General features: G+C 61.6%; 82 protein-coding genes, 2 tRNA genes, 1 other RNA gene and 1 pseudogene. 41 read left to right on the top strand and 45 right to left on the bottom strand.

Annotated elements, in window-relative coordinates:
• From PCK14_RS14755 to PCK14_RS14740, 4 genes and pseudogenes are all read right to left on the bottom strand, one after another.
• A pseudogene (locus PCK14_RS14755) lies at positions 1-283 on the bottom strand (IS110 family transposase); the annotation flags it as partial.
• A gap of 256 nt (positions 284-539) precedes the next feature.
• On the bottom strand, positions 540-2,222 hold the full coding sequence (gene ettA / locus PCK14_RS14750; RefSeq protein WP_269939265.1) for an energy-dependent translational throttle protein EttA: 1,683 nt from the start codon (positions 2,220-2,222) through the stop codon (positions 540-542).
• Between the two features lie 97 nt (positions 2,223-2,319).
• Positions 2,320-2,835, bottom strand: a complete 516-nt coding sequence (locus tag PCK14_RS14745) for a DUF6993 domain-containing protein (protein WP_269939264.1) — start codon at positions 2,833-2,835, stop codon at positions 2,320-2,322.
• 42 nt (positions 2,836-2,877) lie between these two features.
• A complete protein-coding gene (locus PCK14_RS14740) occupies positions 2,878-3,501 on the bottom strand; it encodes a single-stranded DNA-binding protein (RefSeq protein ID WP_269939263.1) in 624 nt (207 codons plus the stop codon).
• A gap of 182 nt (positions 3,502-3,683) precedes the next feature.
• Here PCK14_RS14740 and PCK14_RS14735 point away from each other — a divergent pair.
• From PCK14_RS14735 to PCK14_RS14715, 5 genes are all read left to right on the top strand, one after another.
• Positions 3,684-3,759 (top strand) — tRNA-Arg (locus tag PCK14_RS14735).
• A 561-nt stretch (positions 3,760-4,320) separates the two neighbouring features.
• The gene (locus PCK14_RS14730) at positions 4,321-5,811 is read left to right on the top strand and encodes an ATP-binding protein (RefSeq protein ID WP_333474363.1); all 1,491 of its coding nucleotides are present in this window, start codon (positions 4,321-4,323) and stop codon (positions 5,809-5,811) included.
• Entirely contained in the window at positions 5,804-8,575 is a 2,772-nt protein-coding gene (locus tag PCK14_RS14725; RefSeq protein ID WP_269939262.1) for a Z1 domain-containing protein, read from the top strand. Before PCK14_RS14730 ends, PCK14_RS14725 begins: the two co-directional genes overlap by 8 nt.
• On the top strand, positions 8,568-9,572 hold the full coding sequence (locus PCK14_RS14720; RefSeq protein WP_269939261.1) for a PD-(D/E)XK motif protein: 1,005 nt from the start codon (positions 8,568-8,570) through the stop codon (positions 9,570-9,572). The genes PCK14_RS14725 and PCK14_RS14720 overlap by 8 nt, the downstream gene beginning before the upstream one ends.
• Positions 9,559-11,628: an AIPR family protein gene (locus PCK14_RS14715; protein WP_269939260.1), complete on the top strand. Its 2,070-nt coding sequence runs from the start codon at positions 9,559-9,561 to the stop codon at positions 11,626-11,628. Before PCK14_RS14720 ends, PCK14_RS14715 begins: the two co-directional genes overlap by 14 nt.
• Here the strand turns inward: PCK14_RS14715 and PCK14_RS14710 are convergent.
• Positions 11,625-13,175 (bottom strand): DNA cytosine methyltransferase, encoded by a 1,551-nt coding sequence (locus tag PCK14_RS14710; protein ID WP_269939259.1) that lies wholly within the window; start codon positions 13,173-13,175, stop codon positions 11,625-11,627. The two genes, PCK14_RS14715 and PCK14_RS14710, sit on opposite strands and share 4 nt — an antisense overlap.
• 542 nt (positions 13,176-13,717) lie before the next feature.
• Between PCK14_RS14710 and PCK14_RS14705 the strand changes: the two genes are divergently transcribed.
• Both PCK14_RS14705 and PCK14_RS14700 read left to right on the top strand, forming a co-directional pair.
• Entirely contained in the window at positions 13,718-14,743 is a 1,026-nt protein-coding gene (locus PCK14_RS14705; RefSeq protein WP_269939258.1) for a DUF4192 domain-containing protein, read from the top strand.
• A gap of 47 nt (positions 14,744-14,790) precedes the next feature.
• Positions 14,791-15,027, top strand: a complete 237-nt coding sequence (locus PCK14_RS14700; protein ID WP_269939257.1) for a glutaredoxin domain-containing protein — start codon at positions 14,791-14,793, stop codon at positions 15,025-15,027.
• Positions 15,028-15,161: 134 nt separating this feature from the next.
• On the opposite strand, the gene PCK14_RS14695 is transcribed toward PCK14_RS14700, so the two are convergent.
• Entirely contained in the window at positions 15,162-16,352 is a 1,191-nt protein-coding gene (locus tag PCK14_RS14695; RefSeq protein ID WP_269939256.1) for a phosphorylase family protein, read from the bottom strand.
• Positions 16,353-16,653: 301 nt separating this feature from the next.
• Here PCK14_RS14695 and PCK14_RS14690 point away from each other — a divergent pair, with 301 nt between their 5' ends.
• From PCK14_RS14690 to PCK14_RS14670, 5 genes are all read left to right on the top strand, one after another.
• Entirely contained in the window at positions 16,654-17,196 is a 543-nt protein-coding gene (locus tag PCK14_RS14690) for a hypothetical protein (protein WP_269939255.1), read from the top strand.
• Positions 17,193-20,771, top strand: a complete 3,579-nt coding sequence (gene mobF / locus PCK14_RS14685) for a MobF family relaxase (protein WP_269939254.1) — start codon at positions 17,193-17,195, stop codon at positions 20,769-20,771. Before PCK14_RS14690 ends, mobF begins: the two co-directional genes overlap by 4 nt.
• A 27-nt stretch (positions 20,772-20,798) precedes the next feature.
• Positions 20,799-21,362, top strand: a complete 564-nt coding sequence (locus tag PCK14_RS14680) for a hypothetical protein (protein ID WP_269939253.1) — start codon at positions 20,799-20,801, stop codon at positions 21,360-21,362.
• 127 nt (positions 21,363-21,489) lie between these two features.
• Positions 21,490-22,170 (top strand): hypothetical protein, encoded by a 681-nt coding sequence (locus tag PCK14_RS14675; protein ID WP_269939252.1) that lies wholly within the window; start codon positions 21,490-21,492, stop codon positions 22,168-22,170.
• 17 nt (positions 22,171-22,187) lie between these two features.
• Entirely contained in the window at positions 22,188-22,934 is a 747-nt protein-coding gene (locus PCK14_RS14670) for a hypothetical protein (RefSeq protein WP_269939251.1), read from the top strand.
• 12 nt (positions 22,935-22,946) lie between these two features.
• On the opposite strand, the gene PCK14_RS14665 is transcribed toward PCK14_RS14670, so the two are convergent.
• The 9 genes from PCK14_RS14665 to PCK14_RS14625 form a co-directional block, all read right to left on the bottom strand.
• Positions 22,947-23,447 carry a single-stranded DNA-binding protein gene (locus PCK14_RS14665; RefSeq protein WP_269939250.1) on the bottom strand — a complete coding sequence of 167 codons (501 nt, stop codon included), beginning with the start codon at positions 23,445-23,447 and terminating at the stop codon, positions 22,947-22,949.
• Between the two features lie 59 nt (positions 23,448-23,506).
• Positions 23,507-24,658: an ArdC-like ssDNA-binding domain-containing protein gene (locus tag PCK14_RS14660; protein WP_269939249.1), complete on the bottom strand. Its 1,152-nt coding sequence runs from the start codon at positions 24,656-24,658 to the stop codon at positions 23,507-23,509.
• 51 nt (positions 24,659-24,709) lie between these two features.
• Positions 24,710-25,246, bottom strand: coding sequence for a hypothetical protein (locus PCK14_RS14655; protein ID WP_269939248.1), 537 nt, complete (start codon positions 25,244-25,246; stop codon positions 24,710-24,712).
• Positions 25,230-27,041: a type IV secretory system conjugative DNA transfer family protein gene (locus PCK14_RS14650; protein WP_269939247.1), complete on the bottom strand. Its 1,812-nt coding sequence runs from the start codon at positions 27,039-27,041 to the stop codon at positions 25,230-25,232. Before PCK14_RS14650 ends, PCK14_RS14655 begins: the two co-directional genes overlap by 17 nt.
• Positions 27,038-28,498 (bottom strand): ATP-binding protein, encoded by a 1,461-nt coding sequence (locus tag PCK14_RS14645; protein ID WP_269939246.1) that lies wholly within the window; start codon positions 28,496-28,498, stop codon positions 27,038-27,040. Before PCK14_RS14645 ends, PCK14_RS14650 begins: the two co-directional genes overlap by 4 nt.
• The gene (locus PCK14_RS14640) at positions 28,495-29,967 is read right to left on the bottom strand and encodes an SCO6880 family protein (RefSeq protein WP_269939245.1); all 1,473 of its coding nucleotides are present in this window, start codon (positions 29,965-29,967) and stop codon (positions 28,495-28,497) included. Before PCK14_RS14640 ends, PCK14_RS14645 begins: the two co-directional genes overlap by 4 nt.
• The gene (locus tag PCK14_RS14635) at positions 29,964-31,298 is read right to left on the bottom strand and encodes a type IV secretion system protein (RefSeq protein WP_269939244.1); all 1,335 of its coding nucleotides are present in this window, start codon (positions 31,296-31,298) and stop codon (positions 29,964-29,966) included. Before PCK14_RS14635 ends, PCK14_RS14640 begins: the two co-directional genes overlap by 4 nt.
• Before the next feature lie 120 nt (positions 31,299-31,418).
• Positions 31,419-31,706, bottom strand: coding sequence for a hypothetical protein (locus PCK14_RS14630; RefSeq protein ID WP_269939243.1), 288 nt, complete (start codon positions 31,704-31,706; stop codon positions 31,419-31,421).
• Positions 31,707-31,809: 103 nt separating this feature from the next.
• Positions 31,810-32,613: a C40 family peptidase gene (locus PCK14_RS14625; RefSeq protein WP_269939242.1), complete on the bottom strand. Its 804-nt coding sequence runs from the start codon at positions 32,611-32,613 to the stop codon at positions 31,810-31,812.
• A gap of 444 nt (positions 32,614-33,057) precedes the next feature.
• Between PCK14_RS14625 and PCK14_RS14620 the strand changes: the two genes are divergently transcribed.
• Positions 33,058-33,237 (top strand): hypothetical protein, encoded by a 180-nt coding sequence (locus tag PCK14_RS14620; protein ID WP_269939241.1) that lies wholly within the window; start codon positions 33,058-33,060, stop codon positions 33,235-33,237.
• Positions 33,238-33,897: 660 nt separating this feature from the next.
• On the opposite strand, the gene PCK14_RS14615 is transcribed toward PCK14_RS14620, so the two are convergent.
• Positions 33,898-34,806, bottom strand: a complete 909-nt coding sequence (locus PCK14_RS14615; RefSeq protein ID WP_269939240.1) for a sigma factor — start codon at positions 34,804-34,806, stop codon at positions 33,898-33,900.
• A 202-nt stretch (positions 34,807-35,008) separates the two neighbouring features.
• Here PCK14_RS14615 and PCK14_RS14610 point away from each other — a divergent pair, with 202 nt between their 5' ends.
• From PCK14_RS14610 to PCK14_RS14600, 3 genes are all read left to right on the top strand, one after another.
• Positions 35,009-35,383 (top strand): ArsR/SmtB family transcription factor, encoded by a 375-nt coding sequence (locus tag PCK14_RS14610; protein ID WP_269939239.1) that lies wholly within the window; start codon positions 35,009-35,011, stop codon positions 35,381-35,383.
• 805 nt (positions 35,384-36,188) lie between these two features.
• Positions 36,189-36,410: a helix-turn-helix domain-containing protein gene (locus tag PCK14_RS14605; protein ID WP_269939238.1), complete on the top strand. Its 222-nt coding sequence runs from the start codon at positions 36,189-36,191 to the stop codon at positions 36,408-36,410.
• 106 nt (positions 36,411-36,516) lie between these two features.
• On the top strand, positions 36,517-37,599 hold the full coding sequence (locus PCK14_RS14600; RefSeq protein WP_269939237.1) for a tyrosine-type recombinase/integrase: 1,083 nt from the start codon (positions 36,517-36,519) through the stop codon (positions 37,597-37,599).
• 189 nt (positions 37,600-37,788) lie between these two features.
• Here the strand turns inward: PCK14_RS14600 and PCK14_RS14595 are convergent, their stop codons facing one another.
• Together PCK14_RS14595 and PCK14_RS14590 are read right to left on the bottom strand one after the other, a co-directional pair.
• A complete protein-coding gene (locus PCK14_RS14595; RefSeq protein WP_269939236.1) occupies positions 37,789-38,934 on the bottom strand; it encodes a hypothetical protein in 1,146 nt (381 codons plus the stop codon).
• Between the two features lie 4 nt (positions 38,935-38,938).
• A complete protein-coding gene (locus PCK14_RS14590; RefSeq protein WP_269939235.1) occupies positions 38,939-40,102 on the bottom strand; it encodes a hypothetical protein in 1,164 nt (387 codons plus the stop codon).
• Positions 40,103-40,616: 514 nt separating this feature from the next.
• Here PCK14_RS14590 and PCK14_RS14585 point away from each other — a divergent pair.
• On the top strand, positions 40,617-40,859 hold the full coding sequence (locus tag PCK14_RS14585) for a hypothetical protein (RefSeq protein ID WP_269939234.1): 243 nt from the start codon (positions 40,617-40,619) through the stop codon (positions 40,857-40,859).
• A 418-nt stretch (positions 40,860-41,277) separates the two neighbouring features.
• Here PCK14_RS14585 and PCK14_RS14580 read toward each other — a convergent pair whose 3' ends face one another.
• Together PCK14_RS14580 and PCK14_RS14575 are read right to left on the bottom strand one after the other, a co-directional pair.
• The gene (locus tag PCK14_RS14580; protein WP_269939233.1) at positions 41,278-42,228 is read right to left on the bottom strand and encodes a hypothetical protein; all 951 of its coding nucleotides are present in this window, start codon (positions 42,226-42,228) and stop codon (positions 41,278-41,280) included.
• 380 nt (positions 42,229-42,608) lie between these two features.
• Positions 42,609-44,405, bottom strand: a complete 1,797-nt coding sequence (locus tag PCK14_RS14575; protein WP_269939232.1) for a DUF4365 domain-containing protein — start codon at positions 44,403-44,405, stop codon at positions 42,609-42,611.
• Positions 44,406-44,659: 254 nt separating this feature from the next.
• Here PCK14_RS14575 and PCK14_RS14570 point away from each other — a divergent pair, with 254 nt between their 5' ends.
• Entirely contained in the window at positions 44,660-45,757 is a 1,098-nt protein-coding gene (locus tag PCK14_RS14570) for a hypothetical protein (RefSeq protein WP_269939231.1), read from the top strand.
• 447 nt (positions 45,758-46,204) lie between these two features.
• Positions 46,205-46,564 (top strand): hypothetical protein, encoded by a 360-nt coding sequence (locus PCK14_RS14565; protein WP_269939230.1) that lies wholly within the window; start codon positions 46,205-46,207, stop codon positions 46,562-46,564.
• Between the two features lie 239 nt (positions 46,565-46,803).
• On the opposite strand, the gene PCK14_RS14560 is transcribed toward PCK14_RS14565, so the two are convergent.
• Entirely contained in the window at positions 46,804-46,932 is a 129-nt protein-coding gene (locus tag PCK14_RS14560; RefSeq protein ID WP_269939229.1) for a hypothetical protein, read from the bottom strand.
• Between the two features lie 431 nt (positions 46,933-47,363).
• Here PCK14_RS14560 and PCK14_RS14555 point away from each other — a divergent pair, with 431 nt between their 5' ends.
• The gene (locus PCK14_RS14555; RefSeq protein WP_269939228.1) at positions 47,364-48,746 is read left to right on the top strand and encodes a hypothetical protein; all 1,383 of its coding nucleotides are present in this window, start codon (positions 47,364-47,366) and stop codon (positions 48,744-48,746) included.
• Positions 48,747-48,782: 36 nt separating this feature from the next.
• On the opposite strand, the gene PCK14_RS14550 is transcribed toward PCK14_RS14555, so the two are convergent.
• On the bottom strand, positions 48,783-49,730 hold the full coding sequence (locus PCK14_RS14550; RefSeq protein ID WP_269939227.1) for a hypothetical protein: 948 nt from the start codon (positions 49,728-49,730) through the stop codon (positions 48,783-48,785).
• A 360-nt stretch (positions 49,731-50,090) separates the two neighbouring features.
• Between PCK14_RS14550 and PCK14_RS14545 the strand changes: the two genes are divergently transcribed.
• The gene (locus tag PCK14_RS14545) at positions 50,091-51,599 is read left to right on the top strand and encodes a serine hydrolase (protein WP_269939226.1); all 1,509 of its coding nucleotides are present in this window, start codon (positions 50,091-50,093) and stop codon (positions 51,597-51,599) included.
• A gap of 105 nt (positions 51,600-51,704) precedes the next feature.
• Here the strand turns inward: PCK14_RS14545 and PCK14_RS14540 are convergent, their stop codons facing one another.
• Together PCK14_RS14540 and PCK14_RS14535 are read right to left on the bottom strand one after the other, a co-directional pair.
• Entirely contained in the window at positions 51,705-52,205 is a 501-nt protein-coding gene (locus PCK14_RS14540; RefSeq protein ID WP_269939225.1) for a GNAT family N-acetyltransferase, read from the bottom strand.
• Positions 52,206-52,257: 52 nt separating this feature from the next.
• A complete protein-coding gene (locus PCK14_RS14535) occupies positions 52,258-52,842 on the bottom strand; it encodes a dihydrofolate reductase family protein (RefSeq protein WP_269939224.1) in 585 nt (194 codons plus the stop codon).
• A 92-nt stretch (positions 52,843-52,934) separates the two neighbouring features.
• Between PCK14_RS14535 and PCK14_RS14530 the strand changes: the two genes are divergently transcribed.
• The gene (locus tag PCK14_RS14530; protein ID WP_269939223.1) at positions 52,935-53,252 is read left to right on the top strand and encodes a hypothetical protein; all 318 of its coding nucleotides are present in this window, start codon (positions 52,935-52,937) and stop codon (positions 53,250-53,252) included.
• Between the two features lie 63 nt (positions 53,253-53,315).
• On the opposite strand, the gene srmL is transcribed toward PCK14_RS14530, so the two are convergent.
• The 3 genes from srmL to PCK14_RS14515 form a co-directional block, all read right to left on the bottom strand.
• Positions 53,316-54,434 (bottom strand): PheS-related mystery ligase SrmL, encoded by a 1,119-nt coding sequence (gene srmL / locus PCK14_RS14525; protein ID WP_269939222.1) that lies wholly within the window; start codon positions 54,432-54,434, stop codon positions 53,316-53,318.
• Positions 54,435-54,663: 229 nt separating this feature from the next.
• Positions 54,664-55,698 carry an LLM class flavin-dependent oxidoreductase gene (locus PCK14_RS14520; RefSeq protein WP_269939221.1) on the bottom strand — a complete coding sequence of 345 codons (1,035 nt, stop codon included), beginning with the start codon at positions 55,696-55,698 and terminating at the stop codon, positions 54,664-54,666.
• Complete coding sequence (locus PCK14_RS14515) at positions 55,695-56,342, bottom strand: alpha/beta hydrolase (RefSeq protein WP_269939220.1); 648 nt, start codon at positions 56,340-56,342, stop codon at positions 55,695-55,697. The genes PCK14_RS14520 and PCK14_RS14515 overlap by 4 nt, the downstream gene beginning before the upstream one ends.
• 174 nt (positions 56,343-56,516) lie before the next feature.
• Here PCK14_RS14515 and PCK14_RS14510 point away from each other — a divergent pair, with 174 nt between their 5' ends.
• Complete coding sequence (locus PCK14_RS14510; RefSeq protein ID WP_269939219.1) at positions 56,517-57,110, top strand: dihydrofolate reductase family protein; 594 nt, start codon at positions 56,517-56,519, stop codon at positions 57,108-57,110.
• A gap of 32 nt (positions 57,111-57,142) precedes the next feature.
• On the opposite strand, the gene PCK14_RS14505 is transcribed toward PCK14_RS14510, so the two are convergent.
• The 3 genes from PCK14_RS14505 to PCK14_RS14495 form a co-directional block, all read right to left on the bottom strand.
• Positions 57,143-57,997, bottom strand: a complete 855-nt coding sequence (locus PCK14_RS14505) for an NAD(P)H-binding protein (protein ID WP_269939218.1) — start codon at positions 57,995-57,997, stop codon at positions 57,143-57,145.
• Between the two features lie 126 nt (positions 57,998-58,123).
• The gene (locus PCK14_RS14500) at positions 58,124-58,729 is read right to left on the bottom strand and encodes a hypothetical protein (RefSeq protein WP_269939217.1); all 606 of its coding nucleotides are present in this window, start codon (positions 58,727-58,729) and stop codon (positions 58,124-58,126) included.
• Positions 58,730-59,013: 284 nt separating this feature from the next.
• On the bottom strand, positions 59,014-60,030 hold the full coding sequence (locus PCK14_RS14495) for an NAD-dependent epimerase/dehydratase family protein (protein ID WP_269939216.1): 1,017 nt from the start codon (positions 60,028-60,030) through the stop codon (positions 59,014-59,016).
• A 153-nt stretch (positions 60,031-60,183) separates the two neighbouring features.
• On the opposite strand from PCK14_RS14495, the gene PCK14_RS14490 reads away from it, so the two are divergent.
• From PCK14_RS14490 to PCK14_RS14480, 3 genes are all read left to right on the top strand, one after another.
• Positions 60,184-61,377, top strand: coding sequence for a cation:proton antiporter (locus tag PCK14_RS14490; RefSeq protein ID WP_269939215.1), 1,194 nt, complete (start codon positions 60,184-60,186; stop codon positions 61,375-61,377).
• A gap of 57 nt (positions 61,378-61,434) precedes the next feature.
• Positions 61,435-62,736, top strand: coding sequence for an ion channel protein (locus PCK14_RS14485; protein WP_269939214.1), 1,302 nt, complete (start codon positions 61,435-61,437; stop codon positions 62,734-62,736).
• A 103-nt stretch (positions 62,737-62,839) separates the two neighbouring features.
• Positions 62,840-63,625, top strand: a complete 786-nt coding sequence (locus tag PCK14_RS14480) for an isocitrate lyase/PEP mutase family protein (RefSeq protein WP_269939213.1) — start codon at positions 62,840-62,842, stop codon at positions 63,623-63,625.
• 40 nt (positions 63,626-63,665) lie between these two features.
• On the opposite strand, the gene PCK14_RS14475 is transcribed toward PCK14_RS14480, so the two are convergent.
• Together PCK14_RS14475 and PCK14_RS14470 are read right to left on the bottom strand one after the other, a co-directional pair.
• Entirely contained in the window at positions 63,666-64,127 is a 462-nt protein-coding gene (locus PCK14_RS14475) for a DUF3817 domain-containing protein (protein ID WP_269939212.1), read from the bottom strand.
• Positions 64,128-64,189: 62 nt separating this feature from the next.
• On the bottom strand, positions 64,190-65,113 hold the full coding sequence (locus PCK14_RS14470; RefSeq protein WP_269939211.1) for an oxygenase MpaB family protein: 924 nt from the start codon (positions 65,111-65,113) through the stop codon (positions 64,190-64,192).
• Positions 65,114-65,207: 94 nt separating this feature from the next.
• Between PCK14_RS14470 and PCK14_RS14465 the strand changes: the two genes are divergently transcribed.
• Positions 65,208-65,369, top strand: coding sequence for a hypothetical protein (locus tag PCK14_RS14465; protein ID WP_269939210.1), 162 nt, complete (start codon positions 65,208-65,210; stop codon positions 65,367-65,369).
• A 32-nt stretch (positions 65,370-65,401) separates the two neighbouring features.
• Positions 65,402-65,866, top strand: coding sequence for an SRPBCC family protein (locus PCK14_RS14460; protein ID WP_269939209.1), 465 nt, complete (start codon positions 65,402-65,404; stop codon positions 65,864-65,866).
• Here the strand turns inward: PCK14_RS14460 and PCK14_RS14455 are convergent.
• Entirely contained in the window at positions 65,843-66,928 is a 1,086-nt protein-coding gene (locus PCK14_RS14455) for a flavin-containing monooxygenase (RefSeq protein WP_269939208.1), read from the bottom strand. The genes PCK14_RS14460 and PCK14_RS14455 overlap by 24 nt on opposite strands.
• 78 nt (positions 66,929-67,006) lie before the next feature.
• On the opposite strand from PCK14_RS14455, the gene PCK14_RS14450 reads away from it, so the two are divergent.
• Positions 67,007-67,636, top strand: coding sequence for a TetR/AcrR family transcriptional regulator (locus tag PCK14_RS14450; RefSeq protein ID WP_269939207.1), 630 nt, complete (start codon positions 67,007-67,009; stop codon positions 67,634-67,636).
• A gap of 36 nt (positions 67,637-67,672) precedes the next feature.
• On the opposite strand, the gene PCK14_RS14445 is transcribed toward PCK14_RS14450, so the two are convergent.
• The 6 genes from PCK14_RS14445 to PCK14_RS14420 all read right to left on the bottom strand — a co-directional run bounded on the left by PCK14_RS14445 (position 67,673) and on the right by PCK14_RS14420 (position 72,619).
• Positions 67,673-68,155, bottom strand: a complete 483-nt coding sequence (locus tag PCK14_RS14445) for an SRPBCC family protein (RefSeq protein ID WP_269939206.1) — start codon at positions 68,153-68,155, stop codon at positions 67,673-67,675.
• A gap of 18 nt (positions 68,156-68,173) precedes the next feature.
• Positions 68,174-68,566: an ArsR/SmtB family transcription factor gene (locus PCK14_RS14440; protein ID WP_269939205.1), complete on the bottom strand. Its 393-nt coding sequence runs from the start codon at positions 68,564-68,566 to the stop codon at positions 68,174-68,176.
• Between the two features lie 89 nt (positions 68,567-68,655).
• Positions 68,656-69,156 carry a universal stress protein gene (locus PCK14_RS14435; RefSeq protein ID WP_269939204.1) on the bottom strand — a complete coding sequence of 167 codons (501 nt, stop codon included), beginning with the start codon at positions 69,154-69,156 and terminating at the stop codon, positions 68,656-68,658.
• Positions 69,157-69,431: 275 nt separating this feature from the next.
• Positions 69,432-70,172 carry a hypothetical protein gene (locus tag PCK14_RS14430; RefSeq protein WP_269939203.1) on the bottom strand — a complete coding sequence of 247 codons (741 nt, stop codon included), beginning with the start codon at positions 70,170-70,172 and terminating at the stop codon, positions 69,432-69,434.
• Positions 70,173-70,366: 194 nt separating this feature from the next.
• Positions 70,367-71,734: a glutamate decarboxylase gene (locus PCK14_RS14425; protein WP_269939202.1), complete on the bottom strand. Its 1,368-nt coding sequence runs from the start codon at positions 71,732-71,734 to the stop codon at positions 70,367-70,369.
• A 51-nt stretch (positions 71,735-71,785) separates the two neighbouring features.
• Positions 71,786-72,619 carry a putative protein N(5)-glutamine methyltransferase gene (locus PCK14_RS14420; protein ID WP_269939201.1) on the bottom strand — a complete coding sequence of 278 codons (834 nt, stop codon included), beginning with the start codon at positions 72,617-72,619 and terminating at the stop codon, positions 71,786-71,788.
• A gap of 40 nt (positions 72,620-72,659) precedes the next feature.
• Between PCK14_RS14420 and PCK14_RS14415 the strand changes: the two genes are divergently transcribed.
• Entirely contained in the window at positions 72,660-73,379 is a 720-nt protein-coding gene (locus tag PCK14_RS14415; RefSeq protein WP_269939200.1) for a DNA alkylation repair protein, read from the top strand.
• Positions 73,380-73,391: 12 nt separating this feature from the next.
• Here the strand turns inward: PCK14_RS14415 and mptB are convergent, their stop codons facing one another.
• A complete protein-coding gene (gene mptB, locus PCK14_RS14410) occupies positions 73,392-74,987 on the bottom strand; it encodes a polyprenol phosphomannose-dependent alpha 1,6 mannosyltransferase MptB (protein WP_269939199.1) in 1,596 nt (531 codons plus the stop codon).
• Between the two features lie 192 nt (positions 74,988-75,179).
• Between mptB and PCK14_RS14405 the strand changes: the two genes are divergently transcribed.
• From PCK14_RS14405 to PCK14_RS14375, 7 genes are all read left to right on the top strand, one after another.
• Positions 75,180-76,577 (top strand): hypothetical protein, encoded by a 1,398-nt coding sequence (locus PCK14_RS14405; protein ID WP_269939198.1) that lies wholly within the window; start codon positions 75,180-75,182, stop codon positions 76,575-76,577.
• A gap of 42 nt (positions 76,578-76,619) precedes the next feature.
• On the top strand, positions 76,620-77,216 hold the full coding sequence (gene orn / locus PCK14_RS14400; RefSeq protein WP_269939197.1) for an oligoribonuclease: 597 nt from the start codon (positions 76,620-76,622) through the stop codon (positions 77,214-77,216).
• Positions 77,217-77,391: 175 nt separating this feature from the next.
• Positions 77,392-77,467 (top strand) — tRNA-His (locus tag PCK14_RS14395).
• A 112-nt stretch (positions 77,468-77,579) separates the two neighbouring features.
• Positions 77,580-78,152, top strand: a complete 573-nt coding sequence (gene def / locus PCK14_RS14390) for a peptide deformylase (RefSeq protein ID WP_269939196.1) — start codon at positions 77,580-77,582, stop codon at positions 78,150-78,152.
• A 139-nt stretch (positions 78,153-78,291) separates the two neighbouring features.
• The gene (locus PCK14_RS14385) at positions 78,292-79,743 is read left to right on the top strand and encodes a sugar porter family MFS transporter (protein ID WP_269939195.1); all 1,452 of its coding nucleotides are present in this window, start codon (positions 78,292-78,294) and stop codon (positions 79,741-79,743) included.
• 126 nt (positions 79,744-79,869) lie between these two features.
• A complete protein-coding gene (locus PCK14_RS14380; RefSeq protein ID WP_269939194.1) occupies positions 79,870-80,727 on the top strand; it encodes an acyltransferase domain-containing protein in 858 nt (285 codons plus the stop codon).
• Positions 80,728-80,831: 104 nt separating this feature from the next.
• Positions 80,832-82,442: a peptide chain release factor 3 gene (locus tag PCK14_RS14375; protein ID WP_269939193.1), complete on the top strand. Its 1,611-nt coding sequence runs from the start codon at positions 80,832-80,834 to the stop codon at positions 82,440-82,442.
• A gap of 45 nt (positions 82,443-82,487) precedes the next feature.
• Here PCK14_RS14375 and PCK14_RS14370 read toward each other — a convergent pair whose 3' ends face one another.
• From PCK14_RS14370 to PCK14_RS14360, 3 genes are all read right to left on the bottom strand, one after another.
• The gene (locus PCK14_RS14370) at positions 82,488-83,228 is read right to left on the bottom strand and encodes a GmrSD restriction endonuclease domain-containing protein (protein ID WP_269939192.1); all 741 of its coding nucleotides are present in this window, start codon (positions 83,226-83,228) and stop codon (positions 82,488-82,490) included.
• 225 nt (positions 83,229-83,453) lie between these two features.
• An RNA gene (rnpB, locus tag PCK14_RS14365) (RNase P RNA component class A) lies at positions 83,454-83,834 on the bottom strand.
• Between the two features lie 84 nt (positions 83,835-83,918).
• The gene (locus PCK14_RS14360) at positions 83,919-85,409 is read right to left on the bottom strand and encodes a glyceraldehyde-3-phosphate dehydrogenase (protein ID WP_442864735.1); all 1,491 of its coding nucleotides are present in this window, start codon (positions 85,407-85,409) and stop codon (positions 83,919-83,921) included.
• A 195-nt stretch (positions 85,410-85,604) separates the two neighbouring features.
• Here PCK14_RS14360 and PCK14_RS14355 point away from each other — a divergent pair, with 195 nt between their 5' ends.
• Positions 85,605-86,369, top strand: coding sequence for a YaaA family protein (locus PCK14_RS14355; protein WP_269939191.1), 765 nt, complete (start codon positions 85,605-85,607; stop codon positions 86,367-86,369).
• Between the two features lie 79 nt (positions 86,370-86,448).
• Here the strand turns inward: PCK14_RS14355 and PCK14_RS14350 are convergent, their stop codons facing one another.
• Both PCK14_RS14350 and PCK14_RS14345 read right to left on the bottom strand, forming a co-directional pair.
• Positions 86,449-87,186: a zinc ribbon domain-containing protein gene (locus tag PCK14_RS14350; protein WP_269939190.1), complete on the bottom strand. Its 738-nt coding sequence runs from the start codon at positions 87,184-87,186 to the stop codon at positions 86,449-86,451.
• Positions 87,187-87,234: 48 nt separating this feature from the next.
• Positions 87,235-88,335: a Nif3-like dinuclear metal center hexameric protein gene (locus PCK14_RS14345; RefSeq protein WP_269939189.1), complete on the bottom strand. Its 1,101-nt coding sequence runs from the start codon at positions 88,333-88,335 to the stop codon at positions 87,235-87,237.
• 97 nt (positions 88,336-88,432) lie between these two features.
• Here PCK14_RS14345 and msrA point away from each other — a divergent pair, with 97 nt between their 5' ends.
• The 3 genes from msrA (at position 88,433) to epsC (ending at position 90,716) form a co-directional block, all read left to right on the top strand.
• Positions 88,433-88,957, top strand: a complete 525-nt coding sequence (gene msrA / locus PCK14_RS14340) for a peptide-methionine (S)-S-oxide reductase MsrA (RefSeq protein ID WP_269939188.1) — start codon at positions 88,433-88,435, stop codon at positions 88,955-88,957.
• 99 nt (positions 88,958-89,056) lie between these two features.
• Positions 89,057-89,992 (top strand): cysteine synthase A, encoded by a 936-nt coding sequence (gene cysK / locus PCK14_RS14335; protein ID WP_269939187.1) that lies wholly within the window; start codon positions 89,057-89,059, stop codon positions 89,990-89,992.
• A 136-nt stretch (positions 89,993-90,128) separates the two neighbouring features.
• Complete coding sequence (epsC, locus tag PCK14_RS14330; protein WP_269939186.1) at positions 90,129-90,716, top strand: serine O-acetyltransferase EpsC; 588 nt, start codon at positions 90,129-90,131, stop codon at positions 90,714-90,716.
• Positions 90,717-90,944: the final 228 nt, after the last annotated feature.

Here is a 90,944-nt window from a genome sequence, read left to right as displayed (position 1 = left end):
GGTCGGTTTTGACCTTATCGCCCGGTGCCCGCAACAGTTTCGAGGATGCCGCGACCACGCAATCGATCCCGGCCTCGCGCAGGTGCCGGGCGAGCACGTACCCGGTCGGGCCCGACTCGTAGACCGCCTTCACGGGTGGCTCGAAGCGGCGGATCCAGTCCAGGACGACCACCGGGTCTGAATCCATGGCCATCCTCACCAGCTCCCCGGTGTCGGGATTCAACGCGCATCCCACCACAGAAACCGCGTGAACATCGAGCCCAATAAACGTATGCTGAAACATAGCCGGGACCTCCCAAAACTCACATGTGGCACTACCAATGCAACACTCCCAAGGCCGCAAAGCCAAGGAGGTTGTTCACTGGCAACCCACGGAAGCTGTGAAACAGAAGGCCCCGGCCCTCACCTCATATCGTCTAACTCCTGAAATGCAGAATGGCCGGTTCCCGAAAGGGGAACCGGCCATTCTGTGGGCCCACGCGCCCGAGGGCCCCGATGTGCAGACGCGCCAGCGGCTGCACATCGGGAGGGCGTGGGGATTAGTCGCGGGTCAGGCGGCGGTGGGTGACGCGGTGCGGACGGGCCGCATCGGCGCCCAGGCGCTCAACCTTGTTTTCCTCGTAGGAATCGAAGTTGCCCTCGAACCAGTGCCAGTTGGCCGGGTTCTCATCGGTGCCTTCGTAGGCCAGGATGTGGGTGGCCACTCGGTCCAGGAACCAACGGTCGTGAGATACCACCACGGCGCAACCGGGGAATTCCAGCAGCGCGTTTTCCAGGCTGCTGAGGGTTTCCACGTCAAGGTCGTTGGTGGGCTCATCCAAAAGCAACAGGTTTCCACCCTGCTTGAGGGTCAGCGCCAGGTTCAGGCGGTTGCGCTCACCACCGGAGAGCACACCTGCCTTCTTCTGCTGGTCCGGACCCTTGAAACCGAAGGCTGCGACGTAGGCGCGTGAAGGCATTTCCACGTTGCCCACCTGGATGAAGTCCAGGCCGTCGGAAACTACCTGCCACAGGGTCTTGTCCGGGTCGATGCCGCCGCGGCTCTGGTCGGCGTAGGAGATCTTGACGGATTCGCCCACCTTGAGCTTGCCGCCGTCGAGCGGTTCCAGGCCAACGATGGTCTTGAACAGGGTCGACTTGCCGACACCGTTGGGGCCGATGACGCCGACGATGCCGTTGCGGGGCAGGGTGAAGGAGAGTCCGTCGATCAGTACGCGGTCGCCGAAGCCCTTCTTCAGGTTTTCGGCTTCCAGGACGATGCCGCCCAGGCGCGGGCCCGGCGGAATCTGGATTTCCTCGAAGTCGAGCTTGCGCGTGCGGTCGGCCTCGGCAGCCATTTCCTCGTAGCGTGCAAGACGGGCCTTGGACTTGGTCTGGCGGCCCTTGGCGTTGGAGCGTACCCACTCGAGTTCTTCGGTGAGGCGCTTTGCCTGCTTGGCGTCCTTCTTGCCCTGGACTTCCAGGCGGGCGCGCTTCTTCTCCAGATAGGTGGAGTAGTTGCCTTCGTACGGGTACAGGTGGCCGCGGTCAACTTCGGCGATCCACTCGGCCACGTGGTCAAGGAAGTACCTATCGTGGGTCACGGCGAGGACGGCGCCGGCGTAGCTCTTGAGGTGCTGTTCCAGCCAGTTCACGGACTCGGCGTCCAAGTGGTTGGTGGGCTCATCCAGGAGCAGCAGGTCAGGCTTCTGCAGCAGGAGCTTGCACAGGGCAACGCGGCGGCGCTCACCACCGGAGAGTACCGTGACGTCGGAGTCGGCCGGCGGGCACTGGAGCGCGTCCATGGCCTGCTCGAGCTGGGAGTCGATGTCCCAAGCGTCGGCGGCGTCGATGGCTTCCTGCAGCTTGCCCATCTCTTCGAGGAGGGTGTCGAAGTCAGCGTCGGGGCTGGCCATTTCCTCGGAGATCTCGTTGTAGCGCTGGATCTTGCCGTAGATTTCGCCAACGCCTTCCTGGACGTTGCCCAGGACGGTCTTTTCCTCGTTCAGCGGCGGCTCCTGGAGCAGGATGCCCACGGTGTAGCCGGGGCTCAGGCGAGCCTCGCCGTTGGAGGGGGTGTCCAAGCCAGCCATGATCTTCAGGATGGTGGACTTGCCAGCACCGTTGGGCCCCACGACGCCAATCTTGGCGCCGGGGTAGAAAGACATGCTTACGTTGTCAAGAATGAGTTTTTCGCCAACAGCCTTGCGGGCATTGGACATCGTATAAATAAATTCCGCCATACCCCCAAGGTTAGTGGGTGCAGGCTCATAACTCACATTCGCAGCAGGCAGTGTTTCTGCGGGTCCCGTTCGGGACTGCGGTGTGGGAAGGTTTGCCCTAGTGGACGTCGCCCACGAAACAGCGGCCCGAGGCCAGCACGGGGAGAACTGTCACGGCGACGTTGCCGTCGCGGACCTGGCCGATGACACATTCCTCGGCCACCAGGGTTGCAGCTTCAACCGCATCAACGGCAAGACCCGTCGGGGTGATGTCGATGGAGAGTTCAGTTTTCTCCTTGACGGCCCCTGCCTCGAGCATGGCGGCCATCATCTGCTCCCGGTTGGGGGCCTTGGTGGTGGCGGCCAGCTTAGACAGTGATGCCTTCAGCTTCGTGGAGAATTCCTGTGCAGCCGACGGGGGTTTGGTGGCTTCAGCAGGTGCCTCCGGAGCATCCTTGGCGGGTGCGGCGGCTGAGGTGGCCGGGGCGTCCTGCGCAGTGGACCCGCCGCCAGGCAGCATCGAACATCCACCCAACGCGATAGCCGCCACCAGAAGGATTGCCGCTCCGGCATTGCGGAAAGTCCTGCGGCCGGATTCGCCCTGCTGAAGGGGTTCTGTCTTGTCCAAAGTCACCCCGCCATTGTGCCATGGCCTGCTTCACATTTCCCCAACGCCTCAGAAGGGCACTGACTCGTCGACGATCTCACCGGTTTCCTCGTTGTACCCTTCGCCGTTCTGGAGACCGTCGGCGCTGTTCTCCAGGGCGGCAGCCTGTCCCCCGGTGTCGCCATTGTCACCTTCGTTTGGGTCGCCGGCTTCCTCGGCGTTTTCGTCGTTGTCGGGTGGGACTTCACCTTCCTCGTCATCTCCATTCCCATACTGGTGCGTTGGGGATGCGCCAGCTCCTTGCCACGTGCCGCCCTGGGTGTCTGACCGGGCATTGGAAGTGCGGTGGAAGCTGGCCTTGCCGAACTTCAGGTCAGGACCGATGGCCTCGGCTTCAATCTCCACCTTCGTACCCGGAGCCCCGTCCTTGCGCACATAGGAGCTTACGGAGAGCTTCCCGACCAGCACGATGCGGTCTCCCTTGTGGATGCTGACCACAGTGTTTGAGGCCAGTGCGCGCCAAACGGTCACGTGGTACCAGTTGGTTGCACCGTCCACCCACTGGTTCGTGGGCTTGTCGAATCGCCGGGTGTTGCTTCCCATGCGAAACTTGCCCAGGACAACGCCCGAGTCCAGGGTGACTGTTTCGATCTCGGAGCTAACAAATCCCGTCAAGCTGATCTGATCCGCCATTTCGATTCCTTCCGTGTGCCGCGGCTGCAGCAGTGATTGGTTGCCTCCAGCCAACGCCTTGGAAGCCATGCCGAACAGTGGGCAAGCTCCATCTGTGGACGGCCGCGTCTGTGGCTCCGCCTGTGGGGGAAGAGATCGGCGGATAAACCTGATAATTTAGATGCGGTCCCTTGTGGACCAACGCCTCGGTAGCTCAGCGGATAGAGCAGGAGCCTTCTAATCTCTTGGTCGTGGGTTCAATTCCCGCCCGGGGCACCAAAAAGTGGCTCTGACCTGCGGTTTCATCCTGCGGGTCGGAGTCACTTAAGGCCAAAAACGACCCAAGTCACGATTTACTCACGTTTTTGAATGAAAAATTCGTCACGTTTTTGGTTTGCTTTGGGGCGGAAATGGGTTCAATTTCTGCTCACGTTTTTGGCAACTTGAGCACTCCGCCATTCGGAGGGGTGTCCGGCTCGTTGCAGCTAAATCGGCCCTCATACTTCAATCCGGAGCCACCTTCAGCCTCCGTTCGCTCACATAGCCCCACCGCCGAAGTCCTAGCGCGCGGAGTTCTATCAACTAAGGGCCGCTCCCAACAGGAAAACACTCCAGGCCCACAGTGCAAGGCAGTTCAGCTCGGACTCTAGGCAGGCAAACAGGGCCATCTGGAGCTAGTCGACAATTAGCATCGTCCTGTTATGGAGGCCAAAAACTATGAGGCCTCCATCTCACACAAATCCTCGCCAAGAGTCGACATCCCGTACTGGCGCAGCATGGCGTGTTCAAGTGGAGGTGCCACATGGTTGCGGTTAGGATCCAATAAGCGCTAAAACGCTGATGGTATGGACTACAACTGGGGATCTAGTGACAACCGAGCAAATACTTCCACCTGATCCGCATCTCATGGAGTCAATGCGCGCAGTCGGGTACACGCTACAGACAGCTGTGGCCGACCTCATCGACAACTCGATTTCTGCATCAGCCACGATGGTCGACATATTTTTCGGAAGTTCACCTTATCCATATGTTGCCTTGGTCGACAACGGCGAAGGAATGTCATCCGGAGAAGCCATCGATGCAATGCGGCTCGCAGGTACTAGCCCCTTGACCAAACGAAATCCCAATGACCTTGGACGATTTGGTCTAGGTCTGAAAACCGCATCGCTTTCGCAGTGCCGAGACTTGGTCGTCGTTTCGAAACACGAAGGTGCTCTGTGCGGATTCGAGTGGAACATCGACCACATGATCGCACAACAGACGTGGAGCCTGCTCGTCCTCGCCGGAGATGAGCTAAAGTCCTTGCCCCGGTTCAACGAATTGGCCGATCGCACCTCAGGAACCTTGGTCATCTGGCGAAATCTCGATCGACTAACCGCAACTGTTGGAGACCTAAGTTCATCGTTCGACGCGGCAATGACTGAAGTTAGAAGTCATCTGGCACTTGTCTTTCATAGATTCCTTGCCGGAGAGCATGGCCAACGTTTTGAGATACGAATTAACCGCGTAGCTATACAAGGTTCTGATCCTTATCTAGAGTCCAACAAAGCAACCCAGCTCGGCCCATCCGAGTCGTTCTCCGTCGCCGGAGAACAAATAGAAGTCCAGCCATACACGCTTCCACACCTAAATCGCATGACCCCACTTGAGAAGAAGCGAGCTCAAGTCGCGGGCCGCGTTCGCGACAGCCAGGGCTTTTACATTTACCGTGAACTTCGGTTAGTCATCTGGGGAACTTGGTTTCGGATTGCCCCCAAAGACGACCTAGGAAAACTCGCGCGAGTCAGAGTCGACATCCCAAATACACTCGATCATTTGTGGTCCCTCGACATAAAGAAAGCCTCCGCCGCACCACCCCCTCAGATTCGCGACAACCTTCGCCGAATAGCAGGACGAATCGTGGCACCGAGCAGAAGTGTTCATCTCTATCGTGGCCGAATTGTCCAAGAACAGTCCCGGACTAACCCAATATGGAACGTTATCGACGACCGCGGCAATTTTCGTTACGAAATCAATCGGGAAAATCCGGCTGTGGCGGCACTGACCGACCGGATGATGCCAGAAGATATGACGCAAATGTCGACTTTGTTAACGCTTCTGGAATCCACATTCCCGGTTGAGGACGCATACAACAGACTCGGTCAAGACGAGAGCCATTCACCTCAACAGCCAAGTGGTCCGGGCCTCGAAAGCTTGGCATCAGCGCTTTGGAAAGCCTATAAAGCCAGTGGCGGCAACCCAGAGCAGTTTGTCTCCGCCATGGCATCGATCGAACCGTTCATCCTCACGTCTTCCCCGAAAGAATTACTTCGAAAGGTCGTCAATGACTAGCCAAGCCGCTTCCGACCCCAGCTCCATTCGTTCTCAAACGGAAAACCTCGAAAACGTCGTGAGTCTTCTCCTCAGCGACAACAATCACAGCGAATCTGAACTTCACAACGAACTGGCGAAGTACCGACCGCTCGTGGCACCCCACATTTCCGACGATGATGTGGCCACGGCGCACCGCCGTCTTGTAAGTAAATTAAGCATAGATGTCGAACTCGGCGTTGGGATTACGGATAAAGATTTTAAGCCTTGGCTCGCATCAAAAAAGCATCACGTGGAATGGTCTCGGTGGCTCACGTACAAACAATGGCTACGAAGCAATAATCGTTCTCCACGAGTTCTCGAAAAAATGGAAATCTTCACTGACGAGATATTAGACTATGTCGGTGACCCGACACTGCCCGGGCCTTGGGACCGAAAGGGCCTAATCATTGGTGACGTACAGTCAGGGAAAACACAAACCTACTTGGGCCTGCTCAACAAAGCAGCCGACGCCGGCTATCGCCTCATCATCCTCTTGGCCGGAAATACTGAGTCGTTGAGGCAGCAAACCCAAATTCGTGTTGATGAAGGATTTCTTGGAAAGGATTCAAGTCGGAACGTCTCTAGGTCAGGAACGGGTACGTCGGCCGACCGATTTGTTGGAGTCGGCCGACTGAATAAGCAGTTGACTTATGCCACCGGAATGACGACAGTCGTCCAAGACTTTCTCCAAGCGAGCAAGGACGCCACCAGCATTAGTGTGTCCGAGGAGTCACCTAATCCATTCATCTTTGTCGTCAAGAAAAACGTCCATGTTCTGAACGCGCTCATTGACTGGACGAACGACCAACCAAAGTCTCATGGCCGGATCGAACTGCCACTCTTGCTCATTGACGACGAATCGGACTACGGCTCTGTTAATACTGGCAAGGAAGACGACCCGACAAAGACGAACTTCCTCATTCGCAAGCTCCTTGGAAAGTTTTCACGGAACTCCTATGTCGCCATCACGGCGACTCCGTTCGCAAATATCCTCATCGACCACGAGGCCGAGACTGTCAAAGACGGCGAAGTTCACCCCGACCTATTTCCGAAGGATTTCGTCTACGGGTTGGAGGCACCCACGAACTACGTGGGAGCCAATCAAGTCTTTGGAACCGAGGACAACATCAATGAAGACAAAGTCATAGACCTCCACGATGTGGAACCATTGCTCCCGCTCAAGCACAGGCAGTACCACGTAGTCCATGACATCCCCGAGAGCCTAAAGACAGCCATAAAGGTCTATGTTGTCGCGAACGCCGTTCGTGATATACGAGGGCAAGAAGACCAGCGGCGCGCCATGCTGATCAACGTTTCACGTTTCAAGCGAGTTCAAACGCACTTGCATGACTTTGTGAAGAATGAAATTGACAGCATCAAGAATGCACTCGAAGCCCATGCCATCCTCTACAACGAGGGCGTCGAAAACCAGATCATCGATGGACTGAAGTCAACCTTCGAAACGTTCTATTCCACGGCTGGGCCCACGTGGTCGGAAGTTCTCGCCGCTCTCCCGAACTCAGCCAACGAAATTACCGTCAGGACGTTCAACTCGGACACCGAAAAACTCCTGAAGGAACAGCAACAAAGCGCCGAAATGCCAAAGCGCGTCATCGCCATCGGTGGTGACGTCCTCAGCCGCGGTCTAACCCTCGAAGGCCTCATGGTCAGCTACTACTACCGAAACGTCCGAGCAGCCGACACTATGATGCAAATGGCTCGTTGGTTCGGTTACCGGGACGAATACGAAGACCTCTGCCGCATCTGGATCGATCCTGGTGTAGCAGCCGACTACCGTTTCATAGCCGACGCCGTTGCTGAACTGCGCTCAGATCTAAGACTCATGCAGCGCCAGTCATTGACCCCCCTCGATTTCGGGCTGTCTATACGCATGCATCCTGGCGCACTTCTGATCACGGCGAAGAATAAGTCCAAGTCGGCCGCAGTAGAACCTAAAGTCATCAGCCTTATCGGGCGGCGCATTGAGACCTCACGGCTCGACCCGAGGAAAATGACCATTAGGGAAAACAGGGGTGCTGCCATCGCCCTTGCAGAGACACTCGTCGGAACATTCGGTCAGCCCGGTCAAACCCGACGTGGCTACCCGCGTTTCACAAACGTCCCGCAAAACTTGGTCGCTGCCTTCCTTGACGAGTACACCGCACACCGTATGGACGAACTCTTCTATGGCAACGCCATCAGCAAGTTTGTGAAGAACAACAAGACAGCCAAGTTCACGAAGTGGGATGTAGTTTTCATCAACGGCACAAAAAAGGCCGATTCCGAAGAATCGTTTGGCGGTGTGAAGATCCATCCACCGACCCGAACAATGACCGTCGGCGCCGCTGATGAACTACTCGTTTCAGGAAAAAGCAGCAGGCTGGCAGGTAGCGACGACCTAAGAAGACTACTCGACTCTGCCATCGATGACGCCCTTACCGAAGGCTTTAAGCAGGAGTACCCGGGCAAGCAAGTCCCAGAATCAGCCATCTACGAGCACCTTCCGAGGCCAATCTTGCTTGTCTACGTTCTGGTACCCAACTTCAAGGAATTGCCAGAAAAGGATCGGAAAAAAGTCGCAAACATTGAACAAGAGCAAATCGTTGGCATAAAGCTCGCTTTTCCGGGGAACCGCCTCGACGTCAACAATCGGGACGGTGACGTTCGCTACCTCATCAACACTGTCGCTCAAAAACAATGGTTCGTAGAGTACTCCGGAACTGATGAGGATGACGATGTCTAATCCCGTTGAAGACCTATGGCTGAGAGCCATTGAGCAACGGCTGCCTAAAACGCTCGAAGTTGATCCGGATCTAGAGCTTCGCCTCGTATGTGGAACTGACCAAGCGGGACAACCGATGTTCTGTTCCATCAGCAGCCTCAAGCCCGGCATTCCTGAACTGTCCGACGCGGTTGATGTAGCACGCACACAGAGGAGTATCGACGGCCATTGGGTGCTCCTGCTGACGCTCAAGGCGCCCAAGTTTACGGACGTTTTCGTCCGGCTCTGCGCACATATCGTGGATCGAGTCTCAGGGACCAGTTCTGAAGCTCAAGGACTCGCGACCTTCATGGCTAGCGTTGAGGAGTGGCGGACGCTCCTCAAGGCACCTCCGAGTCAACGACTATCCTTGGAGGCTGCCCGTGGCCTGTTTGGTGAGCTTTTGATCGGCTTTTCAAATCTTGCCCTGGAATGCACAGTCGGTGACGTCATAGATGCGTGGCATGGACCGTTCCAAAGTGATCAAGACTTTCAGTTTCCTGGTGGGCCCTTAGTCGAAATCAAAACCATACATAGCGGCACCCGCCGCATTCAGATTTCGTCAGAAAACCAATTGAATCGCCTGCCGAATCAGCGGCTGTTCGTCTGCGTCGTGGCCGCCGATGATGCCGTGGCGGATACGCCAGGGGCCTTGACGATTCCTGGCCTTCTTGACCATGCGGATCGGTTGCTACAAGAATCCGGCGTTCCCCAGTCCGAGCTGGCCCGCCGTCTCGACGCAGTCTGTTTCGATCGGTATGACGAGGCATACGAAGACATGTATTTCCTTCCGACAAGACACCAGTTCCTCGAAGTTAAGGGCGCGTTCCCCCGACTCGAGCCCAGCAAGTTACCAAACGGTGTAAGTCGGGTCTCGTATTTCTTGAACTTGGCGGACCTAGCACCGTTTGAATGCAGCATTTCAGAGCTTGGGTTGCCGCCCACCGAACCGAAAGCGTCGCCGAATGAATCTAGATGATTTCCACTTAGACCTGCAAAACACTGTTAACGCCCGTGCCGCCGTGGAGAATGATTACACATCAATGGCTTTCATGGCTGAAGTGTCGGAAAGATTTGCCGAAGCTGGTGAAGTTGAAAACTTCACCGTCCTGCAGTTTGAAGGCAAAGGCCAGCGCAACAAGAAACTGGCCGTCCACGCTTATGACTTGGACGACGCCGACGAATCGGTTTCACTGGCCGTACTCTTGTACGCCAACTCTGATTCGCTCGATGTAGTCACTGCGACCGACGCAAAGAAGCGGCTAACTGCTCTCGAGGGCTTTCTATCTGAAGCAGTTTCCGGACAATTCACTGTTGGAAGGGAAGAAAGTTCTGCGGTCTATCAACTCGCCGTAGATCTAAACCATCGTGGACGCGCAGTTTCGCGATATCGCCTGTACCTTGTCACGAATGGTCGGCTCAGTGACCGGATCAAAGAAATCCCATCCTCGAGCATTAACGGTATCCCCGTAGATTTTCACCTCTGGGACCTGCAGCGACTTCACCAAGTTCAGGAGTCCCAGCAGGGTCGTGAAGCCTTAGAGATCAACTTGACCAAATGGGTTCCGGAAGGTCTCCCCATATTGGAAATAAACGGCGACTCAACAGACTTCGCCACGTACATGGCCGCTGTACCGGGAGCTTTGGTGGCTGACCTGTATGGGCAGTATGGAAGCAGGCTGCTTGAAGGGAACGTGCGTTCATTCCTTAGCGGGCGAGGCAAAGTCAACAAAGGTATTAAGGCCACCATTCACTCCGAACCTGAGATGTTCATGGCGTACAACAATGGCATCACTGCAACTGCTACAGGTCTGACACGCACGGAGGACGGCCTTCGTGCGACGGCCCTCGTAGACTTACAAATTGTCAACGGTGGACAAACTACCGCCTCGCTGTTCTATGTCGCAAGGGAAGGCACCGACCAAACCGTACTCAGGGACGTATACGTGCCAATGAAACTTGTAGTAGTGGATCCCACGAAAGCCGTTGACCTAGTGCCGAAGATCTCTCGCTTTGCAAATAGCCAGAATCGGGTCAGTGAAGCAGACTTCTTCTCCAATAGCCCATTCCATATCCGTTTGGAAGAGCTGGCGCGAAGGTTGCTGGTTCCAGCCCGGCCTGGCCTCAATTACCAGACCAAGTGGTACTACGAGCGAACTCGCGGACAGTACCTCAATGAAAAGAACAAGCTAGCCACGGCCGATGCGAATAAATTCCTAGCAACCTTTCCGCGAGGGCAGGTAATTACTAAGACTGATGTGGCAAAATATGCCGTCTCATGGGCTCAGAAGCCGCATCTTGTGAGCGCGGGTGCGCAAAAGAACTTTGTTGCCTTCGCTGAAAGTATCGCAAAAGTTTGGGAATCGTCTAACGAGGCAATAAATGAGCAGTACTTCCGGGACCTAGTCGCCAAAGCGATCATGTACGAAGAAGTGCGAAAGGCTGTCGCCAAGTCCGACTGGTATGACAAGGGCTACCTTGCGAACATCGTCACGTACGCCATAGCCAAACTTTCTCTCGAAATCGACAAGCAAGCTCCTGGGAATCACTTCAATTTCTCGGCGATCTGGAACCTCCAGACGTTGCCCGATGCGGTCCTAGAGACAGCCCTTGCGTCTGCCAAGCTTGCCTTCGAAATTCTCACGGCTCCTAGCCGTCGGGTAGCCAACGTTACTGAGTGGGCCAAATCACAGGCCTGTTGGGAGGCTGTACGAACGGCCACCTTCGAGCTGCCAGATAACTTCAAACGCGGCCTTGTCGACACGTCTGATCGCGCGGAGGCGCTGAACAATTCAAAAACCACTCAGCGGATCGACAACAGCATCGACATCCAAAAGCAGGTTTTTTCAACATCTAAGGAACAATGGGAAGGCTTACGAGAGTTCGCTCTCCGCAGTCGCATTGCAGGGCCAACTGATATTGGCATACTTGATATCGTCACTGGACGTAAAACCGGGTTTCCTTCTGAACGGCAATGCGCACGCCTCATCGCAACGCTAACAAAGGCCCGCGAAAAGGGATTTGCACAATTCTAGTCCACGCTAGATTCGGCAGCGACGCCCAACCGCAATGTCTCCACCACTTTCTCCGCAATCAAATGCGCCAACAGCGGAGGCACGGCGTTTCCAACCTGGTGATACTGCATCGTCCGAGTACCTTCGAAAAAATAGTTATCTGGAAACGTCTGAAGTCTAGCGGCTTCACGGACCGTTAAACTACGCATCTGTGATTCATCGGGGTGAATATAATAGTGACCGTCTTTAGAAATGTGAGAGACAATGGTCGTCGACGGCTCATCCCACACTTGAACCCTAAATCGGTCAAGGAAGGGAGTGTCTTTCTGGCCGATATTCTTGTGATTTGGCTCAAGACCGTCGGGTAAGTCCGAGAACTTAGGGCTCTTCCCTAATTCACCGGCTTTCCACGCGAGATGCGCATAGCGTTCAATGTCAGATTCCATATGACTTCTCGATTGATGCTGGAGAGTTTTCTCTAAGTATTTATCTTGGATCCACTTTTGGTATCTTTCTTTGGGCACATCCAACCCGGCATCCTCGATAGGTTCTTCAGGCTCCACGAAAACCGCTGCTAGTGAATCGTCCGTGTCATCTGCAGCAAGTGCATCACGACGGGCAACCGTCCGCTGCTTGAGCATTTCCCAGTTTTCGTCACTATCAAAGCGCATTGGCGAAATCCGCGAACGAAGAACTGGAAGATCTGCTATGGCGTCCCGCACGGTGACTTTCGAAGTTTTCTCCAAGACTGCATAGTCTGTTCGCTCAACGACGTCAGTTCTAACGCCGAGAAGGATTATTCGATGACGTTTCTGCGGGATACCATATTCTTCCGCACGTATGACGAATTCTTTCGGTAAAATTTTGCCATTTTTTGGATCAACAACCAATGACCTAACTTCGTAACGAACAGAATCGCTCGGGCGTCGCAGGTCGTTGAGTATTTGGTCAATCATGCTAACGCCATGATTCTTTGAAGACAGCAACCCTTTGACGTTTTCCATGACAAACACCGAAGGCTTGAATCGCCTAAGTATGTCCAAGTACTCTTCATAAAGAAAATGCTTCTTATCAAACGCGAAGTCGGAGTCGTTCGTTCGGCGTGATCGTCCTGCTAAGGAGTATGCCTGACATGGTGGACCACCAATCAGGACCCAGTCTCCTGCAGCATTTTTCGGTGAAGCAGCCAGCGCCTTCGCGATCCGATCGCCTACGTCTTTGCGAGTCGCTTGACCAAGCTCGATTTCATGCACGTGATCATCAGCGGCTACAACTGCCACATCAACTCTCGGTTCAGTCTTAAATTCGTCCCACTCCATTACGCCCGATATGTAGTCGTAGTAAGCCTGAGGCACGCCGCCGTTGCGCTTGAGGTGACGGTAGACCGAACGAAGTTTGAGGGTCTTGACTGCATTGGCTTCCATCTCAAATGAGGCGACAGTTTGGAACCGAGGTTCTCCCTCTTCTTCCCCTATGCTCGAAAATCCCTCGTTCAGTCCGCCTGGCCCCGCGAACAGGTCGATTACGGGCATGGGGACCAAGCGAGAGGCAGGAATTTCAGATGTCATAGTAGCTCTAAGTTACCAGGTTATGCAGGGGTCTCTTGCATTGGAACCCAACACGATCATGTCGATCCAGACACGTGCCAATGGTGATCCTGCCAAGAATGGCGGTCACGTCATCTCTCGCCACGCTTCTCCTCACAGCCAGATATGTCGTCACGCGCGGCTGTTCCCAGGACCAGCCCTGAGGAGGGCAATAGACACCTCCTGCGGCACCGGTTGCAAGTCATGCAGTCAGTTAGAACTGGCGCTTTAGCCGATGGAACTCTATGAACACATGCCAAACACCGTGGTGCCTTCTGGTACCCCATCATCGCTGGGCGGGCCCTCCACGCAACCAGGGCGCTTCGCGCCGGTCACTCCTCCAAAAATTCTTCCTCGGCGCTCCTGCGTCGCTTATTTCCTCGAAACAATTTTTGCCCCGTGCCCGGTACCCCAAGTTGCCCTCCGGCCCCTAACACCCAGCGGTGATTCCTCTTACCAGAAGGCACCAACCGAGCAGGCGGCCGCGAACACCCAGCCACCGTTCACACAGGAGGAGCAGGACAATGGAACCGATCAGAATCAGCAGCCCAGCCGACGCCATCAGCTACATGAGCCACAGCCTCGGCTACTGGCCCAATGAAAGCCTCGTCTGCGTCGCCCTCGAGGGCAAGACACTCGGCCCCACCCTCCGAGTCAACCTTCCCCACACCACAGTCCCAGCTGAGAACTTCGTCGACGTCGTCGCCCACTCCGTCGGCATTGACCGCGACGCCACCGCTGTCCTCATCGCCCTCTTCACCCACCAGCCATGGGGCAAAGGACAGTCCAAGCCCTTCGCCGCCATGGTCCAAGGACTCAAGCAGCGGCTCATGGCTGCCGGGCTGCTCGTCCATGACGTGTGGATCGTCGGCCCCGAATCCTTCGCCACCTACGACGGCGCCAATCCAACCTCATGTGGCGAGGAGACCCCGCTGGCCGCCGTCGAGTCCTGCCTCCTGAACGCCGAGCTGGTCTACCAGGGCAGCACCGTCGGACACAGCGATTCACCGGCCATCCCCGAGTTATTCACCGCTGTCGACAACGAAGCAGTCGAGTCGGCGCTGCGGGACATGGCCACCCACCCGGCACAAAGCCTTGCCGCGGCCTACCGACTATGGACTGAATTCGTTGACCACGATGCCGACCCCACCCACGAGCAGTTGGCCGAGGTCCTTGCCGGGCTGCAGCACGTTGGGCTCAGGGACCAGATCCTGGCCAACATGCCCGGCATCAACGAACCCATGGGCGCCACCCTCCTGGGTGCCACAGATGAAGCCCCTCAATGGGACCGCATCGACAGCTCCGAAAAGCTGCTGCGACAGTTGCTCACCATCGCCGCCCCGACCCATGTGGCGGCCCCGTTGACGATGCTCGGGCACATCTGCTGGTGGAAGGGCAAGGGAACGGCAGCTGCGAACTACATGCACGTCGCCCTCACATTCGACCCCGACTACCACCTCGCCAAGCTGCTTGACCAGATGCTCGGCGCCGGCGTCGTCTCGGGCTGGGCACAACACAAAAACACCGCGTACCGGAACCACCATCAGTAATTTCACGCGATCCAGCACCAGCGATAACAGAAACGGAGGTGAGGGCAATGCACATCACGGTGTACAGCAAGCCCGGCTGCCAGCAATGCAAGTTCACCTGCCGCAGCATGGACCATGCCGGCATCGCGTACACCGTCGTCGACCTGACGACCAACGCCGCCGCCCTCGAATATGTCCAAGACCTCGGATATTCTCAGGCCCCTATCGTTGTCGTCAGCGAGCACCACCATTGGTCGGGCTTTAACCCGTTCGAGATTGAACGGCTCCGACTCGCCTTGAAGTAGGCAACACTGCCCGTCAGAAATTCCATCGCCGGCCGCGGCGACCAGCGGACACGACAGTCCTGCGACCGGTCCAGCCAGAAGTCACTGTCCGTTGTCGACGGATGCAGCATGACCACCCGAAGCCCCTCGTGTATCTATGCTGTATCGCCCGCGATCACGGCCCAGCAGGCCAAGGCACTGTTCACGCTGGTCCAGTACCCGTACTGCTCGTAGTAGAAGACGGCCCAATGAGCCTGCATATCCGGTACATGGGGTGAAGTGGGAAGGGCCCCGTTGATGGGCGGGTCGGAGGCATTGCGGACCACCAGCCATCGCGGGGCCGCAGCTCCGAGCTCCTCGGCGACGAGTCCCAGGACGGCATCACCCATCTCTACCCCGCACCCCTCATCCCCCAGATTGTTGGTGCTGGTCCCGAATTCAAAGTAGTCCGTCGTCAGGATGGGCAGGTACTCCGCAAAGTCCATCCCATCACAGAGAAGTCTCGGTGCGTTCGCGAACCCAGGAAGCAGTGCCCCAAAGGGGTAGCGTTTGGTGGGTGGGCCAAAATCCGGCTCCTTCAGGCGCCCCGTGGCCACATCCAACAAAGCCGATGCTGCTCCCAACTGGGTCGGTGGGATCTCGCCCGGGCTCTTGTACAGCACGCCATTGAAGGGCTCGTTGCGGAATTCATCGGCAAGCCGGAACCGTGCCGCCCTGGTGACAACGACGTCACCGAGCTCAGCGTCCGCCAAGGTACCGCCCGCCGTCCCCGTGGTGATCACCAAACGTGGTTGGGCTTCGCCAATGATCTGGCGAAAGAGTTCAGCGACCGGCAACGTGGCCGTCCCATCCCCCGTCGAGATTGAATCCTGGTTCAGGTGGAGTTCTGACTTCATGACCAGAACTGATTTCCCAGCGATGCTTGTCCTGTCCCAGCTGGCGAGCCGCTTCGCTCCCCTGGCCGGAGCACCCGCGCGAATGGTCGGCAGCAACGCATCATAGTTGTGGGTATACGAGTGGAACCTAGTGGCAGGGTTGATGCCCGGTGTAAGTACGTTCGCCAAGGCCCTGGCCTCGGCAACCGTCCACGCAATCACAACGTAGTCAGCAGGCGGCAACGGGGCGGCAGGATCAACTCCCGGATCGTCCACCGGGGTTGGTGCCAGGCCCGCGGGCCAGCGATGAGCAAGAGCACCTGCCACTCCCCGGAGGGCAACACCCAAGAGGACCCCGTCGCGTTGCACCTGCTCGACTTCCACGGGTGGCTCGACAATCGTTGGTGAAAAATCGATGACCTGGCGAGACAAGCCCCGTCGACCCCGGACGAAATCAGATACGGCAACCATGGCCCGCTCCCATCACGAATCCCGCCAGCAACCAAAGCACCCTTCAGCATCGAGCTGACAACTGTGCCTCTCCCCATTGCACGTCCGAAACCAACCCCCGTCAACAACCATTTCTCCGTCCCTGTCCACACAATCGCGTTGTCCAAAGTTTTGCCGCCCCAACGTCCGCTTTCGACCGGCCTCCAGCATGACCAAAAAATCCTTCACACTGTTGGCACCCAAGCACGCTGCCGTCACGGCAGCGTGACGGCAATGCAACTGTTGGTCATGGTGTAAACCGGCCGAATCACCATGGACTGGTATGACTAAGCGAACCTGCCCCGAATGCAACATCAACTTCACACCGGCCAGCCCCCGGCAGCGCTTCTGCCGACCGGCATGTGCCCACCGCCAGCGGCAACGCCAATACCGCCAGAGCAATACGAGGTGCTACCCCCAAGGAGTGGCTCAAGCGACATTCAACAACCGAGAAGCAACTTTGGCCGCGATCACCGCCCGCTTCCAGTCCGAGCTCCAGCTGATCCGGATCGCGGACAAGCGAAAGCAGAACTCTCTGATGCGCACATATGACAACAAGCTTGACGCGGCATACGCAAAGCTCAACGAAAGCGCCCGATCACTATCACGGGCAGAGTCGAAAGCCGACGAGCTAGAACGCTCGGTGCAACACTTACAGCACGAAAACGCCGATCGATTGCTCCAAGAACGCCAGGCTGTAAGAGACATGCAGCAACTCGCGGCCCGGGTCTTGGCATTGCATTCGGAGACGAATACGCGTCTGGATCCGTCGACGGCGGCGATCTTTGCACGCCACGGCTGGAACACGGAAATGGGCAGGTCATGACCGTCTCCATAGCCCGCCTCTCCACCGAGGCAGGCGTCTCCTATCTGCTCAAGACCACCAGCCATGCCGACGTCGAAACCCGGGACCTCACCGGCTACTACACCGCCGCCAGCAACCCGCCCGGGAAATGGCTCGGCGCAGGACTTCCCGGCATCGGCATGACTCCCCACGACACCGTCACCGACGCGGCCGCGAAAGCCCTCTTTGAACGGGGCGAACACCCCGCCACGGGAGCACCCCTGGGCCGCACACCCAACCAGGCATCCACCGTCACCGGCCCCAACGGCCAAAAGGTGCGCCGGGCGGCGGTGGCCGGCTTTGACCTGACCTTCAGTGTGCCCAAGTCCGTCTCCGTTCTCTGGGCGCTCGGCAGCGACGAGTACAAGGACAAGGTCATGGCAGCCCACCACGCTGCCCTGGAAGCCACCCTGGCCTGGCTGGAGAGCTCCGCCATCCACACCCGTGCCGGACACGGCGGCGTCGCCCACGTCGGCGTCCACGGCGCCATCGCGGCCGCCTTCGACCACTGGGAATCCCGCTCCGGAGATCCCCAGCTGCACACCCACGTCGTCATCGCCAACAAGGCCCAACGCGTCAGCGACGGCGTCTGGACCACCCTCGACTCACGCACCCTCTACAAGGCCACCGTGGCCGCCAGCCAACACTACAACGGGCTCCTCTATGACCAACTTGGCCGGGACCTGGGAACCGAGGCCGAAGTCCGCACACCCACCAGCGCGATCCACAATTTCAGTTTCGAGCTCTCCGGCGTGGACGATGCCCTCATCCGTGAGTTCTCCAGCAGGTCCCGGCTGATCGACATCGAGGCAGACCGGCTCATCCACGACTGGTCCGAAACCCACGGCAGGGAACCCAGCAACGCGGTCAAACTCAAACTACGGCAACAGGCAACACTGTCCACCAGGATGGCCAAGAACCATGACGTTGTCCCCCTGAACACCCGGACCCGGCAATGGCGCGAACGAGCCCAGGCCAAGGGTTTCGATCCCGAGGCCGTGCTGGCGGCCACCATCAACCGCTCCCACACCCATCCACTCACTGACGCCGATGCGGATACAGCCTGGATCACCAGTACGGCAGGGCTGGTCAAGGACCTGGTCGCCAGGCGCCGGGCCACCTGGAACCGCTGGAACCTGATCGCCGAAGCAGAACGGGTGTGCCTTGAGATCCGCTGCGCCACCGCCACCGACCGGATTCACCTCATGGACGCCATCGCCACCTCCGCCGAGGAGCAGTCCGTTGCGATCAACGAGTTCCGCTACTCCATCCCCACCACCACAGCCCCCGACTTAGTGTTCAACGGACGCAGTGTCTTTGACCTGGCCAGCGCCCACCTGTTCACCGACGTCTCCACACTGGCCAACGAGGAAGCCATCATGGGCGCCCACATGCACCACGCCGGCCCGCACCTCGACCACACGACCGTCCATGACGCTCTCCAACTGTTCCTCAGCACCCGCGGCGAGCCACTGCAGGGTGAGCAACGCAGGACGGCGGAGGCTGTCCTGACCAGCGGCAGGCTACTGGACGCCGTCGTCGGCCCAGCCGGGACCGGGAAAACAACGACGATGAGCGCCGTCAAAACCCTCTGGGAAGACGTATTCGGTGCAGGGACAGTTGTGGGGTTGGCCCCGGCAGCTGCCTCTGCCGACGTCCTTGGCCACGAGCTCGGGCTAGCGACGGACAACGTGAGTAAATGGCTTTACGAATCCACCGGCCCCGGGGCGGCCATCAGGGCAGGACAGTACGCAGAAGCCGCAAAAAGGTACCAGGCCGCCTGTCAATCCCCACGCCTGGACAATCAGTCCCGAAAGACGCTGGAGCGCCTGGCGCAACGCATGAGCGCCCTCACAGCGACGCAGTCAAAGTGGCAGTTCCGGCCCAACCAGCTGGTCATCATCGACGAAGCATCCATGGTCTCCACCTACCAGCTCGCCGCCCTCCTGGACCAAGCCACAGGTGCCTGGGCCAAGATCCTGCTGGTCGGCGACCCCGCACAACTAGATTCCATCGATGCCGGCGGAGTTCTGGGCTGGCTAGACCGGTCCGGCTGCGCGCAACGGCTCAGTACGGTCTGGCGCTTCACCAATGATTGGGAACGCACAGCCTCCCTGAAACTACGCACTGGCGACTTTGATGTCATCACCGAGTACACAGCCCATGACCGCATCAGCAGCGGAACCTACGACGCCATGGTCGATGACGCCTACAACCGCTGGGACGCCGACATCCGCACCGGCGGGACCTCGATCCTGATCGCCCCAGACAATGACACCGTCTCCATGCTCAATGAACGTGCCCAGGCTGACCGTGTCGGCTCCGGCGCTGTCGACGCAGAAGCAACTGTGGATCTGAGCGACGGGCTCCATGCCGGGCGCGGGGACACGATCCTGGCCCGCCGCAACGACCGCCGCCTCCTGGATGATACAGGCGATTTCATCCGCAACGGCACCCTCATCAACATCAGTGGCACGCCCAACCCGGACGGCTCCATCGCAGGGATCCGCCAAGACAACGGCGCAAGAATCATCCTGAGCGCCAGTTATCTCGCCGAGTCCGTGGAACTCGGCTACGCCACCACCGCCCACCGCTCCCAAGGAATCACCGTGGACACCGGCCACACACTGGTCAGCGAAGGCCGCCTCACCCGGGAACTCTTCTACGTCTCCATGACCCGAGGAAAGACCGCAAACCACGCCTACATCAGCGAACCCGACCCCCGCGACCACCACAACGTGGACCCCTCCTCCCTGCCGGACTGGCGGCAAATCCTTTGCGGCATACTCTCCATCGAAGGTGCCGAACACACCGCCCACGAGGTCCGCGAGGAACAACACAACCAGGCCAATTCCCTATCCCGCTTGCTCGCCGAGCATGACTACCTGGCTCAAATCGCTGCGTCCGACGACGTCACCCACCTCATCAGCACCCACTCCCCCGGCCTTGTGGATGAGATGCAGGCGTCGCCTTCTTGGGGCGCCATGGTCTCCGCGTGGCGGCGCACCGCAGCCACCAACCGGGCCCTCGCCGATCAAGTCTTGGCCGGCGGACTGGAACCAACAGCTGATGCCCGCGACGTTGCTGCCGTCGTGCACTCCCGCCTGCAAACCCTCCAACAGCACCTCCCCGCCACGTCGTCCCTGACGATGACGCCGGTGTCAGTGCCCACGGACCGGGAAGACCTCAGAGACCTGCTCGACGACGTTCAGCAGAGGATCACCAAAAGGCTGGCCGCGGTGACCGTCCACGCATTCGCCATTGAAGAGCCCTGGATGGGTGCCCTGCGCGCTCAAACCGGTCTGCAACCCAGTGACGGGGCTTGGAAGTCCTTGGTGCGTGACGTCGCCGGCTTCCGTGACCGCTGGGACATCAACAATCCTGCGCTGCCCCTCGGGACACCACCCCACGAAACCGAATGGGACCACACCAGCCAGCGGGCCCGGCTCGAGGCCCGCATCACCGACACCAGAGCCAGCAACCAGGCTGTACAGCAGTCGCCCGAACCAGTGGCCGGCATCCACTCACCAGCCCCCGTTGTCGGACCCTCGCTGTAAAATCGGTAAATAGGCAGAGGTTGAGTCATGCGAACGAATCCGATGGTCAAACCCCGGACCTCATCCGGCTGGGCGGTCACACTCACCGTGGTCAGCTGTGTCTGCCTCGCCACAGCCATTCGGCTGTTCCTGGGCGAGGCGGCGGCCGCAGTGGTCGGCTGGGCTTTGGTGGCTGCTGCTGTCATCCTGGCCGGCGTTGCGGCGGCGATCTGGTTCGTAAAAATCCGCCGTTCCAAGGCGTGGATCACCCATGCCGTCCAGCAATGGGAACACTTCGCCGCTGTCAAGGGTCACCTGCGTGTCTCCACCGAAATCACCATCCTGGACATCCACGCCACAGATCCACTTGGCGCGTGGGCCACCATCCGCTGGGACAAATTCGGACACATCCAGAGGGCCTGGGTGGAAGCTCTCCCCGATGAAATCTGGCGCGGCTCAATCCTGCTCATCTCGCCTGACCCGGCCCAGATCCATGTGCACGGTCCATGGCCGGATATCTATTACCTGATGGCGGCTGACTATCATGCCTACGCTTCAGCAGCTGCCGTTCCCTATCTCAATACGCGAAATACGTTGTCAAGGACTGCTTGACTTCGAAAGTAAGTCTGAGGGTCCAGCGAGTAAGCTCCGATCCCTCTCAATCAGAGATTCAACGCGGGGTTGCCATTTAGACACTTTTGGTCCATTCTTCTATGACTAAGCGAAAGAGCGAGGGGCGATGAATGAGCAAACGGCTTCATCTCATGGCAGCCTTCGCAAGCGCTTAGTTTGCTGGTACTTGGTGGGCGCATCCGCGTTCAGTGCCGGAATCGTGACAGGATTAGCCCGCGATTGGACAACAGGCGGTGTTGTAACCGTAGTTCTTGTAACTGTTTGGTTAGGATACCCTGCGGCTTTGACGTCACTGGGTAAGCAATGGTCGGCAGGACTGCCACTTTCCCGCAGCTCACGGACAAGCACTTCAGAGTTTCAAAGCGATCATGAAGTATTTAATGCAAACCCAACGGATCTCCAAGCACATACTAGTTTGACGAATCTTAGCCGAAGCGCTCCGGCAAGCGATGAATATATCAAACAAGTTTCCACATCCAAGGCGAATGGAAGCCTTACTATGAATGATTCAGAACGTAGAGCTGATTTGATACGTCTTGGTGATTTACTTCCTGTTGCAATATCATCTCCTCAAACCATACGACAAATAGCCATCCAAGCGGGGATTATTCCCGGCAAATTAGTAGATGAAAACATTTCGGCCGAGACGCTCTGGCCAGATGTCATTGGAATATCCGAACGCTTTGGTAAGACCGATAATTTAATTCTTCGTATTCATAAGAAACTGGAACATCGCGTAGATGTAGATGAAATACGCGAAATAATTTCGCGACTGAATCGTCAGTAGACTGTGTAAATGAAGAAATGGTCGCGCCTACAGCACTCGATGGTTTAGGCCTCGAGCTTTACGACGAAATTTCCTCAATAATAACGAAACCCAAAATCGTCATGAGAATCGCACTAGAATCGGGGCTTCGTGAAGGATTGTTTCCTGATGAGGTCGAGGCTGATATCCTATGGGACGAAGTAATAACCGCTGCTGTGAAGTACGGCTTCGTGCCAGAACTGGTCGAAAGAATAAGGAAGGCGATTTCCGGCCGAGCCGACACTGACGAGCTAGAAAAGGTTCTTGAAAAAGTCACTGCCGTCGTTGGGACGCCGATTGAAAAAACAATCGTAGAAGACATCAAAGCGATAGCAATAGCCATCCCAACCTTATTGGGTCAGACTGATCCCTTGGCCGCTTTTGGCATTACATCAAATCTTCGCCGGTCAATCCTCAACCTCTATGAGTTCCTAGACGATCCAGCGGCGTCATCGAGCGCCGTACTCGGCCTAGAGGGAGAAACGGAACTGCTACGTGAAGGTCTAGTCACGCGTTGCTTTGCCGTGGTGGCAGCCTTAGACAAATTGCGCTCGGTAAGGTCGTCCGAACAAAGCTCACCGCGATTATCTGACGACAGGAGAGATGCTCAAAGACACGATGAGTCGTATCGCGCATCACTTATAGACGCAAAGATGGGGCTAATCCACGTCCTTCGTTCGCTTCGCACGGAAATGCGCAATGTGCTGACAATTTCGGGCGCAGAGCTGGGCCCCAACGATAGCTAGTTGTCAACAAAGTCACATTTGGATACCGTTGGTTCCAATTCCTCCGAACTGCGGCGACGTGGCTGGCATTGTCGGTACCCAACCCGAACTATTGGTAATCCTTGGCTCGGATTGAACATGTTCTGGGCTTCCCAAGGTTACCGTAGGGATCGGTTTGGGCGTCGGTTCGTAGGACGTTGTTCCAAATCTGAGGTCGGGTCCAACGATCTCGGCGATGATTCGGCGGGCTTCGTGCTGGGCGCCATCCTTCTCATAGGACCTGAATTCCAGTTCCCCCGAGACGATGACCGGGTCGCCCTTCTTCATGGAACGTGAGATGTTCTCGGCCAGAGCCCTAAATGCGGAGACGTTGTGGAAGACCGGGATACCGTCACGCCAGGTGCCGTCGGCTGCCTGGAAGCGCTGGTTGACAGCGACGCGCAGCTTCGCGTGGGCGATGCCGGAATCCCCGTAGGAGAGTTCCGGATCGGCGACGAGGTTGCCGTTGATGCTTACTGGGATTCTGGTGCCCATTTTCTTTTCCTGCCTTTCTTGGTTCCGGCCGGCGTGCCCGGCTGGGTGTCTTGCTTGGTTTATGACGCGCCCATCGTCGGAGTGGTACCGATGGCTTGGTGGCCGGCCACGGGCCCGGTGAGGTCGCCGCGCTCGTGGGCGACGGCCGCACCCGCCGTGGCGGGTTTGCCGCCGAGGTTGTGTGGCTGTGTGACTTCGAGGATGGACCGGCATGCGGATGTCACTCGGGCGAGGGTGGAGCGGGCGATCTCGAGCCTGCTGGATGGTTTCTTCCCGGTCGATGAACCCGACAGTTGGGAATGTTCGACGGCCAGCACTTGGTCAGCCCATCCTGCGAGGTAGCTGCCTGATTGGGCACTGTGATTGATGCCGTGGGCGAGCAACACCGTGTATGCGACAGATTCGGCTTCAACTTCGGCCAGACCGCGATGCTCCAGACTGCTTCCGTAGAGCATCCCGAGTTTGTCGTCGGGGCCGTGGAGGCAGACGTGGCCGATTTCATGGGCCAGCACGGACAGTCGTTCTTCTCGGTCCAGCCACATGCCAATGTGGATCTTCCGGTCAGCGAAGTCCGTGTATCCGCTCGCGAGGCCGTATTGACCCATCGATTGCTCAACAGTGAATCCTTGGTTCTGTGCGAATTTCACTAACGCCTCCCACAGACCCTTGGTGGTAGTTCCAACAACCACCTTGGGTCGTGGAATATAGATCGGTTGCCCTTCGGTTTGGGACACGTCGAAAACCGCTTGGGCACGCCAACCAACAATCTTGCGATGATCGGTGTCCTTGGAGTCGCCGTCGAGCTGTACGTTAGGGGAAGGTGCCGCTTTCGCGTCGGTCATTTGGTCCACATTCGTGTTTTTGGTTGCTGTCCGTGGCGCGAGGACCCACAGGGCGTGCTCGCCTTTGAGTACATAGCGGCCGTTCCGTTCCCACTCGCGAAAGCCTGCCACCAGGAGGGGCAACTGTTGCCCGCGTTCTGCCATTTGAGCTATGAGTAGGGCGACGTTGCCGCCGGAGTATCGCCACATGGTCGCCGAGGTGTCCAGTAGCATGTGCCAGCGTCCTGGCGTGGATATGGCGTTTTCCAACTGGGTCTGCAGTTGCTGGGTCAAGCCAGCCAACCGGTCTTCATCGCTCGGACGTGGGCCGGCAGGGTGCTGGCCCACTTCCTCCTCGCTGTCCGGGTGTTCGCTAGTTGCAGGGGCCACGACGGCCACCTCCCTTACTTCTAAGAGTTATCTCCGTGTTTGCGGTGATACTTATCCATGGCGCGAACTGCCCCGAACCACATGACCAGCGTCTCCTGAATTTTCAGTCGCCGTTTGGTGTGGTTCGGTGGTCCATGCCATGAACTCGGGATCATCGGTGGGAAGCAGCCGGGGACTGGTCTCACGGTGGACTTGGAGTCCCACGCAGCCAATGGTTCTGGTCTCCAGCCTCAGGCGTTCGATGGCCAGGGGCAGCCGTTCGTGGAAGCCGAGCGGTCCGAAGCCGGGATCGGTTTGGGTGAAGGAGGCCAGCTCGGCTTTTTGTAGGGCGTAGAGCTCGGCGACGAGTTCCGGGTGCCTCCACCAGCAGTCAGGGACGACCGAGGTCGTCAGCCGGTAGGTGGCCACAAACCAGGACACCCACCCGATCAACGCCCTCCACGCCTTGGGTGCGCTCACACTGTCAAGTTCCCGCCACCGATAGGTGGGATCCACCAAACCACCGGGAAGGCCGTCGAGGAGCTCTCCCGTGGCGAGGTCGCCGAAGAGCGTGTCGGCGGCTTCGTCGTCGTCAAAGGGATTCATCACGGGCCTCCTTCCCCACAACTTGTTGGTGGATGTGGCCTTGGGCGAGGGCGTCTTCTGCTTCGATCTTGGAGCGGCCCAGCGCGGCTGCGTCGCGGCGTTGGTGCCAGCCACGCAGGTCTAGCAGGATGGGGCGGGTGCGTCGGCCCAGCATCAAGGCTGTCCCTACGGGCAGGCGCCGGATTTCGTGCAAAGCGATGACGGGCAGGTCCCGGATCTGCTCGCCTTCCTGCCTGCCTTGGGATGACCAGGAGTGGGTTCTGTAGGTGTGGCGCCGCTCCCCCAACAAGGAAGCCAGGTCGCGCAGGTCCCGCTCGTCCGAGCCGCCTCCGAAGATGACTTTGATGATGGCTGATTCCCAAATGGTGGAGGCTTCCTCGATCGACCAGCCCGAACGTGCTTGGGAGAGGGATTGGAGGACGACCAAGGTGGAGATCCCGATGCCTCCACCATCGGAGAGCACGATCGGCAGTCCCGGCCAGGGCGAGAGGTTGGCGATTTCATCCAGGATCAGGGACAGGGGCGGATCCAGCCTGCCGCCTGGTGCGGTGAAGGCCAGTTCCCTGGCCGCGGCGTCAATGTCATCAATCAATGCTGAGAGGTACGGTCCCGCTGCTGCTGCCCCGGACTTGGTACCGATCAGGTACAGGGTTCCGCGGTCGCGGATGAAGGCTTGGGGGTCAAATTCGTCCTCACGGTTCACCGGGTCCAGGGCGGCGAGGACTCGGGGTGAGGATAGGGGTGCGGCGGCGGCGGAGACGCCGATCCATGAGTTCGACGTGTTCCTGGGGTCGTCTTCGAGGATGCCCATCAGGTCTGAATGCCAGCCCAAGGCTGCCCGGGGCCCGTTCAGGATGTCCAGCGCCTCGCTGGCCAATGTAGGGTTCGATGACCAGCGCCGGAACGCTTGAATGCCTTCGCCCGAGAGGGCTGCAGCGTGCAGCAGGCATTGCAGGACGATTTGTGCCCGCTTCTGCCAGGCCGCGTTTTCCCCGCTCATTTTCGAATCCGCCGAAATCACCAGCGCCCGCCGAACTGCCACATCCGGATCTTCACAGCCGCGTACTGGGGACCAGCGCAGTGTGGAGGTCAGTCCGGACATGCCTTGCGGGTCAAAGACTGTCACGGGGCGCCTGCCGGTGGCCCGGGCTTTCATGGTGACGGCTAGGTTGTCGGCTCGGGTGGAGGTCGTTACGACCGCGCCGGGTGCGTCCAGAATGGCGTTGATGACGACAAACAGGCCTTTGCCGGAGCGTGGGGCGCCTTGGATGACCATGGATTCCTCGGTCGAGACGTGGACCTTGGTGCCACGGGAGGTGCCCAGGGTCCAGGACACGTCAGCCAATGTGGGGTGTTTTAGTCCGGGGCGGGTGATCCTTCCCCGTTTCAGCGCAGCCCGGCGTCCGTACTCGCGCACTACTTCGGCGCGTTGGGCCATGCCGTCCCGGCCGAGGATGTCTTGGCGCAGCCACGCCCCTGATTGGCGCCAGCTCCGCCACAGGAAAAAGGCGAACAGCACGGCCACCAGCAGCAGGACCAGTACCGGGCCAAGGAGGGCCCAGACCGCACCGGTGCCTACAGTGCATCCTGGTGGTGGTTGGCCGATGGCGGCAAAGTTCCCGGTGAACATTCCGATGGCGGCCACCGGGCTGGGTGGTCCGCTCAATCCCTGTCCACATTTCCACTGTGAGGCGACGTTTGCGGCTGCCGCGGTTAGTGCGCTGAATCCGACATACCCTGCAACGGACAGCAGGCCGACGGTGATCAGCGGTGTGGAGTCTGCGTGCACGATGCTCATGGCATCATCCTGTGATCGGTGCTGAAGACGGTGAGTTCATCGCTGGTGACTTGGTTGGCGACGATGAAGGAACGGTTGCCGACCTTCCACAGACCGACCCCCTTGGGCAGTTCTTCAACCTGGCCGCATTCGGCCTCGGTGAGGCCGAGGGCGTCCTTGGTCAGCCGCATGGAGTCGTGCTTTTGCCGGTAAATTATCCGGGTGTCCGCCTCGGTCAGTAGCCCGAGGGCTTTTTGGCGGTGGCCGCTGGTGCTGTCGCCAATCTCATTCAGGTCTGCAACTTTGTGCATGATCAGCAGATTGGAGATGCCGTAGGTACGGGCGAGCCGCCACTGTTCGCTCATTTTGACCAGCATGTACGGGTCAGCCAGCATGCGCCATCCCTCGTCGTAGACCACGATGCGCTTGCCACCGTCGGGGTTGGTGATGGCCGCTTCCAACCAGGTCGCCCCGCAGGCCGCGGCGAGGGAGAGCGCCTGTTCCGAGGCCCCGATCAGCGCTGAGGTGTCCATGACCATCATCGGCGCGTCAGCGTCAAAGGAGACTGTAGAGGGTGCATCAAACATGCCCTCCAGGTCCCCTGACACGGTGCGCCGCAGGGAATGAGCGACGGCCCGGCCACCGTCGGGGCCGACGAGTTCCCGGGTCTCCTTCGAGGGGTTGAGCAGGTATTCCAGGACCATGGGCAGTGTCGGGGTCTCGTTGGCGGCAACGGCCTCGGTCAATGCCATGTCCAAGGCCGTGTGTTCGACCGGAAGCATCGGAACCCCCTGTCTCATCAGGGATACGAGGGCGACGAGCAGCTGTCGGCGTCGTTGCCGGACCACGGCCTGCCATTGCGCGTTCGATAGGTCCCGGGATCGGGGACCAGCGTCGAGAGGGTTGACCCTAGTGGGCCGCCCCGGACCCACGGAGATGACCTTGCCACCCACAGCTTTCGCCACGGGAACCCATTCCCCTTTGGGATCGGAGGCGACGGCGGCTTTGCGGCCCAGGGTGATGGAGCGGGCTACGAGGGACTTCGCGCACATGGACTTCCCTGTCCCCACGGTGCCAATGATCACGATGGAGGGGCCGCTGATAACGCCCTTCTCGTACAGCACCCAGGGATCGTAGGAGAAGGCGCCGGAGCCGAAAACATCGCTGCCGATGTAGGTGCCTTCGTGGCCGAGCCCGGATTCAGTGATGAAGGGATACGCGGCGGCGAAGGTCATGGTCGAGGCGCGGTGAGGAGCCGGGTGCAGCCGGTGCGGGCCCTTGAGGGAATGAGGACCGAATGGCTGCAGATGTTGCGCGGCGGCTGGTCCTTCCTCGTCGCCGACCAACAGTCCCAGCTTCTTCCAGAAGGGTTCCTGCTGACCGGCGACGGCTTGGCCCTGCAGCGCCCGGCGTTGCCGCCTGGCGCTACGGGACTCATTGCTGGGAATGAAGGTGACGGATTGCTGGGTGGTCTTCATTTCAGTCCTCTTCCCAGGGGCAGTCCCCCGGCGATGAAGGCCGGCCATTGCTCGCCTACGAGGAGTCTCAGGTCGACGAAGGCGCTGGCGGCTGCTGATTCGAGTTCCTGGCGGTGGCTGGAGAGTTCTTCCAGCGTGCCACCGGTGATGGTGATGTACGCGGCGGGGCGGACGTCACCGTGGCCTGCGACGATTTCTTCCTCGCGCTGTTGGACTTCATCTTCCTCGGCGCGTTGTTCACGTGTGGTGGGGCGGTCAAACTTTGTGTTGATCCGGCGCCTGGTTTCGTGGGCTTCCTGGGCAGAGCGGATGTCCTTCAGCGCCTGGTCGGTGGGGATGGCCTTGATGACCTGGGTGACGGTGTGGCGGAAGCCGCCGACGTATACCAGAGGGTGCAGGAAGCCTGGGAAGACTTTTTGGCGGGGCCATTCCGCGATCCAGAAGGTTTGGTGGAAGCCGCTGTCGGTGCGAATGTAGGACCAGTGTTCCTCCAACGCCGTGGGGCCGCCTTGACTCGGGTCGACTCCCTTGAAGTCCCCAGAACGTTGGGAGATGCGCATGACCGATTCGGGGTCAAACGCCCCGCGCAGGACCGCGGCGAAGCTCCTGTCTCCGAGCCATTCCTCCACGATCACCCCGTGGGTTTTGAGCCCGGTGCGCAGGGCATGGATTTCTGAGCGGAGCGTGTGTTCCAGCCCGAGGGCGCCGCCGCCGGCGTCATGGATCCGGCGCCTGGCCTTGGCGGTGTTCAGCACCAGTGTCAGGAGAATGTCATGGCTTGATGCTGTCCCGGCTGCGGCGATGAGGTCCTTGTAGGAGCTGTCACCCCAGTCCGAAACAGGTGTCTCCCCGCCACGGGAGGTCACTTGCTGGTCGTAATAGTCGTGGAGGGCTGTGGCCGGGAACTGGACGGTGTGGTCCTGGATGGCAATCCTGGCCACGACGGGCCGTTTGGCCAGGGCGGCCTGCACCCGGGACCAGCCTTGGACGGCGTAGGCCTTGTCGTCATCGTCGAGCAGGGCAAAAGCGCCGGCCCGGCAGCGCAGCACTGCGAAGGCCTCATGGGCCTGGGCATCCACGACAAAGCACTCACCGTAGACAGTTCGATGAATGACCAAGGACGCGAGCCCGCCGGGAAGAACCAGAGTACCGACCGGTACGGGGTCCTCGGTGGGCAGGAAGTAGGCGGTTTGCCCGGTCAACTTCCGGAGTAGAAATCGGGTCAGGGTCAGCGCCCAGAGGGGATACGGCGTTCGCGCATATTGCAGGACACCGAAGAGCAACAGGAAGATCCAGGCCGGGCTGGAACCCAGGAATCCGGCAGGGCCGCCAATGGCCGAGGACACCCCTGCAATCAGGATTCCGCCTCCGGCGAGAGCAAGTTGGTACCACTGCAACCCCAAGATGATGCCGCGGCGTTCGTGCCGGGGAAAACTCACCGCTTGCAAGACGTTACTGTCTTCAGTCATGATGACTCTCCAGTGTGGGGCGGTCTGATGGGTGGGTTGTATGGCGGGGACGCCGGTGGCCGCGGCTTCGGCCCGGACGGTGAACCTGGGCGTGCGGTGCCAGAACTCGATGTCTCAGCTCCTGGGCGCGGCACGCCGGGGCTAGCCGAGGGCGGTGTTGTCACAGTGCTCTGCACTGTCGGGGTGGGTTTCCCCGGCGGTGGCGGCTGGGGCGCGCGCGGCTGGCCTGTTGACTGCTTTCTAGTCGGGGTTGTCGATGCCTGACCCGGAGCCGAGGTGGCAGCAGACTGAGTTGTTGGCGCCTGCGGGCGTTGTTGTTGAATCTTGGGTTTATCGGGCGAGGATGTCGCCCCAGACGCAGCAGGCTTTCTGACGGGAAGCGTCTCCGGCTTCGCACTTGACTCCACTACCTTTGGACTTTTCAAACTGCTACCCGTTGTGAGCTTGTGGTGTCCACGGAGCTGTTGCCCCAGCTGTCGCCCCGCAAAGCTGGCCCCCGTGTGGGTAAGGTGGCCTCCACCGGCCGTTTGGGCGGCTGCCGCCAGTTCTCCACCGGCGAACCCGACAAGTTTCAGAGCCATCAGCGGTGCCGCACAGGCCAGCGTCATACCCACGGCACCGGCAGCCATCCCGGCAAAAGAGGTGGAATTCGCGTACAGTTTCACGGCCACAGCCAGAACAGTCGCGGCCAACGGTTTCGCGAGCAGTAATGCAACGACGAGCTCGCACCACCGCCCTGCCCAGGACTTTGTCTTCTCCCACGGCATCAACATCAGGGCCACCGGGGCAACCGCTGCCAGCACGATCAAGGCGAAAGAGCGGAAGATCATCGAACACATCAGGATGAACGCCAGCACCCACACAATCAGAGTTGCCAAGACAGTGATCACGATGGTACCGGTGATCTCGGTCGTGGTTGAGGGCTGGCCTCCCATCGGGTTCATGATCCACGCTTGACCGGACCCCGCTGGGCCTCGTTGAAATCCAAAGAGTCGCATGAAGACCACATAGGGGTCTGGTCCCATGGTGTCCAACAGGGCCGCTGAGGCGCTGTCGCTGACATGGGTCAGAGCCTGCATGAGATACACGGCACCGCCGACGATGGGCACGGCCACAAATCCGCCGATCAGTGCCCGCCAAATCCGGCGGGGTTGTTGCGCGATCAGGCCCGAGATTAGTTGGAGAATCATGACGGCCACCAAAGGTGTCATCATGACGACAATCCACCAGCTCGTCAATCCCTGGACCGCCGTCCACTGGGAATCATCGACATCCGAGACACCGAACGCGCCGGAGATGAAAGACCACAACCAAGAGGCGATGCTCTCCAAGACTCCGGCAAAGAAGCCGCCGATGCTCGAGGTGACCGTGTCCGTGGCCGCCGACAGTACGCCGCACCCCAGGGGCCACCATCCCCCGAAGGTGCATTCCAGCGGTTGCATGGCGGAGGCTCAGAACCCGAGGTGGAAGGCGGTTTGTGACCACAGGATGTAGCCGTTGATTCCGCCTAGGATTGCGGCGATGGGGCCGGTCCACAGCAGGATCATCCCACCGCCGGAGGCGAGTCTGGATGATTGGCTGAGTTTGCCGGCCAACAGCATGGCGGCACCAATGATCGCGACAATGGCGATGATGATGAAGGCACCGACCAGGATTCCTCCACCAATCTGCTTGAGCGAGTCCAGAAACGGGAAATTGCCGTTGGGTACGATTCCGGGGTCTACGGGCGCGAAATTCATGACACTACTCCATCCGGATGCTAGAGGCAGACCGTGCGTTTGCTTCTCCACTTCCATGCACCACCCGGCCCCAACCCGCATGACCTAGGTTTGCCGTCGAACATCAGTTACCCGGTGCCGGTCCTAGAAGGTCGAAGTATTGGGTGCCGGGATTCCAGCTCACGGGGTGGAGCAGCGTGCCCACCGAGGGATTCAGGGCGCTGTACATCATCCCTGCCCCCGCGTAGATGCCGACGTGGCCCCAGTGGTTTGGCCCATCCGGGTTCTGGACCACCAAATCGCCTGGCTGCGGCATGGTCGTGGTGTGCCCGGCCAGCCACTGTTCTGTGCGAGGCAGGGCAATCCCCACCTGGTTATAGATCCATTGCACGTAACCGGAGCAGTCCCACGCCTTGAACGCGGTGCCGCCCCACACGTAACTGCCGCCCACGCCTTCCTGGGCATGGTGGAGAATGGCATGCCTGGTCGCGCTCAGGTCCGCCGGAACCGGCGGTGCTGCGGGGTCCTCTACTGGGGCTGGTTGCAGGCATGGTTGCCGGAGGCCCGTCCCGGTGACGGACGCCATGATGGTGAGGGCGGTGGGCCCCCAGCGTTCGTACAGTTCCGGGAACGCGGACACCTGCACGGACTGGGCCGCCTGCCCCAGACCCATCGATTCCCACCCTGGGATGTCCAGGAGCCCGCGAGGTGACCCGTGGTTGGGCCCCCGCGGGCCACCAAAGAACGCTTCGGCATTGTAGGAGGCAATCATCAGTTCCTGGATGCTTCCCCACCCAGCACTGGGCCGTTGTTGGGCTGACCCAAGGGAATCATGGTCATAGCCCAGACCGTCATGGGGCATGCCCAGCGATGCGGGGACAGCAGGATTGGCCAGCATCCTGAGCCCGGATTCTTGGAGAGCGACCATGATGGCAATCTGAATCCCCTTCGCCGACACACCCAGAGACTGGCCCACGGACAGGTAGCTACCGGCGGTGCTTTGCTGCTCAGGGTCTAGCGTCAGGGATACGCCGTCGGGCCCCGGAAGAGTCAGGCTCCCAACACCGTTACTCAGCGATGCCACTGGTTGCAAGGACGGTCCGACGAACGCCGATTCCTGGGGTGCTGACGTGCACGAAGTGTTTGTACCCGCGATCTGGGCGACGAGGATGCTGGTCCCGCCGAGCAGGGCGGCCATCCCTACAGGGACCACCACTACCAGCGCGGCAAGTACTCTCTGGATCAGCCGCGCTTTCGCGATCGTGGCCAGGGCTGCCGCAGGCATCAGTAGACGATTCTGTTAGCGGAGGTGTAAAAACCTGCCAGCGCGCAACGATGTGCCGGAGCCGTTGCCGCCGGTGGGCAGTTCACCATGACACTGACCGGAACGCGGTATGCCGTCTTGTGGGGTTCCACCGTGGAGCGGTCGGTGACGCTGAGCGTCATGGTGCAGACATGCAGCCCGATCCAAGGGGCCGGATGGTCCCTCACCTGGGCCAGCTGGTCATCGCAGCTGGTCTGGATGACGGTGGCTGTCCGGTACGCCCCGTAGGCGGAGAGTTGAGCGAATGCCGCGGAGTTGATTCCGGTTCCCTCTAACTCTTGTGTATACACGGTGAGCGGGTTCGACCCGTCAGGCAGGACGATCCACCAGCTGCGCACATGCGCATAAGTCTGCGTATAAGTTGAGGTACGTGTGTCCCAGGTGTACAGCGCACGGGCTGTGTTCTCGGCATACGCCGTGAAATCGAGAGTCTGCGGCTCCCCCGGCGACAACACCACACCAACCGGCGCCTCGGTTACAAGGGCAGCAGGACCTGGCCCTATTGCCGTCTGGCCTGCCTGGGGTGGGGATGTCGGCACACTCGTGGCCCGTTGAGACGTACTGGTGCTTGGTAGCCAAAACAGCGCCATAACCACGCCGGTGAGAGTTCCCAGTATTGCGATCAGAAACCACTGCCGCCGGGAACGGGGCAGGTATCTGTTCCATGCTGATACTCCGCGCATTGGAGACCTCCTTTACCCGTCCATGCGGCAAAGGAGGCAACTGCGTATGACCCTGCCGCGGCGGATCTGCGGCGGCGTCCAAGCCAGGCCACGCCGTCGTGCGCGTTCAAACGAACTTGATTCGAGCTGCCAAGGTCGGTACCTGGCTGCCGGTGTCGCCTGGTATGCAGGAGCACCGGGCGAATCCACGTTCCTGACTTTGGTGCTACAAGAGCCTGACCTCGGCCGGTTGAGACATCCGAATGACTCGCAGTGCCGCCATATACAGCGCCCTGGCCCGACCGGTCTGGACGGCGACGTACCGGGGAGTGACGTTGGTCTTGGCAGCTATGACAGGAAGTGCGGCAAGCCGTTCCGATCCACTCAACCGAGGAACGACAAGTGTTTCAGCGATGGCGCGGTGCAGCTCGGTGGGCAGGCACTTCGACGCGCGCATGGCCGTCTCGCCCCTATTCCCATCATCGGAATCCACCACGGCCAGTGCGTTCCGCACCGTGATGGCCACTTGTCGCACGAACTTCAGATCCCTGCGCGCCCTGCGATAGGCCGGCGTGTCCGCACGGTCAGCACCGGCGGTCACTGCGCAGCTGCCGTCATCATAATCATCCAAAAGGAGGAACATGGCTGATCCCCAGGCTTCTTCCCCGGCACACATCCGCGTCAGGTTCAGGACATTGATCGCCCATTCCCGATCCGCAACCCCGGAAGGCTCCGCCACGACATCCTGCGGCCGATCGAAGACGGGATGGTCATCGGAATCCTCCGTGAACAGTGGAACCGTGTAGTGGGCAGATGCCTTAGCGATGCGAGCCGTGCAAACGTTATTGGCAATACCCTGGACCCATGCCCCAAAACGGACACCGGGCAGCGGTTGATACTGGCCCCGCGAAACACCAGACCACACCGCAATGCGAATGTCCTGAAGTACGTCTTCCAGCTCATTAGGGCACCCCGCCCGAGCCAAGCGTGAACGAACAAACCGGGAAATATCATCCACGGCAATCATGACATCCTCGCCACGGATGACACAGTGGCTAACAGTTAGGTCCGGCTTGAAATCCGCTGGAAGTTGGTCTTTGCGGTGGATTGTTCGAGCTGATGCATAAGAGACCATCGTCGTCTTCGTTCAAGAAAAACTGCACGCTGTGTGGGTGAACCCCTACGCTGCCCGAATGAAGCGGCGGCGTTACGGCCATGTAAGGGATCCCAGCTACTCACCCGAATCCCAAAGACTATATAAACCAGTGTCAATTCAGGTTTTTCCAATGTCAACCCCTGCTATGTCAATCTGTGGATAAGTAGAGCAAAATGGGATCATGCCTCGAATCACGCATCCCGTAGACATGGCCTGGACTTCCAACGTGGAGGCAGCCATCGAGGCGTTCGGCAATCGCGGACGCAACGAAATCATCCGGTATCTGGAAGGAAGCGGGCCGGTACCCCGCGGAGACATCGTTGATGCCGTCAGCGCAAGTGAGGCAAGCGTCGCCCAACACCTGATCGCACTAGAAAAGACCGGTGCCATAGTCGTGGACATCGCCCAAGGTCGCCGCCATGGCAGGTCGCCCCGCTATTCCGTGGACGAAACCCGCATCAAGGAACTTCTGGGTGCGCATCAGGACTATCTCCTGAATCGTCGACCGCTTCTCCCCCAGGCGGCCGAGCAATATCCCGATCCAGGTATTCAATAAGCGCGTCCAACACCTCAGGCGAGACGTCCCCCAAGGTGTTGACCGCAAAGGACTTCACCCTCGCCACCCGCAACGACTTCACAACCTCGAGCTGCTCGCCTGTGAGGGCAGTCCCCTCGACACTGAGCAAATACTCCGGATCCGCGTTGAAATAGTCAGCCAGCGCCGTCAACAGTGGCCGGTCCCGAATCAAGGCACCGTTGCCATCCTTCATGTACAACCACCGTGCCCTGGACAGTTTCACCCCACGGACAGTCATCGCAGCACGAACGTCCGGAAACAACACCGGCCCGCCCCCCTCCGCGACAGCCGCTTTAATCAAGAGTCGAAGCCTTCGAGCAAGCTCAGCCTGCGGCGTGTGCTTAGAGCGCTCGGCTCCGTCCTGATCCGCCATTGCACTCCAATCTACGTCCCGTGAGTGTCTCACGTATCGTCTGGGACATCGAGCGTGACAAGGCACCAAACTCCCGTGCCGAGCCGCGGTATTGGGTAAGGTCGCCGCCGTCATTCCTCCGATTTGGCAAAGGTGGTCACGTAGTTCCGACGCTATTCCACCATGAACAGAGGCAAGGCCACGTTGAACAAGAGAATCCAATGAATGAGCAAATAGACCGGGCTCCTTCCGCCGCGGAAATGGGAAGTGGATCCGACGACGGCAATCCTTGCAGGGATGGCGCTGGCATTGCCTAAGTCCTCGACAGGCAGGTGAATCGCCGTCATCCAGCCGGCAGATCAACGTAGGTCATGAACTTTCATCGCTTTGGCGCCATGGAAGAGAAACACCGATATTGAATAGGAGATTCCGATGACCGACCAGCCAAACCATGCACCGTCGATCCCTGCGTTCGTAGACGAATGGATGACGCCTAAGGAGATCTGCCATGAGCTGCAGATTCCTGAGCAAACCTTCTATCAGTGGCGCGTCAAGCACGCGGGCCCGAGGGCTCACAGGATCGGACGCCACCTTCGTATCAGCCGCACGGACTTCAACGCATGGCTCGCCACCACGGAAGACCCCATTGGCTAGAGCAAAAACACCACTCGGGACGTGGGGAAAAGTAACCCGCCGGAAGCTCGGGCCAACCACATGGAGGGCCCGGGCAACCATGCGCGGCTACGACGGGAAGCCCCGCATGTACCAATCAACCGGGCCAACAGGGGCACAAGCCGAAGCCACCCTTCTGGCGAAGTTGAACGCGATGCTGCCACCCACCGATGACGTGATCAGCCCCGACATGGCCATGAGCGAACTTGCCAAATTCTGGTGGCTAGAATTCGAAGACCTCGGCAGAGCCGCCAATACACGCCGACGCTACCGGGAAATCATAGACACCTACATCCTGCCCGGCGTTGGCAACCTAACCATCCGTGAAGCCAACGTCTCCACCCTGGATAAGTTCCTCAAAGGTGTACGAACCAAACACGGCAATGCAACAGCCAAAATGTCTAAGACACTGCTCACTGGCATGCTGTCCCTAGCTACACGCCATGGTGCAGCCCCCGCTAATCCGCTCCGTGAGGTCGCCCGCATACCCACCAGCAGCAGCAAAGAAGTTAGAGCATTGACCATCGACGAGGTGGTCAAACTCCGTCACGACGTCTATGCCTGGCAGCAACCAACCGGGCGGCAGAACGGTTTGCACGAAAAGGACATCCTCGACGTCGTCGACATCATGCTAGCCACCGGCGCTAGGATTGGCGAGGCGCTAGCCATTCGGTGGTCCGACGTTGATCTTGCCGCCGAGAAGCCAACCGTCACCATTCGCGGGACAGTCATCAACGTTCGGGGCAAGAACGGGCTCAGAATCCAAGACCACCCCAAAAGTGCTAACTCACGGCAACGCTACTTCCTGCCGCCCTTCGCCGTCGAGATGCTGCGCAGGCGTCAAGCTGATCCAGTTCGCCAGAATGACCTTGATCTGGTGTTCCCGTCCAGCACCTTGACCATTCGGGACCCTAACGGGTTTCGCAAGCAATGGCGCGACGCAAGGAAAGCTGTCGGCATTGACTGGGTCACGCCCCACACTTTTCGGAAGTCCGTGGGGACCATCCTGGCCAACACCCAGGGCATGGCCGCGGCGACGGCGCAGCTCGGGCATTCCAGCGAGCAGATTACGAGCAAGCATTACGTCCAAAAGACGCACGAGGCACCGGACAATACTGAGATACTGCAAGCCTTTGGGGATCAACTGAATATACCAGAATCTGGTGAATAGTAAAAATCTAATAAAATCCAAATAATGACGAACAAACTAATTTTCCAGCGATGGTCGAAACTAGCATCCACCCGTGAAGAAGGTAACCCGAATATTAACACACGGCGAATTTTTCGCCGACTTAGATCCCGGACGAAGATTCGACGACCATACCAGAATGAAAGTCAAATAATCGCCTGAGTTTGTTAGTCACGACGGAACTGCCGGCATTAGTGGCCAGACAGTTGTGTGTTTTGGATATTTATAAGTCGCAAGGAGCTCCGGAATAAACTGAGCTAAGGCAGTAACGACCGCATCCAGTTTCGACTCTCCATGGACGGGCAGATTCCTAGCTTGATGAAACAGGAAATTCCGAACGGCATAAACAGCCTTCACACCTGACATTTCGCCTGAAATCTTGAAATTAACAGACCTCATGAAGTCAAGCGAAACACTGGCGAGGGAGCCCAAACTTGACTGGCAATCGGAGTACTTGCCCACGAGCAATTGGAGCCTCTCTTTCTCTCGCATGACCTCAGCTAGTAGCGAATAATCATCGTACAGATCACCGGATCCATTTTCAATTTTCCTTAGCATCTCTATCGCAACCTCTGGAAGCCTGTGCTTCAGAACACTTTCCATTAAGTATTCGAATATTTGATACAAATAGAAAAACTGCATAATCGAGGATCCACTTGCCTTCACAGCAAGCGAGCATAGATCACCAATCAATTCAGGGTCACCAATATCGTCAGAAATTAGCGATACCTTCAGTGATTTAGTATCTAACTCGATTGGACTCCTCCAAGCTAGCTCCTGAGGATTACAAACGTCAACAGGAACAAATCCATTAGCCAAAAGACTGGGTACTATCTTGGTCAAACTAAAATTCTTAACTTTGCTGGCTTCGGCGTTGTCAACTAATAGAAAACAAGTGTCGTCATGAAATAGATCTGAGAACGGAATAGGTCCATTGATTCCTGCATACGGCTCAAAAAACTGCGGATCTCCAGCCAATTTTTGCCCAAGAATATCTCGAATGATCACATATGCACACTTGGCATAATACGCCTTCCCGGCCCTGTCGTGATCAACTGACCCCACAGCATTTGCTGGAGTCAAAAGTGCAAAATTACGGCCACCTCCCTTTACCGATACGTCAAATGTTGAGTTCTCCGAAAGTCCCTTAAAGAGGAAAGTATGCACAGTGTATGAATCATCCGCAAAGCCCGCATCAAGATTCAAGGGAGACGAGATGCGAACTTCAACACCGGAAGCCGAATCGGTAGCAACAAAGTCAAGCCCGTCAAAATCCACGGTCCAAGCGTCGTCTAAAACTCCCACTTTGATTGCCATGCGCCTATATATTCTGGTCTTGGTATTTACGCAGGGCCGTTGTGGCGGCCGACTGAAGATCGAGATAACTATCAGTTTCTGGATTTAAGAGCTCCCGGAAATAGAAAGTAAAAAACGTTCTTTGAGCATTGCCAATTTTTGTTGTATGGTTTTTCAGCCAAGACAGTGAGCGGTTTATTTCGACCAGAAACTCTTCGGGGTTATCCATCTTAATGTTTTCGATAGCTTCAGATGCCTCATCAAGATTATTGAATACGTTCCGGTCAATAAGCTTGCCCAAAGCAGCTCCAAGCCCTGACATTGCTTGAGGTTTCTTAAAAACTTGATTTACTGTTCGACCAAATGGACTCGACCCAATAAGATCGTCTTCAGCCAGCTCTGCATCTCCACCAAGGTCAACAACTTGGAATATAAAATCGTCCAATATCTCCGAATACTTGCGGAATACATCAGAGTCTTGGTTTTCCTTCGAAAGTTTCTCGAGGCTTCGGATATTTTCCAACAAACTCGTACGGTCGATTGGAAGCTCATCTCGATTTAGATATGCATTGAAGCCCTCAACAACATCCTTGAAGTTGTACTCATGAGGATTCTTTACAATCCTATTATCAGCCTCCCGTATGAGGTCAATGCGAGATTCAGGATCATGGTAATCCAAATAGAGCATTTCAATTTGTTGACGAAGGGACATCGGCGTCTGTCCGGTGTTAAGGGTGAGCATTCGGTATAGGATACCTAGGCGGTTTAACCCGACGTAAACTTCAACGCGAACCGGCATATCACCAACAGGCGTAGCTGAGCTCTGCGGATCTATTTTATCAATCTCTTGCAGGAGATCAATTATTGTGTGTGTTCTCTGCAATCCATCTAGAATTACGAGCCGGGATGCCTGATCAACAATAAGTGCCTCGAGTTCAGCATTACTCAGTCTATCTATCTCAACACTTTCCTCAGTGAGCGCTAACACCAAAGGGGGAATTACGCATCCACGGCGCATGTCATCCTTCAGCAGTGCATAGACTGTTTTCGAAGAACTCACGCGGCGTCGCTGAAATTCATTCTTGGAAAGATTATCAGAAATCAGATCTGCATACTCGGAAAGCGACATCTCGGCCAAGACATTTACGGCACCAATGCGATTATCCTGTAATCTCGATGTAATTTTCATACCTCGCCACCCCATTTTTTCCTAATTGCCGGTCCCATGTGCATTCTGACAGTATATAGCGTTTCAAAAGGTTTAATTCTATTTCATGTCCGTGTCGCGCTAAACATACAACCCTTGTGGTCTGCTCAAGGAGTAGTTCGCGAGTGCCTCATCTATCGTGCTCGCGAAGTTGACACACCGCACGCGGTGTTTGGGGGTAGGTTTTTGGCGGCGGCCACGTGGAGGAGTTGCTATGTGGGTTCCCTTGATCCGGTTCGTCAGCCCGGGCAAGTCCAGGCAGGGGGGCTACTAGAGATCAGTACGGACCAACCAGCATCCGGCCTCATTTTGGCTTGTCCAGGCGCCGGCGGAATGTTGGCCAGGCGCTTTGGAGGTGAGGTCGTGGACAAGGCACTGACTCCGAAGGCTATTTATGGCGAGGCCTAGTGGTATGGCTTCACCTTCCTAGAACTCCTATCTGCCATCCTCAATCATTCGAATTAGAATGTCAGTACTAGATGGCAGGATGGCGGTCATGAACAAGTTCGATGCAGCAGGTTTTGAAAAGATGATGGCCCGGATGAAGGCCGAGTCAGTGGTGCCTGGGGATGGACCAATGACGGAGTTCTCCCCCAGTGAAATTCCCCAAGTGAGAGCCGGTGACATCCATGGCAGGGCAGTGGCATACACCTGGCATCACGGGCTCATTGAATGGACTGACTCAAGGGGTAAGTATCATTTCGATTGGTTTCCCGCTGAACTAATCAAGCGAGAGTGATCCCGATTCGAATACGCTTGCGTCATGAGTGAAACTGGCAGCACAAAACCTGAGGCGAAACAGGTCTCATGGTTTCGCATCTGGTGGCGAGATGAGAAATTCTGGCGGGATGTCGTTGCTCGTACGATTTCCGGCCTAGTCGTCGCTGGAGTTCTGTACTGCTTTGCTGTCGCCGCAGGCTACCTGAGAAACCCTGGAGCATGGGCAGTCCTACTTTGGGTACTTCAAGTTTCCGGACTTGCTGTTGGGATCGTACTCATATGTTCCGGATTCGTATACGTTACAGAGCTCGTAATCGAAAAGTCTGGCCTCGGCCGAGCAACCAGTAGGATTTATGGAGCTCTGCGGGACTCCAAGAAATCTGAATAGCGCTGCTACGCCCGCAGACATGCCAGTATGTCGGCGGGCGGCGGGATAGCTACCCCAAAGAGCCAATGACGCCATTGCCCATAGCCACAAGAGCATCTGCTACTCCCGTGGCAGTTCCTGTTACGACGATTTCCAAGACTTTTCCCATCAGTTGCTTCAGCCGGCCCTGGTTTGGAGCGGTCGAGGTGGACTCAACTTCAAGCTCACCAATGACCTGCAAGGCGCGCTCTTGCTGATCCCCATCTAGACCCAGAGCTGGCACCAGTGACCTGGCACTCCCGATGAACTTGGTGGTCTGTTCGATCTGTTCAATCGTCACCGAGTTGGACTGATTGACGTTCTGGCTATTCAATGCCACGTTGACGCCGCTAGATCCCTCGACCTTGAGGTGATTGTTGGTCACCGTAGTTACTCCTCCGTTGTGCTGATCATTGACAGATGCCCTACCTTCAACAAAGCGTATGCCCTTCGGGGTGATGCTAGGCCGAGGGACAACGCCCGCGTTCGTCCTAGTACCCGCGATGAATCCCTCAGAGTGCAACCACGTGCATGCACGGATGACTTCGGGCCAGGTGAAAGGAACGCCATAGAAGTTCTCGAAGGCACTTTCAGAGAACCTGTTGATCACGGGGTAAGAATTGCCGTCAAGGTATTCGTCATATAGCCACTGCACAAGGGCATCCCGAGCTGCGGGGACTCTGTTTCTCGGATTGGTCCTGAACTTCTCGAATGCCTCACCGGCATCTGCGCCTGGCTGCTTGAGAACTACTTCGTCGATACCCGCCACCGAAGCGAAGTAGTCGACCCAGCCGCGCGCTTTGAAGGCGGCCAAGTCAGCGTCCATTGCCCGCTCATCAGCATTGAGCAGGTGCCCGCCCCTGTAGAGCGATTCTGTCGGTACCTGACGATGGCCAGTTTCTTCCGATACCTCAAGAATTCGCCCAATCAGCTTGTACTGACGCAACTCGGACGGAGAAGCTAAATCCGCAGAACTAATCATGCTTGATATATCCCCAACTCTCTCTGATACATAGGCGCCTCTGGGCCAAGCACAAGACTACTGGGGAGGACTGACAAGAACGCAATGACACACATTCCCTATCTGTCCCCTGCTAGGGAGGTCCGCGGCTCAAGCCTCGGGGCTTGGGCACTCTAAGTGCTCCCTCTTATTTCCCGTAGAAAACGGAGGGGAGTTGTTACCGAAACAATACCTGAGTGGGGTACGCGGCGGTTCGTCAATCAGGGAAAGCTTTACTAGCAACTCCCCCAGTAGGTTTCGGATCCTAGAAACGATCCAACACTAGGCGAACGGCACGGTAACGAACTTCAGCAGGAAAGTTCTTGGGCATACATGCAATCTTTCTCAAAAGGACAGCGGCATCAAAGCCGGGGTTCAGTTTCTGTTAGGCGCCAAATAGGCCATGTTTTGAATTGTTTGGCTAGACGAGTGTCGAGTTTCTTCAAACAGAAATCTCTCTCTGCATCATCTTGGAGAAGGATGGCGCAGGCAAGTTCTATTTCTCTGGCGCCTTCTTTATCTTCTCGTGTAGCTTGGTGTTTGAGTGTTCGAATGGATTCTTTGTCAAGTGAGGAAAGATCTCCTGTGCGTGCGGCGATTTGCCATCCATTGATTAGATAATGGGGTTGTTTTCCGTACTTGGCTTGGAGCCAAGAGTTGAGTTCGGTTGCGGCGGTGAGAAATTCTACTCGTCTACGAGGAACGTCGTCGGCAGCGCGAAGGAGATTTAGAACTGTTTCATTGGCTCGATCATCTGTTCCTGCGTGGCCTGAGACCTTTTGGTATGCAGCGACCAAATTCTCTAGGTGCAGGTTCAGTGTGAATGGAAGGTACATGTATTCGATCACGTCGTAGACAGTGACGATGGCGGGGGCATCGTGCGTGTCCGTAGATTGAGAAACGATGTGTCCTGGCATGTTTGGATCGAATGTCCCGTACAAGCGCCATGTACTAGTTGTTGGATCATTGAGCACGATGAATTGGAGATTCCACTCTCCGATAGGTTGGGAGATTCTTCCTAGGTGTTGATGTTCCAAGGAGAGTGTTTCACCGTGAAGTAGCACGCCCTCAAGGGCCAGCAGCTGCTTTCCTCTGTACTCCTCAAGAGATTCAAGGTCCACGAGTCGGGTGTCTACGCCTAGACGTCCACATAGTTTGGCGATAGTTTCTAGGAAGTGAAAGTGGCTACGGAGATCACTGGTTTCTTCATTGGGAGTTACGAGCATTGCGTGAAGGGTGCCATTGATCTTGAGAGACTGGTTTTCTAGGAGTGTGAAGTAAAAGCCAAGGTCGTGTAGGCGCTCTTCGAGTGTGGGACGCATGGACACTCTGATGCTACCTGGCGATTTGAGCGTCGATCCCTCCCTAGACATGGTCATTACTATTCCCTTGGAGAGAGTGACCTCAACCGTGGAGTCGTCTAATTTCCTCAGGCGCGGATTCGCGTACTCAAAGTCTCCAGCTTCAACACGCACGTTGGTGTATCTCCCGTAGTAGTCCTCCGGAAAGATCGCTAATTCGTGGTCAACGAAAACTCTGGAACCGTCGGCGAATTGGTAGGAAACGGAGTAGTTTGCCCTATCTCGCGTTAAGGTCAGAGGAGCTGAAAGGTCAAGCGTCTTGTCAGAATGCAGGGTGATACTTACCGGATCTCGGAGCAAATTGAAGTCAATTCGAGCCCGCGGGTCCTCTGATTGTGCGTTTGCCGCAAATCGAATGATTTTCTCGATTTCCGAGGGATCGTGGGGGAATGGTTCGAGGCGGATGCTGACACTTCCACTAGCCGGAATTTTCTTAAGTAGGCCCTCGATCTTGAACGGCGTGAGTTGTGCGTACATCAACCTAGTTTGAAGTGTCTTTTTGTTGATGTACACAACGAAGTAGAGAACGCCGCGCAGTTCTAAGAACCCTCGAAGGTCGTTCGCCTTTACTGCGAATGACTTCGGCGGATTCTTCCCGGCTTTGTGTTCTCGGGCCTTCACCTGGACATTTACGCGGTGCTGGAAGTTCGCGTTGGAGATCTTTTCAGCATCTGCGTAGACGTCAATGTGTCCGTCGGTCAATGGTGTGCGGTCATTCGCCAAAACGTAGGCTCTGAGCCGACGGCACCTGAGAATTCTTTCATTGACGGCGGTCACGCCTTGCAGCTCCATATCCATACCCTCAATTGTGGACTATGGAGATGACATAGTTTGGGCCACGATGGCGGCGCCGCAGAAAACGGAAAAATCCTACGCAATGGGCAAGTTGAGCTGGGTGGTCACTGGACTAGAGCTTGCCAATGGAAGCTACCCAGAGCCTGTCGGTATCGGGAACCCTCTGCGACAGCGAAACGAGAGTCAGCAACTCTGGCTCTGGGGTGTACTCAACCCAACAGGACCAAACATCATACGCTTGGTCATAGACTGCCGGGATGGTTAAGTCGTATGAAAAGGCGCAAATGGTGGCAGCCATCATCGTCACTGCCACGTCAGCATTCGGAGCGTGGCATTATTCTCAACCGGCCCTCGCTTCCGTCCCATCGCTGAGCATGCCCGGTGCAATTTTTGTGGGCGTGAAGCACGGGTCAGCATCGGCGCCTGTCCGAGTGGATGTTGACTTGCGCTACTACCCTTCTCCAAGCCTGACCTTGTTCGACATGGTTCTGAAAGGAGATAGCGCCGCCGCTGTGCCGCCGGACCAAGCAGGCGAGCTGATGGTCGGGTTCTGTGGAGCGATGAAGGATGTTCACCTGCGCAAGTCGAGCAATGGCGACGAACTCAGTTTTGCGCCTCCGATACCGCCGACAGATTCGAATCCGAAGGCAAGTGAGATCGGACTCGAATATTCCCTTGATGACGACTGCGTTATGACCGATATCAGCCCAACGGATTTCCAGGATACGACCGTCGGAGAAGCGGGTCTTGGCTGGGCCGTGTCCCTCCAGGGCAAAACCGCTGCGCCGACTGAAGCCTTTGCAGGATCCCATCACCGCTATGCCTTCCCTCGTATCGCTACTCTGACATTGCCCGCTGAAATCGGTTCACTGGGCATTCAGGCGGTAGCTGCTGAATCCGTGGTCAGCATCGAACCCAGAGATCTCCCCGCTGAATACGTGCCAACTATTTCAAGCCCACAGGTGGAAGATCCGACGGCTCCCACATGGAGTCTTCCCCTTCGAAGTGCTGACACGACCGCAGGATTTCGGCTGACTGGTGTCGACCAGCAAGACGAGACTGAGGCCCAGCGCAAGCTTTTCCTCGCTTCCGCGGCTGCAGGCACGACCGGGGGTGGCCTAATATGGCTGGTTGGTTCCACAGGCCCTGTACTCAAAGACGTTGTCCAGAAGCGCCAGAATCGCAGACCGCCTCCAGCAGAAAAGGCAGGAGAGGCAGGAGAGCTGACGCCATCTCTAGGCAACGAGACCGATGTCCCGGATTCTATTGACTACCTCCGCTTGTTCGCAGCACCCGCACTTCTAGCCCTTGCTGGATCTACGTTGGCCTGGGTGTTCAGTAGACGCAGGCGTTAGCTCCAGGGCCGTTGCGGCAACTCTAAGAATGAGAGGTTGTTCACGTCCGCTAGCGCTGTCTGGTGAGCTGCAGTGTGATGACAGTTTAGCGATGGAATGCTACCGATCATTGTGGTCCCGCCGTTGCATTGTGTACGGAAAAGCCCGAATACAGCATCCACCACTCAGATCTGCCGCTCCATTCAGCCAATGCGAGTTCCGCCTCAACACTTATTTTTTCGCGCCTGTTCACAGTAGTAACCTGCAGTAAAAGTCAGGGGCAGGTTCCCTGTTATGGACTACTGAGGGTCCCACGGCCAAGAGCTGCGGGGCCCTCAGCTTCTAACTCCATTTTTGTTCCTGACGCCATTGGTTCCGTCATCATTCTCACCTATTCGGTCCTCGGCAAACCCCGCGGATACTCTCCGGTCTACAGCCTGTTCGCTCTTATACCGTTCGCAGTTCGGCATGAAATTGATTCCATTTTGGGCTGACCAGGTCGGCCGGCCGGAGGCAAATGACGACCCGATATGGGTGGATGGTGCTCCATTCCCTCAGCAAATAGTCAACAAGAAGCACGATTCACGGCCGATAGTGGACACACGACGGGTGGGGCCGAACCCACGCATCAAACAACGTGAATTGTTGATCATTGACGGAGCCACATTGACAACCAACGACATGCCGTCCACCATGCCGATGAACCCGCAAACGGCCGCCAGACAGCAGCTCCGACGCTACGCTGGAGGGAATCGTCACGTTTTACTCACGTTTTTGAACGAAAACCAACCATTGATCATGGCATATCGATGGACTCCACTGACCTGAAGATCCCCGGAAATTGGCTTTTTTGGCATTGAATGACGACAGAAGGCATGAGACTCCTGAGTTTCTCTTGGTACCGGGTTCAATTCCCGCCCCAGCACACATGTGATGTCGCGGGACAAGATTCATACATGTCCCGAGACGTCGTTCTTAGAGATCGTTCCACAGCTGGCGCCATGGAATTTTTTCTCTTGGGGCTGGCGGTTCTTTGCGGCGTCGAGTGTGTATCCGCCGAGAATTTCTCAACTGCTTGTCTGGATCACGGTGGCCGCGTTGTCGGCGACGAGGATCGTGACGTCCTTTGCCGACCTGTTCGCGTCCCACATCGAGGTGGAGCAGTTGCCTTGATAGCTCAGGAGTACTTTTCCCACGGCATCGAACTTGTCGGGGCGCGCCGATGGTGCCGTTCAGCGCTGAAGACAGACATTGACGAAGCGGGCCAGGTCCACAAAGAGCGGTTCAACATCATCACCTTTGCGGACTTCCAGCTGCGGGTCAGCTCATGCGCAGCCTGGAAGTCCCCATGATGGTGACCCCAGAACAGGCCTGGCCGCGCTGCAGAAGCTGGAGGGCCACCCACGAAAAGGCTACATACGTGCTGGTACGCAGACACCCCAACTGCCCCTTCGGCACAGGCGACAGACAGGATCCAGGTCTATTCCACGGCCCCCGCCCTCCAAGTACAGTCGAAGATCTGGGTGAGCGGTGTTTGCGCCGGATCGTCTGGACGGCCATTTACGGGCTAGTTTTTGCCCTCACTGCCCCTGCAGGTGGAGGCCGGGTTGGGGAAGCAGGCATTTACATGTCAACAGCATTTGATTCCGGACCGTCCGGCTCCGTAACCGCAGGAATTACGGCCGGACCCGAGCCGCCGTCGGGTATGGGGCTCCCCGACCGGGTCACCGGGGTGCGAGCGCTTCTGGCGCACCGCCGGTTCACGCCGTTCCACCGCATCCTGATCCTTGGGGTCCTGGCAAATTCAGCCATGGCTGTTCTGCTGCTGGTTTCCGCGCCGCACAGGGATGCTGCCATGGCTGCAGCCATCACGGCAGCAACTGTCAATATTGCTATTGCCACGTTGGCGCGGCAGCAGTACGCCGTCAATGCACTTTTTGCCGCAGTCTTGAGCGTCCCGCACAGTTGGCCGTTGCGCCGCCGGGCATCAGCCGCCCAGGTACACCAGGTTCCGGGCGGCATCCATGTTGGCTGCGCGATCTCAGCAACCGCCTGGTTCGGGATTTACGCCGCCTTGACCTTTACCGGAGCCTTGCCAACCGCCGACGTGGCACGGGACGTTGGCCTGCGCATCGTGACTGCCGCGATACTTCTTGACCTTCTGGCGATGTCACTGTGGGCACGGCCGTCAGCCCGTGAGCGGCACCACGACGCCTTCGAGGCAACACACCGCTATGGCGGCTGGCTCGCACTGGCCCTGTTCATCGCCTTGACCATCATGGCTGCGGCCGACGGCCGGCGCCCGGTCCCCATCGCGGTCCTCACCTCCCCGAATGCGTGGATCGTTGCGGCCCTCATTGTCATGGTCGCGATTCCCTGGCTGCAATTGCGCCACGTCAGGGTCCATGTGGACTGTCCGTCCGAGCATGTGGCGGTGGTGACGATGGCCTCGGGCCTTGTGCTGTCCGGTTCGGCGGCCAGGCTGGCCCGCAGCCCGTTTGGCCAATGGCATTCCTTCGCAACCATGACGGTGCCGGGACAGGACGGTTGCCGTTTCGCCATCTCCCGCACCGGAGGGTGGACTGCCCGTTTCATCGAGGACTCCCCCACGCACATCTGGACCCGGGGCATTCCAACGGCCGGCATGGTCTCCGTGTCACACGTCTTTCACAGGGTGGTGTGGCTGGCCACCGGCAGCGGCATTGCCCCGTGCCTGCCGCAGCTGCTCGAGGGCGCCACGCCGTGCACCCTTGTCTGGGTGACCCGCGATCCCGTGCGCACCTATGGGCGGCAGCTCGCCGGAGAAATCCGGACGGCAATTCCGGATGCCACCTTTTGGAACACCGATCTGCTGGGCAAGCCTGATCTCACCGTGCTGGCCTACCGCGCCTACCGCCAAACCGGCGCCGAAGCTGTCATGGTGGTGTCCAACAAGTCCACCACCTTGGCGGTGGTTGCCGACCTCCGCAGCCGGGGCGTCCCGGCCTTCGGCCCGATCTGGGACTCCTGAAAGACCATGCACGACGGCGCTCGACCACACCACCGCTCAGCGAGCCCCGGGCTTCCCGTCCGCGGCCCATGCCACACCCAAGGCGAACAATGTCGACACGCCGTACTGCTCCATCGCCGCCGCAATGCGACGACGACCCGTTCGAGGGTTGATTCCGAGCCTGCGAGATGCCGAGTCGAGCGTGACACCCTGCTTCATCAGCTCAAGAAGCGGCGCCCACGGCTGCTCCACACCACCGATCGGCTCGGCGCGGCGCCAGAGCTCGCGGAACAGGCTTCGGCCCAGCTCTGCCAGGGAAGCGCTGCGGACACCGACCACGCTGGAAGGCCACCCCTCGCCCCATTCGATCGGCAGCGCGAGCACCTCGCCGTCGATCCAGAACCAGCTCGGAAGGTCGTCAAGGAGGCGGAACTCCACCCCGACGGCGGCGTAGCGCTCGGCGATCGCCACAAGCCGGGCGTCTTCTGCCATCGAACGCGGGAGCAGCGCCCGCACCGATCGCTTGCCGGCGAACATCTCAGCGAATCGGCTGGCGCGCGCGGGATCGGTCTGCAGGTAGCGTCCAAGGTCGGGCAGCACTGACCAGGCGGTGTCGCTGCCCTCCCGCGCGATGTCGTACCAGAGGTCTTCTGCCGCCTGCGGCCCGTGCCGCACAAAAACGGGAACAAGGTCACCGGAGGCCTCGCCCACAGCCCAGTGGCGCATCAGAGCCGGCAGCTCGGCCACGAGGGCCTCGATTCGCGTGGCGGCCCCGTCTGCGGCCTGGCGAATCGCACGCACTTCGCGTTCGACGGCGTCGGCCGTCCACATCGCCGGCGTCGCATACGCGATCGCGCCATCGCGCACCGAGATGGCACCTCCCCGCGCGAGGCGCGCAACGGCGTCGGCGGTCCGGCCCTCATCCGCGTGCGCGGTCGCAGCGAGCTCCGCAACCGTCCTGGGGCGGCTGCGGTAGATCAGTTCGAGCAGTTCCCTGTCATCCATGGCCACCTCCGGAGCGTGTGGACACCATTATGGCGCAACTGCCCGGATCCGGACGTCCTCTAGAGGCCATGTCCTGAAGCGGTGGTTGTTTTGTCCGCTTCCGTCCATGCACAATTGTCCCCAGGGGGACCAGGTGCCATGGCTTCCTACGCGAATAGGAAGCCATGGCACCGCCACAGACCGTCCAGGGGAGGCAGCGGCATGGGCAGCACGAACAAGGGGATCGTACGCTTCGTCGCCGTTTCGACGGCGGCAGCTCTCATGCTGGGAATCACTGCATGCACCGGGGGTACGGGTGGGGAACGGCCGTCCTCGAGCGGGGTCCCCGTCACACTTGGCGAAGCACCCAACCAGGACGTCATGGATCTCTACACTGATCGTGACACGGCAGTTGCCGCAGCCGTCGCTGCGCTACCCCAGTTCATCGACAAGGCGCTCAAGCAGACAGGAGTGCCCGGCGCGGGAGTCGCGGTGGTCTCCAACGGCAAAGTCGTGTTCGAAGAGGGACATGGCGTGCGGGATGTGAACACGAAGAAGCCAGTGGACGCCAACACCGTGTTTCAGATCGCGTCTTTGTCCAAGCCCCTCTCCTCAAGCATTGTGGCCAAGGCAATCACCGAAGACCCCGGCCTGTCTTGGGATGATCCGGTGGTCAAGTACCTCCCCGACTTCGCACTCAACGATCCGTATGTGACCAGGCATGGAAAGATCGCCGACTACTTCTCACACCGCACCGGCATTCCGACCGGTGGCGGCGATGACCTCGAGGACATCGGCTTCGATGTGGACTACATCATGGCCCACATGAACCAGATTCCCCTGGCGTCGTTCCGCGACACCTACCAGTACTCCAACTTTGGATTGACGGTGGGCGGCGAGGCGGTCGCGGCGTCTCGCGGGCAAACGTGGGCGCAGACGGCGCACGAGCTGCTGTTCGAGCCGCTCGGCATGACATCCACCACCACCGTCCACGACGAGTACCTTGCCGCAGATGACCGCGCGTCGATGCATGCGCGCACCGGCGTAGGAAAGTACGAGCAGCTGTTCGACCGAGACGCTGATGCCGAGGCTCCTGCCGGCGGTGTCGCCTCCACTGCCGGAGACATTGCGAAGTGGATGAACATGGTGCTGGCCAACGGCAAGGTCGACGGTGCTGAATTCATCGACCCGCTGGTGCTGGCAAAAACCTATTCCGCCCACTCAATCACCGGCGGCGATGCCGCGAACCTGACATCGCGCACCTCGCACTATGGCTTCGGCACAAACGTCGGTGCCACCGTGACCGGCCGCGTCAGCATCAGCCACTCCGGCGCCTTCGGGTGGGGTTCCGCCACGAACGCCACGATGATCCCGGACCTGAACCTCGGAATCGTCGTGCTCACGAACGGAGCACCCTCGGGTGTCCCGGAGCTGATCGTTTCGGAGTTCGTCGACCTGGTCCAGTTCGGTGCGGAGACGCGCCCCTGGTTGGACCTGTGGCCCGGCGTCTTCGCGCACTTCTCCGACCCGGCCGGCGACCTCGTCGGCAAGAAGCCACCCACGGACGCTGCGCCGGCGGGTCCGGCCGGCGACTATGTGGGCACGTACACGAGCCCCTACTTTGGCAAATTCGAGGTGACCGAGAAAAACGGTGTCCTCACCGGCGCGCTTGGCCCCGAGGGCGGGTACACGTTCAAGATCGATCCGTGGGACGGCGACACGCTGTCCTTCGTGCCGACCGGTGAGAACGCGCTCCCCGGTTCACTCTCCTCCGCGGTCTTCGTCCGCGAGGACGGGCAGATCAGCGGGGTCACCTTGACCTACTTCAACAAGTTCCCGGGGCCCGGACAGGAGCCGAACGGGCTCGGCGTGTTTAGCCGGGCCGGCTAAGCCTCGCTCCACCGACAATTGCATGGGCAGTCCAGCACAGCATCACTCATCGGTCACGGCAAGCTTCGCGCCTCGTGTTCACAAGCAATCCGTTCTGCCGGCTTATCACCCCCGGGCAGTCGTTGGATTGATCTCGTGTTCGTACCAGTCATGGCCGTCGGCGGTCTCGGTTGAGTGTGCCACCAGGGTGAAGCCTGCGCGCATGGCAACAGACACTGAGGACGCGTTCCCTGGCTCGACCCGGATGAGCGCCGAGTTCACGCCGGCCTGTGAACGCAAGAACTCCAGGGCAAGATTGACTGCCCGAGTTGCCAGCCCCCTGCCCCGCCACTGCGGATACAAGCCATAGGCCAGGTTGGCCTGGCCGGGGCGGTACGCCGGCTGGTCCAGTTGGACGTCGATTGTTCCGGCGAGGGAGTCGCAGGCACTTGGGCGGATGGCGAAGGTGAATATGGGGCCGTGGTTGGCCCACATCTGTTGGGCCCGCTCAACGCAGGCCCGAACTGTTTCCTCGGTCCCGGGTCCACCCGACAGCCACCTCACCAGTTCCGTATCCTCGCCGGCCAGATGGTCCGCCGCATCATCGAGCTGCAGTGGTCGGAGCATGACCACACCATCATTGAGCTGAGCATCCCCGGGTTCCATGGTCATCTGGACCCTAACGGCCGGTGCGGTCGTAGGTGACTACTCGCACGCCGGATTCCAACAGGGTCTCGTCCATAGGCTCGAACATGACGGGCTGGAACGGGCCGTCGAACAGGGGAATGCCGGATCCGATGATGGAACGGTTCTGTTTGAGGATGAGCCGGTCGATTTCAGGCAGCAGGGAGTGGGCCAGCTTGCCGCCGCCCACCAGCCAGATGTCCTTCCCCTGCTCTGCCTTCAGTTCGCGCACCCGCTCCAGGGCGCCGCTGCGGACAGTTTCGACTGCAGGGTCAATGCTTTCCAAGGTGGAGGAAAACACGAGGTGGCGAAGGTGGGGGTATGCGTCCGTCAATCCGGCGGCGAGGCCAACCTCGTACGATGCCCGGCCTTCCAGGACCGTGTCGAAAGCCAGGCCGGGGCCATCCAGGCCCATTGCGGCCCTGGCAGGTCCGGGAAGCGTCTCCGGATAGTTCTCCACAATGAACCGGACGACGTCGGGCGTGATCGGGAAATACTCTGCCCCGCTGGGGTCGCCACCGTCCGGGCCGGCGATGTAGCCGTCGAGGGTCGTTGCCACGTAGTACACGAGTTTGCGCATATGGTGATCCGTCCTGGGTCGGGCGTCGAGTAGGCGTTTGGCTGAGTCCAATGGTGGCCAATCTAGCAGCAGTGCTGCCTATCATGGTGACCATGCACATTGAGGAAGTGGACGAGCGGGACAGCACCTGGGAGCAGCACGACTCCACTTTCCGGGTCTACTTTGCCCAGGGACCCGAGCGATCAATCACCACGTTCGACGTTTCCGGTGCCACCTTCAGCGAAGTTCGCGACTGGACCAGGAACCAGGCGCCCGACGACACAATCATCGCGATCGCCCTTGTGGGCCTCGACTCCCGGGGGCTGAAGGGCTTGACGTGGTTGCTGGGCATGGACCCCAATGACCACCCTGAATCCGAAATCGAAGTTCGCATGCTTGCGGAAATGGAACCCGGCAGCCCCTCGAGCTGACGTTGCGGTGCCTCCGCTGGACGCGGCCAGTGGTCCAGGACCACTGGCCGCGCCTGCGCCGGCTCACCCGGCGATGAGTTCCATGACCGGCCCCTGGTGGAGTGCACCATAGATGTCATCGCGAATGAGGTTGGCTTCTGCCGCCGTCAGTGTCCTGTCGATGGGCCGGAGCACGATCCGGATGAGGGCGTTGGCCTGGCCCTCATCGATCTGAAGTCGCTCCCTTGCGCCGAGTGGAAGATCCCGGCTTGGGGTCAGCTCAAGGAGTTCCACGGATTCAAGGTCATCCATCCGTGATCCGAGCGCTTGCCGGACTTCGTCACCCAGAATTTCCTCGTCGAAGGAGTCGGCGACAACAATGGAAATGTCCCTTTGTGCCGGCGGCAGCAGGGAGACGTGGCGCCACGGCTCAAGGTTGAGCATTTGGGCACTGATGCGTTCATCCCCGGCACGCAGGAGCCGAATGTCGGGAATGCCCTTGCGCAGCATCAAGGCGCGGTCCAGGCCCATGCCCAGGGCAAGTCCTGACCACTGTTCCGGGTCCAGTCCCGCAGTGGCGAAGAGGTGCGGTGCCATCAAACCGCATTCGGCCAGTTCCAGCCATTCCCCGTCAATGAGTGCATCCACCTGCATTCCGCTCGTTGTGTAGGGATGGACGGCCGGGACCGTGCGCCATTCGGCGTCGGGCAGTACCGCCTCCACAACGACAGCCACCATCGCCTCCAAGTCCTCGGTGCCCAGGGTTCCTGTATTGGACACGCGCCACAGGTCCACCTGGTGGGGCGCCCCAACGTGGGTGCGGTCGATTGCGTCCCTGCGGTGCACCAGGCCAGGCACGACGGCGAGTTCGTCCAGGGCAGTGGCCTCCGGCAGCTGCCTGAGCAGCCCGGGGACAGAAGCGGAGGTGTGGCTGCGCAGCATCACAGTGGGACTCACGTACCGCGAGTATCTCTGGTCGCGGGTCACCGCCGACGGGGCGAAGCCGAGATTGTCGTAGTTGTCCGCGACCGAAACCAACGGGCTGTTTCGCACGGTTCGGGCCGGGACTCCCCAGGCTTGGGCCAGGGCGGTGGTCACGTGGCCCAAGAGCGCCTGCATCGCATGGGGGCCTTGGTCCGGGTCGGAGAGGTCGCGAAGCATCAACGCCGCATGCAGCTCGGCGGGGGAAAGGTAATTTGTCATGAAAGTCCTAGGTCTGGGATTGGATCGGCGGGTGCTCCCCCGAGCCATTCCGCCGCCAGGACTTAGGCGCGCGCCTCGAAGCCCTCGCGACCGGGATACGGTCGGGGGCTGATAAATCGCATGGGGCTACGCATGTTCTCCAGCCTAGCAGGGCCCCTCCCGCGGGCAGGTTCCTGCGGGAGTGGCCCGCTGCTGGCCGCTCCACGGGCACGCCGCCGACGTCGAATGGCTATCCCCGGAGCGCCGCACGCACCGCGGGAAGAACCTCGGTGGCCAGCAGCTCAATGGACCGCAGGGTGTCCGCCTGCGACAGGCCACCCAGCCCCACCTGCGCAAGGAACCGCGTGTGGCCCAGGATCTCATGCTCCCAGAGGATCTTCTCGACGATTTCGGCAGGACTGCCCGCGAAGAGCGCTCCCCGAGGGGCTGCCCAGGCATCAAAGCTGGAACGGTCCAGCCTGCCGGCCCGCGGCATGTTTTGCTGTATGTAGGAGGAGTAGTGCGGAAAGAAGGTGTCCCTGGCCCCTTGCGAGGTTTCTTCAACGTAGAAGTGGGAGGTGACCCCGATCTGGCCAGGTTCCCGGCCGGCTGCCCCCGCCGCACGGCGGTACAACTCAGCCAGCGGCCCAAAACGTTCCGGCGCCCCCAGGATGGCCAGGTAAAGCGGCAGGCCAAGCATGCCGGCCCGCTCTGCCGAGGCGGGTGTGCCTCCCACGGCAGCCCAGATTGGCAGGGACTCCTGCACCGGCCGCGGCCAAACCCCGGCGCCGGCCAGCGGTGGACGAGTTGTCCCCTGCCACGTGACGGGGTTTTCATCGCGAATGCGCAGCAGCAGTTCAAGCCTGTCCTGGAAATATTCGTCGTATCTTTCCAGCTGCTGCCCGAACAGGGGGAAGGACTCGAGGTAGGCGCCACGGCCCGCCGTGATCTCGGCCCGCCCGGCGCTGATGAGATCCAGAGTGGCAAAGTCCTCGAAAACGCGGACCGGATCGGCACTCGAGAGGACTGTCACCGTGCTTGTCAGGCGGATCCGCGTGGTTTGCGCTGCCGCAGCCGCCAACAGAACCGCAGGCGAGGAAACAGCAAAGTCCTCACGGTGGTGCTCGCCAACACCGAACACGTCCAGGCCGGCCTGGTCCGCCACCCGGGCCCACTCCAGAATGTCGCGCGTGCGGGACACCGCCTCCATGGGCTTGCCGTCTGCATTGCGGGTCAGCTCACCGAAGGTGAAAATCCCAATCTCAAACGAGGGGGCTGGGGTCATGCCGCCACCGCGCGGGCGCCAACTTCCAGGGCCAGGAATTCGCGCACATCGGCGAGCTCGGCGGCGTTGATGCCATGCCCCAGCCCGGGATAGATGCGTTCATTGAGCGCGGTGTGGTTCGGGAGGAATTCGCTGGTGCGGGCAATGGCCACTGGAGCTATGACACCATCTTCGGCACCGCGCCCCCAGAAAAGCGGAGGGCGCTGCGCAGCCAGGAGGCCGTCCCCGGGCTGCTCGGCACCGAGCACAAATCCGCCGAGCACAACGGGGGCAACCACCCGCTCCGGCCGGGTGCGCAGCAACTGGCTGGCCATGAGGCCGCCCTGTGAGAAGCCAATGGGGATGATGCGTGTCCCGGGATCCACATTCTGCTCAATCCACGCCCAGATGGCATCCGTCGCCTGTTGCACCGGCGCAACATCGGGGACACCCGGCGTCGTGATCTGAAACCATGCCGCTCCCCCATTGCCCAGCTCAAGCGGCGCGCGCAGTGATGCCCAAGGCAGCCCGAGTCCGAGGGCAGGGGCCAGCGGGGCGAGGTCCAGTTCGTTGGAACCGAATCCGTGGAGGAACAGCACGGCCTCGCTGGGGGAAGGACTTGTGGCCCAGCCGGGGGAACGCACATCGCGCAGCGTGGTGTTCATGGGGACTCCTTGGGGGTTGCTGACATCTTCGCGGCCACGGGCAGAGACCCGGCCTGCTTCCAAAGATACACCATTACTTGTAGCTTCAACTATTCGCAGGGGCTTAGGGGTTGACGGCCCCGGGGCGGGCAATGGCAGCATGGAGGCACATTGCGAGTTTTGGGGAGGAACAGCATGGGCCGCATCGCCGTCGTAAATTTCCTGAGCATGGACGGAGTGATCCAGTCGCCGTTGTCGCCGGATGAGGACCGCGACGGCGGATTCGAACACGGCGGGTGGGTGCTGCCCTACGTCGACGGAACCGTCAACGACTTCATGGAACAGGAAACGGTCGCCGCGGCCGGAATGCTGCTGGGCCGCCGCAGCTACGACATATTTGCCGGCGCCTGGGCCCAGGCGGATCCTGCCGAGCCTGCGGTCGCGGCCATGAACGCGATGCCGAAGTACGTTGTCACATCCTCGCCCGGGACACTTGCATGGCAGAACTCCCATCCTGTCCGGGGCGAGCTGGCGCCGGCCGTCCGGCACCTCCGTGAGGCAAGCGACGGCGACCTGGTCGTTTTTGGTTCGGGCACCCTGGTTCGGGGCCTCGCCGGGCTCGACCTTGTGGACGAGTACCGCCTGCTGGTTTTTCCTGTGGTGCTTGGAGCGGGCAAGCGAATGTTTGGCGAAGCCAGCCTTCCGGCCCATTTCACCTTGACGGGGACAGTTGCCACCCCCAGCGGGGTCGCCATGCTCAGCTACACACGCGCCCGGGGGCATGAGTAGCCGGCCAGCCCTGGACCCGGGCGGACCCGGCTTCAGCCCACCTTGCCCGCAAGAAACTCGGCAAGGCTGACTGGCCTGCGGCCCGTGATCATTTCCACGTTGCCGGTGACCGCAGCCAATTCGCCGGAGGCAATGGCGGTGTAGGTGCTCACCCAGGCATCGACCTGCCAGTCAGGGGCGCCCCACTTTTCCCTCGATGCATAGGCTTCAGGCAGCGTTTCATCGTGAAAGGTGACAGTGCTGCCCCGGGACGCGCTGAGGATGGAGGCAACATCTTCCATCCGCAGCGATTCGGGCCCAGTGAGGTCGTAGCTGGCATTCCTGTGGGCCTCCGGATTGAGCACGACGGCGGCCGCGACGGCAGCAATGTCGGCGCGGGCCACGATGGCTGCCCGGCCGCTGCCCGCGGGGCCGCGGATGACGCCGTCGTCCCCCACGAGGGCGTCCATGAAGTCGATGTAGAGGCTGTCGCGCAGGAACGTCCAGTCCATCCCGGAGGACTTGATGTATTCCTCGGTTGCATGGTGCTCGCGGGCCAAGGTGAAAGTGGCATCCGGGGCCGCCCCCAGGAAGGACGTGTAGACCACATGCCGCACACCGGCGTCGGAGGCCGCATCAATGAACGATCTGTGCTGCCCCAAGCGGCCCTCGCTTTCAGGAGCGGACACCATGAACAACGTGGCGGCGCCCGCCAAGGCCAGCACCGACGCCTCGCGGTCCTCGTAGCTGAAGGGGTGGACAGTGGCCCCGGGCAACTGCGGTGCCTTGGCAGGCGTGCGGACCAGCAGCCGCTGCGGCACTGCGGCGTTCGCCACGAGCCCCGCAACAAGCCGGCCGAGCACACCCGTTGATCCGGTGACGGCGAGATCGGGCATCGATGTATTCATGGCAAGGTCCTTCCTCGTTGGACACGAGCCTATCCACCCAGCCGGCGGGCAGCCAAGGCATCACCCCGGATTGGGCGGGGAACTGGCCCGGCGGATAGGCGCACCTCGGTGCAAACCCCGCTTCCACTAGTTTCCTGGCCACCGCCGGACGGTGCTGTTGGCCAATCCAATCAACACCGCCACCCACCAGCAGAGCTGGGAAATGGTCAGGGCCACCATGAGGCGGGTCCTGAGGCGGCGGCCCATCTCACCGAAGCGTGTATGGGGCGGCAGCGCCAACATTTGATGCATGGCGGGGGCAATGCCCAGCCCGTTGAGCATGAGCACCAGCACGCAGAGCAACTTGATCACAGTGACGGGGTTGGCCAGGTCCGGGTGGATCAATGCGCCTGAAACCAGCATCAAGGCCAGGCCGCCCCAGATCAGCGGCTTGGCTGCCGCCTCAAGACGGCCCGATTCATGAATCTCCTTCTTGCCCAGCAGCCAGAGGAAGCCCAGCCAGTCGACCACAAGTATGGTCCCGAACGAGAGGACCAGGGCCAGGATGTGCACGGCAAGACCAATGCGGTGCAATTCCTGGCCCGCGTCCACGTAGTAGCCGAAAGCAACGGCGGCCAGCCACCCGGCCACGCACAGGCAGCCACAGAGGAACAGCCGGACGCGGGACTGGTTCGGCAGCTGTCCGGACAGCCCGGCACCCAACGCTTCGGCTCCGGATGGCGGACTCAACAATTTAGCGCCCATGGGACCGCACCGCATTTCCCTGGCTGGGGCACCCTGTGCACTGCGGCATGGAGGATTTGTTCATGGTTGTTCTTTCCGTGCAAGTGATGGGGTCAACGAAGTGGGGCTGCGTCAGCTCCGACACCGGCCACGCCAGGCGACAAGAGGAAAGGCTAACCTAACCATAATAAGGGCAATGGATTGTTGCGTAATCATGACACCCGGGCCGTAGGGAGCTACGACTCACTAGAAAGCCGTTGCCCGGCGGGCTGGGGCGACTTGACCTCAGCCGCTCAGACCACTTTCCACTCGATCAGGCTCCTGGCGCAGTCCACGACGGCCTGTTCCGCCGGCCGCGGCTGCCAGCCAAGCACCCGCGTGGCCTTGTCGGTGCTGTGCCGGTTGCGCCGCCCCAGGGAGACCGTGATGGACCGCAGCGGCGGGTCAAACAACGCTGAGATGCGCACCAGGAAATCGGGCAGCTGGCGGGTTGGCACCTTGTACGCCTGCGCTCCCAGCGCGGCACGGAGCTGCAGTGCCATCTGGCGCATCCAGGTGAATTCTCCCGTGGCCAAGAAGCGCTGCCCCGCGGCCTCGGGGGAGGTCATGGCGCGGATGTGGATGTCCGCCAGGTCCCGCACGTCGACAATTTCCAGTCCGATGCGCGGGCTGCCGGGCATCTTTCCACCCAGCATGCGCGCGACGATCTGCACCGACCCCAGGTTGGCGGTGGACAGGACCGGCCCCAACACGGCCCCGGGCAGGATCGTGGCCAGCGTGGTCCCGGGCTGCCCGGCCATGAAATCCCAGGCCGCCAGCTCGGCCACGGTCTTGGACCTGCGGTACGGGGTCAAGGTGGGATCGTCCGGGTCGGTCCACAGCGATTCATCGGTCACGCCGTCGTCCGTGTACGACGACGGACTGGCCGCGTTCGCTGCCGAGGTCATGACCACGCGCTTGACCCCCTGCCGCACTGCTGCGCGCAGCACCCGAAGCGTGCCGTCGCGGGCCGGCCCGATCAGTGCCTCCGGGTCGCGCGAGGTCTCGGCGCCCAGGGGCGATGCCACATGCAGCACATAGTCAATGCCGGCCACGGCCGCATCCCAGCCTTCATCGACGCTGAGGTCGGCGACGGCAAAGGTGAGCCGCTCCCCCGGATCAACCATTGTGGCAACGGCAGCGCGCACCTCGCCGGTCCGGCCCAGGCTCCGCACGGTGGTGCGCACGTCATATCCGCGCCGCAGCAGCTCCACGATGCACCACCCGGCAACGAAGCCGGTTCCTCCCGTAACAAGCACGCGTTCAGGCATCTGGTCTCCCTGTGTCTATTCGGAGAATACGCTTCCGGTGGAGTGGCGTGCAACGAGCCTGGACACGGCCCGGCAGCCAGGCGACCATGGCCCGGGGCCGGTCCTACTGCCAGACTGGAGGCTGAACCAGCCCGCCAGCTGAAGGAACCCGCCGTGAATGATCTTCTGCTCAGCCTGCTCCTCATTCCCCTCGTGGCCACGGCCGCTCCCCTGCTCGCCGCGGCGGTGGGCAAGGTCGCCAAGGTTCCGCTGGTGGTCTTTGAGATTGTCCTGGGCATCATCATCGGCCCCAGCGTGCTCGGCTGGGCGGAGCCGACGGAGTTCGTCAAGGTGCTGGCGGACCTGGGCCTGGCCATGCTGTTCTTCATGGCCGGCAACGAGATTGACTTTGCTGCCATCAAGGGCCGCCCCCTCAACCGCGCCAGCCTGGCGTGGCTCATTTCGCTCGGCGGTGGGCTGGTTGCCGGCATCCTGCTGGCCCCGACTCCGGCGGCAGGGGTCTTCATTGGCGTGGCACTCGCTTCCACCGCGTTGGGCACGCTGCTGCCCGTGCTGCGCGATGCCAAGGAACTTTCGACGCCGTTCGGCAAGGCTGTCACGGCGATCGGCACAGTGGGTGAATTCGGCCCACTGCTGGCCATTTCACTGTTCCTCAGCGGCCGCAACCTGGGGCCCTCCCTGGTTGTCCTGGTGGGCTTTGTGCTCATCTCCGGAACCGCCGTCTGGCTCACCGGCCGCGGCAGCAACAAGGCGATCCACCGCATGGTCAACCTCACCCTGCACACCAGCGGCCAGTTTGCCGTGCGCCTGGTCTTGCTGATCCTGGCACTGCTGGTGGGCCTTAGCGTCGCCTTCGGCCTGGACATGCTCCTTGGCGCTTTTGCGGCGGGGGTGCTGTGGCGCGTCCTGATCGCAGGGGCAGGCCACCACGACCGGGAGGTTGTGGAACACAAGCTCGACGCCGTCGCCTTCGGATTCCTGGTCCCGGTGTTCTTCGTCAACACGGGCGTTGACTTTGACCTGGCCGCCCTGCTGGCCGATCCGCTGGTCCTGGCACTGGTCCCGCTGTTCCTGGTCCTGTTCCTGGTGGTCCGTGGCCTGCCAAACCTGTTGGCTGCACCCGCCGGGGCAACCTCGCGGGACAGGCGTGCCATTGTGCTGTTCGCAGCCACCGGGCTCCCCATCATCGTTGCCGTGACCGCGATTGGCCGGGAGCGGGGCCTGCTTCCCTCGGGAATTGCCACGGCCTTGATCGGCGCCGGCATGCTCTCGGTGCTGCTCTTTCCCCTGCTTGCCCTCCTCCACCGCCAGCGCAGCCTGAAGGAAGCTGACAGCGAATTGGACTAGCCGGCGGAGGGCCAGGCATGCCCTCTGGAGGCCATTGTGCTCGGGTACATTTGGACGATGAACACCGTGGACGAACAAGCCGCCCCCTCCATCAAGACGCTGCTGCAATTGTCCTTGCCGGCAATCCTGGTGGGCGTGGTGTCGGCCCTGTGCCTGTTCCTGGTGGACGAGGCAGCCCACCTGCTTCAGGAACTGCTGTGGGTTCACCTGCCCGGGCAGGTTGGCATTTCACCGGACTCGGGCTGGTGGATCTTCGGCGTCCTCACCCTCACGGGGCTTGCCATCGGGCTGGTTGTCACGTTTGTCCCTGGCCACGGCGGCCGGGACTCGGCCACCGTGGACCTCATCGCACCTCCACTCCGGCTTTCCGCCGTGCCCGGCCTGGTGTTGGTGACCATCCTGGGCCTGGCCGGCGGCGTGAGCCTGGGCCCGGAGTCGGCCATCATTGCCATCAACACCGCGATCCTCGTTGCCCTGGTCAACCGGTTCTGGCCGCAGATCGGGATCCAGCTGGTGGTCATGGTGACCGCGGCGGGAACCATTGGGGCGCTCTTTGGAACCCCTGTGGCCGCAATCCTGGTTCTGACCGGCGTGGTTGCGGCCGCCAAGTCAGGCGGCGCCTTGTGGGACAGGCTGTTCCTGCCGCTCCTGTCGGCCAGCACCGCCTCGATGACCCTGCTGTTTCTGGGCGGCCAGCAGCTGCGGTCACCTGCCATGCCGCTGCTGGATGAACCCCTGCTGGGGCTGCTGCCTGCCGCTGCGGCCATCGCCTGCCTCGCCGCCCTGGTGGGGTTGCTGGGCGCCGTCCTGTTCCAGCCGTTCCATGCAACGTTCCGCAAATTGCGCTGGCCTTTGCTCTACACCACGGCCGGCGGCATGCTCCTGGGCCTGCTGGGCGCCCTGGGCGGGCCACTGACACTCTTCAAGGGCAGCACGCAGATGGTGGACCTCGTGAACCGGGCGGGGGAATTCACGGCCCTGCAGATCGCAACCATCATTCTGGTCAAGCTCTTTGCCTTGCTCATTGCCTCCACGGCCGGCTTCCGGGGCGGCCGGATCTTCCCGGCTGTGTTCATCGGCGTGGCCGTGGGCCTGCTCTGCCATGCGTTGTTCCCGCAGGTCCCGCTGGGGCTGGCCGTTGCCTGCGGCGCGCTGGGCACCGTCCTGGCCGTGTCCCGGGACGGCTGGATTGCCATCTTCATCGCCGTGGTGGTTGCCGGTGACATCAAGCTGCTGCCACTGCTGTGCTTCGCCGTTTTGCCCGTATGGCTGCTGGTTGCCCGGGCCCCGGAAATGCTGGCACACGCAGCCGAAACCAACCCTGCGGCACCCGGGCGGAAGGCGAACAAGGCGGCCTGACGAGAGGGCTGGTTTGGCGGCGCACCCCCAAGCCCGGTGTCCGGACCCCCTTGTAGACTGTGCGGCAAGGCAACATTTGCCTGTCGCCGGAAGGGGAACAGCCATGGCCACATTTCGGGAACTGCACCACGGCACCACCCCGCTCCTGCTGCCCAATGCCTGGGATGTGGGCACGGCCATTGCCTTCGTCGCGGCCGGCTACCCGGCCGTGGGAACCACCAGTTTTGGCATCTGCGCCAGTGCAGGCCAGCCCGACGGCGGCCATTCCGGCAAGGCTGCCACCATGGCCCTTGCCGCCCAACTTGGCCCGCTCCACGTCCATGTCACCACGGACATTGAGGACGGCTATTCCGCCGATCCGGCGGAGGTGGCCGACTACGTGGCGGAGCTTGCAGCGCTGGGCGTGGCCGGGGTCAACCTGGAGGACAGCGTGGACGGCCACCTCGTTCAGGCAGGCACCTTCGCAGCCAAGATTGCCGCTGTCCGCTCAGCCAATCCCGGCGTGTTCATCAACGCCCGCGTGGACAACTTCTGGTTCGCCGAACAAGCCACGGTGGATGCTGTCCTGGAACGTGCCCGCATTTACGCCGATGCCGGTGCCGACGGGATCTTTGTCCCGGGCCTGGCCGCAGCCGCGGACATCGGCGCGGTCACGGCGGGAACCTCACTGCCGGTCAATGTGCTGGCCCACCCGTCCCTGACGGTGGCCGAGCTGGGCGGGCTTGGCGTCAGGCGGGTCAGCTCCGGGTCCCTGCCCTACAGGAGGGCAGTCGACTCGGCCGTGGACGCCGTCAACGCCCTGCGCGATGGCCGCCCGGCCCCGGCCGCAACACCGTACTGGGACATGCAGGCGCAGCTTGTGGCGTTCCGCAGCGGGACCGCCGGCTGAGGGCGTCCGGCACAGTCACGCGCGCCGGTGCCGAAGGGTGCTAGGCGCGGCCGCCGGGAGGGCCAATGAACAGCATGGTGGCCATGATGCCGCCAACGAACACCACGAACAGCACACCCAGCAGCACGGGCCGGTTGAGCATCCAGCGCAGCACCACCTGGACCCAGTGTGAGTCGCGCGGGTGGTCGGTTGCGGCGGTGCGCCATTCGCCGTCGAGCTTGTTGTTCTTCTCCAGCCAGCGGTCAAAGGGGATGGTCAGGTAGGGCACAAACGCCGTGAAGGCGGCTCCCGTGATCTGCCTCTTGGGCCAGCGCTGGTTCAGGCCCACCAAAACAGCAGTTGAGACGTAAGAAATGAACACCAGGCCGTGGGCAAAACCGCCAACCTTGACCGGCCAGTCCCCCACCTTGAACACATATTTCAGGATCATGCCGGCAATGAGCATGGTCCAGGTGACGGCCTCTGCGATGGCCACGGTGCGGTAAAAAGTGCGGGGAGTCATGGGCTGGTTGCAGTCCTTGGCTAGTTGGTGACAGTTAGTCGGCAAAATGTGCCGTGACCAGCCTAGCGGTGCTTGCTGGGAACCTGCTCCAAGCCCAGCCGGCGCCGCCGCGCCAGGGCCGATGCCTCACTGGGCCCGGGCGATCCCAGGCTCCAGCCGACGACGGCGAGCACGGCCTTGGCCGGCAGCGCCACAGGGAGCGGCACCGGGCCAAGGGACGGCGCTTCCAGCCGCAGCAGTTCCCGGTAGCCGGGAGGCAGTGACGCCACCGCGGCGGCAAACAGCACCTTGTAGCCCTGTTGCTGCGAGCGCGGCAGCGGCGGGTCCTTGATGAAGCGCACAGTCTCTGCCACGCGCTCATCGAAGCGCAGCTCCGGGGCAAAGGCGGCCAGCTGCTCCTGCAAAGCCGCCCGGGTGGCGGGTGGGTTCTCCACGCGCATGAGCGCCCCGGCCACGGCCCAGTCGGCCACATAGGCGTCGGCTCCCCCCGGAATGGGGCCGCCATAGGCTTCGTGGGAGCCGAGGAACGCCTGCGTGAACGCCAGGTGGACCCAGCGCAGCAGCTCGGGGTCATTGGCCGTGTAGGGCACCTCCTCCCCCGAGTTGGCGGTGTAGCTGCCGCGTATGTACTGGTGGATGGCCAGCACCTTCCCCGATGCTGCGCGGGCAGCCATCGTGTCCCCGTATGTGACCGTGAAGATCCAGCGGATGGTGCCAGCGAGCCTGCCCAGGGGGTCGGCCCGGTAGCTGGAATGGTCGTGGACTCCTGCGAGCGCACCGGGGTGCAGAGCCTGGATCAGCAGGGACTGGATGCCTGCCACGAGCGTCGTCATGGAGCCGTGCACGGCCCAGGCCGCCGATCCGGGCCCAAAGTAGCCGCCGTCGTCGCCCTTTTCCAGGTCAAGCTCCCACTGCGGAATGGTGGGGGAATTGTTGCTGAAGGTGCCGCGCAGCTCCCTGCGCCAGCGGTCCACAAAGTTTTCCATGCCCCCAGTCTGTCCCTCCGCCCGCCACGGGGCCACAATGAAGGGGAGGCCGCGCGGCGCAAGGATGCCGCACGGCGCGAGGGAAGGTCGCACCATGAACAGCTCGCCAGCACAAGGTTCACCGCTGGAAGGCACCACCGACGACGGCACGCTGCGTGAACACAGCGAGACGGCGGCGGAAGGGAACGACGGCTCCGACATGCCGGAAATTCGCATGCACTCCCAGGAAGCCGCCGAGGGCCCCGACAGCGCCTAGCCGGGGCATGGACGGGCGCATACACTTGCCTCATGTCATCATTCAGCGTTTCGCGCACGGCGTTCATCCCGGCCCCGCCGGAGGCAATCTTTCCGCTGGTCAGCAATTTCCGGGAGTGGATCAGCTGGTCGCCGTGGGAGGGCCTGGACCCCTCCATGCAGCGCAGCTATTCGGGCCCGGTTGAAGGTGTGGGTGCCAAGTACACCTGGAAGGGCAACGGCAAGGCCGGCGCCGGGACCATGGAGATCCAGGAAGCGGCCGAGCCGTCGCGAATCCTGCTGCGGCTGGAGTTCACCAAGCCCATGAAGGCCGTCAACCCCACCACCTTCACCTTTGTCCCCGAGGGCCACGGCACCCAGGTCACCTGGACCATGGCGGGCGAGAACAAGGGACTGGGCCGGGTGTTCGCCTTGTTCGTGAACATGGACAAGCTGGTGGGCGGCGACTTTGAAAAGGGGCTGGCCCAGCTCGCCTCAGTGGTTCAGTCCAAGGGCTGAATCCCGGGCCATTTCTGCCGCGGCGATGTGCCCTGCCACGTGCGCGGCATCCCTGCCCACCCCGCCCAGCAATGACGAGGTCAGGCCGTACTGGAACGGCATGCCCACAAAATAGAGCCCGGGCACGGACTCAACCACGCCGCGCGTGGTGACAGGCCAGCCGCGGCTGTCCAGGGGCAGCCCCTCGATCCAGCCGTACTGCGCCTTGAACCCGGTGGCCCACAGGACGGTGTCCGCCCCCTGCAGTGCCTGCCCGTCGAACATGGGCCGTCCGCTGCCGTCCACCTCCTCCAGGCGCGGCAGGGCGCGGACACCTGCCTTGCGGGCATCCTCCATGGAAACCGAGATCAACGGCCCGCCGTGCGCCGTGAAGCCGCCGGCAACTTTTCTCCCCATGGGCGTGCTGCGGGTGAGCACACGGTGGATGAACTGCCAGTACAGCCCGCCGGCATGGTCAAGCAGTGCGTCGGGGACATGGAACGGGACCCGTCCGGCCAGCCACACCTGGCGGGTGCGCGAGAGCTCCACGGCGATCTCAATGCCCGAGGTGCCTGCCCCCACCACGAGCACACCTCCGGGCGGCAGTGCCGCGGCATTCCTGTAGTTGCTGCTGTGCAGCTGGTGGATGGCGGGGTCCAGACGTTCCGCAATCCCCGGGACAAACGGCACCGACGTTGCCCCCGTGGCCACAACGACGCTTCGTGCTTCAAACGTTCCGGCGGAGGTGTCCAGGGTGAATCCGCCGCTGCCCCGGCGCACGCCTTCCACGGCAACCCCAGTGGTCATGGGCATGTCAGCGGCGTAGGCGGCCAGGTAGTCGGCAACCTGGTCCTTGCCGGGTTTGGCCCCAGGGGCTGCCGGGAACGTGGCGCCGGGCAGGGAGCAGTGTTGGGCGGGCGTAAAGAGCCGCAGCGAGTCCCAGCGGCTGCGCCAACTGTTCCCCGGCGAATCGGCGGCCTCCAGGATTTCACATTCAACGCCGCGGTTGCGCAGCTGTGCGGCCGCGGCCAGGCCTGCCTGCCCGGCCCCGATGACAATGGTGTGGTTCATGTTTCCGGCCATGGTGCGCCTCCAAGGAAACTGCTGCGAAACTATTTCACTAGAATACGCTTCCAATCATTGGAATGCTATTCTTTTTTCATGAAAGAGGCGGCAGAAAAACCCCGGAACCGGCGGCAAGTCCAGGCCGCCGAGACCCGCGCCGTGGTGGTGGAGGCGGCCGCCGAGCTGTTCTTGGGCAACGGCTACGTCTCCACGTCCATTGAGTCCATCGCAAGCCGCGCAGGCGTGGCCATCCAAACCATTTACAACTCGGTGGGCAACAAGCCCGCCCTGCTGTCCGCCGTGCTGGACGCCGCGGTGGCCGGACCCAATTCCCCCAGGACCGTTCCGGAATTCATGGCCGAACGTGTGGCAGCGGCGGCCGATGTGCCGGCGGTGGTTGCCGTGCTGGCCGACTGGTTCGCCGAAGGAATGCCCCGCAGCCGGGCCACCTTTGCCGCGATAGGCCAGGCCGCCGCCGTCGACCCTGCAGTGGCAAGGCTGCGCGATGAACGGGCGCGGCAGCGGCTGGCCAACTACCGCCGCGCCGCGGCCGCCATCCGCGAACGAGGCGGGCTGGGCAACGGCATGGACGACGACGAGGCGGCTGCGGTGATCTTCGCCGTGGGCCATCCGGACAGCTACGCCACCCTCGTGGAAGCGTGCGGGTGGAGCCTGCCCCGGTACCGCAACTGGGTCTATGCCTCACTGCTGGGGGCCCTGGCCTGACGGCTGAACCCGCCAACAATGCCTGGATCGGCCGGACTATCCGGTGATCCCCAGCAGTTCCTCCAGCCGTTCGTAGCCCTCGCGGACTCCCCGCTCCATGCCTGAGGCGACCATCCCGTCCCTGTCCTGCTGCGACTGGAACGCCGTGTGGTTCACGATCCGGGTGCGGCCGCCCAGGTCAATGAACTCCAGCCGCTCCAGGCTGACGTGGCCGGGGAAGCCGTCGAACTCGAAGGTCTGGACGATGCTGCTGTTTTCCGTGACGTCGTGGAAGACGCCGCGGAAGCCATAGCGGTTCCCTTCCGCGTCGATGTGCGTGAAGGCCCAGCTGCCTCCGGTCCGGGCATCCCAGGCATCGATTTCCATGGAGAGGTCCCGGGGCCCGAGCCACTGGACCACGAGGTCCGGGTCCACGTAGGCGCGGAAGACGTCCGCCACGGGTGCCTCGAATTCGCGGACGCTGCTCACAAACGGCACGCCGGGCTCGGCGGTGACAACAAGTGCATTGGTGGTGGTCATGGTGGTTTCCTCTTGTCCTTACTCGTTTCCTGCGCCGCGCACCCTGGGCGCGCCGGCACCTTGCATGTTTTCCAGGAGGCTGTCGAGCCTCCGGTAGCGGGCCTCGGCAACGAGCCGGTGGCCGTCGATCCAGGCAGTGAGCTCCTCCAGCGCGGCCGGCGCCAGGTGGCAGGGGCGGCGCTGCCCGTCGCGGCTGCGCGTGATCAACCCGGCCCGTTCCAGCACCTGGATGTGCTTGGAGATGGCCTGCTTGCTCAGCTCGAAAGGCTCGGCAAGTTCATTGACCGTCGCGGAACTTTGCGACAGCCGCGCCACGAGCTTGCGGCGCACCGGATCTGCCAGGGCCAAAAATGCCCTGTCCAGCCTCGCCTCGTTGTCCTGGTTCACAGCCACGTCCCGATAATCAACCATCTTGTTTATCAACCAACTGGTTGACTATCTCAGCATGACCCTGTTGGTTCCAGCTTGTCAAGGGTTTGGCAGGCCCCGTCTGCCTTGATTTATCCGTGCAGCGGCGGGTGTGCGTCGAGCCGGGGAATGGCTAGCACGGGCGTGTGCTGGGTGGCCAGCAACTTGCGCACCACTGAACCGGTCAGCGCCTCGCTGACCCCGGCCAGGAGCCCAGGCCGCCGGGCACCGACCACGATGACGGCGGCCTGCAGTGCCTCTGCCAGCCGCCCCAGGGCCATGGCCGGATCGCCGCCAAGGACGCGGAAGCTGCAGCGCAGCCCGAGTTCCTGCGCCGCAGCCGCCAGCAGCGGTCCAAGTTCCAGGACGGCGGAGGCCGCATCATCTTCCGGGTCCAGGGCCCGGTCCAGGGAGTTGCCCAGCACGTTTCCGCTGGGGTCCCACTCAATGAGGTAGCTGCCGGGGTCGACGTAGGCACCGACCAGCTCTGCCCCCGAGGCCGCGGCCAGTGCCACCGCGCAAGCCAGCACGGCGGGATCCTGCTCCGGCAGCATCCCCACGACCACTGCCCCCTGCCCGAATCGAGGCTTCACGGCGCACCCCCTCCATCTGTGCCCGGCCCTGGTTGTGCGGGCTGTTCAACCATCTTCGCGCATCCGGTCCCTGAGCGAAAGGAGGCTTCTAAATTGGCGGACCGGCCAGTCGGCAGGAGGCACCATCCTGTCCGTCCAGGATGCCAGGCGTTGCGTTGAGCGGAGTGCAACCAAGACATGACCATTCATGGGCTCTCCCGCGCCATGAATGCACTGAACCCGCGGCCTTTACTCCGGGCGGAGAACCACAACAGCAAGCGTTTGTCGTGGGCAGGTCAGGGTGCTGTGAACTTGAACGTGGCGATCAGGTCTTGGGCCGGAGGCAGGAGTGCGTCGAATTCCGCTGTCGGCGCCTGGATAAAGACCGCGGCAGTATGGCCGCCTCCGAGGTCAAGAAGAAAGACCTGCGCGCGCTCCACCGAGCTGACGCCCCACAAATACGGATCGGGCGCACCTTGACGGCCGGCAATCAGGAGCGCATAAGGACCCGCCCCATCGCACGTCAACGAGGTGGCAGGGTCAACGCGGATGTCGAGACCATCGACGGTTGCACCGCCTATCCGGGCGCTAATTGGCGTCGCAATGACGCCCCGAAGCGTCGTCATCCAAGCGAGGAGGTCCACTGCCTCGGTGGGGCCAGCGGGGTCGGATTCCTCTGGGCAGGACGGGAAAGTCTGAGCGGCGGCTGCAACGTCGCCCCATACGTAGACTCCGGGCAGCTGGGCGTCGCCGTTGCTCGCGGCATAAGCGTCGGCACGCTGAAACCAATACGAGGGCGTGTGATCAAGAGCGTTGGCCCAGGACGAATCGACTGTGTAGGAGAACTGCCCGGCAGACGGTTCGCCGAAGGTCGTGAAATGGACGCTTTTGTGGGCACCTGGGGAGAGAACCCCGAGGCACCCGCCGTCGGTCCGCAGACACCCATCGGCCGTGTCTTCGAGGACCGAGGTGGAGCTCGGCGCGACTTGTGCCGGGCTGCCTGCGCAGCCGGTCATGAGGCCAAGTGCGGCGGTCAAGACGAGGACTCGCAGTGCAACCGCTCGTCCTGCTGCAAACTGTGATGGCCTCAGTAGATTCATGCCCACTCCAACGGTCCGACACTGAACGCCGCTTGGCTTCAAATTGTACTCCGCATCGACTTCCTCCAGGAGGAAACTGCACTTCCCGCCGCGGGATGCCCACACGCCGCCGGCACGCGGTGCGCAGCGGCTCAGTGGTGGAAGGCCACTGCTTCATTCTGGCGGCCGGACAGGCGGTCCACCGATTTCGCCACGTCGGCCAAGAACATCCCGGCCAGGTCAAAGGTGAAGCCGTTGCGCACCACCACCCGCAGGACGTCGGTGTCCGCCATCCCCTCCGGCATTGGGTAGGCGGGCACAATCCAGCCAAAGGTGCGCAGTTCGTGCGAGAGGTCGTACACGGACCAGCCAGCCGGCGTCGTGCACTTGAAGGCAAGGACTGGCAATTCATCACCCCGGCTGAGCAGGGTAAACGGCCCCATGGCCTCGACACCGCGGGCAATGGTGCCGGCAATTTGCCTGGACCGCTCCTGGATTCGCCGGTAGCCCTCGAATCCGTACCGCACCAGCGTGTAGTACTGGGCAACGACCTGGGCGGCCGGGCGGGAAAAGTTCAGGGCAAAGGTGGGCATGGAACCGCCCAGGTAATCGACGCTGAAAATCAGATCCGAGGGCAGGTCCTCTGCACTGCGCCACAGCACCCACCCCACGCCCGGGTACACCAGGCCGTACTTGTGCCCGGAGGCATTGATGGATTTCACCCGCTCCAGCGCGAAGTCCCACAGGAGTTCCGTGTCCAGGAACGGGGCGATGAATCCGCCCGAGGCCGCATCGACATGAATGGGGACATCCAGGCCGGTGGAGGCCTCAAGCTTGTCCAAGGCCGCCGCGATCTGCGCCACGGGCTCGTAGGAACCGTCAAAGGTTGAGCCCAGCACGGCGACCACGCCAATCGTGTTTTCGTCGCAGGCCGCTGCGGCCTGCCCGGCCGTCAGGTGCGTGGCTCCCTCGAGCGGGACCAGCCTGGCCTCCACGTCCCAGTACCTGGCGAACTTCTCCCAGCAGACCTGCACATTGGCGCCCATGACAAGGTTGGGCCTGGTGGCGTCCAGGCCGGCTGCCTCCCGGCGCGCCCGCCACCGCCATTTCAACGCCATGCCGGCCAGCATCGCCGCTTCGGAGGATCCCGTGGTGGAGCACCCCACCGCATCTGCCCCGCCCGTGGGTTCCGGCGCATGCCACAAGTTGGCCAGGATGTTCACGCAGCGCCGCTCAATCTCAGCCGACTGCGGGTATTCATCCTTGTCGATGATGTTCTTCTCCAACGATGAGCGGATCAGGGCCACCGCCTGCGGTTCCATCCAGGTGGTGACAAAGGTGGCCAGGTTTTGCCGCGCGTTGCCATCGAGCATGAGTTCGTCCTGGATGAACCGCATTGCCGCATCGGGGTCCTGGATTCCCTCCGGAAGTTCATGCCGGGGAATGGTCCCCAGCGCGGTGTCGAAGGCGCTGCCGGACATGGCTTCGTGGCGGCGGATGTGGTGGCTGTGCAGGCTCATAAAGGTCTCCCCCGTCGGCATGGTTGCTTCCCTGTATCGAGGCTAGCCACATCAGCGGCCGATATGAAGCTCTCCGGCCGGCGAAAGCATGCCGGCAACCACTGTGGCATCCAGCTCGTCATGGGAGGCAATGGTGACCGTGAGACCGCAAGATGCCAGGATGGCCGCACTCAACGGTGCCTGCCGGGCACTGCTTTCCAGCAACAGCGAGCCGCCGGGCCGCAACCACTGAGAAGCCTCCCTGGCAATCCGGCGGTGCAGGTCCAGCCCGTCGGCTCCGCCGTTGAGGGCCCGCTCCGGCTCGTGCAGCCGGGCTTCCTGCGGCATGAACGCGATGGCCCCGGCCGGAACGTAGGGGGCATTGGCGGCAATCAAGTCGATGCCCCCGCGCAGTTCTTGCGGCAGGGCCGCGAACAAGTCCCCGCAGTGGGCACTCCCGCCGAAGGGCGCCAGGTTGGCCGTGGCGCACACGACGGCGGCAGGGTCCACATCCGCTGCATGCAGCTCGCACCCCGTTGCAGCAGCTGCCAGGGACCTGGCGATTGCCACCCCCACGGCACCGCTGCCGCAGCACAGGTCAAGGACCACGGGACGGCCGGCCCGCCCGGCCAGGGCCGCAAGCGCCTGCTCCACCAGGAATTCGCTGCGTCGCCGCGGCACAAAGACGCCCGGGGCCACCTTGACCCGGAAGCCGCAGAATTGGGCCCAGCCCACAATGTGCTCCAGCGGCTGCCCTTCGATCCTGCGTGCGAGCATCATGGCAAGTTCGGCGTCCGTGCGGGCCGACTCCAGAAGAATGGCAGCTTCCTCCTCGGCGAAGACGCAGCCGGCCAGCCGCAGCCCCGAAACGAGCGATTCCTCGGGCAACGTTTCACTTTGCTCCATATCAACCACATGGTAGACCTCCCGCAGTTACGCTGGTGGAATGACACCCTCCGCCCCCTCACCCGTCACAGGGACACCGAACGAGGCTTTCCTGGAAGCGCTCGGCCCGGCCCTGGACGCGGTTGCCCTCCCGGAGAAAGCCGCCGGCATGGCCGCGTACATGAAATCCACCATGCCCTACAAGGGAGTGCCCTCCCCCATTGTCCGCAAGACGGTGCGGGACCTGGCCCGGGAGCACCCCTTCACGAACGCAGCGGTCCTGGCTGCCTCCGTGACGGAGCTCTGGGCAGCAGCCACTCACCGCGAGGAACGCTATTGCGCCATCATGCTGACGGACTCGAAGCTGGGACGCGGCGACCCGGGACTGCTGCCCTTTTACGCCACGGTGATTGGCACGGGACAGTGGTGGGACTTTGTGGACTCGGTGGCACCGCGGCTGTGGGATCTGCTTCACAAAGACCGTGCGGGCATGGAGCCGCTTTTGCGCGAGTGGAGCGTGCACCCCGACTTCTGGTTCCGCAGGGCTGCCATCATCGCGCAGCTGCCGGCGAAGTCCGCCACCGACACCAGGCTGCTGGCCGAGGTGATTGAGCCCAACCTGGCGGACAAGGAGTTTTTCATCCGCAAGGCCATTGGCTGGGCGCTTCGGCAGTACGCAAGGACCGAGCCCGAGTGGGTCCGGGACTACGTGGGCGGGCTGGGCGAAAGGCTCAGCCCGCTGTCGCGCCGCGAGGCACTCAAGCACCTCCAGGCCCCCTGAACCGGTCCCGGTTTAGGAGGGAAGCTGCACCTTCTCCGCGCCGCGGCGCTCCCACTTGGGCACGAACATGCCCCGGGTTTTCGGATCCACGAACATGACGTACAGCACGCCGCCCAGGCCCACCCCGACAGCCACGCTGCGCACCACGGCCATGGGAATCCACGGGAAAACGCTCAACTGGTCCGTGAGGGCAATCAGGATGAAGAATGCGGTGGCGTAGTACACCACGCGCACCTGCCAGCCGTCCTTGATGCCCGTGATGGCAAAGAACGCCAGCAGCCAGACCACGTACCAGGGCTGGATCATGGGGGCCAGCAGCACCACGGCGGCAAAGGCCCAGGCCATGCGGCGGAGCACGGCATGGCTGTAGCGCTGCGGTTCAGGGAGCGCGGTGGCCGAGTCCGTCCCCGGCTCCACCTTGACCTTCAGGAAGGCCAGGGCCACGACGAGGAGGATGGAGATGGCCTGGGCCACCTTCTGGATGCCATTGGCGACGGCGTTGCCGTTGCCGCCCAGGACGTCCACCAGGGACCCCAGTGAAACGGATCCCATGCCAATCGGTGCGTACCAATGCCACACCGTGCCGGGGGTCTGCAGTGCCGCCAGCCAACCAAAGCCCAGTCCGTTGACCGCGCCCATGGCAGCCATGGCACCCATGGAAATGCCCAGGGTGGCAGCCCAGATGGCGAACTTGCGCACCCATCCAGCACGCGATCCGGCCCACAGCAGCCCCACGAACGGCAGGGCAATGAGCGTAATGGGCTTGATGGCAATGGAGGCGGTGACCAGCAAGATGCCCACCACGGGCCGCTTGTTGCTTGCGTAGTAGAGTCCGGCCACCACGAGGCCCATCATGAGGGAGTCGTTGTGGACGCTGGCGATGAAGTTCAGCAAGGTGATGGGGTTCAGGACGGCAAGCCACATGGCCCTGTGTGGGTTGAATCCGTGGCGCTGGGCAAGCTTGGGCACATAGATGGCCAGCAGGACCACGCCGGCCAGGCTGGCCAGCCGGAACGGAATCAGGGCAATTTCCGGGCTGTTGGCCGGGAGCAGCACTGCCAGCTGTTCCACCCAGAGCCAGAGCGGCCCGTAGGGGGTGGGTGCCTCGGTCCACATGGTGTCCGGGCCCAGCAGGAAGTAGTTGTTCAGTGATGAGATGCCGTCGGTGTAGGGGTTGAGCCCCTGTTGCATGAGCCGGCCCTGGCCAATGTAGGCGTAGGAGTCGCGGCTGAAAAGGGGCAGCGCCAGCATCATGGGAGCAACCCACAGGGCCAGCGCTTTCTTCAGCAAGGGGCCGGATTCTTCGCCCCAGCCGGCCAGGTGCCTGCGCAGCAGCAGCCAGGCCCGGAACAACAGTGCGGCACCAAGGCAGAGCACCACTGTGGCGGTGATGACGGCAACCGGCGTGGTGCGGGCCAAAATGAACAGCGGGTTGCGGATGAGCACGGAGCTGCTGGCCAGCCAACCGACGCCAAGTGACCCCACCAGGATCATGACCGAGCCGGCAAATCCCTGCCAGATGGCCCAGGACGCGGTTCCGGTGCCTACAGGCCGTTTTGCGGACACCCGGTTCCTCACCTTCGACGTGGCAACATCAGTGCTGGTCAACAACAAACTCCTGAACTATCTGTGTCCGCAACTACGGCAGGACGGCTTGGCATGCGCATGGACGGGCTACCCGGGAACAAGTTCCGGCTGCGCTAACATGGAAAAGCCAAGCGCTACATTCTTGGCATTCTACCCACTCCAGCCGAGCATCTCCTGAGTAAGCGGGCCACGCAACCACGGCGTTTCACTCAATTGCTGCGCCCACAACAGGCTGCCGCCGCACCCCAGAAGGACTGGACCATTTCCACGGACACGTTTTTCTCCGCCCTTGCCCGCCTTCGGGACGCAGTTGTGCCCACGCCGGCGCAGAACTGGTTGAAGTCCCCTGCCGGGTTGTGGGTGGCCTTTGGTGCCGTCCACGTGTTGTTCCTTGTCTTTGCAGCAATCCTGTCACTGCGCGGGGAAGCCTACAGTGACACTTTCATCTACCGGGTTTGGGCGTCAGTGGACTTCGACGGCTCCCGCGTTTCGGGCCCCAGCCCCTGGGTGTACCCCATCCTGGCCCTGGTTCCCATGGCCGTGGCATACATTTTTGGCCCGGCCCCCTTCCTCTTTCTCTGGGTCCTGATGATCGCAGCCCTGAACACTCTTGCCGTGGGCAAGCTCACCAGCTGGGGCCGCAACCGCAAGGCCATTCCGGCCGCCCTGTGGTGGCTTTCCTTCACCACCATCATGGCGTGGCTCGGCTTTGCCCGCGTGGACGGGTTCACCGCACCCGTGGTGCTGATTGCCCTGTCCATCGGGGTTGCCAGCCCGTTCCTGACCTCCTTCATCCTGAGCGTGGCGACGTGGACAAAGGTCTGGCCGGCCGCCGTCGTGCTTGCGCTTTTCACAGTGGTCAAGCAGCGTGTGCAGGTGGTCCTGGCCGGAATGCTGGTCACAGCCTTCGTGGTGGTGCTGGCCCTGGCCATGGGTGCGCTGCCGCAGCTGTTGAACTTCCTGCTGGAGCAGGGCGACCGCGGCATGCAGCTCGAGGCCACGTTCACCACCCCGTGGCTGTGGATGAGCGTGCTGGGCCTGGGCGGGGCGCGCATGTACATGAACACCGACATCAACTCCATGCAGGTGGACGGCCCGGGATCCGAGCTCATGAGCTTCCTCATGCAGCCCCTGCTCATTGCCGCGGCGCTGCTGGTGGCGGCCCTGGTTTTCTGGGCGCTGCACACCGGCAAGCGCAATGGAGGCGCGGACCGCACGGCACTGCTGCTGTTTGGATCGCTGGCCCTGACCACGGCGTTTGTGGTGTTCAACAAGGTGGGTTCGCCGCAGTTCATGGTGTGGCTTGCGCCTGCCGTTGCCGTGGGCCTGTCCCTCCACTGGCGTGCCTGGCGCGTCCCGGCCGCCATGCTCATCGCCGTGGCCGGGCTGACGTTCCTGGTGTTCCCGCTGTTTTATGACCTGCTCACCATGAACCACGCGGGCATGGCAGCCGTGCTGACACTGCGCAACCTGCTGCTGGTGGTGCTGTTTGTGTGGAGCGTGCGCCAGCTGTTTGTCCTGGGCCGCAATCCGCAGGCCATTGCCCGCCATGACGCCGCGGCCTCCCCCGCAGCCACCGTCACGCCAAGCCACCTGCCCCGCAGGCACTGAGCAACCCACGCGGGCATGGCGCGTTCACGGTACATTGGTCGGGTGGCTATTACTAATGAACGCATTGTGTGGATTGACTGTGAAATGACCGGCCTGGACGCCGAGAACGACGCCCTGATTGAGGTGGCAGCCCTTGTCACCGACTCGGAGCTGAACATCCTGGGCGAGGGCGTCGACGTCGTCATCAAGCCCAGCGCCGAGTCCCTGGCGCAGATGGGCGACTTTGTCCGCAACATGCACACCACCTCCAAGCTGATCGACGAGCTCGACGGCGGCACCACCATGGAAGACGCCCAGGCCCAGGTCCTGGCCTACATCCGCGAGCACGTGCCCGTGCCCAACAAGGCCCCCCTGGCCGGCAACTCAATCGGCACCGACAAGGTTTTCCTGGTCCGCGACATGCCCGAGCTGGTGGAGCACCTGCACTACCGGGTCATCGACGTCTCCACCATCAAGGAACTTGCCCGCCGCTGGTACCCGCGCGCCTACTTCCAGTCGCCGGCCAAGACAGGCAACCACCGCGCGCTGGGCGACATCAAGGACAGCATCAACGAGCTGAAGTACTACCGCGAAGCCGTTTTTGTGCCTGCCCCGGGCCCGGACACCGCCACCGCAAAAAAGATTTCAGCCAAGCACTGAGTGAAAATTCCGCGCAAATTCGCGGAACTTCCGCCACCGCAATGCGATTTGGCTCACAAAACGGGCAAAATCGCGGCAAGTGGTCACGACCGCCTCCCAATTTCAGGTAGAGTATTGGTCGTTGCCACAAGCACGGAGGACACCGCAAGGTGACCAAAGAGCAGCGGCGGACATGGTGGGATTAGCTCAGTTGGCAGAGCGCCTGGTTGTGGTCCAGGAGGTCGCGGGTTCAACCCCCGTATCTCACCCCAAGTGATTCCCTGCGAATCGTGAAACACCCCGGTCATTTGGTCGGGGTGTTTTTCATTGCCTGAAAAAGCACCAACAACGCCCGCTTGCCCCCGGCCTGCAAAGGAAGCCACCATGACCATTCGTCCCGTCACCATCCTGGGTGAACCCGTGCTGCACCGCCGCGCCGACGAGGTCAAGGCCTTCGACGCCGAACTGAAGGCCCTCGTGGACGACATGTTCGAGACCATGGACGCCGCCAACGGTGTTGGCCTGGCCGCCCCTCAGATCGGTGTTGGCCTGCGGATCTTCACCTACCAAATGGAAAACGACGACGGCGTCCCCGCCCGCGGCGTGGTGGTGAACCCCACGCTCACGGTGGGCAAGATCTCCGGCAACGCCCCGGACCCGGACGACGAGGTGGAAGGCTGCCTCTCCGTGCCCGGCATCGACTTCCCGCTCAAGCGTGCCCTGTGGGTGCGCGTGCGCGGATTCGACGTGGACGGCAACCCCCTGGACTTTGAGGCCACAGACTGGTTTGCCCGCTGCATGCAGCACGAGTACGACCACCTGGACGGGAAGCTTTACGTTGACCGGCTCAACGCCCGCTTCAACAAGAAGGCCCGGCGTGCCGCCAAGAGCAATGGCTGGGGCGTGCCCGGGCTGACCTGGATGCCCGGAGTGGATCCGGACCCGTTCGGCCACTGAGAACATTCTCACGTTGCACGAGCCCCAAATTGGGGCCGTGAGGTGGCGGGGCATGCAGTAGCTTGGGCATGGAGAAAAATCTCCGCCATTTTGTCGACTCCGGCCATGACAGCTTTTCTCACGGCCACGAGGGAGAACCATGTCCAGCTCCAGCACACCTGCACCGGCAGCCACCGGCATCCCCCGAAAGGTTGTTGGCCTTGCCGTGGCCGGCGCCGTGGGTGGCTTCCTGTTCGGCTTTGACTCCTCAGTGGTCAACGGCGCCGTCGATGCCCTCCAGGACGAATTCGTCCTGGGCGATGCACTCACGGGGTTCGCCGTCGCCGTCGCACTTCTGGGCTGCGCCGTGGGCGCCTACCTGGCGGGCCGCATTGCCGACGCCAAGGGCCGCATCCCGGCGATGAAGCTCGGCGGCATCCTGTTCCTGGCCAGTGCCATTGGAACCGGCCTGGCGTTCGGCGTCTGGGACCTGATCTTCTGGCGCCTGGTGGGTGGCCTGGGCATTGGCCTGGCCTCGGTCATTGCGCCGGCCTACATTTCCGAAATCGCGCCCCGCCAGCACCGCGGCCGCCTGGCCTCGCTGCAGCAGCTGGCCATCACCATCGGCATCTTCGCCGCCCTGCTGTCCGACGCCTTGTTCGCCAACGCGGCAGGCGGCGCCGCGCAGGAGTTGTGGCTGGGCCTGCCTGCCTGGCGCTGGATGTTCCTCGCCGCGGCCGTCCCCGCCGTTGTGTACGGCTGGATCGCCTTCATCCTCCCCGAATCCCCGCGCTTCCTGGTGCTGCAGGGCAAGGAAGAGGAGGCAGCCCGCGTGTTCCGGGCCATTGCCCCGCATGACGACGCCGAACGCAGCATCCGTGACATCAAGGCCGCCGTTGCGGAAGACACCCTGGCCGCACGCAAGGGCTCGCTGCGCGGCAACCGCTTTGGCCTCCAGCCGGTGGTGTGGATCGGCATCATCTTGTCCATGCTGCAGCAGTTCGTGGGCATCAATGTCATCTTCTACTACTCCACCACGCTGTGGAAGGCCGTCGGTTTCCAGGAGAAGGACTCGCTGACCATCTCCGTGGTGACCGCCGTGGTCAACATCCTGGTCACGCTCGTGGCGATTGCCCTCGTGGACAGGATCGGCCGCCGCCCCATCCTACTGGCCGGCTCCATCGGCATGGCCGTCTCGCTCGCCGTCATGGCCCTGGCCTTTGCCTCCGCCGACGGATCCGGCTCCGACATCCACCTGAGCGGCGCCTGGGGCCCGGCCGCACTGGTTGCCGCGAACGTGTTTGTGGTCAGCTTTGGCGCCTCGTGGGGCCCGCTCGTGTGGGTCCTGCTCGGCGAGATCTTCCCCTCCCGCATCCGTGCACGTGCCTTGGGCCTTGCCGCAGCGGCGCAGTGGGTGGCGAACTTCCTGATCACGCTGACGTTCCCGTCCATGGCCGCCGCATCGCTGCCGCTGACCTACGGCATGTACGCACTGTTTGCCGCGGCGTCGTTCTTCTTTGTCATGTTCAAGATCCCCGAGACCAACGGCATGTCGCTGGAGCAGGCGGAGACCCTGTTCACGAAGAAGCCCAAGGCCGGCAAGAAAAGCTAGGCCCACTGCCTTCCCGACGCTCACGCGCACGGTTGGGCCGCAATGGCGCGCAACTCCTGGAGTTGCGCGCCATTGCCCCTTTAACAGTGCGCAGGAGCAGGGCCGCACATTGGCTAAACTGGCCCCATGACCCTTCGCACCGCCCTGAGCCCCGAGCAGACCCTCGACATCCTGGACATTGCCCCGGAAGACCGGGCCGAATGCCTGGAACTCATCACTGCTCCGGCATCCCCCGCCGTCGAACGGGTCCTGGACCACCTGGCGGCCCGGCTGGGCAGCGCCGATGACTCCAACCCGGAACTGGGCACCGCCGAAGTGCCCGTCGGCGAGATGGACTGGCTGGGCGCCATGGTGCGGTTTGTCCCGGAGGTCATTGCCTGGCACCAGGGCCGGGGAATCCCCGAGGAAACCACCCTGGCCACGCTGGCGGACTTTGGCCGCAACATGGCCATCAACCGCCGCGTGCACAACCGCTTCGGCATGGACACCTACAAGTGGCTCAACCACGTCTTCTCAGGGCGCATCTACCAGCTGGGCCGGCTGCAGTACCTGATCCACCAGCCCACTGCACCCATTCCCGGTGTGGCCGACGGCGAGTGGATCCTGGGCGTCCACATCCCCGAGGGCGGCGGGCTCGGGGCGGAAGCCGTCAACGACAGCCTGGCACAGGCCGGGGCATTCTTTGCCGCACATTTCCCCGAGAAGCCTGTCCGCACAGCCAACTGCGAGTCCTGGCTGCTGGACCCGTACCTTGCCGGTCATTTGGACCCGGCTTCCAACATCGCCAAGTTCGCAGCCCTGTTCACCCCCTACGGCGAACCGCGCAACGAGCCCACCGACGCCGTGTACTTCACCTTCCGCACCCGCAGCATGGACAACCTCGCCGCACTGCCGCGTGCCACGGCGCTGCAGCAGGTGGTGCTGGAGCGCATCGATGCCGGGGGCGCCTGGCAGCTTGGCTTCGGCAGCCTGCAGCTTCCCTGACGGGCGCAAGCGGCCGCCCAGCGGGTCCCCCGGTGCTGCGGTAAACTTGATAGTTGCGCCTTGCCCTTGCTTGAACAAATTCTTCACCGCTAGAAAGTAGTCTCGTGTCCTCTCCGGCCCAGTCCCCCGCCCGCGCCACCGAAATTTCCGGCCAGGCGGAACGCCGTCGCACCTTTGCCGTCATCTCGCACCCCGATGCCGGCAAGTCCACGCTGACCGAGGCCCTGGCCCTGCACGCGAAGGTCATCGGCACCGCCGGCGCCACGAACGGCAAGTCCAACCGCAAGGACACGGTCTCCGACTGGCAGCAGATGGAAAAGGACCGCGGCATCTCGATCAGCTCCGCGGCGCTGCAGTTCTCCTACCGCGACACCGTCATCAACCTGCTGGACACCCCCGGCCACGCCGACTTCTCCGAGGACACCTACCGCGTCCTGGCGGCCGTGGACTGCGCCGTCATGCTCGTGGACGCGGGCAAGGGCCTGGAAACCCAGACCATGAAGCTCTTCGAGGTCTGCCGCCAGCGCAACCTGCCCATCATCACCGTCATCAACAAGTGGGACCGCCCGGGCCTTGACCCGCTGGAACTCATGGATGAGATCACCGAGCGCACCGGCCTGACACCCATGCCACTGACCTGGGCCATCGGCATCGCCGGGGACTTCCGCGGCGTGTGGGACATCCGCCGCAACGAGTTCGCCAAGTTTGCCCGCAACAGCTCCGGCGCCCAGATTGCCCTGACGGAGTACCTGACCCCGGAGCAGGCCGCCGAATCTGAAGGCGCCGCCTGGGAGGACTCCACCGAGGAGGCCAGCCTGGTGGTCGACGAGGCGAACCCGCTGGACCTTGAGGCGTTCTACGCCGGCAAGGCCACGCCCCTGCTGTTCTCCTCGGCCGCCCTGAACTTTGGTGTCAAGCAGATCCTGGACACCCTGGTGGACTTCGCACCCCCGGCCTCGCCGCGCGCCGACATCACGGGCAACGCCCGCGCCGTCGACGCACCGTTCTCCGGCTTCGTGTTCAAGGTCCAGGCCGGCATGAACCAGGCGCACCGCGACCACGTGGCCTTCATCCGGGTCTGCTCCGGCATGTTTGAGCGCGGCATGGTGGTCACCCAGACCCGCACCGGCAAGTCCTTCGCCACCAAGTACGCCCAGCAGGTGTTTGGCCGCGAACGCGAAGTCATCGACACCGCCTTCCCGGGCGACGTCGTCGGCCTGGTCAACGCCTCGGCGCTGCGCGTGGGCGACAGCCTCTTTGTGGAGGAGCCCGTGGAGTACCCGGCCATCCCGCTGTTCGCGCCCGAGCACTTCCAGGTGGCACGCTCCAAGGACCCCAGCAAGTACAAGCAGTTCCGCCGCGGCATCGAGCAGCTCGAGCACGAGGGCGTCATCCAGGTCCTCCGCTCGGACCTGCGCGGGGACCAGGCACCCGTGCTGGCCGCCGTCGGACCCATGCAGTTCGAGGTGGTCGAGGACCGCATGCACCACGACTTCAACGCCCCCATGCGCCTGGAGCGCCTCCCCTACTCCCTGGCCAGGTTGACGACGCCGGAGGCAACAGCCGTGCTGGCCAACCTCCACGGCGCTGAGGTGCTGGAGCGCACGGACGGCGAGTTCCTGGCCCTGTTCAACGACATCTGGGCCATGCGCCGCGTGGAAAAGAACCACCCGGACCTGCCGCTGTCGGAAATCGGCACCACCATGCAGAATTAGCCTCGGCGTTCTGACGGGCTGACGGGCCTGCCCTTCGCGCCTCCTTCACGGGAGGTAGCCGGAGGGCAGGCTTTCTTGTTCCGGGCACAGTCCCAGCACGCGCACCATGGCGGCCTTCTCCGCCGGGGCAACCCACAAGTGGTAGGCGGCCTTGACCGAGATTTGGCGGGCCACATAGTGGCAGCGGAACTTTTTCGAGGGCGGCAACCACGTGGCGGCGTCGGAGCTGGACTTCTCCTGATTGGCCGGCCCGTCCACGGCCAGCAAGTTCAGTGGGTCGTTGGCCAGGCTTGCACGCTGCTCTGGCGTCAGGGCCGCAGCCCCGCTCTGCCACGCGTTGCCGAGGGCCACCACATGGTCGATTTGGACCAGGGCGCTACTGTCTTTTCCGCGCCGAAAATGGATTTGCCGGCCTGTGTACGGCTCGTTGAGGATTCCGGAGGCCACAAGGCAGGAGGAACCGTCAGTGAATGTTGCCCCGGCCAGGTCCCGGCGCAGGACGTCGTTGCGGGTGTCGCAGCCATTGGCGTCGGCGTCCACCCAGGCTTCGCCGAACAAGGAGCGGTCGTAACTGCTGGAGGGCGCCTTTCCCTTGACCGGCAGCGTCTCCAACAGGGCAACAAGGGCTGTGCCGGGGCCAACTGCCACCACGGGGCGGCCCAGCCCCGGAGGTGGGGTGCTGAACACGGGCGGCGTGCCGGCGTCGTGGTCAAAGGGCCAGCGTCCGGCGGTGTGCAGCCAGCCGCCCAGCGCCACGAGCAGCAGGACCGCAAGTACGGAAGCCATGCGCCACGGTGGGCGGGGCTGTTGTTGGACGGGGCGGACCGGCGGTCCGGGGCGGCGCAGCGCTGTGCCCTGTCCGTCTTGCTCGTGCCGTCCCATGGATTGGCTGCCCCTGCCCGCACGTCCGGCGTCGAAGGCGCCGGGGAATTCGTGATGGAACAAGTCTAGGGAGCCGCGCGGCCGCGTGCCCGGAGTTGTCCACAGGCACTGCGAAAGCAGCAAGATTGTTGGATAGGGCAGCCTGTACGCCGGGTTTTGTCGTCCGCCGCAGTTGCCCGCGGCGGAGAGGCAACCATCCATCTACGAACGCCGTTGCCGACGCTCTCTAGCAGCCTACCCGGACACTCGGGCGAACAGCCCTCAATCATGCCCTGTCTGGCCTTGCTCCGGGTGGGGTTTACCTAGCTCCCCCAGTCACCTGGGGCACTGGTGGTCTCTTACACCACCGTTTCACCCTTACCCGCTCCGGTACGAAGCCGTGCGGGCGGTCTATTCTCTGTGGCACTGTCCTGCGGGTTACCCCGAGTGGGCGTTACCCACCACCCTGTCCTGTGGAGCCCGGACGTTCCTCGAGCCACTTGCGTGACGCGCGGTTGCCCAGCTGCCCTATCCAGAGATCAAGTGTACCCTCTGGGACGGCCAAGGTCCGGCGTCGTTGATGCACGACGCCGGACCTTGGCTTGGCAGGGTGGGCTACACCGAGGCTGTGGCCAGCTCGGGCGAGGCTTCCAGCGCGGGGAACTGGCGAGGGTGGACCCCTGCCATTTCCTCCATGACACGCACCACCTGGCAGCTGTAGCCGAATTCGTTGTCGTACCAAACGTAGAGGACAAGGTTCTTGTCGGTGCTGATGGTCGCCAGGCCGTCAACGATGCCTGCACGCCGGTAGCCGACGAAGTCCGAGGAGACGACCTCGGGTGAGTCGATGTAGTCGATTTGCTTGCGGAACTCGGAGTTCAGTGACACGTCGCGGAGGTAGCTGTTCACTTCTTCCTTGGTGGTGCCGTGTTCAAGCGTCAGGTTGAGGATGGCCATGGACACGTTGGGGGTTGGCACGCGGATGGAGTTTCCCGTGAGCTTGCCCTCCAGTTCGGGAAGAGCCTTGGCGACGGCCTTGGCGGCACCTGTTTCGGTGAGCACCATGTTCAGTGCTGCCGATCGGCCCCGACGATCGCCCTTGTGGAAATTGTCCGTCAGGTTCTGGTCATTGGTGAACGAGTGCACAGTTTCCACATGGCCGTGAATGATCCCGTACTTGTCATTGAGCACCTTCAGCACCGGCGTGATGGCATTGGTGGTGCAGGAGGCGGCAGTGACGATCTTGTCCGAGGCCTCAATCATGTCGTGGTTGATGCCGTACACGATGTTCTTCAGCGAACCCTTGCCTGGGGCTGTCAGCAGCACGCGGGCCGCACCCTTGCTCTTGAGGTGCTGGGACAGGCCCTCTTCATCGCGCCAGCGGCCGGTGTTGTCCACAATGAGGGCATCGTGGATGCCGAACGCCGTGTAGTCGATGGTTGCCGGGCTATCGGAGTAGATGACCTGGATGGCAGTGCCGTTGGCCTGGATGATGTTGCTGTCCTTGTCGACGGTGATGGTGCCGTCGAAGGGGCCGTGGACCGAGTCGCGGCGCAGCAGGCTTGCACGCTTGGTCAGATCGAAGTCGCCGCCCTTGCGGACCACGATGGCCCGCAGGCGCAGGCCGTGGCCGCCGCCATTGTGTTCGATGAGAATGCGGGCCAGCAGGCGCCCGATGCGGCCGAAGCCGTACAGCACGACGTCGGTGCTGGTGCGGCCGTCTTCGCCGCGGCGGCCCACGATCTCCGCCAGTTCTGCGCGCAGGAAGGTTTCCAGGTCCGCCGCGCCAGAGGCCTTGAAGCTCGCGTTCAGGCGGGCGACGTCCAGGGATGCCGAGCCGAGCTCGAGGGTGTCCAGGGCCTGGATCAGCGGCAGGGTTTCAGCCAAGGGAAGTTCCACGTCGTCAATGTGGCGGGCGAAGCGGTGCGCCTTGAGGATGTCATACGGGGACTTGTTGATCAATGAGCGCCCGTGGACACTGGTGATGACATTGTTTTCTCGGTAGAGGCGCCCGATCAGCGGGATCAGTGCCTCGGCCATGGTTTCGCGCTGGATCCAGGTGTCCAGGGCGGCGTCACTTTTCAGTGCCACGTCGTTGTGCGTCACGTTTTCTACCTCTTCTAGCTTAAAACACCCTTGGTTCAAGCCAAAACAAGTGTGACAGCGGACGCAGGCTACCGGCGAGTTCCGTGACCGGATTCACTAGACCGGTCTATCCCCACGCCCTCCCGCAACTCGCCTCGCTCGCAGCCGGTCCCTCGGGCGCGTGGGCCCAAGTCGCAAAGCCGATAAGCTCTTCTGGTGCTCATTTTGCTTCCCCCCTCCGAGGGCAAGACCCCGCCCGACGCCGGCACGCCGGTGGACCTGTCCACGCTGAGTTTCCCGTCGCTGACGCAGGCGCGGCAGGACGTCGCGGCCGCCTTGGCGCACGTCTCCGGACAAGAGGACGCCTTGGCGCAGTTGGGCGTGGGCGCCTCCCTGACCCACGAGGTCATCCGCAATACCCGGCTGGCCCACGAGCCAGCCGCGCCGGCGCACAGCATCTACACCGGCGTGCTCTACGACGCGCTGGGCTACAAAACCTTGACGGCAGCCCAGAAGCGCAAGGCCGATGAATCGATCATCGTCATCTCGGGCCTGTGGGGCGCCGTGGGCTTTGCCGACAGCATCCCGGCCTACCGCCTGTCCATGTCCGTGGGCCTGCCGGGCCTGGGGAAGCTGGCCAGCCACTGGAAGCCGCTGTTGGCCGCGGCCGTGTCCCCGCATGCCGAGGGGCACCTGTTGGTGGACTGCCGCTCCAGCAGCTACGCGGCCGCCTGGGTGCCCGACCCGGCACGCACAGTGGCCGTCAACGTCTTCACCGAGCGCGACGGCGTCCGCAAGGTGGTCTCGCACTTTGCCAAGCACACCCGGGGCGAGCTGGCCAGGCACCTGCTGACCCGGCGCGGCAAGGCCCCCGAATCCCCCGCACAGCTGGCCAAGGCGGCTGGCGAAAAGTGGACGGTGGAGCTGGTCCCGGGAACCGCACGCAAGGCGCACGCCCTGAACATCATCCTGGCGGACTAAACCACGCCGGCGCCCTGCCAGCTGCCGCCGTTGTACCACTCACTCTCCAGGTGGTGGATCCGCCCGTTGTGCGTGGCTTTTAGCCCCACTCCTCCGAGCGGACCAGGATGGCGCCCGAATCCGGGCAGAACACAATGGTGTCGGGGCTGGCCTTCTTGATGTCAACGAGATCGCCGGCACTCAGCTGCATGCCCGAACCCTCCGACTTGCCGTGGAACAGGCGGGCCGCGCCCACACCGTACTTACCCAGTGCGCGGTCGTAGATGGCCATCAAAGCCGGGTCAAAGGTGGCGGTGAGCGTGGCACGTTCGGCCAAGGTGGCGTCGCGTTCCATCTTCAGCCCGCCCAGCTTGCTGCGCACCTCATCCAGGACCTCGTCCAGCACGCTCTGCATGTTGGCCACCAGCTCGCGCTGGGCGGCCTGCCTGGCGGTGGCCTCCTCGAAGGCCTCCATGGCCTCGAGCTCGGTGTCTTCCAGGTCGCTGCGGCGCCGACCCAGCGACTCAATTTCGCTCTGCAGTGCCATGAGGTCCTTGGACAGTCCGGTGCCGCTGTTCAGCTTGGCCTCGTCGCGTTCAATGCGCGCCACCACGGAAGCAACATCGTCCTCGGACTTGGTCAGGGCCCGCTGTGTGTCGCTGACGGCGGTGTCCAGGACCACGAGGTCGCTCTTGGCCACCGTGACCCCGGCGTGGAGGTCGGGAAGGCGCGGGTCTTCCTTGAGCGCCTTGGCCTGGACGTCCAGGCCCTTGAGTTTGCCGTCCAGTACTTGAACGTCCAGCAAGCGCATCTGCTCGCCCGGTGCTGCCTTGGCCATGAAAGCCCTCCTGCATGCGTTGTGTTGGGTGGTGTTCCTGGGCTAAGCCTAGTTGCCGGGGGTGAGAATGAAATCCCACGGGTCCGTGTTGGCCTGGCTCACGGCGAGCTCGGCCTCGAAGCCTTGGTCCGCCAGCACATTGCCCAGGGCCTGGGCCGCGGCCGGCAGCCACAGCCATTCGCTGGCGAAGTGGGAGAGGTCGATCAAGTACGGCCTGCCGTCGGCCCGGGCCTCCCGCGCCTCCGACGCCGGGTGGTGGCGCAGGTCGGCAGTGACAAAGACATCGGCATCGCTGGAGCGGACCGCCTCGAAAAGGCTGTCGCCCGAACCGCCGCACACGGCAACCTTGCGGACCAGGGCATCCTTGTCCCCCGCGACGCGGACGCCGCCGGCGACGGCGGGCAGCTGCAGGAAGATCCTGGCGGCCAGGTCGCCCAGCTTTTCGGCACCCGGCAGCATGCCCACGCGGCCAATGCCTTCCTCCACCAGGCCGTGCGCGGCCGGCATGAGGGGCAGGACATCCGTCAGGCCCACGGCATCGGCCAGGACGTCGGAAACGCCGCCCACGGCGCTGTCGCCGTTGGTGTGCACGGTAAGCAGTGCACAGCCGCCCTCGATGAGCCGGTGGATGGCGCGGCCCTTGCCGGTGGTTGCGGCTACGGAGTTGACGCCCTTCATGAGCAGCGGATGGTGCGTGATGAGCAGCTGGGCACCCCAGTCAAGCGCCTCGTCAATAACCTCAATGGTGGGGTCCACGGCGAACATGATGCGGTCCACCTCGGCGTCGGGGTGGCCGACCACCAGGCCCACGCGGTCCCACTCCTCGGCGAGCGATTCCGGCCACAGTTCCTCGACGGCCACGAGCACATCGGACAACACGGGGGTGTCCAGGTGAAGGTGCCCGTCCCCGTCAGCCGGCTCCGCCGCATCGGCGCCGGGGTCTGCATCCTCGTCAACATCGGCCTGGGCGGCCACGGAGTCGGTGCCGTCGTCTTCGAGGCCCAACTCATCTGCCTCGGCAAAGACTGCCGCGGCATCCCCGCCGACTACGGCGAAAGGGGTGTTCCCGGAAGCCGCGTGGGAGTCGGCGGCCTGGGCAGCTGCTTCGGTGCCGGCGTCGGACTCGGGAAAATCTGGTTCCTTGCTCATGCTCCTACTTTACTGGCGGGCGGGGGCAGGCGGACGCAGAGGCACGGCCGCAGCCGCCGCGGGAATCTTCGCGGGCCGCCATGGCTTATAAAGGAGCATGAAGACTTTTGTATTGGGCGGAGGCTGCTTTTGGTGCCTCGACGCCGTCTACCAGATGACCCGCGGCGTGGAATCAGTGGTTTCCGGGTACACCGGCGGCGCACTGCCCAACCCCACGTACGATCAGATCTGCACTGGCATGACGGGCCATGCGGAGGTGGTTTCCGTGACGTTCGATGACACAGTCATTCCGGCCGACACCATTTTGGACATGTTCTTCGTCCAGCACGACCCCACCACGCTGAACCGCCAGGGGTACGACGTCGGCACCCAGTACCGCTCGGTCATGTACTACCGCAATGAGGAAGAGCAGGCGCAGTTCCTGGCGGCCATTGAGCGAAACCAGCCTCTGTGGGCCGACCCGATCGTCACCGAAGTTTCGCCGCTGGAGGTTATTTACGAGGCCGAGGACTACCACCAGGACTTCTACGCGCAGCGTCCCGGGGTGGGCTATTGCCAGGTCATTATCAACCCGAAAATTGCCAAAGTGCGAAAACATTACGCGAAGTGGCTCACCGCCTAGAACGCCGCCGCCGTACTCGCTACGCTGACGGATATGCCCCGTGTGCGGCCCTTGCAGGGATGCACCCACCAAACTGTGAATGAAGCTAAGGACCCACCCATGGCACGTATTTATGACAATGTCACCCAGCTGGTCGGCGGCACCCCCCTGGTGCGTCTGAACCGTCTCACGGAAGGCCTCGCGGCCACGGTTGCCGTCAAGCTGGAGTTCTACAACCCGGCCAACAGCGTCAAGGACCGGATCGGTGTCGCCATCGTTGACGCCGCCGAGGCCTCCGGCGAACTCAAGCCCGGCGGAACCATTGTCGAGGGCACCTCCGGAAACACCGGAATCGCCCTGGCCATGGTGGGCGCGGCCCGCGGCTACAAGGTCATCCTGACCATGCCGGAGACCATGTCCACCGAGCGCCGCGTCATGCTGCGCGCCTACGGTGCCGAAATTGTCCTGACCCCCGGCTCCGAGGGCATGCGCGGCGCGGTTGAGAAGGCCAAGGCCATTGTTGCCACCACCGAGAACGCCATCTGGGCCCAGCAGTTCGCCAACCCCGCCAACTCGGCCATCCACTTCGCCACCACGGGCGAGGAAATCTGGGAAGACACCGACGGCGAGGTCGACATCCTCGTTGCCGGCGTTGGCACCGGCGGCACCATCACCGGCGTCGGCCAGCTCCTGAAGAAGCGCAACCCCAATGTGCAGGTTGTTGCCGTGGAGCCCATCGACTCCGCCATCCTCAACGGCGGCGCCCCCGGCCCGCACAAGATCCAGGGCCTGGGCGCCAACTTCATCCCCGAGGTGCTGGACCAGGACATCTACGACGAGGTCCTGGACGCCTCGCTGGAGGACTCCGTGGCCGTCTCCCGCGCCCTGGGCAACCAGGAAGGCATCCTCGGCGGCATCTCCGCCGGCGCAGCGGTCTGGGGCGCCCTGGAGCTGGCCAAGCGTCCGGAGAACGCCGGCAAGCTGATTGTCGCCGTTGTCCCCGACTTCGGCGAACGCTACATCTCCACCGTGCTGTACGACGACATCCGCGGCTAAGCCGGCCTTTGCCCGCTGCCGGAATAATTCCCGCATCACTGACGCTGTCGAGTCAGTGATGCGGGTCTTCTGGCTTGCGGGCCCCTGCAACGAGCACCCGCCCGGGAATCCCGCGGCGGCCAAATGAAAGAAGTCTGTGGGATTTTTCGCCAGGATACGTGAAGACCTTGAGTCGGCCCGCTCTCATGACCCGGCCGCGAGGGGTTCCGCGGAGAACTTTTTTGTCTATTCGGGGCTGCACGCCATTTGGGTGCACCGCCTGACGCACAAGATGTGGACCAGTCCGGGCCTGCGGTTCCCGGCCCGGGTGCTCTCACAGCTCGCGCGCTTTGCCACCGGCATTGAAATCCACCCCGGCGCCACCATCGGCCGCCGCTTCTTCATTGACCACGGCATGGGCGTGGTCATCGGCGAAACGGCCGAAATCGGCGACGACGTCATGATCTACCACGGCGTGACCCTGGGCGGCCGCTCGCTGGCCAAGGTCAAGCGCCACCCCACCATTGGCAACCGGGTCACCATCGGTGCCGGTGCCAAGGTCCTGGGCCCCATCCACATTGGCGACGACTCCGCCATTGGTGCCAACGCCGTGGTGGTCAAGGACGCCCCGGCGGAATCCATCCTCACCGGCATCCCGGCCAAGGTCCGCCACCGCGATTCGGCCAAGGAAATGGCCCCGGCGGTGGACCCGGCGGAGTACATCGACCCCGCCATGTGGATCTAGCTACTTCCAATGGGCCCACGCCCGCGAGGGCCCCGCTTCGAGCTTGCGAGAGGTGGGAGCGGGTGGGGTACGACGGCGGCCGGTGACCTTCCGAAAGGAAAGGGCGAGTTCTAGCGGTCGTTGCAACACCTAGTTTTAGGAGTTGCAACGACCGTGTCGTCTTTAACGAAAAAGTTGGATCTGGTGGGGGATCCAGAGTTGCCGCGGAAATGGCGGCGGTCCTCGCCG

Origin of the sequence: Arthrobacter sp. HY1533, from assembly GCF_027568515.1 — a bacterium.
In the GTDB taxonomy this organism is placed as follows: domain Bacteria; phylum Actinomycetota; class Actinomycetes; order Actinomycetales; family Micrococcaceae; genus Specibacter.
The sequence above is the reverse complement of the archived record's forward strand: the minus strand, read 5'-3'. Positions and strand labels throughout refer to the sequence as shown.

Coding starts and splice junctions, on each gene's coding strand:
- PCK14_RS14450 (WP_269939207.1), top strand. CDS start 67,007: ATGAAAGAGGCGGCAGAAAAACCCCGGAACCGGCGGCAAGTCCAGGCC.
- PCK14_RS14385 (WP_269939195.1), top strand. CDS start 78,292: ATGTCCAGCTCCAGCACACCTGCACCGGCAGCCACCGGCATCCCCCGA.
- PCK14_RS14630 (WP_269939243.1), bottom strand. CDS start 31,706: ATGAATTTCGCGCCCGTAGACCCCGGAATCGTACCCAACGGCAATTTC.
- PCK14_RS14670 (WP_269939251.1), top strand. CDS start 22,188: ATGGTCGCGCCTACAGCACTCGATGGTTTAGGCCTCGAGCTTTACGAC.
- PCK14_RS14550 (WP_269939227.1), bottom strand. CDS start 49,730: ATGGATGACAGGGAACTGCTCGAACTGATCTACCGCAGCCGCCCCAGG.
- PCK14_RS14725 (WP_269939262.1), top strand. CDS start 5,804: ATGACTAGCCAAGCCGCTTCCGACCCCAGCTCCATTCGTTCTCAAACG.
- PCK14_RS14710 (WP_269939259.1), bottom strand. CDS start 13,175: ATGACATCTGAAATTCCTGCCTCTCGCTTGGTCCCCATGCCCGTAATC.
- PCK14_RS14575 (WP_269939232.1), bottom strand. CDS start 44,405: ATGGATATGGAGCTGCAAGGCGTGACCGCCGTCAATGAAAGAATTCTC.
- PCK14_RS14610 (WP_269939239.1), top strand. CDS start 35,009: ATGCCTCGAATCACGCATCCCGTAGACATGGCCTGGACTTCCAACGTG.
- PCK14_RS14370 (WP_269939192.1), bottom strand. CDS start 83,228: ATGGCTTCCGTACTTGCGGTCCTGCTGCTCGTGGCGCTGGGCGGCTGG.
- PCK14_RS14570 (WP_269939231.1), top strand. CDS start 44,660: ATGGTTAAGTCGTATGAAAAGGCGCAAATGGTGGCAGCCATCATCGTC.
- ettA (WP_269939265.1), bottom strand. CDS start 2,222: ATGGCGGAATTTATTTATACGATGTCCAATGCCCGCAAGGCTGTTGGC.
- def (WP_269939196.1), top strand. CDS start 77,580: ATGACCATTCGTCCCGTCACCATCCTGGGTGAACCCGTGCTGCACCGC.
- PCK14_RS14515 (WP_269939220.1), bottom strand. CDS start 56,342: ATGAACACCACGCTGCGCGATGTGCGTTCCCCCGGCTGGGCCACAAGT.
- PCK14_RS14485 (WP_269939214.1), top strand. CDS start 61,435: ATGAACACCGTGGACGAACAAGCCGCCCCCTCCATCAAGACGCTGCTG.
- PCK14_RS14345 (WP_269939189.1), bottom strand. CDS start 88,335: ATGAGCAAGGAACCAGATTTTCCCGAGTCCGACGCCGGCACCGAAGCA.
- PCK14_RS14480 (WP_269939213.1), top strand. CDS start 62,840: ATGGCCACATTTCGGGAACTGCACCACGGCACCACCCCGCTCCTGCTG.
- PCK14_RS14455 (WP_269939208.1), bottom strand. CDS start 66,928: ATGGCCGGAAACATGAACCACACCATTGTCATCGGGGCCGGGCAGGCA.
- PCK14_RS14580 (WP_269939233.1), bottom strand. CDS start 42,228: ATGATTAGTTCTGCGGATTTAGCTTCTCCGTCCGAGTTGCGTCAGTAC.
- PCK14_RS14440 (WP_269939205.1), bottom strand. CDS start 68,566: ATGGTTGATTATCGGGACGTGGCTGTGAACCAGGACAACGAGGCGAGG.
- cysK (WP_269939187.1), top strand. CDS start 89,057: ATGGCACGTATTTATGACAATGTCACCCAGCTGGTCGGCGGCACCCCC.
- PCK14_RS14690 (WP_269939255.1), top strand. CDS start 16,654: ATGACTAAGCGAACCTGCCCCGAATGCAACATCAACTTCACACCGGCC.
- PCK14_RS14520 (WP_269939221.1), bottom strand. CDS start 55,698: ATGACCCCAGCCCCCTCGTTTGAGATTGGGATTTTCACCTTCGGTGAG.
- PCK14_RS14470 (WP_269939211.1), bottom strand. CDS start 65,113: ATGGAAAACTTTGTGGACCGCTGGCGCAGGGAGCTGCGCGGCACCTTC.
- PCK14_RS14720 (WP_269939261.1), top strand. CDS start 8,568: ATGTCTAATCCCGTTGAAGACCTATGGCTGAGAGCCATTGAGCAACGG.
- srmL (WP_269939222.1), bottom strand. CDS start 54,434: ATGACAAATTACCTTTCCCCCGCCGAGCTGCATGCGGCGTTGATGCTT.
- PCK14_RS14465 (WP_269939210.1), top strand. CDS start 65,208: ATGAACAGCTCGCCAGCACAAGGTTCACCGCTGGAAGGCACCACCGAC.
- PCK14_RS14705 (WP_269939258.1), top strand. CDS start 13,718: ATGGAACCGATCAGAATCAGCAGCCCAGCCGACGCCATCAGCTACATG.
- PCK14_RS14415 (WP_269939200.1), top strand. CDS start 72,660: ATGACACCCTCCGCCCCCTCACCCGTCACAGGGACACCGAACGAGGCT.
- PCK14_RS14700 (WP_269939257.1), top strand. CDS start 14,791: ATGCACATCACGGTGTACAGCAAGCCCGGCTGCCAGCAATGCAAGTTC.
- PCK14_RS14545 (WP_269939226.1), top strand. CDS start 50,091: ATGGATCTCTACACTGATCGTGACACGGCAGTTGCCGCAGCCGTCGCT.
- PCK14_RS14730 (WP_333474363.1), top strand. CDS start 4,321: ATGGTATGGACTACAACTGGGGATCTAGTGACAACCGAGCAAATACTT.
- PCK14_RS14540 (WP_269939225.1), bottom strand. CDS start 52,205: ATGCTCCGACCACTGCAGCTCGATGATGCGGCGGACCATCTGGCCGGC.
- PCK14_RS14675 (WP_269939252.1), top strand. CDS start 21,490: ATGAATGAGCAAACGGCTTCATCTCATGGCAGCCTTCGCAAGCGCTTA.
- PCK14_RS14715 (WP_269939260.1), top strand. CDS start 9,559: ATGAATCTAGATGATTTCCACTTAGACCTGCAAAACACTGTTAACGCC.
- PCK14_RS14625 (WP_269939242.1), bottom strand. CDS start 32,613: ATGGTCGCTCTCCAAGAATCCGGGCTCAGGATGCTGGCCAATCCTGCT.
- PCK14_RS14605 (WP_269939238.1), top strand. CDS start 36,189: ATGACCGACCAGCCAAACCATGCACCGTCGATCCCTGCGTTCGTAGAC.
- PCK14_RS14565 (WP_269939230.1), top strand. CDS start 46,205: ATGAAATTGATTCCATTTTGGGCTGACCAGGTCGGCCGGCCGGAGGCA.
- PCK14_RS14505 (WP_269939218.1), bottom strand. CDS start 57,997: ATGAATACATCGATGCCCGATCTCGCCGTCACCGGATCAACGGGTGTG.
- PCK14_RS14640 (WP_269939245.1), bottom strand. CDS start 29,967: ATGACTGAAGACAGTAACGTCTTGCAAGCGGTGAGTTTTCCCCGGCAC.
- PCK14_RS14460 (WP_269939209.1), top strand. CDS start 65,402: ATGTCATCATTCAGCGTTTCGCGCACGGCGTTCATCCCGGCCCCGCCG.
- PCK14_RS14555 (WP_269939228.1), top strand. CDS start 47,364: ATGTCAACAGCATTTGATTCCGGACCGTCCGGCTCCGTAACCGCAGGA.
- PCK14_RS14665 (WP_269939250.1), bottom strand. CDS start 23,447: ATGGGCACCAGAATCCCAGTAAGCATCAACGGCAACCTCGTCGCCGAT.
- PCK14_RS14600 (WP_269939237.1), top strand. CDS start 36,517: ATGTACCAATCAACCGGGCCAACAGGGGCACAAGCCGAAGCCACCCTT.
- PCK14_RS14510 (WP_269939219.1), top strand. CDS start 56,517: ATGGGCCGCATCGCCGTCGTAAATTTCCTGAGCATGGACGGAGTGATC.
- PCK14_RS14445 (WP_269939206.1), bottom strand. CDS start 68,155: ATGACCACCACCAATGCACTTGTTGTCACCGCCGAGCCCGGCGTGCCG.
- PCK14_RS14645 (WP_269939246.1), bottom strand. CDS start 28,498: ATGAAGACCACCCAGCAATCCGTCACCTTCATTCCCAGCAATGAGTCC.
- PCK14_RS14535 (WP_269939224.1), bottom strand. CDS start 52,842: ATGCGCAAACTCGTGTACTACGTGGCAACGACCCTCGACGGCTACATC.
- PCK14_RS14620 (WP_269939241.1), top strand. CDS start 33,058: ATGACACTGACCGGAACGCGGTATGCCGTCTTGTGGGGTTCCACCGTG.
- PCK14_RS14420 (WP_269939201.1), bottom strand. CDS start 72,619: ATGGAGCAAAGTGAAACGTTGCCCGAGGAATCGCTCGTTTCGGGGCTG.
- PCK14_RS14350 (WP_269939190.1), bottom strand. CDS start 87,186: ATGGCCAAGGCAGCACCGGGCGAGCAGATGCGCTTGCTGGACGTTCAA.
- msrA (WP_269939188.1), top strand. CDS start 88,433: ATGAAGACTTTTGTATTGGGCGGAGGCTGCTTTTGGTGCCTCGACGCC.
- mobF (WP_269939254.1), top strand. CDS start 17,193: ATGACCGTCTCCATAGCCCGCCTCTCCACCGAGGCAGGCGTCTCCTAT.
- PCK14_RS14595 (WP_269939236.1), bottom strand. CDS start 38,934: ATGGCAATCAAAGTGGGAGTTTTAGACGACGCTTGGACCGTGGATTTT.
- PCK14_RS14590 (WP_269939235.1), bottom strand. CDS start 40,102: ATGAAAATTACATCGAGATTACAGGATAATCGCATTGGTGCCGTAAAT.
- PCK14_RS14380 (WP_269939194.1), top strand. CDS start 79,870: ATGACCCTTCGCACCGCCCTGAGCCCCGAGCAGACCCTCGACATCCTG.
- PCK14_RS14680 (WP_269939253.1), top strand. CDS start 20,799: ATGCGAACGAATCCGATGGTCAAACCCCGGACCTCATCCGGCTGGGCG.
- PCK14_RS14740 (WP_269939263.1), bottom strand. CDS start 3,501: ATGGCGGATCAGATCAGCTTGACGGGATTTGTTAGCTCCGAGATCGAA.
- PCK14_RS14585 (WP_269939234.1), top strand. CDS start 40,617: ATGAACAAGTTCGATGCAGCAGGTTTTGAAAAGATGATGGCCCGGATG.
- PCK14_RS14530 (WP_269939223.1), top strand. CDS start 52,935: ATGCACATTGAGGAAGTGGACGAGCGGGACAGCACCTGGGAGCAGCAC.
- PCK14_RS14475 (WP_269939212.1), bottom strand. CDS start 64,127: ATGACTCCCCGCACTTTTTACCGCACCGTGGCCATCGCAGAGGCCGTC.
- PCK14_RS14650 (WP_269939247.1), bottom strand. CDS start 27,041: ATGAGCATCGTGCACGCAGACTCCACACCGCTGATCACCGTCGGCCTG.
- PCK14_RS14495 (WP_269939216.1), bottom strand. CDS start 60,030: ATGCCTGAACGCGTGCTTGTTACGGGAGGAACCGGCTTCGTTGCCGGG.
- PCK14_RS14425 (WP_269939202.1), bottom strand. CDS start 71,734: ATGAGCCTGCACAGCCACCACATCCGCCGCCACGAAGCCATGTCCGGC.
- PCK14_RS14695 (WP_269939256.1), bottom strand. CDS start 16,352: ATGGTTGCCGTATCTGATTTCGTCCGGGGTCGACGGGGCTTGTCTCGC.
- PCK14_RS14615 (WP_269939240.1), bottom strand. CDS start 34,806: ATGGTCTCTTATGCATCAGCTCGAACAATCCACCGCAAAGACCAACTT.